87 protein-coding genes are annotated in these 111,868 nt (G+C 71.9%); 38 read left to right on the top strand and 49 right to left on the bottom strand.

Annotation, left to right across the window (positions count from 1 at the left end):
• The coding region (locus ADL15_RS35815; protein WP_269748411.1) for a glycogen debranching protein at window positions 1-1,081 on the bottom strand (1,081 nt) is incomplete at its 3' end.
• 100 nt (window positions 1,082-1,181) lie between these two features.
• On the opposite strand from ADL15_RS35815, the gene ADL15_RS35810 reads away from it, so the two are divergent.
• Window positions 1,182-2,549, top strand: coding sequence for an MFS transporter (locus ADL15_RS35810; RefSeq protein WP_067700676.1), 1,368 nt, complete (start codon window positions 1,182-1,184; stop codon window positions 2,547-2,549).
• Between the two features lie 121 nt (window positions 2,550-2,670).
• Here the strand turns inward: ADL15_RS35810 and ADL15_RS35805 are convergent, their stop codons facing one another.
• Window positions 2,671-3,774: an alpha/beta fold hydrolase gene (locus ADL15_RS35805; RefSeq protein ID WP_067700703.1), complete on the bottom strand. Its 1,104-nt coding sequence runs from the start codon at window positions 3,772-3,774 to the stop codon at window positions 2,671-2,673.
• A gap of 315 nt (window positions 3,775-4,089) precedes the next feature.
• Between ADL15_RS35805 and ADL15_RS35800 the strand changes: the two genes are divergently transcribed.
• A complete protein-coding gene (locus tag ADL15_RS35800) occupies window positions 4,090-4,527 on the top strand; it encodes a globin domain-containing protein (RefSeq protein ID WP_067700673.1) in 438 nt (145 codons plus the stop codon).
• A 52-nt stretch (window positions 4,528-4,579) separates the two neighbouring features.
• Here the strand turns inward: ADL15_RS35800 and ADL15_RS35795 are convergent, their stop codons facing one another.
• Window positions 4,580-5,305, bottom strand: coding sequence for a hypothetical protein (locus tag ADL15_RS35795; protein WP_067700671.1), 726 nt, complete (start codon window positions 5,303-5,305; stop codon window positions 4,580-4,582).
• A gap of 184 nt (window positions 5,306-5,489) precedes the next feature.
• Here ADL15_RS35795 and ADL15_RS35790 point away from each other — a divergent pair, with 184 nt between their 5' ends.
• Window positions 5,490-5,954, top strand: coding sequence for a GNAT family N-acetyltransferase (locus ADL15_RS35790; protein ID WP_067700668.1), 465 nt, complete (start codon window positions 5,490-5,492; stop codon window positions 5,952-5,954).
• Between the two features lie 178 nt (window positions 5,955-6,132).
• Here the strand turns inward: ADL15_RS35790 and ADL15_RS35785 are convergent, their stop codons facing one another.
• From ADL15_RS35785 to ADL15_RS35770, 4 genes are all read right to left on the bottom strand, one after another.
• On the bottom strand, window positions 6,133-7,110 hold the full coding sequence (locus tag ADL15_RS35785; protein WP_067700665.1) for a glutamate ABC transporter substrate-binding protein: 978 nt from the start codon (window positions 7,108-7,110) through the stop codon (window positions 6,133-6,135).
• Entirely contained in the window at window positions 7,107-8,345 is a 1,239-nt protein-coding gene (locus tag ADL15_RS35780) for a hypothetical protein (RefSeq protein WP_157441812.1), read from the bottom strand. Before ADL15_RS35780 ends, ADL15_RS35785 begins: the two co-directional genes overlap by 4 nt.
• Before the next feature lie 68 nt (window positions 8,346-8,413).
• Window positions 8,414-9,832 carry a PP2C family protein-serine/threonine phosphatase gene (locus ADL15_RS35775; RefSeq protein WP_067700658.1) on the bottom strand — a complete coding sequence of 473 codons (1,419 nt, stop codon included), beginning with the start codon at window positions 9,830-9,832 and terminating at the stop codon, window positions 8,414-8,416.
• A gap of 163 nt (window positions 9,833-9,995) precedes the next feature.
• Entirely contained in the window at window positions 9,996-10,310 is a 315-nt protein-coding gene (locus ADL15_RS35770; RefSeq protein ID WP_067700656.1) for a type II toxin-antitoxin system PemK/MazF family toxin, read from the bottom strand.
• A gap of 212 nt (window positions 10,311-10,522) precedes the next feature.
• Between ADL15_RS35770 and gndA the strand changes: the two genes are divergently transcribed.
• Window positions 10,523-11,962, top strand: a complete 1,440-nt coding sequence (gene gndA / locus ADL15_RS35765; RefSeq protein ID WP_067700653.1) for an NADP-dependent phosphogluconate dehydrogenase — start codon at window positions 10,523-10,525, stop codon at window positions 11,960-11,962.
• 467 nt (window positions 11,963-12,429) lie between these two features.
• On the top strand, window positions 12,430-13,890 hold the full coding sequence (locus ADL15_RS35755) for a hypothetical protein (protein ID WP_157441811.1): 1,461 nt from the start codon (window positions 12,430-12,432) through the stop codon (window positions 13,888-13,890).
• 259 nt (window positions 13,891-14,149) lie between these two features.
• Here ADL15_RS35755 and ADL15_RS35750 read toward each other — a convergent pair whose 3' ends face one another.
• Entirely contained in the window at window positions 14,150-16,459 is a 2,310-nt protein-coding gene (locus tag ADL15_RS35750) for a putative bifunctional diguanylate cyclase/phosphodiesterase (RefSeq protein ID WP_067700644.1), read from the bottom strand.
• 85 nt (window positions 16,460-16,544) lie between these two features.
• Window positions 16,545-18,188, bottom strand: coding sequence for a phosphoglucomutase (alpha-D-glucose-1,6-bisphosphate-dependent) (pgm, locus tag ADL15_RS35745; protein ID WP_067700641.1), 1,644 nt, complete (start codon window positions 18,186-18,188; stop codon window positions 16,545-16,547).
• An 82-nt stretch (window positions 18,189-18,270) separates the two neighbouring features.
• On the opposite strand from pgm, the gene ADL15_RS35740 reads away from it, so the two are divergent.
• Complete coding sequence (locus ADL15_RS35740) at window positions 18,271-19,908, top strand: copper resistance CopC/CopD family protein (RefSeq protein WP_067700639.1); 1,638 nt, start codon at window positions 18,271-18,273, stop codon at window positions 19,906-19,908.
• On the opposite strand, the gene ADL15_RS35735 is transcribed toward ADL15_RS35740, so the two are convergent.
• Together ADL15_RS35735 and ADL15_RS35730 are read right to left on the bottom strand one after the other, a co-directional pair.
• Window positions 19,898-20,836: an LLM class F420-dependent oxidoreductase gene (locus ADL15_RS35735; protein WP_067700636.1), complete on the bottom strand. Its 939-nt coding sequence runs from the start codon at window positions 20,834-20,836 to the stop codon at window positions 19,898-19,900. The genes ADL15_RS35740 and ADL15_RS35735 overlap by 11 nt on opposite strands.
• Window positions 20,837-20,849: 13 nt before the next feature.
• On the bottom strand, window positions 20,850-21,659 hold the full coding sequence (locus tag ADL15_RS35730) for a class I SAM-dependent methyltransferase (protein ID WP_067700633.1): 810 nt from the start codon (window positions 21,657-21,659) through the stop codon (window positions 20,850-20,852).
• A gap of 147 nt (window positions 21,660-21,806) precedes the next feature.
• On the opposite strand from ADL15_RS35730, the gene ADL15_RS35725 reads away from it, so the two are divergent.
• Window positions 21,807-22,400, top strand: a complete 594-nt coding sequence (locus tag ADL15_RS35725) for a TetR/AcrR family transcriptional regulator (RefSeq protein WP_067700630.1) — start codon at window positions 21,807-21,809, stop codon at window positions 22,398-22,400.
• On the opposite strand, the gene ADL15_RS35720 is transcribed toward ADL15_RS35725, so the two are convergent.
• Genes ADL15_RS35720 through ADL15_RS35710 form a run of 3 tightly spaced genes read right to left on the bottom strand, consistent with a single transcriptional unit; the run spans window position 22,363 to window position 23,700 of the window.
• Window positions 22,363-23,025 (bottom strand): DUF4386 domain-containing protein, encoded by a 663-nt coding sequence (locus ADL15_RS35720; protein WP_067700627.1) that lies wholly within the window; start codon window positions 23,023-23,025, stop codon window positions 22,363-22,365. The two genes, ADL15_RS35725 and ADL15_RS35720, sit on opposite strands and share 38 nt — an antisense overlap.
• Window positions 23,012-23,233, bottom strand: coding sequence for a helix-turn-helix transcriptional regulator (locus ADL15_RS35715; protein WP_067700624.1), 222 nt, complete (start codon window positions 23,231-23,233; stop codon window positions 23,012-23,014). The genes ADL15_RS35720 and ADL15_RS35715 overlap by 14 nt, the downstream gene beginning before the upstream one ends.
• Window positions 23,233-23,700, bottom strand: a complete 468-nt coding sequence (locus ADL15_RS35710; protein ID WP_067700621.1) for a hypothetical protein — start codon at window positions 23,698-23,700, stop codon at window positions 23,233-23,235. Before ADL15_RS35710 ends, ADL15_RS35715 begins: the two co-directional genes overlap by 1 nt.
• Window positions 23,701-23,867: 167 nt before the next feature.
• On the opposite strand from ADL15_RS35710, the gene yaaA reads away from it, so the two are divergent.
• On the top strand, window positions 23,868-24,677 hold the full coding sequence (gene yaaA / locus ADL15_RS35705; RefSeq protein ID WP_067700619.1) for a peroxide stress protein YaaA: 810 nt from the start codon (window positions 23,868-23,870) through the stop codon (window positions 24,675-24,677).
• Between the two features lie 59 nt (window positions 24,678-24,736).
• Here yaaA and ADL15_RS35700 read toward each other — a convergent pair whose 3' ends face one another.
• Window positions 24,737-25,330 (bottom strand): FKBP-type peptidyl-prolyl cis-trans isomerase, encoded by a 594-nt coding sequence (locus tag ADL15_RS35700; protein WP_067700616.1) that lies wholly within the window; start codon window positions 25,328-25,330, stop codon window positions 24,737-24,739.
• A 240-nt stretch (window positions 25,331-25,570) separates the two neighbouring features.
• Here ADL15_RS35700 and ADL15_RS35695 point away from each other — a divergent pair, with 240 nt between their 5' ends.
• The 3 genes from ADL15_RS35695 (at window position 25,571) to ADL15_RS35685 (ending at window position 34,313) form a co-directional block, all read left to right on the top strand.
• A complete protein-coding gene (locus ADL15_RS35695; protein ID WP_067700700.1) occupies window positions 25,571-26,344 on the top strand; it encodes a hypothetical protein in 774 nt (257 codons plus the stop codon).
• 57 nt (window positions 26,345-26,401) lie between these two features.
• Complete coding sequence (locus ADL15_RS55905; RefSeq protein ID WP_232344757.1) at window positions 26,402-32,647, top strand: MMPL family transporter; 6,246 nt, start codon at window positions 26,402-26,404, stop codon at window positions 32,645-32,647.
• A gap of 256 nt (window positions 32,648-32,903) precedes the next feature.
• Window positions 32,904-34,313, top strand: coding sequence for an SDR family NAD(P)-dependent oxidoreductase (locus ADL15_RS35685; RefSeq protein ID WP_067700614.1), 1,410 nt, complete (start codon window positions 32,904-32,906; stop codon window positions 34,311-34,313).
• A 56-nt stretch (window positions 34,314-34,369) separates the two neighbouring features.
• Here the strand turns inward: ADL15_RS35685 and ADL15_RS35680 are convergent, their stop codons facing one another.
• The 3 genes from ADL15_RS35680 to ADL15_RS35670 all read right to left on the bottom strand — a co-directional run bounded on the left by ADL15_RS35680 (window position 34,370) and on the right by ADL15_RS35670 (window position 38,866).
• Complete coding sequence (locus ADL15_RS35680; protein ID WP_067700611.1) at window positions 34,370-34,975, bottom strand: hypothetical protein; 606 nt, start codon at window positions 34,973-34,975, stop codon at window positions 34,370-34,372.
• 83 nt (window positions 34,976-35,058) lie between these two features.
• Window positions 35,059-35,841, bottom strand: coding sequence for an SWIM zinc finger family protein (locus ADL15_RS35675; protein ID WP_232344756.1), 783 nt, complete (start codon window positions 35,839-35,841; stop codon window positions 35,059-35,061).
• Window positions 35,834-38,866: a DEAD/DEAH box helicase gene (locus ADL15_RS35670; RefSeq protein ID WP_067700604.1), complete on the bottom strand. Its 3,033-nt coding sequence runs from the start codon at window positions 38,864-38,866 to the stop codon at window positions 35,834-35,836. The genes ADL15_RS35675 and ADL15_RS35670 overlap by 8 nt, the downstream gene beginning before the upstream one ends.
• Window positions 38,867-39,131: 265 nt before the next feature.
• On the opposite strand from ADL15_RS35670, the gene ADL15_RS35665 reads away from it, so the two are divergent.
• Complete coding sequence (locus tag ADL15_RS35665) at window positions 39,132-40,820, top strand: putative bifunctional diguanylate cyclase/phosphodiesterase (protein WP_067700601.1); 1,689 nt, start codon at window positions 39,132-39,134, stop codon at window positions 40,818-40,820.
• Between the two features lie 107 nt (window positions 40,821-40,927).
• On the opposite strand, the gene ADL15_RS35660 is transcribed toward ADL15_RS35665, so the two are convergent.
• On the bottom strand, window positions 40,928-41,362 hold the full coding sequence (locus ADL15_RS35660) for a DUF5990 family protein (RefSeq protein ID WP_067700599.1): 435 nt from the start codon (window positions 41,360-41,362) through the stop codon (window positions 40,928-40,930).
• 33 nt (window positions 41,363-41,395) lie between these two features.
• Here ADL15_RS35660 and ADL15_RS35655 point away from each other — a divergent pair, with 33 nt between their 5' ends.
• Together ADL15_RS35655 and ADL15_RS35650 are read left to right on the top strand one after the other, a co-directional pair.
• Entirely contained in the window at window positions 41,396-43,066 is a 1,671-nt protein-coding gene (locus ADL15_RS35655) for a PP2C family protein-serine/threonine phosphatase (RefSeq protein ID WP_157441810.1), read from the top strand.
• On the top strand, window positions 43,053-43,508 hold the full coding sequence (locus tag ADL15_RS35650; protein WP_067700593.1) for a response regulator: 456 nt from the start codon (window positions 43,053-43,055) through the stop codon (window positions 43,506-43,508). The genes ADL15_RS35655 and ADL15_RS35650 overlap by 14 nt, the downstream gene beginning before the upstream one ends.
• On the opposite strand, the gene ADL15_RS35645 is transcribed toward ADL15_RS35650, so the two are convergent.
• Window positions 43,436-45,655 carry an ATP-binding protein gene (locus ADL15_RS35645; protein WP_067700590.1) on the bottom strand — a complete coding sequence of 740 codons (2,220 nt, stop codon included), beginning with the start codon at window positions 45,653-45,655 and terminating at the stop codon, window positions 43,436-43,438. The two genes, ADL15_RS35650 and ADL15_RS35645, sit on opposite strands and share 73 nt — an antisense overlap.
• Before the next feature lie 502 nt (window positions 45,656-46,157).
• On the opposite strand from ADL15_RS35645, the gene ADL15_RS35640 reads away from it, so the two are divergent.
• Genes ADL15_RS35640 through ADL15_RS35625 form a run of 4 tightly spaced genes read left to right on the top strand, consistent with a single transcriptional unit; the run spans window position 46,158 to window position 51,764 of the window.
• On the top strand, window positions 46,158-47,582 hold the full coding sequence (locus ADL15_RS35640; protein WP_067700587.1) for a tetratricopeptide repeat protein: 1,425 nt from the start codon (window positions 46,158-46,160) through the stop codon (window positions 47,580-47,582).
• Between the two features lie 9 nt (window positions 47,583-47,591).
• The gene (locus ADL15_RS35635; RefSeq protein WP_067700584.1) at window positions 47,592-48,284 is read left to right on the top strand and encodes an alpha/beta hydrolase; all 693 of its coding nucleotides are present in this window, start codon (window positions 47,592-47,594) and stop codon (window positions 48,282-48,284) included.
• A gap of 16 nt (window positions 48,285-48,300) precedes the next feature.
• Window positions 48,301-49,539 (top strand): ATP-grasp domain-containing protein, encoded by a 1,239-nt coding sequence (locus ADL15_RS35630; RefSeq protein WP_067700582.1) that lies wholly within the window; start codon window positions 48,301-48,303, stop codon window positions 49,537-49,539.
• A 32-nt stretch (window positions 49,540-49,571) separates the two neighbouring features.
• The gene (locus ADL15_RS35625) at window positions 49,572-51,764 is read left to right on the top strand and encodes a glycoside hydrolase family 9 protein (RefSeq protein ID WP_067700579.1); all 2,193 of its coding nucleotides are present in this window, start codon (window positions 49,572-49,574) and stop codon (window positions 51,762-51,764) included.
• Between the two features lie 40 nt (window positions 51,765-51,804).
• On the opposite strand, the gene ADL15_RS35620 is transcribed toward ADL15_RS35625, so the two are convergent.
• Window positions 51,805-52,158 carry an STAS domain-containing protein gene (locus tag ADL15_RS35620; protein WP_232344755.1) on the bottom strand — a complete coding sequence of 118 codons (354 nt, stop codon included), beginning with the start codon at window positions 52,156-52,158 and terminating at the stop codon, window positions 51,805-51,807.
• A gap of 255 nt (window positions 52,159-52,413) precedes the next feature.
• On the opposite strand from ADL15_RS35620, the gene ADL15_RS35615 reads away from it, so the two are divergent.
• Together ADL15_RS35615 and ADL15_RS35610 are read left to right on the top strand one after the other, a co-directional pair.
• A complete protein-coding gene (locus tag ADL15_RS35615) occupies window positions 52,414-53,859 on the top strand; it encodes an amino acid permease (protein ID WP_067700576.1) in 1,446 nt (481 codons plus the stop codon).
• On the top strand, window positions 53,856-54,716 hold the full coding sequence (locus ADL15_RS35610) for a universal stress protein (protein WP_067700572.1): 861 nt from the start codon (window positions 53,856-53,858) through the stop codon (window positions 54,714-54,716). The genes ADL15_RS35615 and ADL15_RS35610 overlap by 4 nt, the downstream gene beginning before the upstream one ends.
• A gap of 7 nt (window positions 54,717-54,723) precedes the next feature.
• Here the strand turns inward: ADL15_RS35610 and ADL15_RS35605 are convergent, their stop codons facing one another.
• The 3 genes from ADL15_RS35605 to ADL15_RS35595 form a co-directional block, all read right to left on the bottom strand.
• Window positions 54,724-55,722 carry a serine/threonine-protein kinase gene (locus ADL15_RS35605; RefSeq protein ID WP_083972204.1) on the bottom strand — a complete coding sequence of 333 codons (999 nt, stop codon included), beginning with the start codon at window positions 55,720-55,722 and terminating at the stop codon, window positions 54,724-54,726.
• Window positions 55,723-56,047: 325 nt separating this feature from the next.
• Window positions 56,048-56,959 (bottom strand): glycoside hydrolase family protein, encoded by a 912-nt coding sequence (locus ADL15_RS35600; protein ID WP_067700569.1) that lies wholly within the window; start codon window positions 56,957-56,959, stop codon window positions 56,048-56,050.
• 51 nt (window positions 56,960-57,010) lie between these two features.
• Window positions 57,011-57,964, bottom strand: a complete 954-nt coding sequence (locus ADL15_RS35595) for a sulfotransferase family protein (protein ID WP_067700566.1) — start codon at window positions 57,962-57,964, stop codon at window positions 57,011-57,013.
• A gap of 770 nt (window positions 57,965-58,734) precedes the next feature.
• On the opposite strand from ADL15_RS35595, the gene ADL15_RS35590 reads away from it, so the two are divergent.
• Genes ADL15_RS35590 through ADL15_RS35575 form a run of 4 tightly spaced genes read left to right on the top strand, consistent with a single transcriptional unit; the run spans window position 58,735 to window position 64,262 of the window.
• The gene (locus ADL15_RS35590; protein ID WP_232344754.1) at window positions 58,735-59,616 is read left to right on the top strand and encodes a glycosyltransferase family 2 protein; all 882 of its coding nucleotides are present in this window, start codon (window positions 58,735-58,737) and stop codon (window positions 59,614-59,616) included.
• A 40-nt stretch (window positions 59,617-59,656) separates the two neighbouring features.
• On the top strand, window positions 59,657-60,613 hold the full coding sequence (locus ADL15_RS35585; protein ID WP_067700563.1) for a glycosyltransferase family 2 protein: 957 nt from the start codon (window positions 59,657-59,659) through the stop codon (window positions 60,611-60,613).
• Window positions 60,610-61,923 carry a glycosyltransferase gene (locus ADL15_RS35580; RefSeq protein WP_067700560.1) on the top strand — a complete coding sequence of 438 codons (1,314 nt, stop codon included), beginning with the start codon at window positions 60,610-60,612 and terminating at the stop codon, window positions 61,921-61,923. The genes ADL15_RS35585 and ADL15_RS35580 overlap by 4 nt, the downstream gene beginning before the upstream one ends.
• Before the next feature lie 23 nt (window positions 61,924-61,946).
• A complete protein-coding gene (locus tag ADL15_RS35575; RefSeq protein ID WP_067700557.1) occupies window positions 61,947-64,262 on the top strand; it encodes a hypothetical protein in 2,316 nt (771 codons plus the stop codon).
• A gap of 417 nt (window positions 64,263-64,679) precedes the next feature.
• Here the strand turns inward: ADL15_RS35575 and ADL15_RS35570 are convergent, their stop codons facing one another.
• The gene (locus tag ADL15_RS35570; protein WP_067700554.1) at window positions 64,680-66,020 is read right to left on the bottom strand and encodes a right-handed parallel beta-helix repeat-containing protein; all 1,341 of its coding nucleotides are present in this window, start codon (window positions 66,018-66,020) and stop codon (window positions 64,680-64,682) included.
• The gene (locus ADL15_RS35565; RefSeq protein ID WP_067700551.1) at window positions 66,017-66,808 is read right to left on the bottom strand and encodes a polysaccharide deacetylase family protein; all 792 of its coding nucleotides are present in this window, start codon (window positions 66,806-66,808) and stop codon (window positions 66,017-66,019) included. Before ADL15_RS35565 ends, ADL15_RS35570 begins: the two co-directional genes overlap by 4 nt.
• Before the next feature lie 229 nt (window positions 66,809-67,037).
• Here ADL15_RS35565 and ADL15_RS35560 point away from each other — a divergent pair, with 229 nt between their 5' ends.
• The gene (locus tag ADL15_RS35560) at window positions 67,038-67,691 is read left to right on the top strand and encodes a hypothetical protein (RefSeq protein WP_067700548.1); all 654 of its coding nucleotides are present in this window, start codon (window positions 67,038-67,040) and stop codon (window positions 67,689-67,691) included.
• Here ADL15_RS35560 and ADL15_RS35555 read toward each other — a convergent pair.
• On the bottom strand, window positions 67,688-68,845 hold the full coding sequence (locus ADL15_RS35555) for a ScyD/ScyE family protein (protein ID WP_067700540.1): 1,158 nt from the start codon (window positions 68,843-68,845) through the stop codon (window positions 67,688-67,690). The two genes, ADL15_RS35560 and ADL15_RS35555, sit on opposite strands and share 4 nt — an antisense overlap.
• Before the next feature lie 136 nt (window positions 68,846-68,981).
• On the opposite strand from ADL15_RS35555, the gene ADL15_RS35550 reads away from it, so the two are divergent.
• From ADL15_RS35550 to ADL15_RS35530, 5 genes are all read left to right on the top strand, one after another.
• Window positions 68,982-69,638, top strand: a complete 657-nt coding sequence (locus ADL15_RS35550) for a nucleoside/nucleotide kinase family protein (protein ID WP_067700537.1) — start codon at window positions 68,982-68,984, stop codon at window positions 69,636-69,638.
• A 57-nt stretch (window positions 69,639-69,695) separates the two neighbouring features.
• Window positions 69,696-70,880 (top strand): metallophosphoesterase, encoded by a 1,185-nt coding sequence (locus ADL15_RS35545; RefSeq protein ID WP_198171152.1) that lies wholly within the window; start codon window positions 69,696-69,698, stop codon window positions 70,878-70,880.
• 212 nt (window positions 70,881-71,092) lie between these two features.
• Complete coding sequence (locus ADL15_RS35540; RefSeq protein WP_067700531.1) at window positions 71,093-74,581, top strand: ATP-binding cassette domain-containing protein; 3,489 nt, start codon at window positions 71,093-71,095, stop codon at window positions 74,579-74,581.
• 68 nt (window positions 74,582-74,649) lie between these two features.
• Window positions 74,650-75,264, top strand: coding sequence for an acyl-CoA-like ligand-binding transcription factor (locus tag ADL15_RS35535; RefSeq protein ID WP_067700528.1), 615 nt, complete (start codon window positions 74,650-74,652; stop codon window positions 75,262-75,264).
• 196 nt (window positions 75,265-75,460) lie between these two features.
• Window positions 75,461-76,963 carry an FAD-dependent monooxygenase gene (locus ADL15_RS35530; RefSeq protein WP_067700526.1) on the top strand — a complete coding sequence of 501 codons (1,503 nt, stop codon included), beginning with the start codon at window positions 75,461-75,463 and terminating at the stop codon, window positions 76,961-76,963.
• On the opposite strand, the gene ADL15_RS35525 is transcribed toward ADL15_RS35530, so the two are convergent.
• On the bottom strand, window positions 76,932-77,816 hold the full coding sequence (locus tag ADL15_RS35525) for a S1C family serine protease (protein WP_067700694.1): 885 nt from the start codon (window positions 77,814-77,816) through the stop codon (window positions 76,932-76,934). The genes ADL15_RS35530 and ADL15_RS35525 overlap by 32 nt on opposite strands.
• 140 nt (window positions 77,817-77,956) lie before the next feature.
• Between ADL15_RS35525 and ADL15_RS35520 the strand changes: the two genes are divergently transcribed.
• The 4 genes from ADL15_RS35520 to ADL15_RS35505 all read left to right on the top strand — a co-directional run bounded on the left by ADL15_RS35520 (window position 77,957) and on the right by ADL15_RS35505 (window position 80,308).
• Window positions 77,957-78,367, top strand: a complete 411-nt coding sequence (locus tag ADL15_RS35520; protein ID WP_067700523.1) for a hypothetical protein — start codon at window positions 77,957-77,959, stop codon at window positions 78,365-78,367.
• A 119-nt stretch (window positions 78,368-78,486) separates the two neighbouring features.
• Window positions 78,487-78,771, top strand: coding sequence for a peptidoglycan-binding protein (locus ADL15_RS35515; RefSeq protein WP_067700520.1), 285 nt, complete (start codon window positions 78,487-78,489; stop codon window positions 78,769-78,771).
• 211 nt (window positions 78,772-78,982) lie between these two features.
• Window positions 78,983-79,678, top strand: a complete 696-nt coding sequence (locus ADL15_RS35510; RefSeq protein WP_067700517.1) for a TIGR03089 family protein — start codon at window positions 78,983-78,985, stop codon at window positions 79,676-79,678.
• 27 nt (window positions 79,679-79,705) lie between these two features.
• Window positions 79,706-80,308 (top strand): class I SAM-dependent methyltransferase, encoded by a 603-nt coding sequence (locus ADL15_RS35505; RefSeq protein WP_067700691.1) that lies wholly within the window; start codon window positions 79,706-79,708, stop codon window positions 80,306-80,308.
• Window positions 80,309-80,584: 276 nt separating this feature from the next.
• Here the strand turns inward: ADL15_RS35505 and ADL15_RS35500 are convergent, their stop codons facing one another.
• From ADL15_RS35500 to ADL15_RS35445, 12 genes are all read right to left on the bottom strand, one after another.
• Window positions 80,585-81,595, bottom strand: a complete 1,011-nt coding sequence (locus tag ADL15_RS35500; protein ID WP_067700514.1) for a Gfo/Idh/MocA family protein — start codon at window positions 81,593-81,595, stop codon at window positions 80,585-80,587.
• Window positions 81,592-82,371, bottom strand: coding sequence for an ATP-binding cassette domain-containing protein (locus ADL15_RS35495; RefSeq protein ID WP_067700511.1), 780 nt, complete (start codon window positions 82,369-82,371; stop codon window positions 81,592-81,594). The genes ADL15_RS35500 and ADL15_RS35495 overlap by 4 nt, the downstream gene beginning before the upstream one ends.
• Before the next feature lies 1 nt (window position 82,372).
• Window positions 82,373-83,371, bottom strand: coding sequence for an ABC transporter permease (locus ADL15_RS35490; protein ID WP_067700508.1), 999 nt, complete (start codon window positions 83,369-83,371; stop codon window positions 82,373-82,375).
• Window positions 83,368-84,348 carry a substrate-binding domain-containing protein gene (locus ADL15_RS35485; protein WP_067700505.1) on the bottom strand — a complete coding sequence of 327 codons (981 nt, stop codon included), beginning with the start codon at window positions 84,346-84,348 and terminating at the stop codon, window positions 83,368-83,370. The genes ADL15_RS35490 and ADL15_RS35485 overlap by 4 nt, the downstream gene beginning before the upstream one ends.
• Window positions 84,345-85,241: a TIM barrel protein gene (locus tag ADL15_RS35480; RefSeq protein ID WP_067700688.1), complete on the bottom strand. Its 897-nt coding sequence runs from the start codon at window positions 85,239-85,241 to the stop codon at window positions 84,345-84,347. The genes ADL15_RS35485 and ADL15_RS35480 overlap by 4 nt, the downstream gene beginning before the upstream one ends.
• Window positions 85,242-85,246: 5 nt before the next feature.
• The gene (locus ADL15_RS35475; protein ID WP_067700502.1) at window positions 85,247-86,743 is read right to left on the bottom strand and encodes a CoA-acylating methylmalonate-semialdehyde dehydrogenase; all 1,497 of its coding nucleotides are present in this window, start codon (window positions 86,741-86,743) and stop codon (window positions 85,247-85,249) included.
• Between the two features lie 4 nt (window positions 86,744-86,747).
• The gene (gene iolD, locus ADL15_RS35470) at window positions 86,748-88,625 is read right to left on the bottom strand and encodes a 3D-(3,5/4)-trihydroxycyclohexane-1,2-dione acylhydrolase (decyclizing) (RefSeq protein WP_067700498.1); all 1,878 of its coding nucleotides are present in this window, start codon (window positions 88,623-88,625) and stop codon (window positions 86,748-86,750) included.
• Complete coding sequence (iolB, locus tag ADL15_RS35465; protein ID WP_067700685.1) at window positions 88,622-89,515, bottom strand: 5-deoxy-glucuronate isomerase; 894 nt, start codon at window positions 89,513-89,515, stop codon at window positions 88,622-88,624. The genes iolD and iolB overlap by 4 nt, the downstream gene beginning before the upstream one ends.
• Window positions 89,508-90,449, bottom strand: coding sequence for a 5-dehydro-2-deoxygluconokinase (iolC, locus tag ADL15_RS35460; protein WP_067700495.1), 942 nt, complete (start codon window positions 90,447-90,449; stop codon window positions 89,508-89,510). Before iolC ends, iolB begins: the two co-directional genes overlap by 8 nt.
• Before the next feature lie 209 nt (window positions 90,450-90,658).
• On the bottom strand, window positions 90,659-91,261 hold the full coding sequence (locus ADL15_RS35455) for a GNAT family N-acetyltransferase (protein ID WP_067700491.1): 603 nt from the start codon (window positions 91,259-91,261) through the stop codon (window positions 90,659-90,661).
• On the bottom strand, window positions 91,258-92,781 hold the full coding sequence (locus ADL15_RS35450; protein ID WP_067700488.1) for an APC family permease: 1,524 nt from the start codon (window positions 92,779-92,781) through the stop codon (window positions 91,258-91,260). The genes ADL15_RS35455 and ADL15_RS35450 overlap by 4 nt, the downstream gene beginning before the upstream one ends.
• Window positions 92,782-92,835: 54 nt before the next feature.
• Window positions 92,836-93,486 carry a GOLPH3/VPS74 family protein gene (locus ADL15_RS35445; RefSeq protein ID WP_067700485.1) on the bottom strand — a complete coding sequence of 217 codons (651 nt, stop codon included), beginning with the start codon at window positions 93,484-93,486 and terminating at the stop codon, window positions 92,836-92,838.
• 429 nt (window positions 93,487-93,915) lie between these two features.
• On the opposite strand from ADL15_RS35445, the gene ADL15_RS35440 reads away from it, so the two are divergent.
• Both ADL15_RS35440 and ADL15_RS35435 read left to right on the top strand, forming a co-directional pair.
• Window positions 93,916-94,677 carry a dioxygenase family protein gene (locus ADL15_RS35440; RefSeq protein WP_067700482.1) on the top strand — a complete coding sequence of 254 codons (762 nt, stop codon included), beginning with the start codon at window positions 93,916-93,918 and terminating at the stop codon, window positions 94,675-94,677.
• Between the two features lie 971 nt (window positions 94,678-95,648).
• Complete coding sequence (locus ADL15_RS35435) at window positions 95,649-96,650, top strand: TerC family protein (RefSeq protein WP_067700479.1); 1,002 nt, start codon at window positions 95,649-95,651, stop codon at window positions 96,648-96,650.
• 127 nt (window positions 96,651-96,777) lie between these two features.
• Here the strand turns inward: ADL15_RS35435 and ADL15_RS35430 are convergent, their stop codons facing one another.
• The 9 genes from ADL15_RS35430 to ADL15_RS35390 all read right to left on the bottom strand — a co-directional run bounded on the left by ADL15_RS35430 (window position 96,778) and on the right by ADL15_RS35390 (window position 107,526).
• Entirely contained in the window at window positions 96,778-97,011 is a 234-nt protein-coding gene (locus tag ADL15_RS35430) for a hypothetical protein (RefSeq protein ID WP_067700476.1), read from the bottom strand.
• Between the two features lie 188 nt (window positions 97,012-97,199).
• Window positions 97,200-99,971, bottom strand: a complete 2,772-nt coding sequence (locus ADL15_RS35425; RefSeq protein ID WP_067700473.1) for a helix-turn-helix transcriptional regulator — start codon at window positions 99,969-99,971, stop codon at window positions 97,200-97,202.
• A gap of 88 nt (window positions 99,972-100,059) precedes the next feature.
• Window positions 100,060-100,635, bottom strand: a complete 576-nt coding sequence (locus tag ADL15_RS35420; protein WP_067700682.1) for a hypothetical protein — start codon at window positions 100,633-100,635, stop codon at window positions 100,060-100,062.
• 19 nt (window positions 100,636-100,654) lie between these two features.
• The gene (locus tag ADL15_RS35415) at window positions 100,655-101,860 is read right to left on the bottom strand and encodes an ABC transporter permease (protein WP_067700471.1); all 1,206 of its coding nucleotides are present in this window, start codon (window positions 101,858-101,860) and stop codon (window positions 100,655-100,657) included.
• Window positions 101,857-102,681, bottom strand: a complete 825-nt coding sequence (locus tag ADL15_RS35410) for an ABC transporter ATP-binding protein (RefSeq protein ID WP_067700469.1) — start codon at window positions 102,679-102,681, stop codon at window positions 101,857-101,859. The genes ADL15_RS35415 and ADL15_RS35410 overlap by 4 nt, the downstream gene beginning before the upstream one ends.
• Complete coding sequence (locus ADL15_RS35405) at window positions 102,678-103,877, bottom strand: efflux RND transporter periplasmic adaptor subunit (RefSeq protein ID WP_067700467.1); 1,200 nt, start codon at window positions 103,875-103,877, stop codon at window positions 102,678-102,680. Before ADL15_RS35405 ends, ADL15_RS35410 begins: the two co-directional genes overlap by 4 nt.
• Window positions 103,878-103,942: 65 nt before the next feature.
• Window positions 103,943-105,439 carry a sensor histidine kinase gene (locus ADL15_RS35400; RefSeq protein WP_083972201.1) on the bottom strand — a complete coding sequence of 499 codons (1,497 nt, stop codon included), beginning with the start codon at window positions 105,437-105,439 and terminating at the stop codon, window positions 103,943-103,945.
• A gap of 8 nt (window positions 105,440-105,447) precedes the next feature.
• On the bottom strand, window positions 105,448-106,167 hold the full coding sequence (locus ADL15_RS35395; protein ID WP_067700465.1) for a response regulator transcription factor: 720 nt from the start codon (window positions 106,165-106,167) through the stop codon (window positions 105,448-105,450).
• 75 nt (window positions 106,168-106,242) lie between these two features.
• Window positions 106,243-107,526, bottom strand: a complete 1,284-nt coding sequence (locus ADL15_RS35390) for an efflux RND transporter periplasmic adaptor subunit (protein ID WP_067700463.1) — start codon at window positions 107,524-107,526, stop codon at window positions 106,243-106,245.
• Window positions 107,527-107,695: 169 nt separating this feature from the next.
• Here ADL15_RS35390 and ADL15_RS35385 point away from each other — a divergent pair, with 169 nt between their 5' ends.
• Window positions 107,696-108,295 (top strand): hypothetical protein, encoded by a 600-nt coding sequence (locus tag ADL15_RS35385; protein ID WP_067700461.1) that lies wholly within the window; start codon window positions 107,696-107,698, stop codon window positions 108,293-108,295.
• A gap of 181 nt (window positions 108,296-108,476) precedes the next feature.
• Window positions 108,477-111,383, top strand: coding sequence for a LuxR C-terminal-related transcriptional regulator (locus ADL15_RS35380; protein WP_067700459.1), 2,907 nt, complete (start codon window positions 108,477-108,479; stop codon window positions 111,381-111,383).
• Window positions 111,384-111,868 lie beyond the last annotated feature (485 nt).

Raw genomic sequence — 111,868 nt, 5'->3', positions numbered from 1 at the left:
ACGCCGCCAGCCGGTCCACCTCGTGGAACTCCCGGGCCAGGGCCGAGGCCAGGTCGAAGCGGAACCCGTCCACGTGCATCTCGGTCACCCAGTACCGCAACGAATCCATGATCAGCCGCAGCGACTCGTGGTGCCGCACGTTCAGGCTGTTCCCGGTGCCCGTGGTGTCGTAGTAGAACTGCTTGTCGGTGTCGACCAGCCGGTAGTACGCCGGGTTGTCGACACCCCGGAACGACAGCGTGGGGCCGAGGTGGTTGCCCTCGGCGGTGTGGTTGTAGACCACATCCAGGATCACTTCGATGCCGGCCTGGTGCAGCGCCTTGACCATCGACTTGAACTCCTGCACCTGCCCGCCGCTGCCGCCGAACGAGGCGTAGCCGTTGTGCGGGGCGAAGAAGCCGATGGTGTTGTAACCCCAGTAGTTCGTGAGTCCGCGTTCGATCAGGCCGCTGTCGTGCACGAACTGGTGCACCGGCATCAGCTCGACGGCGGTGATCCCGAGGTTCTTCAGGTACTTGATCATCGCGGGGTGGGCGAGACCCGAGTACGTGCCCCGCACGTCCTCGGGGATGTCCGGGTGCCGGATGGTCATGCCCTTGACGTGCGCCTCGTAGATCACCGTCTGCCACATCGGCACCTTCAACGGGCGGTCGTTGCCCCAGTCGAAGAACGGGTTGATCACCACGGAGCGCTGGGCGAACGGCGCCGAGTCGAGGTCGTTGTACGACTCCGGCTCACCGAAGTTGTACGAGAACAGCGCCTGATCCCAGTCGTTGTTCCCGTCGATCGCCTTCGCGTACGGGTCGAGCAGCAACTTGCTCGGGTTGCACCGCAGCCCCCGCGACGGGTCGTACGGCCCGTGCACGCGGTAGCCGTACCGCTGTCCGGGGACGACCCGGGGCAGGTACCCGTGCCACACCAGTGCCTCGCGTTCGGGCAGGTCGACCCGGGTCTCGTTGCCGTCGTCGTCGAACAGACACAGCTCGACCCGCTCGGCGGCCTCACTGAAGATGGCGAAGTTCGTGCCGCCACCGTCGTAGGTCGCACCCAGCGGATACGGGTTGCCCGGCCAGATTTTCATGGAGCCCACCATGCCCACATCGTGTCTTCCGGGAAACACCGTGTCGATGTGACCAAGGTCCCGGACGTGGATTCGGCAGGTGCACGGGTACAACTGAGCCGTGCCCCGCCGCTACCTCGTCCTCGCGATCTGCTGCATGAGCCTGCTGATCATCAGCCTGGACGTCACCATCATGAACATCGCCCTGCCGGCCATCCGGGAGGACCTCGGCGCCTCGGTCTCCGGCTTGCAGTGGACCATCGACGCGTACACGTTGGTGCTGGCCAGCCTGCTGGTGCTGTCGGGTTCGACGGCCGACCGGATCGGGCGCCGCCGGGTGTTCCAGACCGGGCTGGCCGTCTTCACCGCCGGTTCCCTGCTGTGCAGCGTCGCGCCCGGCCTGGGCTGGCTGATCGCGGCCCGGATGCTGCAGGCGATCGGCGGCTCGATGCTGAACCCGGTGGCCATGTCGATCATCACGAACACGTTCACCGAGCCGCGCGAGCGGGCCCGGGCGATCGGCGTGTGGAGCGCGGTGGTCGGCTTCGGCATGGCGATCGGGCCGCTGGTCGGCGGTTTCCTGGTGCACGGGTTCGGCTGGCGGTCGATCTTCTGGATCAACGTGCCGGTCGGCGTCGGCGCGCTGATCCTCACCGCGCTGTTCGTGCCGGAGTCCCGGGCGCCGCGGCCACGGCGGCTCGACCCCGTCGGCCAGGTCCTGGTGTTCCTGCTGCTGGCCGGGATCACCTTCGGGATCATCGAGGGGCCGGGCGCGGGCTGGGTCTCCCCGCAGATCATCGGGTGCTTCGTGATCGGGATCGGCGCGCTCGTCACGTTGCTGTGGTGGGAGCCGCGCCGCGCGGAACCACTCATCGATCTCCAGCTGTTCCGCAGCCCGCCGTTCTCCGGCGCGGTGCTGATCGCGGTCTGCGCGTTCGGGGCGCTCGGCGGGTTCCTCTTCCTCAACACGCTCTACCTGCAGGAGACCCGCGGGCTGTCGGCGCTGCAGGCCGGTCTCTACACGCTGCCGATGGCCGGTGCGACCGCGCTGTTCTCGCCGCTGGCCGGCCGGCTGGTCGGCGCGCGCGGCACCCGGCTGCCGCTGCAGCTGGCCGGCGCCGGGATGGCGCTCGGCATGGTGCCGTTGACCTGGGCCGGCGCCGGCACCCCGATCTGGCAGCTGCTCGTCGGGTATCTGCTGTTCGGGATGGGGTTCGCGATGGTGAACACGCCGATCACGAACACCGCGGTGTCCGGGATGCCACGGGAACGCGCCGGGGTGGCCGCCGCGATCGCCTCGACCAGCCGGCAGGTCGGCAGCGCGCTCGGGGTCGCGGTGATCGGCGCGGTGCTGGCCAGCGGCAGCGGACAGGCCGGCTGGTGGATCCTGGTCGGGCTGGGCGTCGCGGTGCTGGTGCTGGGCCGGGCGAGCACCGGCGAGTGGGCACGCGGCCACGCGGCGCGGACACCGGAGACCGTGGCGTCGTGAGCGTCCGCTGAACGCTCACGACGTACCGGAAAAGGTCGAACCGCAGGCGGAAGCGGCCCGGCGGCGAACCGCCGGGCCGTCAAAGCAAAGATCAGGAGAATCAGTTCAGGAGAAGCGAAGATCAGGAGAAGCGGGTCGCGATCCAGTCGGCGACCAGGTCGGCGGAGAGGATCACCGAGGTGTCGTGGGTCGCCCCCGGGATAACCTCGAACTGGACCGGCTGGCTGTACGCCTGCAGCTGCGGGATCAGGTAGTCCGCGGTGATGAAATAGGGCACCGCTTCGTCGTCGGTCCCCTGCACGATCAGGATCGGGGCGCTCGGCGCGGTCTGCGCCGGATTGTCATACTGGGCGAACTTGGCCAGCACCGAGTTCGGCACCGTGCCGCCGACGACAAGCTGGGACGCGGTCAGGTTCTGGTAGGCGGCGAGGATCTCGTTGAGGCAGCCGGTGGTGAGCACACCCAGTTTGGCCTTGGCCGGCGCGGCCAGGATGGTCAGCGGCTGCACGCTCGGATCGACGGCGTTCAGTCCATACAGCGCCATCACCAGGTAACCCTGCCCCTCGGTGCCCGGGATCAGCGGCACCAGGATGTCGGTGTTGGAGACCGGCGCGATCGCCGAGGTGCCCTTGAGCACCAGGTTCCCGTCGTAGGACGGGGCGATCTGGCTGGCGAACAGCGCGCCCTGGCCGCCCTGTGAGTGGCCGTCGATGACGTACTGGGTGCTCAGCGCGGAGTCCAGGTTGCGGGCCGCCTTGACGCTGTCGATGATCGCCCGGGCCTCCGGGTTGCCGATCAGATACGGATGCGGCCCGGCGGTGCCCAGCCCCGGATAATCGGTGGCGGTCACCGTCCAGCCCCGGCTGAGCAGCTCGGCGACCGCGATCCGGGCCTCGTTCCAGAACACGCTCTGGTTGATCGAGGGCGCGCACTGGTAGGCCAGGCCGGTGGTGCCGTGCGCCCACGCGACCACCTTGTTCTTCTTCCCGGTCTTCGGCGTGAGCACCAGGCCGGTCGAGGTGGTGATGCTCCCGGTGATGGACGTGGTCACGTACTGGACGCGCTTCCCGGTGGCCAGTGCGGACAGCTCGGCCGGGAGGGTGGCGGCCGTGCTGGTCAGGACCGTGCCGGACGCCAGGGCCGCGGACGCTGGGTGAGCGGTCGTGACGGCCACCCCGCACACGCTCAGCAGCGTGGCGAGGAGTAGGCGAAGGATTTTGTTCATGGACACCCCGTTCCGAATGGGAATCTCCGAAGTAGATGATCGGCAGATGGCACAGCGTAATGCCGATCACAGCGAAGCGCTGTGCATTCACGGACAGAGATCCGTGACCCTTCAGACATCCGCGCACGTCACTAGGATGATGGCCGAAGATCATCAGAAAGATCGATTTAATCGGTCCTTCACATACGGTTATCCGGCAGCTATTAGATCATTCTCCGTCTCCGGGCCGACGTTCCTTCCGAAATACGTCTGATTTATCAGGATCGCTTTCGGTCTTTGTCACAATCTTTTTTTGTACGATGGTTAGATGGGCGGATGGCACGTCCCACCCTGTACGACGCGGCCGGCGGCGCCCCCGCGATGCTGGCCCTGGCGGCCGACTTCCACGCCCGGTGCCTCGCCGACCCGATCCTGGAGCACCCGTTCTCGCACACCGGCAACCCGGAGCACGTCCAGCGCCTCGCCGACTACTGGGGCGAGGTGCTCGGCGGCCCACCGGTCTTCTCCGCGCACGCCGGCGGCCACTCCGCGATGCTGCGGGTGCACGCCGGCCAGGGCGGGGACCACGCGCTCTCGACCCGGTTCGCGGAGGTGTTCGACGAAGCGGTCGTGGCCACGCTCCCGGCGGATCCGGCGCTGCGGGCGGCGCTGCACGACTACATGCTGGCCGCGGTCGCCGAGGTCGACACGTACATGCCGCCGTCAGCGGTCGTCCCGGAGAACGCCCGGATGCCGCACTGGTCGTGGCGGTAATCCGGTTGCCGCGTGCCGGATGATCCAGGCAGATGCCCTGACCGCCCGGGGTTTACTGCTTGGGCATCTCGATGACGTCGGTGGCGGCCGGCTCCTTGATCTCGGCGAAGGTCTGGCCGAACTCGGAGAAGGTCAGGCCCTCCGGCGCCGGGCGCTCCATCTTCAGCGGGTACGGCTCGCCCGTCGTCGCGACGTAGAGCACGGTGTCCTTGTCGTCGCCGTCGACCAGGCCGATGGCCGGCACGCCGTCGATCGTCTTGGCCTCGCCCTTGGTCAGCGTGCCGGACGGCTTGAGCAGCTCGTCGACATCGGCCGCGCCGAAGAACGCGCCGAGGCTGGTGTCCTGGCTGGACGGCTTGATCCACTTGGTGCCGACCGCCGAGCCGAGGGTCTTCGCCATCTGGCCGGACGAGTCCATCATCGTCCAGAACGCCGCGTTCGGGCGCATGTAACGGTTGCCGCCGACCGAGAGCAGCTCGAGCTTCGCGCCGCCGAAGTCGATCGAACCGCCGACGTCGGTGCCGGCGATCTTCAGGTCGAGGTTGGTCACCGACTCGTCCTGGCTGATCGCGCCCTTGACGTGGAACGACTTCGCGGCCTTGAGCGCGGTCTTGGCCTTGTCCAGGATCGCGGCGCCCTCCAGGTCGGCGATCCCGTTGCCGGCGGGTGCGGCAGACGCGGCGGCGGCCGGCGCCTTGTCGTCGTTGCTGCTGCACCCGGCGAGCAGGGCGGCGGTGACGGTGAGCGCGGCCAGGGCGGCGCGAGAGACGGCCTTCATGAGTGCGGTTTCCCCCGAGGGTATGTGGCGGCCCGGAGCTCAGGCCCCGGGTGTGCGGGCGTGAGGATATCGGGTCGCCACCGCACCACCTCGGATCGAGTGACCATGATCTCCGGACGCGGCTCGGCGGCGGGTTTCGCCGGGACACCGTGCCAAATCGGCGGGCACGGCGAATGATGGCCTGATGGACGAGATCGTGATCGGCCCGGTCGAACCGGACGACGCCGGGGAGCTCTTCACCCTGCAGCTCGCGGCCTACGTCGTCGAGGCGCAGACGTACGACGACCCGCACCTCCCGCCGCTGACCCAGTCCTTCGAGGAGCTGATCGCCGAGCTCGACGACGACCTGGCGCTGAAGGCCACCCGCGGGCACCGGATCGTCGGCGCGGTCCGTGGCCGGATGGACGGCACCGTCCTGCGCATCGGCCGGCTCACCGTCGCACCCGACCAGCAGGGCCTGGGCATCGGCAGCCGGCTGCTGGTCGCGATCGAGGAGGCCGCGGAGGGGCGCGCCGAGTGGTTCGCGCTGTTCACCGGCCACCTGAGCAAAGCGAACATCCGGCTCTACGAACGCCGCGGCTACGAGGAGACCCACCGCGAGCAGATCCGCCCCGACCTCACCCTGGTCCACCTCACCAAGGAGCACTGACCGTCCCGGCCCCCGGCTGGTGCCCAGGGGTGTCTCACGGCGGTGGAGACACCCCTGAGCAGCAGCCGAGGCCCGGAGGCGCGCCGCGGCCGGGAGCGGGCCGCGGCCTCGCGGCGGCCTCACGGGCGGGACTCGGCTCGTGGCCTGCGGACGGGCGCTCGGTATCCGTACCGGAAAATCAGTTTTGATAAACCGGGACCGGTGGCGCCGGGGCGGGGCCGAGCGGGGTCAGCCAGCGCTGGTAGATCTTGGTCCAGGAGCCGTCCGCGCGCATCGTGTCGAGGACGCCGTTGACGAAGCGGACCAGGTCCGGTGAGGTCTTGGCGATGCCGATGCCGGACGGCTCGTCGGAGCTGAACCTGCCGACCACCTCGGTCGACGGATCCTGCGCGGCGAGCCCGGCGAGCAGCACGTCGATCGTGGACACCGCGTCGACCTGGCCCTGCTGGAGCATGACCAGGCAGTCCAGCGTGCTGTCGGTGGCCACCGGGACCGGCTTGGACGGCTGGGCCGCGATGGTGACGATGCTGGTGCTGCCCCGGGTCGCGCACACCTTGCGGCCGGCCAGGTCGGTGAACTCGCGGATCCCGGAGCCGCGGCGGACCAGCAGGCGCTGGTGCGAGGTGAGGTATTCCGTGGAGAACGACACCTGCTGCCAGCGTTCGCAGGTCATCGACATGGTCCGGACCACCATGTCGACGCTGCCCTTCTGGATCACCGGGATCCGGTCGGCCGTGGTGATCGCCTGGAACTGGATCTTGTCGGGGTCGCCGAAGATCGCCTTGGCCACCGCGTGCGCGATGTCGATCTCGAAGCCGACCAGCTCGCCGGTGGCCGGGTCGCGGTAGCCGAACAGGTACGCGTTCTGGTCGATCCCGACGATCAACCGGCCCCGGGCGGCGATCTTCGCCATCGTGCTGCCGGCCGGCATCCGGCCCGCCTTCGGCAGCGTGCCGGACGGGCGCAGGCTGGCCCGCGGCACACAGTCCGGCACCGGGGCGGCACTCGGGACCACCGCCGGGTCCTGCACGTTCTCCGGCAGCGGCAGAGCGGCCCGGGCGCCCGAGGTCGGCGGCTGCGGGCGGGCCTCGGCGCTACAGCCGGCGACCACGGCGAGCACCATGACCAGGGCGAGGATCGACCTACCAGCGGTCATCGGTACTCTCCGATCCGGGGACGGAACCCCAGCACGATCGCGGTGACCAGCCCCGCGGTGAGCAGCAGCAACCCGACCTCGAGCCCGGTCAGCGCGCCCCCGCCGTGCCCGGCCTGCCGGTCCACCCGGTCGTTGGCGGTGGCCAGCGCGCTGGTCATCGCGGCGTCCAGTTCCGTGAAGGCCGCGCCGGTCGCGCTCGCCTTCGCCACCGCGGCCAGGTAGTCGCCCTTGTCGTCGAGCGCCCGCATCCCGTCGTGCAGCTCACCCCACCGGACCGCGTGGTCACGGGCCGCCAGGATCACCGCCCGGTCCGCTTCCGGTGCCCGGTCGGCGGCCGTGCCGAGCAGCCCGGCCAGGTCCTGTGCGACCACCCGGTAGTCCTTCTCGAACGCGGCGCCACTGCCCCGGGCGATCAGCGTGAGCGCCTCGTCGGCCCGGGCCTGCAGGGCGGCGCGCCGGGCACCGGCCAGCACCGAGACCAGCGCCGAACCGTCACCCCGGCCCGCGTCGACCCGGCTCGCCGCGGCGCTCAGCCCGGCGGCCGACCAGACCAGCGCGAGCAGCGCGACGAGGCTCGCCGCGACCAGCCCGAGGTTGAACACCCGGTTGGTCCGGCGGGCCAGCAGCACCTGGGCGTAGACCAGCCCGGCCACGGTGAGCAGGCCGAGCAGCAGCACCGCCCAGGGGAAGCCGACCGCGTCGCGCTGCGCGGCGGACAGCCGGCCCTGCGCCGACTCGAACAGGCCCTGCGCCTGCGGCAGCAGCGTGTGGCGCATCAGCCCGGACGCCTCCCGCAGGTACGCCCCGCCGAGCGGCACCCCGAGCCGGTTGTACGACCGGGCCGTCTCCACCAGTCCGGTGTAGACCGGCAGCTGATCGGTGAGCACCGCGAGCCGGGCCGCGTCCGCGTCGTCGGCGTTCCGGGTCGCGGCGGTCAGCGCCGCACCCGCCCGGGCCAGGTCGTCGAGGTAGCGCTGCCGCAGCTCGGCCGGCTCGGCGCCGCTGGTGAGGAACGCGGTGGCCGCGGTGGCGTCCGCATCGGACAGTGACCGGTACAGATCCTGCACGCCGACGCTGAGCGGCCCGGTCACCGCAGTGATGTCCCTGGTCAGCGCGGCCCGCTGGTGCACGGTGGCCAGCGCGGTCCCGCCGAGGCCCAGTCCGAGCACGATCAGGGCAGCGGCGATCAACCGGTACAGGTCCGGTGTGGTCAGACGGCGATCGACAATCGGCAACGCCCACCCCCGAGATGACACCGACGACTGCCGATGACGATACGGTGCGGTGGCAACACCCCGAGTGATCAGATGCGGCCGATCAGATGGCGCAGGTCACGGGTCGTCCCGGTGGACGACCGGGCCGCCAGGATGCACGTGTCGTCGTCCGGGTTGGCCCGGCGCAACCGGCCGACCAGCTCGGCGAGCGGCTGGTGCGGCGCGATCCGGACGGCGTCGTCGACGGCGGCGATCACGGCGTCCAGCCCGGCGTCCAGGCTCTGCCCGCGGTACTCGATCAACCCGTCGGTGTAGAGCAGCAGGACGTCGCTGGGGAGGAACGCGGTGACCGCAGAGCCGTACCGGGCGTCCTCGAGCACGCCGAGCATCGGACCGGCCGGGCGGGACAGCGGCACGGTCCGGCCGTTGCGGCACAGCAGCGGGGGCGGGTGCCCGGCCTGCGCCCAGGTCAGCTCCTGCCGGAACGGGTCGAACCGGGCGATCACCGCGGTCGCGGCCAGCTCCGGGGTCTCCCGTTCCAGCTCGCAGGTGAGCCGGTTCAGGTTGGTGAGCAGGGTGGCCGGGTCGCCGTCGACGACGGTCAGCGCGCGCAGCGCGTGCCGCAGCTGAGCCATGTTGCTGGCCGCCTGGGTGCCGTGCCCGGCCACGTCGCCGACCGCGAGCAGCACGGTGCCGTCGCGCAGCTCGGCCGCGTGGTACCAGTCCCCGCCGACCATGGTCTCCTGCCCGGCCGGCAGGTAACGGACCGCGGCCTTGAGCCCGGGCAGCTCGATCGGCTCGTCCGGTATCGGCAGGATGATCTCCTGCAGCTTCAGGGCCAGGTCGTGCTCGGCGCTGGCGGCCTGCCGCTGCTCCTCCAGCTGGAGCTCGACCTCGGCCAGGTGCTGCGCGCTGACGTGCTGGCCGGTGACGTCCTGGACGATGCCGAAGAGCCGGATCGGCCGGCCCTCGGCGTCCCGGACGGTGTCGGCGACGGTCCGCAGCCGCCGGATCCGGCCACCGATCCGGACCCGCTTGATCAGCTCGAACCGGTCCTTGCCGCCGGACGCGGCGAGCACGGCCTCGCGCATCGACAGGTCGTCGGTGACCCCGGTGCGCCGGCCCTCGGTCAGGCTCAGCGGGCCGAGCGCCGGATCCCGTTGGTAGATCCGATAGAGCTGCGGCGACCAGTAGATCTCACCGGTGACCAGATCCCACTCGCCCCAGCCGAGGTTCGCCAGCTCCTCCACCTCGGCGAGCCGGTCGACGACCAGGCCGGCCGAGCCGAGCGGCGGCGGACCGTCCGCGCGGTCCAGCACGGCGATCACCCGCGCGGCCACGTCGGCCGGATCGCAGCGATGCTCGGCCGCCACCCGCAACAGATGGCGGTACGCGTCGACGACCCGGCAGCGGGCCCGGCCGGCGAGCAGGCCGACCGCTCGTTCGACGGCGGCCGCCCGCTCGGCGACCGCTACCGACTGCTGCCCGCTCAGCGTCTGACCGCCCACACGTGTCCTTCCCCGTCCACTGTCCGGGTTCCAGACTTACGCGAGCGCACCGGCGATCACATCCCCCGATCATCCGGGCCCGGCCGCTGCCTGCGGCCTTCCACGCCCGGGTCACCCGGTCGGGCGTCCGGCTTTCGGGGGGCCCACGGGGATAGATCGGCGGCTAAAGCTCGAAGAGGTCCCGCACCGCGTCGGCCAACCGGGCCATGCTGGCACCGGTCACCATGCCGATCCGCTCGGCGCCGACCGAGGCCGGCAGGCGGCGCATCCGGTTCACCACCACGACCCCGGTGATCGGATCCTGCTCGGTGAGGGCGACCGCGAACGGCGGGAGCTCGGTCACGCCCCGCTGCCGGACGATCGGCGCACAGTACGGCGAGGCATTGTCCCGCTCGTTGTAACTGTCGGTGGAGAGCACCAGCACCCGGTAGCGCAGATCGGATCGGTCACCGATCGTCCAGATCTCGCCCCGGCGCACGTCAGCACCGACCGGATGACGGCACGGTCCGGTTCGGCATGGCAGGAAGCGTACCGCCGCACTGATCCGCGCCCCGGCGGTGGGGTGCACGGATCACCGTTACGCTCGGTGGCGAGCTGTTCATTACGTGGACGTGATCGAACTGTCGCCCGCCGGATCCCGTAGAACTGACCGCGGGGCCCGTCACGGGCCGGTTACGAAAGGACGCAGGAATGTCGCAGAAGGCGCAAATTGGAGTCACCGGCCTTGCGGTGATGGGCCGCAACCTGGCCCGCAACTTTGCCCGGCACGGTCACACCGTGGCGTTGCACAACCGGTCCTACGGCCGCACCAAGGAGCTGGTCGAGGAGTTCGGTCATGAGGGCACGTTCCTGCCCGCGGAGAGCGCGGAGCAGTTCGTGGCGAGCCTGGAACGCCCGCGCCGCGTGGTGATCATGGTGAAGGCCGGCCCGGCCACCGACGCCGTGATCGACGAGTTCGCCCCTCTCCTCGAGGAGGGCGACATGCTGATCGACGCGGGTAACGCGCACTTCGCGGACACCCGTCGCCGGGAGGCCGCGCTCAAGGCCAAGGGGCTGCACTTCGTCGGTGCCGGGGTGTCCGGTGGCGAGGAGGGCGCGCTGCACGGGCCGAGCATCATGCCGGGCGGGCCGAAGGAGTCCTACGAGGCGCTCGGGCCGCTGCTCGAGGACATCGCCGCGAAGGTCGACGGGGAGCCGTGCTGCGTGCACGTCGGCCCGGACGGCGCCGGTCACTTCGTGAAGATGGTGCACAACGGCATCGAGTACGCCGACATGCAGCTGATCGCCGAGGCGTACGACCTGCTGCGCCAGGTCGGCGGGCTGTCGCCGCAGGAGATCGCGGGCGTGTTCGGGGAGTGGAACGAGGGGCGGCTCGGGTCGTACCTGATCGAGATCACCGCCGAGGTGCTCAAGCAGAACGACGCGGACACCGGCAAGCCGTTCGTCGACGTGGTGCTGGACCAGGCCGAGCAGAAGGGCACCGGCCGCTGGACCGTACAGGCGGCGCTGGACCTGGGTGTGCCGGTCTCCGGCATCGCCGAGTCCGTTTTCGCCCGGGCGCTCTCCGGCGGCGCCGACGCCCGCAAGGCCGCCGCCGACGCGGGCCTGCCGGGTCCCTCGGCCGGTGCCGAGCACGTCGGCGGCGACCTCAGCGCCGACGTCGAGCAGGCGCTGTTCGCCTCCAAGATCGTGGCGTACGCCCAGGGCTTCCAGCAGATCCAGGCGGCCAGCAAGGAATACGACTGGGAGATCGACCCGGGCGCGATGGCCAAGATCTGGCGGGCCGGCTGCATCATCCGGGCCAAGTTCCTGGACTTCATCAAGCAGGCCTACGACAAGAACCCGCAGCTGAGCACGCTGCTCGTCGACGAGTACTTCCTCGACGCGGTCAGCGGCGCGCAGGACGCCTGGCGCCGCGTCGTGGTCACCGCGGCGCAGCAGGGCATCCCGGCGCCCGGCTTCGCGTCCGCGCTGGCGTACTACGACGGCCTGCGCGCCAAGCGCCTCCCGGCCGCGCTGATCCAGGGCCAGCGCGACTTCTTCGGCGCGCACACGTACCACCGGATCGACAAGCCCGGCTCGTTCCACACCCTGTGGGCGACCGACGACCGCGCCGAGGTCGACGCCTGATCCGCTGACCGTTCCGCAATGAGCCGCGCCCCGGCCGTCCGCTCGGCAAAGCCGACGACTGGGGCGTCTCACTGCCCGCCCCCGATTGCTGCGGATCCGCGCTGGTCCCGACCATTATTTGGTACGCATACGGAGCGCCCGTCCGCAGGCTACGAGCCACGTCCCGTGATGGTCTCGCGCGAGACCCGCGGCAACTCCCGGCCGCGGCGCGCCTCGCTGCCCCGGCTGGCTTCCAGGGGTGCCTCCGGCCCCCTGAGACACCCCTGACAACCAGCCACCCACCGGGAGGCGCGCCCCGCCGCGCCCCGGCTGGCGGTGACGGCTGCCTCCGGCCCCTCGAAGCAGCCGTAGGCACCAGCCGGGATCGGGGGGCGGGCCGCGGCCGAGGGGATCTCTTTCGGCGCGGACCCATCCGGTGGGCGCCCGTCTGCGTAGTGATGGCCGAGACCAGGGGCGCAGGAGGAACGATGACCGAGGTTCCGGCCGAAAATCCGCAGACCGACCCAGATCGGGCGGTCCGCTACGCCACAGGTGTCCAGCCGGTGCCGGGCGGCATCCCCGCTCCCGCGCCGGTGGCGGCCGATCAGGCCGCACTCGACCAGGCCGCTTTCGACCAGGCCGCGCTCGATCAGGTCGCGCGCGATCGGGCCGCTTTCGATCAGGCCGCGCGCGATGAGGTCGCGCGCGATCGGGCCGCTTTTGATCAGGCTGCCGCGGCGGATCAAGCTGCCGCGGCGGATCAAGCTGCCGCGGCGGATCCGGCCGCTGTGGCGGGACAGGGCGCTGTGGCGGGACCGGGCGCTGTGGCGGGACCGGCTGCTGTGGCCGAGGGCGGGCCTGCCGCTGCCACCGCGCGGCCCACACTGCCGATGCCCGATCCGGCGGCGCCGGGTGTCAGTGAGGTCGAGCGGACGTCCGCGTGGCCGGCGCCGGAACCCGTGGACTTCGCCGAGGAGGACACCGATCCGACCGGGTTCACACCGGTCAAGGGCATCGCCTACCCGCCGGCCAGTGATCCGTTCGACGATCCCGGGTTCACGTCGGCGTATCCGCTGCCCGGCTGGAGCGCTCCGCCGGACCTCGAGCCCCTCCCGATCGCGGCCCGGCGGCGCAAACCGCTGCTGATAGCCGCCGGCGCGGTCGCGCTGGCCGGACTGGTCGCGGCGTTCCTGCTGGTACCCCGCGCCGCGAAGCCGACCCCGGAGGCGGCCGCCGCCACGGCGCGGCCCACCACCGAGCCGGCCGTCGAGCCGACCGCGGACAACGGCGGTGCCGAGCCGACCGGGGACGCCGGCCCGACCGAGGGCGCCGGGCCGAACGCCACCGGGCCGCTGACCGGGGCCCGGAACGGCCTCGACGCCGCCTCCTTCGACCTGGTCGACAGCGCCACCCTGGTCCAGCTCAGCGCCGCCGACCTCGGCGACGACCTGTTCCGGGTCAGTACCGCGTCGGACAGCGGCCTGACCCCGTCGGTCGACCAGGACGGTGACGCGGTCAAGCTGCGCCTGCGCTCGGACGGCAGCGGCGGCTCGGCCGCCGTGACGATCACGCTGAACTCGGCGGTCCGCTGGACCCTGCGGGTGGACGGCGGGGTCGCGCACAGCCGGATCGACCTGACCGGCGCCGACCTCGCCGCCGTCGACCTGAACGGCGGCGCCAGCCGGATCGACCTGACCCTGCCGGAGCCGCACGGGCTGATGCCGGTCCGGATGACCGGTGGCGTCGACCAGTTCCTCGTGAACCTGGCCGGGTCGACCCCGGTCCGGGTCCGGGTGCAGTCCGGCGCCGGCCAGGTCACCCTGGACGGCTCGACGCACAAGGGCATCGCACCGGGCCGCTCGTTCACCGCGAACGGCTGGGCCGCCGGCGAGGCCGGCGTCGACCTCCTGGCCGTCGCGGGCATGTCCGCCCTCACCGTCACCAACTGACCCGGCTGGTTGTCAGGGGTGCCTCACACCCCCGGAGACACCCCTGACAACCAGCCCCACCCACCGGGCAGCGACCCGCCCGCCCAGGACACCGGCTGGTGCTCAGGGGTGCTTCGCACCGGCTGAGGCACCCCTGGGAGCCAGCCGAGGCCGGGAGGCGCGCTGCGGTCGGGAGGGGTAGCGGTCTTGCGGTGGCCTCACGGGCGGGACTCGGCTTGTAGCCTGCGGGCGGGCGCTCCCTATTCGTACCAAATAGGGGTTAAGGGGCGGCGGCCTCGAGGGGCGCGGCGGACATCAGGCGGCCGCATTCCTCGGCCGGCAGTGGCTTGGCCATGAAGAAGCCCTGGCCGTAGCGGTAGCCCATCTCGCGCAGGCGATCCAGCTGCTCCTGGCTCTCGATGCCCTCGGCGACCGCCTTGAGCTGCAGATATTCCGCGAGCTGGGCGACCGCGGCGGCGACCGCGAGGCGGCCCCGGTCGGTGCCGTCGGCGATGCCGTCGACGAACGACTTGTCCAGTTTGAGGACGTCGACCGGGAACGCGCGGAGCAGGCTGAGCGAGGACTGCCCGGTGCCGAAGTCGTCGAGGGCCAGCTTGACACCCATCTCGTGCAGCGACTGCAGGGTCTCGCGGACCTGCCAGCCGTCGACCACCGACGACTCGGTGACCTCGAGGATCAGGTTCTGCGAGGTCAGCCCGGTCTCGCTGAGCACGGCGGCGACCTCGTCGACGAAGCCGGCCTCGCGCAGCTGGCGGACCGCGACGTTCACGTTGATCGCCTCGACCGCGCCCGCGCCGTGTTCGGAGCGCCAGCGGGACAGCTGCGAGCAGGCCTCGCGCAGCACCCACGCGCCGAGCGGGACGATCAGGCCGGAGCGTTCGGCGACCGGGATGAAGTCGCCGGGCGAGACGAACCCGCGGGTCGGGTGCTGCCAGCGGACCAGCGCCTCGGCTCCGTGCAACCGGCCGGTGAACAGGTCGAACACCGGCTGGTAGACCAGGCGCAGCTCGCCCCGGACGATCGCGTCGTGCAACTCGCCGGCCAGCCGCGCGTGGTGGGCCATGTCCTGGCGCATCTGCGGCTCGAACCGGACCCAGGACGCCTTGCCGGACTCCTTGGCGGCGTACATCGCGATGTCCGCGTTGCGCTGCACCTCGTCGGCGGTCTCGCCGGCCGCGGCGACCGCGATGCCGGCGCTGGCGTGCAGCAGCAACTGCTGGTCACCGAGCCGGAACGGCTCACCGAGGCCGGCCAGCAGCCGGGCCGCGGCCGCCTCGACCTCGGCCGGGTCGTCACTGGGCAGCAGGACGGCGAACTCGTCGCCGCCGAGCCGGGTGGGCAGCTCGCCGGGCTTGCAGTGCTCGCGGAGGCGCTGCGCCACGTGGTAGAGCAGCTGGTCACCGGCGGCCGGCCCGAGCGTGTCGTTGATCATCTTGAAGTCGTCGACGTCGATCAGCAGCGCGGTGGCCGGCTGGAACAGGTCGATCCGTTCGCCGAGCGCGACCGCGAACCGGGTGCGGTTCGGCAGCCCGGTCAGGTTGTCGGTGAGCGCGAGCCGTTCCAGCTCGGCCTGCTGGGTGCGGATGCCGCGCAGCGCGTCGTTGTTCTCCCGCAGGCTGAGCAGCTGACGGGCGACCACGAAACCGGCGATCAGCACCGCCCCGATGATCACGGTGCGCTGCCGGCCGGTCATGTCCTGGGCGCTGACCGTGATCACCAGGACCGCGGTCGCGGTGACCGCGGCGAACGGCAGCAGGTTGAAGAGCGAACGGCGAACCGCCCCGCTGGCCGGCTGCGGCGGGGCGCCGAGCGCGCGGCGCTGCAGGTGGGCGGCGACCGCCAGGGACACGCCGACCAGCGGCAGGGCCATCACGGACAGCACCAGGCGGCCCTGCTCGGCGCCGGCGATCAGCAGGGTGCTGCCGGCCGCGTCGACGAGCGGCGCGACGGCCAGCACCCGCAGCGAGGTCGGGTGCACGGCGCTGACCGGTGCGGCGGCCGCCTTGCCGATCACCACGAGCAGCAGCACGCCGCTGACCCCGACCACCGCGGCCGCCACCCGGGCGACCAGCGAGGTGCCGGGCGGGGCCAGGTCGAGGACGACGTACCAGAAGATCAGGGTGCTGGCCACGGCGACGGTGGCGCCGTCGAGCAGCGCGCGGGCCCAGCCGATCGTGGTGCGCTCGCCGATCGGCAGGCGCAGGAACGCGGCCATCAGGGTCCCGATGCCGACCAGCATCGGGACGCCGACGTACGGCGACAGGCCGGTGTTGTTGTTCGCCCGCAGCAGCGAGACGACCGAGGCGACGAAGAGGCAGACCGCCGCGAACTGCAGCTGCCGCCAGAACGAGCGGACCGGCCGGGGCAGCCGCGGCACCGCGCCGAGCCGGGCACAGGCGAGGACCGCGGCGCCCATCGCGAGCGGACCGCCGGCGAACCCCAGGTACAGGTCGGCCGGGTCGCCGAACACGAGCCACACCACCACCGCGAGGGCGGCGGCGCAGGCGACCACGGCAGGCGCGAACCCGCCGGATCGTGGCCGGTCACCGGCGGTCTCGCGTGCGCTCATGGCTCTCGTACGGCTCCCTTGCCTACCTGCTGCCTTGATGGCTTTACCGTCGGCGGGACCCGGTGGAACCTGAGGCAAACCCTTTTCAGCGCTGAAGAGCGGCGGACACCACCCCGCGGGCCTCCTCCTGGATCCGGGCCAGGTGGTCGGCGCCGTGGAACGACTCCGCATAGATCTTGTAGACGTCCTCGGTGCCGGACGGGCGGGCGGCGAACCAGCCGTTGGCGGTCACCACCTTGAGGCCGCCGATCGCCGCGCCGTTGCCGGGCGCGCTGGTCAGCACCGCGGTGATCGGGTCGCCGGCCAGTTCCTTCGCGGTCACCTGATCCGGCGACAGCTTGCCGAGGACCGCCTTCTCCTCGCGGCTGGCCGGCGCGTCGATCCGGGCGTAGGCCGGGCTGCCGAAGCGCGAGGTGAGCGCCGCGTAGTGCTCGCTCGGCGTCGTGCCGGTGACCGCGATGATCTCGGAGGCCAGCAGGTCGAGCAGGATGCCGTCCTTGTCGGTGCTCCACACCTGGCCGTCGCGGCGCAGGAACGAGGCGCCGGCGCTCTCCTCGCCGCCGAAGCCGATCGACGCGTCGAGCAGGCCGGGCACGAACCACTTGAAGCCGACCGGCACCTCGTCGAGGCGGCGGCCCAGGTCGGCGGCGACCCGGTCGATCATCGAGGAGGAGACCAGGGTCTTGCCGATGCCGGCGGTGTCCGGCCAGCCGGTCCGGTTCCGGAACAGGTAGTCGATGGCGACCGCGAGGTAGTGGTTCGGGTTCATCAGGCCGCCGTCCGGCGTCACGATGCCGTGCCGGTCGGCGTCGGCGTCGTTGCCGGTGGCGATCTGGAAACGGTCCTTCTGCGCGATCAGGGACGCCATCGCGTACGGCGACGAGCAGTCCATCCGGATCTTCCCGTCCCAGTCCAGGGTCATGAAACCGAACGTCGGGTCGACAACCGGGTTCACCACGGTCAGGTCCAGCCCGTGCCGCTGGGCGATCTCCCCCCAGTACGCGACGCTGGCCCCGCCGAGCGGGTCGGCCCCGATCCGCACCCCGGCGGCGCGGATCGCCTCGAGGTCGATCACGGACGGCAGGTCGTCGACGTAGGTGGCCAGGAAGTCGTACCCGGAGACGGTGGCCGACTCGCGGGCCCGCGGCGCGCTCACCCGGCGGACGTCCTTGAGCCCGGCCGCGATCAGCGCGTTCGCCCGGTCCTGGATCCACTTGGTGGCGTCGGTGTCGGCCGGGCCGCCGTTCGGCGGGTTGTACTTGAACCCGCCGTCGTCCGGTGGGTTGTGCGACGGGGTGACCACCACGCCGTCGGCCTTGTGCTTGGTCGACGAACGGTTGTAGCGCAGGATCGCGTGCGAGACCGCCGGGGTCGGCGTGTACCCGTCCCGGCTGTCGATCAGCACGGTGACGTCGTTGGCGGCGAACACCTCCAGCGCGGTCACCTGGGCCGGCTCGCTGAGTGCGTGGGTGTCCCGGCCCAGGAAGAGCGGGCCGTGGGTGCCCTGCTCACGGCGGTATTCGACGATCGCCTGGCTGGTCGCCGCGATGTGGTCCTCGTTGAACGCGGTCCGCATGCTCGAACCGCGGTGGCCGGAGGTGCCGAACGCGACCCGCTGCCCGGCCTCGGCCGGATCCGGGTGCTCGGTGTAATAGCGGGAGACGACCTTCGGCACGTCGATCAGATCGGACGGCTCGGCGGGCCGACCGGCACGGGAATGGACGGACATGAGGCCTCCTCGGGGTGTGTTCGGATGGTATCCAGCGGACGGTCTCTTGAACCTTTCCGCACCCCCATCCGAACTATCCTGCGTGACCGGGAAACTTCCGCGCCTGTTCTTGCTGCTCCTCGTGGCGCTGGGAGCCCTTCTGGCGGCTCCGGACCCGGCTCTTGCGCACGCCGCCACGGTCGGTTCGACCCCGGCGCCGGGCAGCGTGGTGGGCGCCTCGCCGACCGAGATCACCGTGATGTTCAGCGAGTCGATCACCCCGGTCAGCGGCCGGGTGCAGGTGATCGCGCCGGACGGCGAACGGATCTCCGGCCTGGCCGTGGCCCGTGGCGCGGTGCTGCACATCCCGGTCCGCGCGGCGAAACGGCCGCTCGGGACGTACCTGATCAGCTTCCGGGTGATCTCCGCGGACAGTCACCCGGTGGGCGGCGCGATCACGTTCTCGGTCGGCGCGCCGTCGGCGCGACCCGAGGCCGCCACCACCACCGGGACCCATCCGTCGGTCCGGATCGCTGTCCCCACATTCAAATTCCTCGGGTACGCGGGGATCACCCTCGCGGTCGGCCCGGCAATGTTCCTGGCGCTGCTCTGGCCGCGCCGCCGCTCCCGCACCGGGGCGATCCGGCTGGTCCGGATCGGGCTGGGGCTGACCGCTGTCGCGACGCTGGGCGCGCTCGGCACACAGGCCCAGCAGGGCAGCGGCGCCGCGCTCTGGCAGGTCTCCGCGGTCGAGCTGGGTGAGGTGGCCAGAAGTCAGTTCGGGCTCACCCTGCTGGCCAGGTTGGGTGTGCTTCTCCTGCTCGCCGTGCTCCTGCCTGCGGTTGTGAAAGGTGCGGCCGGCCGCTCTCAAGGCGCTGCCGTCATCCTGCTCGGTTTCGCCGGCCTGGCCACCTGGCCGCTCACCGGGCACGCCATCGCCGCTCCGCTCCCCGCCGTGACGGTCACCGTCGGCGTCGTGCACCTGGCCGCCATGGCGATCTGGCTGGGCGGCCTGGTCACCCTGGCCGGGTTCCTGCTGCGCGGCACCGACCGCCGGGTGCTCGGCGTGATCCTGCCGGTCTGGTCCCGCTGGGCCGCCCTGTCGGTGATCTGGCTGGCGATGGCCGGCACCGTGCAGGCCGTGGTGCAGGTCGGCACGCCGGCCGCGCTGGTGCAGACCGGGTACGGCCGCCTGCTGCTCGCCAAGCTCGGCGTGCTGGTCCTGGTGCTGGCCGCCGCGGCCGGCGCGCGCCGGTTCGTCCGGACGTCGAACGCCGGGAACGGGTTGCGCCGCACGGTCGGCATCGAGGTGCTGGCGACCGTGGTGATCCTGGCGATGAGCGCGGTGCTGGTGCAGGTCGACCCGGGCCGCACCGCCGGGGCCAAGGACGGCGCGGTCACCGGTGTCGGCGTCTCCGAGACGCTGACCTGCCCGCTCTACACGCTGCAGTTCAACATCTACCCGGTCGAGCTGGGCGAGTACAACACCGTGCACGCGTTCCTCTACACCCCGGAGGGCAAGCCGCTGCCGCCCGCGGAGTGGGAGGTCAGCACCCAGCTGGTCGGCCAGGGCCTGGAGGCGGTGAAGGAGCCGCTGCTCGGGTTGAACCCGCCGCACCACGCGCTCGGCTCGATCGCGTTCCCGCTGCCCGGGACGTACGAGGTGGCCTTCACCATCCGGGTCGACGACCTGAACCGGGCCACCGTGAAGACCACGGTGACCGTGCCGCCTACGTCGTGAGCTGGGGCGCCACCTCGGCCGCGATCAGGTCCAGGTGGTCCAGGTCGGTCTGGTCGATGATCTGGAGATAGGCGCGGGTCATCCCGAGCTCGGCGTACCGCCCGAGCTGGTCGGCGACCTGCGCGGGCGAGCCGACCAGGGCGTGCTCGCGCAGGTGGGCGGCGTCCTTGCCGTAGGCGGTGAGCCGCCGCTCGACCTCGGCGTCGGTGCTGCCGACGATGGTGGCGTGCGCCATCGAGAGGGTGAGCGTCGCCGGGTCCCGGCCGATCGCGGTGCAGGCGGCGCGGACCCGGTCGTAGAGGGCCGCGGTCTCCTCGACCGAGGTGAACGGCGCGTTGAACTCGGCGGCGTACTCCGCGGTCAGCGCCGGGGTGCGCGCCTTGCCCTTGCCCCCGATGATCACCGGCGGGTGCGGGTGCTGCGCCGGCTTCGGCAGGCCCGGCGAGTCGGTGACCTGGTAGTGCTGCCCGGTGAAGGTGTACTTCTCCCCCACCGGCACCTCCCACAGCCCGGTGATCATCTCGAGCTGCTCCTCGAGCCGCTCGAAGCGGGTCACGGTGTCCGGGAAGTCCAGCCCGAACGCCCGGTGCTCGGCCTCGAACCAGCCCGCGCCGAGGCCCAGCTCGACCCGGCCGCCGCTCATCAGGTCGACCTGGGCGACGGTCAGCGCGAGCACCGCCGGGTCGCGGAAGGTGGCCGAGCTGACCAGGGTGCCGAGCCTGATCCGGCGGGTCTCCCGGGCCAGTCCGGCCAGGGTGATCCAGGAGTCGGTCGGGCCGGGCAGGCCGTCGCTCCAGTCGGTCTGGGCCAGGTAGTGATCCGAGCGGAAGAACGCGTCGAAGCCGCACTCCTCGGCTCGGCGCGCCAGCGCCAGCTGGTGGTCGTAGGAGTTACCCTCCTGCGGTTCCGTGAAGATTCGCAGCTGCATCCGGTAACCCTATTCAGGCCGCGGTTTCCGCGCGGACCGCGGTGACGGCAACCGATGTGTACGCCATCACGAAACTCCCGCCCAGCTCGTCGATCACCGCGCCGACCGCCCCGGTGAGCTCGGCGAGTTGCTCCGCGGGCAGCCGGGTCAGCGCCCCCGAGGTCGGCATCTGGTCCAGATACTCGTCCCGGGTGTACGTCCGCTCCCAGTCCACGTGCCACTGCTCCGGCTCGCCGAAGCCGCCCGCCGCGCGGATCCCGTCCGCCGCCCGGGTCAGGATCGGCTGGTACCCGTCCAGCGCCGAGCCGGCCGGCACCGCACCGAGCTGGAACGGCGAGTCCGGCAGCAGCCGCCGGTAGACCGCACCCACCGCGGCCGTCACCTCGTCCGGCAGCCGGAACGCGTGCCAGAACGGCGCGAGCCGCCCACCCGGCCGCAGCACCCCGGCCGCCTTCGCCGCGCCGGCCACCGGGTCGATCCAGTGCCACGCAGTCCCCGCCGTGACCAGGTCGAACCGCCGCCCGGCCGGCTCCCACTCCTCGAACGTGGCGACCTCGACGTCCAGGCCGGCGCCGCGGGCGAACGCGGCCATCCGCGGGTCCGGCTCGACGCCGAGCACGGTGCACCCGGCCGCCTGGAGCTGCCGGGACTCGATGCCGGTGCCGCAGCCGGGATTCAGCACCGCCCGGCCGGGTGTGGCCGCCAGGATCCGGTCGAGCAGCTCGGCGGGGTAGGGCGGGCGGGTCCGGTCATACCGCTCGGGATCGACGCCGAACGACTCGGCGGCCTGGCGCAGCTGATGGATCTCCGGCTGAGTGGGCATGCGCCCACTCTAATGGGCAAGCGCCCACTCGGGAACCCGGTAAATTGACCGGGCGGCCCGCACGCCAGGCCGCGGGACTCGAGACCCGGCCGCGCCGCCAGGGGCTCGGCCGCGGGCCGGAGCGGGTCAGCGCAGAAGGGAACGCCGGTGCCGACAGGGGTTGCCCTCCGTGACGTCCGCCGTCAGCTGTTCGAGGCCGCCGACCGGATCCTGCTGCGGGACGGGCCGAGCGGGCTGACCAGCCGGGCGGTGACCACCGAGGCCGGCTGCGCCAAGGGTGTGCTGCACCGGCACTTCGACGACTTCGACGCGTTCCTGGCCGACTACGTGCTGGACCGGGTGGAACGGCTCGCCCCGGAGGCGGCCGCGTTGCGCTCGGCGGCCGGCAGCGGCACCGTGGCCGGGAACCTGACCGCCGCCCTGATCGCGGTGTTCGGCTCGGTGGCGGTGGCGATCGTCGCGCTGATCACGTTCCGCGACGAGCTGCGGGCCCGGCTCCGGCACACCTGGCCGGCCGGGGTGCCGGTGCTGACCGAAGCGGCCGAGATGATCGCCGGGTACCTGGCCGCCGAGCGCGAGCGGGGCCGCGTCCCGGCCGGTGCCGACGTGGACACGCTCGCCGCCATGCTGATCGGAACCGGCCACCTGCTCTTCGCCGACCGGACCGGGGCCCGGCCGGACGAGGAGGCGGTGGGCCGCATGGTCAGCTCGGTGCTGAACTCAGGCGGCCGCCTCGGATGAGCAGGTAGCCGATCATCCAGAACTCGCCGATCGAGGCCGGGACGGCCAGCAGGCCGGTCAGGACCGTGGTGTCGGCGGCCAGGTGGGCCACGAACGCGCTGAGGACGTAACCGGCGCCGCCGGCGATCAGGAGCAGGCCGAGGGCGCGGGGCATCACCGTGGTGCGCAGGGTCAGCAGGCCCATCGGGATCAGCCACAGGCCGAAGAACAGGCCGCCGAGCGTCCAGGCGGTGCCGTTCAGCTCGTACAGCGGAAGGCCCGCCAGCGTGCCGCCGGCCCGGACCACCGTGAGCGCGGTCGCCGAGAAGATCGTGGCGATCAGCACGACGATCGCGTTGACCAGGCCGAACGCGGCGATCGAGGCGGCCGCGAGGTCACCGGCCGGGCGGAACAGCCGGAAGAAGCAGAGCGCCGCGAGGGCCTGGGTGAGCACCACGCCGACGTCGGCCGCGACGCCGAGACCGGCCAGCGTCGGATGGGCGAGCAGGTTCGCGGTGGTCGCGGCCGCGTCGCCGGCGACATGCAGCCGGCTCTGAATGATCAGGTGGCCCAGCAGTCCGAAAACGGCCAGACCGAGATAGGAGAGGCCCGCCGCTTTCGCGTACGAGATGTCAGGCTTCGTCATACTGAAATACCTCGTCCAAGGGTTGCCGGAAGATCCGGGCGATCTGGAAGGCCAGCTCCAGCGAGGGTGAGTAACGACCCTGCTCGATGGCGATCACGGTCTGCCGGGTCACGCCCAGCTCGCGGGCGAGATCGGCCTGGGTCATCCCACCGGCGCCGGCGCGCAGGGCCCGGATCCGGTTGGTGACCTTCGTGGGTTTCGGGGCCATCAGAAGCCCCGTCGGTAGAGCCGCAGCTTGACGACCGCCTCGGCGATCGTGGCGGCCAGACTGCAGAGGAACACCGCGTTGCCGATCCAGAAGCCGTCCACGTCCTTCGACGCCAGGATCAGCGCGACGCCCAGACCCACACCCATGAACGGAAGCGCGAAGCGGCCACCGCGCCGGTCGATCTCCTGGTCCCGCACGTCGACGGTGACGCCGTCCGGCTCGCAGTCGTCGCGGCCGCGGAACCCGACGATCACCTCGGCCACCACCACGGCGAGAACGGTGCCCACCACGCCGCCGAACATCGACCAGAACATCGGCGCGACCCAGGAGACGTCCGCGGCCGGGGTGTGCAGCAGCTCCGGCACGATCCGCACGTAGTAGACCGCCGAGGCCAGCGTGATCGCGATCAGGCCGGCCCAGACGTGGCGCTCCTCCCGCGTGGTGCGCAGCGGTTCGTCGTCGTCCATGACCCTCTCCCCCAGTCGACCTGTCCCGAAGTCAAAAATGTTTGACATGACGAAGGTAGGCCCTTCCTGGGCGGGAAGTCAAACATCTTTGACATCTTCGGCCGGCCGGGCGCCTGGGGCAGCGGGTCGCGCCAGGGCCGCGGCCGCTCGGCGGTTAGTCTCGCGGCGTGCTGATCCTGCTGCCGCCGTCCGAGGGGAAGACCCCCGCCACCACCGGTTCTCCGGTGGATCCGACCCAGCTGTGGCTGCCCGAGCTGGGCGCCGCCCGCACCCGGGTGCTGAACAAACTGGTGGCGATGTGCCGGCGCGGCAGCGCGCGCTCGGTGGCCGACTCGCTCGCGGTGCTCGGGCTCAGCGAGGGCCAGCGCGGGGAGATCGCCCGGAACGCGGAACTTCCCGAGGCGCCCGCCGGGCCGGCCGGCGCGGTGTACACCGGCGTGCTCTACGAGGCCCTCGACGCCGGGACGCTCGACGACGACGCGCGCACGTGGCTGCACGGGTCGGCCGTGGTGTTCTCCGGGCTGTGGGGCGTGGTGCGGCTCGGTGACCTGATCCCGGCGTACCGGTGCTCGGTGGGCGTGTCGTTGCCCGCGCCGGTCGGTGGGCTCACCGCGTACTGGAAGAAGAATTTGCGAAAGGCGCTCGATCCGGCAGCGGCCGGCGGACCCGTTCTCGACCTGCGGTCCGGCGCCTATGCGGCGATGTGGGCGCCGCCGGCGGAGTCAGCGGATCGGGTGGCGGCGCTGCGGGTGCTGCACGAGCGCGTGGTCGGGGGCGTGGCGAAGCGGTCGGTGGTGAGCCACTTCAACAAGGCGACCAAGGGACGGCTGGTGCGGGCGCTGGCGGCCGAAAGCGCGAAGCCGGAGAGCGTGGACGAGCTGGTCAGCGCGCTGCGCGACCTGAAGTTCACCGTCGAGGAGCGACCGGTCGCGGCCGGCCGGCCCCGCCAGCTCGACGTCGTCGTCGCGGAACTCTAGCGGCTGGTGCTCAGGGGTGCCTCGCTGCGCGTCAGGCACCCCTGAGAGCCGGCCGATGACTACTGCGCGGCGAGGATGTCGACGACGAAGCGGAGATCACCTTTCCCGTACGCGAGCGCGGACGGCACGTCCATCTGGATCCGGCTGCCCACCTTCTGCCCCGGGATGCCCTGGTCCCAGCCCTTGATCAGCTGACCCGCGCCGATCACCGAGGTGAACGGCTCGTTGCGGCTCCAGGAGGAGTCGATCACGGCGCCGCCGGTGAACGGGATCAGCTTGTAGTTGAAGGTGACCGTCTGACCGGAGGAGACCACCGGGCCGGTCCCCTTCACCAGCTCGGTGATGACCAGCTTGGTGAGCGGGCCACCGGTGCCCGCCTTGACGTCCGGCTCCTTCTGCAGCTCCGGCGACAGCCCGTCCGTGCCGGTCGCGGCGGCCGGAGCGGACGTGGCCGGCTCGGTGACGACCGGCGCCGACGGCGGCAACGCCTCCTGGGTCGCGGCCGCGTTCGTCGCGGTGGGCTGCTTGTCGTCGTCACCGGAACGGACCACGAAGAACACGATCGCCAGGACGACGAAGACGAGCGCCCCGGCCACCCCGCCCATGATCGCCTGACTGCGACGTTTGCTCGCCGCGGCGGACTGGTCACTCATGCGTCATGCTCCTCGATGATCAGATCGGAAACTCCGGACACCGTACTCGGAGCCGGGAGGAATGCCGCGAAGAACCTCCGCCGAATCGCCGATGGGGATGATCAACCGTATGGGCCGTACCCGCACCCGCCCTTCACCCCTCGCGAAGAAGATGAGATCGTTTCACCCGCCCTCGTCCGATAACCCGGCTCGCCCCCTGGAGAATCGTTGCGCCGTCGTCGACGCCCCGAGGTGCCGGACGTGCTGTTGAAGCCCGGCATGCCACGCTGGCGGGAACACCTCGGCCCCGCCGTGGTGATCCTGATCGGCGTTCTCGTCGTGGTCGCCGTCGGCCTGATCATCAAGGCCAACCGCCCGGACGGGAAGCCCGACACCGCCCAGGTGATCGGCGCGGTCACCGAACCACCTGTCGACCAGGTGCCGATCCCGCTGCCCAGCCCGTCCGTCTCGACGAGTCCCGCGCCGGTGAACTCGATCGTCATCGAGTCCGGCCCGGTGCCGGACCGGGTCGACCTGGACGACGAGGGCACGATCGACTGGGTGCACTGGGGCGAGCTGGGGCCGTACTCGCTGGAACGCTCGGCCAAGGGTGGCTTCGCGATCCTCGAGGGCACCCCGAGTGCGCCCCGGCAGCGGCACACGCTCAGCCCACAACGGTTCACCTGGACCGGCGGCACCCCGGCGGCCGGCAACAGCGGCGCCACCAGCGGGATCCGCACCTGCGGGGCGGACAACGGCTTCACCCTCTCGGCGCCGGCCACCACCGATCTGCACACCCTGCGGCTCTATCTGGGCGCGTCCGGCGCGCAGGGTCTGCTGACCCTGAAGCTCACCACCGGCGGCACGACCGTCACCACCCGGCTCACCCAGCGCGGTACCTCGCTGGCGACCAAGCAATACACGGTCGACTACCGGGCCACCGGTCCTGGCAAGATCTCCATTGAGTGGATCACCGAGAAGTCGTTCGACACGGACTGCGGTGGAGTAGCGCTGCAGGCCGCGACTCTCGAATAGGCACGTTCATTGACGTACCGGTGCGTGGCACGACCGCCACCGGGAAAGGGGAACAGGGTGTTCGCGGGCTGGGGATCGCGGGTCGCCCGCCTCCGCTGGCCGGTGCTGATCGTCACGTTGGTGACGGTGCTCAGCGCCGGTGTCTGGGGGATGGGCGTTTTCGGACAGCTCACCGAGGGGGGCTACAACGATCCCGCGAGCGAGTCGGCGCGGGCCGCCGACGTGGTCGCCGAGGCGATCGGTGGCCAGGGCGGTGACGTCATCGCCATCTACACCCCGGTCGCGGGCACCACGATCAACGACGCGGCGCTGGGCAAGCGGATCCGGGATCGACTGGCGTCGCTGCCGAAGAGCTCGGTCACGGCGGTCGTGTCGTACTGGGACGCCAAGAACGCGGCTTACGCCGCGAAGGACAAATCCAGCGCGGTTGCGGTGATCACGCTGGCCGGCGAGGACGACGCGGACAAGACTGACGCGTACGACGCGGTACAGGCCCGATTCGCGCTCGACGGCGCCACCGTGCAACTGGCCGGCGGCATCCCGCTCACGCACACCTCGAACAAGCGCTCCACCGACGACCTCGGATCGGCCGAGCTGATCTCGCTGCCGATCGTGCTGATCCTGCTGCTGTTCATCTTCGGCTCGCTGGTGGCCGCGTCCCTGCCGGTGCTGGTCGGTGGCGCCGCGGTGCTCGGCTCGCTCGGCGTGCTGCACGCGGTCGCGCTGACCCACGAGGTCAACTCGTTCGCGGTGAACGTGGCGAGCCTGCTCGGGCTCGGCATGGCGATCGACTACGGGCTGTTCATGGTGGGCCGGTTCCGCGAGGAGCAGGCCGCCGGGCACGACCCGGACGAGGCGGTACGGCGTACCGTGGCGACCGCCGGGCGTACCGTGCTCTTCTCGGCGACCCTGCTGATGACCGCCCTGGCCGGCCTGCTCCTCTTCCCGCAGGGTTTCCTCAAGTCCCTGGCGTACGGCGGCCTCGCCGCCGTCTTCTTCGCCATGCTGCTCTCGCTCACCCTGCTCCCGGCGGTCCTGGCGATCCTCGGCCCGCGGGTCGACAAGCTCCCGATCCGGCTCCCCGGCCGGCGCGGCGGCTCCGAGGACGGTGGTGGCTGGCAGCGGCTCGCCGGGTTCGTGCTGCGCCGCCCGATCGTCGTGGTGGTCCCGATCCTGGCCGGCCTGATCGTGCTGGCGCTGCCGATCGCGAACGTCCGGTTCGGCGAGAACGACGAGCGGGTGCTGCCCGCCAGCGACCCGTCCCGGATCGCGGTGGAGACGCTCAAGGCGTCGTACCCGCAGTTCAGCAGCGACGGCGTGCAGGTCGTGGTGCGGGGTGAGGCTCCTGGCTTCGCCGCGCAGCTCGCCAAGATTCCCGGGGTGGCCTCGGTCAGCCCGGGCGGCGCCGCCGAGGACGTCACCGTCTTCAACGCGGCGCTGACCAGCACCGACGCGTTCAGCTCGACGGCCCGCCAGGTGGTCGACGACATCCGCGCGCTGCAGCCACCGGACGGCGGCCAGATCCTGGTCGGCGGTGTCACGGCCCGCAACGTGGACAGCCTCGAGGCGATCGGCGACAAACTGCCGCTGATGATCGGCCTGCTGGCCGGCGCCACCCTGCTGCTGATGTTCTTCGCCTTCGGCTCGATCCTGCTGCCGATCAAGGCGGTGGTGATGAGCGCTCTCAGCCTCAGCGCCACGTTCGGCCTGCTGGTCTGGTTGTTCCAGGAGGGCCACCTGTCCGGCCTGCTGAACGTCACCCCGGCGCCGCTGGAAGCCGGGATCGTGGTGCTGATGGCGGCCGTGGTGTTCGGCCTGTCCACCGACTACGAGGTGTTCCTGCTGTCCCGGATGGTCGAGGCCCGGGCCAAGGGCGCGACCACCGAGGAGGCGGTCACCACCGGCCTGACCCGGACCGGCCGGGTGATCAGCGCGGCGGCGCTGCTGCTGATCGTGGTGACCGGCGCGTTCGCGCTGTCGACGGTGACGACGATGCGCTTCGTGGGCGTCGGCATGATCATCGCGTTGGTCCTGGACGCGACGGTGGTCCGGATGCTGCTGGTGCCGGCGGTGCTGGCTCTGCTGGGGAACGCGGCGTGGTGGGCTCCGGGGCCGCTGCGACGACTGCAGGAGCGGGTGGGGCTGGCGGAGCACGCGGGGGAGGAATCGCTGGCTGTCGCTTCCGCGGCCCCGGCTCTGCCCTCGGCCGCGGTCTCGCCCGCCGTCTCGTCTGCGATCTCGCCCGCCGTCTCGTCCGCGATCTCGTCCGCCGTCTTGTCCGCTGTCTCGTCCCCCGGCGCGGTCTCGTCCTCCGGGGTCGGGGCGGAGACCGAGATCCTGGATTACTCGGCCGTGGCGGCGCATACGGCCGGAGGGAGCTCGTTCGCCGGGGCAGATGAGGCCACGACGCTGCTGCCGATCATCGAGCCCAGCGAAGATTCCCTGGTCACGGCTCCGGACGAGACCTCGATCATCGTCTGGGGCGATGAGACCGCACCGTCCGACGGGATCGCTGCCGACTCCGGCTCCAGGACCGCTGCCGACTCTGACTCCAGCCTCGCTGCCGCTGCCGGCTCCGGCCTCGCTTCCGCTGCCGGCTCCGGGGAGTCCGGGGGCATCGGCTCGTCGACCGACGGCAGCTCGACCGAGGCGGACGGCGACGCCGCAGCCGTCGAGGGTGGGGCCGACCGCACTCAGATCCTTCCCATCATCTCGGACGCATCCATCGGAGCGGGCGCGGAGGTTCCGGCTGTCCCGGCAGATGCCGAGGGTGGTCCGGCGCCGCTCGATTCCCTCAGCGAGAACGATGCTCCGGCTCCGGCCGACGATGCCACGCAGGTCATGCCGATCATCTCCAGCCGGGAGAAGCCTGCCCCCACCGCCGACCCGGATGATGCGGCGCCTTCCGACATCACGTTCCGGGCCTCGGCCGGTGACGAACCGTCCGGCACCAGTCCGCTGGTCACCACCGACGATGAGGTGACACCGGTCAGCGCCAGTCCCCTGGCCACCACCGAGGACGAAGCGGGCCTGTTCGGCGCTGATCCGTTGACCACCGCCGGGGACGAGGCGCCGCGCATCAGTGCCGATTCCGCGGAACCCGCCGACGATGCCGCCAACCTGTCCGGGCCTCTGCCCATCGCCTCCGGCGACGGGCAGGCGGGCAGCTCCGTGCCTGCCGGGCTCGGGGCCGAGGACCGCACTCAGGCTCTTCCGATCTACTCGGAGGGTTCCGCGCCGAGCGTGCCCGGGATCGAACCCGCGCCCGGCGAGGAGGTGCCTCCGCTGTTCAGCGAAGCCGCCTCGGCGCACGCCTTCAACCGGCTCACCGAGGGGATGCCCACTCCGCTCTTCAGCGAGACGGCGGCCGCACACGGTTCCCCGCTCGAGGAGACCGGGCCGCTCGCAGCCCGGACCGGCTCGGCCACCGATGTCTCGTTCGAGGATGGTTCCCCGGTCTCGGCCGCTCAGGACACGCCGACCGCCCCGGCCGAGGACTTCTCGGTGGCGCACGCTCCCGGCAGCGAGGACGCGAACACCGAGGCACCAGCGGACGATTCCGCAGAGGTGAATGCCGAGCCGACTCCGGAACCCCGTTCGGACGCGACTTCAGAACCGCCTTCGGAGCCGCTCGACAGCGACGCACTCTGGGCCCGGGTCGAGGCCACCCTGGCCGCCGGCGCCGAGGCGGTCGCCGCCGACCCGCCCGGGACCCGGCAGGCCGCCGACGTTTCCTCGCCGGAGACGCCGTCGCTCACCGAAGCGTCATCACCTGCGGAGGAGTCATCGTCCGCAGGGGGCCAGGCGCTCTCCCCCGAGCCCGATCCGCTTGCCCCGGCGGACGAAGACCGCCAGGCCGACCCGGTCGCCTCGGCGGACGAGGACCTTCAAGCCGACCCGCTTGCCCCGGCGGACGAAGACCGCCAGGCCGACCCGCTTGCCCCGGCGGACGAAGGCCTCCAGGCCGACCCGGTTGCCGTGGCGGACGCGTCCGACCCCGCAGATGAGGCTGCTCGCACCGCTGAGACGGACGCTGCGGCCCGGCGGGGCCCTGTCGACCAGCCGGACCCCGAGGACGCTGCGGGACAGGCTGTACCGGCGGATCAGGCCGTTGCCGCGGACCAGGCGGCCGCGGCGGATCATGTGGTTGCGGCAGATCAGGTGGTTGCGGCGGATCAGGTGGTTGCGGCGGCCCACGCCGCCGAGGACGAGGCGGCTGACGCAGACCACGTGGTCGCTGCGGACCAGGATGCTTCGGCCGGACTGACGGATCGGGACGAAACGGCAGCTGAGGACGTCCGGGCTGCGGACGAGCCGGTGGCTGTGGTCCCGATGGCTGCGGTCCCGGTGGCTGACGTTGTTCCGGTCAGTGCGATTCCGGCCGAGGTCGCGGACGCGTTCACCTGGATGTCCGATCCCCGGATCGCCGGTATCGTCGGCAGCGCCGAGGCTCCCGCCGCCACTTCGGGTTCGGACTTCCCCTGGCTCGCCGACGCGGAGACCGAGCCGGCGGCTGCGGCCGACACCACCGCCGGGCAAACCTCCGGCACGGAGCCGTCAGCCGACGACCAGGCACCGGGCACCGACACTGCCGCCGCACTCACCACAGCAGCCACTGACCTCGCCGAACCGGCCGCTGACCTCGACGAACCGGACTCTGACCTCGCAGGGCCAGTCGCTGACCTCGACGAGCCAGTCGCTGACCTCGACGAACCTGTCGCTGACCTCGGCGGACCTGTCGCTGGTCTCGACGAACCTGTCGCCGGTCTCACCGAATCGGTTGTCGGCGAGCAGGCCCGCATCGAGGTCATCCCTGAGCCTGCCACCAGCGAGCAGGCCGGCACGCCGGTTGCTCCGGAACCCGCCGCCGACCGCCTGCCAGCGACCACGGTCGCTGCGGAACCGGCCACTGACCCCCTGACGGCGACCACGGACACTACGGAACCGGCCGCTGACGACCTGCGGATCGACCCGGTCGCCGAGGAGCCGACCGGTGACGCGCTTTCGGCCGGCCTGGTTGTTCAGGATCCGGCCGGCGAAGCCGGCCTGGTGGCAGGTGCCCTTTCGACCGGACCGGCTTCGCCGGAACCGGCCGTCGCCGAGCAACCCGCGGCCCGGCGGCCGCGGACGCTCGATGACTGGCTCGGCGCCAGGTCCACCGAGCCTGCCGGGTCGGACAGTTCGTCGACGCCGGACGTTCCGGCCGAGCGAGCGAGCCGTCCGGCGACCCTTGGCGACTTCCCCGTGCCGGCCCGCCGGCGCGCCGAACCGGCGCCGCTCGAGGAGCCGGCCGCCACGGCGGAATCCACCGGCATCACCGGCGAGCAGCCCGTCACCGCCCCAGTGCCCACCGAGGCCACGGATGAGGTAGCGGCTGAGGACGGCGTGGCGGACGCCGAGGAACAGCCGGTATCGGCCGAGAGCTCTCACTCGCCGGGTCTCGAGACCGACGCCTCCGCATCCGACGAGCGGGCCACTGCTCCGGCGCTGCCCGCCACCGAAGCGCCGACCGCCACGCCCGGCACCACGCCGAGCGAGGAGGAACCCGAACGGGTGGCTTCGCAGGCCGCGGAGAGCGTGCCTGCGGAGGTCGAACCGGAGACGTCACCGGCCGAGCCGGACGACACCGTGGAACGGGCTGAATCGGACGCCGCCCCGATGATTCCCGAGTGGGCCGCTGAGAATGGTGACCACGCCGCGGACGAACCGGATCCGGCCGGTGCCGGGACCCCGGCGGTCGCGCCGGTCAGTGCGCCTGCCTACGGCCGGCGACCACAGACGCTGGGCGACCTCCCGCCGGTCAGTCCGGTGCCGGTCAGCTCCATTCCGGTCAGCTCCGTTCCGGTGAGCTCCGTGCCGGTCAGCTCCGTGCCGGGACGACGGCCGCAGACGCTTGACGAGTGGCTGCACGGAAGCCGCCCGGAGAGCCTCGACGACAACCGCCCGGTCAGCTCCGGCGCACTCCGGCCGCGGAACCTCGACGACCTGCAAGGCGGCGACAACCGCCCGGTCAGCTCGGGCGCACTCCGGCCGCGGAACCTCGACGACCTGCAAGGCGGCGACAACCGCCCGGTCAGCTCGGGCGCACTCCGCCCGCAGACCCTGGACGACTGGATGACCGGGGGAACCCCGCCGGCTCCGGTCCGGCGGCCGGCCACCCTGGCCGACCACGACCGGTCACGCCCGGCGAACGGCGGCCCCACCCGCAGCGGCACACCGAACGAGGGACCGGTCAACGGCGCTCCCGCGTCCGCCGACCGCTCGCAGGACCGGAACGAGGGCCGGGACCCGGTCGCGGAGTGAACCACGAACACCGATGCGCGCCCAGCACCCCTGGGCGCGCATCGCCTTTCCCGGCCGGTGCAGCGAACCTCGTGACGTTCTCGCGGGTAGGTGCGTTCTCATGGTGGCCGGGGCCACCATGGGCGTACCGGAAAAGGACCGGGAGAGAAGAGCGGACGGTGACCGGGATCCTTTGCGGGACGCGCGCGGCGGCCGATGGGGGCGCAGCGTAATACAGTGCCTGGCGGCAACTGCGCCGACGAGGGAGAAGTAACGGATGACCGGCAGTGACCCGACCGTGGGCGTGGAACCGGACCGCATGGCGGTCTGTCTCGCCGTGCTGGCCGAGGCGGAGGCTCTGCCGCCGGAGCACCCGGACGCGGTGCGGTTACGGCGCGCGACCGCGGGCCTGTTCAAGAGCACCAAGATCCAGCGGCGCAAGGAGCGGCGGCAGGCGGTGCTCGCCAACGACAAGGCGGTGACCGAGGCGACCGCGACCGGCGCGCCGGGACGGATCGACGACGAGACCGCCGGGATCCCGCTGACCAGCGCGACCGTCGGGGCGACCGCCGGGGTGCTGAAGCAGGCGCGTGGCTGTTACGTGTGCAAGCAGCGCTACACCGTGGTGGACGCGTTCTATCACCAGCTCTGCCCGGACTGCGCGAAGCTGAACCACGAGCGCCGGGACGCGCGCACCGACCTGACCGGGCGGCGGGCGCTGCTCACCGGCGGACGGGCGAAGATCGGCATGTACATCGCGCTGCGGCTGCTGCGCGACGGCGCGGATCTGACCATCACGACGCGGTTCCCGCACGACGCGGTGCGGCGGTTCACCGCGATGCCGGACAGCGCGGACTGGCTGCACCGGCTGCGGGTGGTCGGGATCGACCTGCGCGACCCGGCGCAGGTGGTCGGGCTGGCCGATTCGGTCGCGGCGCACGGCCCGCTGGACATCCTGGTCAACAATGCGGCACAGACGGTACGACGGACGGCCGGCTCCTACGCCGCGATCGCCGCCGCCGAGTCCCAGCCGCTGCCGTCCGGGCCGCTGCCCGAGCTGGAGTTCTTCGGCACCGTCGGCACGTCGCCGGCGGCCGCTCTGACCAGCGGCGTCAGCCAGCTCACCCCGCAGCAGATCACCGAGATGGCACTGACCGCGCGGTCGGTCGAGATCGACGCCGGCGGCCTGGTGCCGGACGTCACGCCGACGAACAGCTGGAGCGACCGGGTCCACGAGGTCGACCCGCTCGAGTTGCTCGAGGTGCAGCTGTGCAACGTGACGGCGCCGTTCATCCTGGTCAGCCGCCTGCGGCCGGCCATGACCGCGTCGCCGTTCCCCCGGCGGTACATCGTGAACGTCTCCGCCATGGAGGGCATCTTCAAGCGCGGCTACAAGGGCGCCGGCCACCCGCACACCAACATGGCGAAGGCCGCGCTGAACATGCTGACCCGCACCAGCGCGGTCGACATGTTCGCCGACGGCATCCTGATGACCAGCGTCGACACCGGCTGGATCACCGACGAGCGCCCGCATCCGACGAAGATGCGGCTGCACGAGGAGGGCTTCCACGCCCCGCTGGACCTGGTCGACGGCGCGGCCCGGGTGTACGACCCGATCGTGCGCGGCGAGCAGGGCGAGGACGTCTACGGCTGCTTCCTCAAGGACTACGTGCCGGTCGACTGGTGACAAAAAAGGCCGCGGGCCACCTGTTGTGGCCCGCGGTCCCATCGACAGAAGCCCGATTACGGCTTCGGCCAGCCCTTCATGTCACCGTCGTGCTTGTCCGGACCGTCCTTGGGTCCGTCCTTCCAGTCCTTCGGACCCTTGGGGCCGCCCTTCGGACCGTCCCAGTCCTTCGGACCGTCCCAGTCCTTCGGACCCTTGGGGCCGCCCTTCGGGCCGTCCCAGTCCTTCGGGCCGTGCCCGTGCTGGCCATGCCCCTTCACGTGGCCGTGCATCCCACGCACGTGGAACGACGTGCCCGCGTAGTCCGGCCGGTACGGCCAGTCCCCCGGCCACGGGCCGTCCCAGTCGTTCCACTGCCAGGAGTCCTCGTCCACGACCAGCTGGAACACCCAGCCGCGCCCGCTGTAACGGGTCGGGTCGCAGTCGTAGCCGTCCCAGGCGCCGTTGCGCTGACCGGTCCAGCCGGCCCGCTCGCACGACCATTCGGTGCGGTAGTAGCCGACCACGTAGTTGTCATCCCAGTCCGACGCCTGGATGGTTCTTCCACCGCCGGACGCCGACGTGGTCGTGGACGGGGCAGCTTGTGCCGGGCCCATGCCGATCATCGCGCCGGCAGCGACACCCATGCCGGCGAGCGCGAAGAAACGCTGTGCCTTGTTCATCTCACACACCTTATTTCGGACATAACGGCTTTGCGTCCTTAGCGCATCACGGCTGTCCGAGGGCTTTCAGCGTTTCCGGCTAACTAATCCGTTCGGCCGACCCCCTCGGGGTCCGAAAGGGCGCGGAATGCCGGGCGAAGAACCTCGTTTACGGGACGCCCGTGGTGGGTGAGGTCCGGCGGGTCGAGCTGATCGAGCAGCGCGTCGGAGCGCCCGCTGAAGGTCTCCTCGGGTGTCTCGCCGAGATCGAGCTCGCGGCCCCAGAATCCGTCCAGGTCGGCCGGATCGACAAGAGGGATCTCCTCCTTCACCGGAGGTTTTTCGACGAGCCCCTCGACCGCGGCCGACTCGCGGAGCCGCCGCAGCCGCATCAGCAGCTCGTCGCGGTGCCGCCCGCGCCAGGCGAACACCTCGAACGGGTCCTCCTGGAACAGCCGGGCCAGCGCGTAACACGTCGCGGCCAGGTGCGCGCACGGCATCGGCCAGCGCTCGCACGAGCAGTCCATCGCCACCTCGTCCAGCGAGAGCGGCAGCAGGGTCAGCTCGGCCGCGGTGAAGACCGCCTCGATCCCGGCCGGCATCCGTCCGTCGAGCAGCCCGGCGACGAACCGGGCCTCCTTGACCAGGGCGGCCTCCACCCGGGCCCAGCCGGCCGCGCCGAACGCCCGGACCGCGATCCGGGAGCGGAACGCGGCCGGGTCCTCCGGGCCGCGGACCATGGCGACGGCCAGGCTGCTGGAGACGGTCAGGCTGCGGACGTGCCCGGCCCGCTCGTCGCGGCGGCCGCGCGCGAACGTCGGCCCCATCCGCAGGGACTCGAACATGCCCAGGAAAGCGGGCGCGAAGTCGGTGCGTGGCTCAGTCAACGATCGCCTCCGGTGCCAGTGCGAACAGGTCACGCAACTCGCTGGTGGACAGCGCGGTCAGCCAGCCCTCGCCGGAGCCGACCACCCGCTCGGCCAGCACGCCCTTGTCGGACAGCAGCTGGTCGATGCGCTCCTCCAGGGTGCCGAGACAGACCAGGGTGTGCACATGCACGTCGCGGCGCTGCCCGATCCGGAACGCGCGGTCGCTGGCCTGGGTCTCGGTGGCCGGGTTCCACCAGCGGTCGACGTGCACCACGTGGTTGGCGGCGGTCAGGTTGAGCCCGGTGCCGCCGGCCTTCAGCGACAGCACGAACACCCCCGGCCGCTGCGCCTGCTGGAACGTCTCCACCATCGCGTCCCGGGCGCCGCGCGCGGTGCCGCCGTGCAGGAACGGCACGTCCACCCCGAAGCGCGCGGCCAGGTGCGGCGCGAGCATCCCGCCGAACTTGGCGAACTGGGTGAAGACCAGCGCGCTCTCCCCACCGCCCAGAGCCCGATCAACGATCTCCTCGAGCCGGTCGACCTTGCCGGATCGGCCCGGCAGCGGCGAACCGTCCTTGAGCAGCAGCGCCGGGTGCACGCAGACCTGTTTAAGCTTGGTCATCGCGGCCAGCACCAGGCCCTTGCGGCGGGTCTCCCCCGGCTCGCCGAGCCGGTCCAGCAGCTCGTCGAGCACGGCGCGATAGAGGCTGACCTGCTCGGTGGTCATCCCGCACAGGTGCCGGACGTGCCGTTTCGACGGCAGGTCACCGGCGATGCCGGGGTCGGCCTTGGTGCGCCGCAGCAGGAACGGCCGGGTCGCCTGCCGCAGCCGGGCGGCCGCCTCCTCGTCCTCGTACCGTTCGATCGGCACGGCGAACCGGGCCCGGAACGTGTGCGCCGAGGCGAGCCCGCCCGGATTGACGAAGTCCAGGATCGACCAGAGCTCGGCCAGCCGGTTCTCCACCGGGGTGCCGGTCAGCGCGATCCGGTTGCGGGCCGGGAAGCGCCGCACCGCCCGGGCCGCCGCCCCCGCACTGTTCTTGATGTGCTGCGCCTCGTCGAGCACCACCCGGTCCCAGTCGATCCCGGCCAGCGCGTCGGCGTCGAGCACCGCCGTGGCATACGTCGTCAGCACGAGGTCGGTGCCGGTGACGTCAAGGGTCCGGTCGGCGCCGTGCAGCACCCGCACCCGCAGCTCCGGCGCGAACCGCTCGGCCTCCCGCTGCCAGTTGCCCAGCACCGACAGCGGGCAGATCAGCAGCGCCGGACCGTCCCGCCGGTGCAGCAGCAGGGTGAGCAGCTGAATCGTCTTGCCCAGCCCCATGTCGTCGGCCAGGCACGCGCCCAGCCCGAGCGAATCCATGAAGGCCAGCCAGGAGAAACCCCTTATTTGGTACGGCCTGAGCACCGCCGTCAACCCCGCGGGCGGCGCGAGCAGCTCCAGCCGCTCGTCCAGCTCCCCGCGCAGCAGGTCGGCCAGCCAGCCCTCGCCGCGCGCATCGGTGACCGGCAGCGGCAGTTCCTCGGGCGGCAGCAACCGGGTCACCCGCAGCGCGTCGCCGGCCGTCATGGTGCCGCCGCCGCGGGCCAGGAACGCCAGCCCGGCGGCGAGGCGCTCCGGGTCGAGAAAGACCCAGCGGCCGCGCAGCTTGACCAGCGGCACCTTGGCCCGGGACAGGTCGGCCAGGTCGTCCTCGGTGAGCGTCCGGCCGCCGAGCGCCAGCCCCCACCGGTAGTCGACGATGTCGCGCAGCCCGGTGGTGCGGTCCTTCAGCACGGGCGCGATCGGCTCCGGTGAGCGCACGTGCAGCGACAGCCCCAGCCCGGACCGGCGCCGCCACCAGGCCGGGAGCAGGACGCCGTACCCCGACTCCTCGAGCAGCGCGGCGTGACTGAGGAAGCCGTGCGCGCCCTCGGTGTCCAGCAGCATCTCGGCCGGGTGTGCCTCGCGCAGCGCGTCACCGAGCGCCGGGTAGAGCCGCGCGGCCCGGCCCAGCCCGGCGAGCAGCCGCTCCTGCGGGAACGACGTCCACCGGCGCAGCGGGGCGAACCGGTCGCGCCACACGTCGGCGGCCGGGACCAGCACGCTCGGCTCGTCCGCGGCCTGCAGCAGGAACTCCAGCCGCCAGGCACCCTCGGGCAGCTGCACGTCGCCGGGCAGCACCGGCTCGTGCTCCCGCGGGTCGCTGAGCCGGAAGCAGAGCCGGACCTCGGAACCCCGGGCGGCCTGCGCGAACCAGGCGTCCAGCGCCCCGATCAGCTCGTCGAGCCGCCCGGCCGGCGCGTCGAACTCGGGCTCACCGGTCAGCGCGCCGAGCCAGCCGTCGGCGGCCGGGGTCACCCCGGCCTCGACCAGCCGGGTGCGCACCAGGCCGTCGACGAGCCGGCCCAGCGCCACGGCCAGCAGGTCCTCCGGTGGCAACGCGCCGGTGGCCGCCGGGACGGGCGCGGTGGACAGGCTGGTGCCCGGGCCGGGGGTCTCGGCGCGGCAGGCCGGCGGCATCCGCTCGAGCAGGGTGGCGTGCCGGGCCGCGTCCGCGCCGATCAGCACCGGCCGCCAATACGCCACCGGGCGCGGACCGTCCAGCCGCACGCCGGGCAGCACCCGCCCGCGCCGGACCAGGCTCGCGGCGAACCCGCACAGCTCGATCAGCCAGCGCACCCCGGGCGAGACCCGGCCGTCGAACTCGGCGGCCAGGTCGGCGTCGAGGAACGGCACGCCCACGGCCGGCACCCGCCAGGCCCGGGCCCGCCGCACCCCGCGCCGCGGTGGCAGCCCGACCTGCGGCGACGGCAGCGGGCCGGCCCCGGTCGACGGCAGGGTCAGCACGGCGGGCTCGCGCCGGTCGCCGAGCGGCAGGCCGGCGGCGGGCACCGCGAACGGATGCCACGGCGCCGCCCGGCCCGCGCCGGCCGGGACCGCGATCGGCGTGCCGCTCTCGGCCCACAGGTTCAGCCCGCCGTCGGCGGAGACGAACCCGTGCAGGACACGGACGCCCGGCTCGACGGCTGGTTGGTCGACCACAGGCAGGGAGCTCGGCACCCGGAAGACTCTAGGCCGACCGTCCGACAGATTCCCGGACCGCGGTCCCGCGCCGCGGAACGAGGGCCGCTGTCCGGAAAGCGAACCAAGATCACCAATGGCCGGGTATCGATGCGGGACCACGCGATCCGGACACCAAACCGTTCCGAAAACGATTCACGCGGGGACTGCCCCCGATCCGGGCAGGCGGGCATAATCGTGATCCGCCGGTCCGGGGCCGTATCGGCGTTACGGGCTGGGCCGGAGCGTCGGGGGAGGCGGTCACATGCGTACCCCGATCCTCGCCGACCTGGCCGTGCCGGTCCCGCTCACCGCGCCGGACACCTCGATGGGCGAGGTCGAGTCGGTCCTGCGCGGCCACCCCGAGCTGCTCGGCGTGGTCACCGCCGCGAACGATCAGCTCTACCTGGTCGACCGCGGCTTCCTCGACATGGTGCTGGCCGGCCGGCTCGGGTACGGCCGCGCGCTGCTGCACCGCCGCCCGCTGCGCAGCCTGCTCCGCCAGCCGGCCCTGGTGCTCCCGGCCGGCACCGGCTGGGGTGACGCGGCCCGCGCCGCGATGGAGCGGCCGGACCCGTTGAAGGCGATCCCGCTGGTGGTCATGTTCGACGACGGCACCGTGGGTGTCGCCCCGGTCGGCCCGCTGGTCGAGCACCTGAGCCTGCGCTACCAGGCGATGGCGCTCACCGACGACCTGACCGGCCTGGGCAACCGCCGCAGCCTGCTGGAACGCCCGGCCCCGTGCCACCGGGCCGCCGCCCTGGTGATCGACCTCAACCGGTTCAAGGAGATCAACGACTCGCTCGGCCACGCCGGTGGCGACGAGCTGCTGCGGTCCGTCTCGGTGGCGCTGGCCGCCGCGTGCGCGCCGGCCCAGGCGTTCCGGCTGGGTGGCGACGAGTTCGTGGTGTTCACCCCGGACCTGACGACCTGGCCCGGCGTCGAGCCGTCGGCGCCGGCCGCCGCGCCGCTCGCCGAGGCCGGGCACCGGCTGCTGCGGGCCATCGAGGGACCGTACGAGGTGGCCGGCGTCCCGATCACCGTCGAGGCGTCGATGGGCATCGCGGTCACCGACGGCCGGCCGCGCCCCGACGTGGACGACCTGGTGGCCCGGGCGGACGCCGCCATGTACGCCGCCAAGCGCGACCGCACCCAGGTCGAGCACTGGCACGCCGCGCTCTCCGCCGGGCACGCCGACCTCGGGATGGACACCCACCTGCGGACCGCGATCGGCAACCGGGAGCTGATCCTGCACTACCAGCCGCTGGTCGACGCGCACACCCGGGAGACCGTCTCGGTGGAGGCGCTGGTGCGCTGGTCCCATCCGCAGCGCGGGCTGCTCCCGCCGGGCGCCTTCCTGCCCCAGGCGGAGCGCTCCGACGTGATCCATCTGCTGACCGAGGCGGTGCTGGGTGACGCCGTGCGCCAGGCGGCGACCTGGCATCGGGCCGGCTGTGCCGTACCGGTGGCGGTGAACCTCGCGGCGCCGGTGCTGGCCTCGGACCGGATCGTCGCGACCATCGTGGCCCTGCTCGCCGAGACCGGACTGCCGGCCGGGTCGCTGATCGTCGAGGTGACCGAGAGCGCGGTGATGACCCGCCCGGCCGAGAGCGCCGACCGGTTGCGGTCACTGCGGGAGATCGGCGTACGGGTGGCGATCGACGACTTCGGCACCGGCAACACGTCGCTGGGCCTGCTCACCCAGCTCCCGGTGGACGAGCTGAAACTGGACCGCTCGTTCGTCGCCCGGATCCACCACCCGCAGGACCGGGTGATCGTCGAGTCGGTGGCCCGGATGGCGAACGGCCTGGGCCTGACCCTGGTCGCCGAGGGCGTCGAGGACGAGCACACCGCGGACACCCTGACCGCGCTCGGCTTCGACCTGCTGCAGGGCTACCACTTCGGCCGCCCGGAACCGGCCCTGGCCGCCACCGCCCCCGGCTGGAATCGCTGAGCGACGGGCGATGTCGCCGCCAGGGTGACGGCGATGCGAGCGATCGTGCTGACCGGCCCGGGGCCGATCACGACGTACCCCTGGGAACTCATCCCCGACGCCGACCGTCAGCGATCAGCCTCCAGCGTCCAGACGATCTCGGGTGGGCGGACCCGCGCGCAGCGCGGACCGCCCTCGTCGTCGGTCAGGCTGAGCCGGCCGACCAGCACCCCGCCGCCGGAGAAGGCGGCCCGCAGCAGCGCCGACGGGATGTCGCCGAACAGCAGTTTCGCCCGCCGGAACATGGCGAACTCACCGTCGTGCACCGCGCCCCAGCTCAGATACAGGAAACGCGCCCCGGGCCGGCCGTGCACCCAGGGGCCGCCGACGTCGAGCAGGTCGTCGACCTCTCGGCCGTCCGCCTCCAGCTCCCAGACCGCGTGCGCCTCGGTCACCGGGACCCGCCCGACCACCTCGGCGCGCCGCTGAACGCCGACGTGCACGTTGTTCAGGCGCAGCTCGGAGGATTGGGGTAGGTCACGTCCCTCGATCCGGATCCGCATGCCGCCACCATAGAACCTGTAGTGTCGCGTGCCGTGACGACGGAGGAACTGGGCTGGGCGGTGACGATCCACCGGTTGTGGGCGTCCGTCGCGGCCATCACCTCCCGCGAGGAGCTGAGCGACCTGGTGCTGCCCCCGCTGCTGCGGGTGCCCGGGGCGGTCGGTGCGTGGGGTCTGCGGCACACCACCGGCACCGAGATCACCGTGTACCGGTGGGCCGGGCTCCCGCTCGAGGATGACGCCCGGCCGGTCGCGCTGGAGCTGGCCGTCGCGGGCGGCATCCCGGACTCACCGGCGCGGGACTGGCTGGCCGAGCGCGGCGTGCACGGCGTGGCCGTGTCCCGGTTCGACGGCGACGGCGAGCTCGGCGGGACGATGCTGATCCTGCTCGGCCCGGACGGTGACCCGGATCGCGCGGCGCTCTGCCTGGACCAGGTCGCCGACGTCACCCGGGAGGCGATCCGACGACTCGCCGCGCACCGCGCCGAGCAGGCCCAGCAGGTCCGCGACGCGCTGCTGGCCGAGGCCTCGCTGCAGATGGACGCGGTGCTGGACCGGACGCAGACGCTGCGCCGGGTGGCCCGGATGGCGGTGCCGGCGATCGCCGAGGGCTGCCTGGTCTACCTCTACGAGGGCGGCCGGCCGGAGCTGCGCAGCGCCGTGCACATCGACATGCGGCGGCTGAACGCGCTGCTCGCCGACCCGGCGGTGGCCCGGCAGCTGACCGAGCTGGCCACCGGGGCGATCGCCGGGCGGGTGGTCCGCGCCGAGAGTGTCGTCCCCGGCAGCCGGATCGTCGACGCCCAGGTGCTGCGGGCCCGCGACCGCACCGCCGGCGTCCTGATCTTCATGTTCGAGCGTGACCCCCAGGACGTGCCGCCGCCGCGGTTCCTGCGCGACCTGTCGTACCGGGCCGCGCTCGCCCTGGACAACGGCGAGCTGTACGAGCAGCGCCGCCGCGAGGTGGTCACCATGCAGCAGCACCTGCTGCCCAGCCGGCTGCCGTCCGCGGCCGGGCTCGAGTTCGCCGCCTCCTACACGGTCGGCGACCGGGTGCTGGAGGTCGGCGGCGACTTCTACGACGTGGTGGTCCGCGCGGACGGCACGGTCGGCGCCCTGGTCGGCGACGTCTGCGGCCGGGGCGTGGACGCGGCCGCCCTGACCGGGATGGCCCGGCACACCCTCGGCGCCCTGCTGCAGGAGGGCCTGCCGCCGGTCCGGGCGCTGGCCCGGCTGAACACCTCGCTGCGCCGGGAGAAGTCGTGGCGGTTCCTGACCGCCGGGGTGGCCCTGCTCCGGGCCGAGGCCGGTGGCTTCGGCGTGCAGTGGCTGTCGTGCGGGCACCCGGCGCCGCTGATCCTGCGCCGCGGGCGGCCCGCCGAGTCCGGGCGTGGCGGTGGCGTGCCGGTCGGCGTGCTGCCCGAGGCCCGGGTCGGCCGGTCCCGGCTGCGGCTCGCCGCCGGGGACACCCTGGTGATGTTCACCGACGGGCTCACCGAGAGCCGGGACGCGGCCGGCCGGATGTTCGGCGACGTCGGGTTGTTCGAGACCGTCGACAAGCTGCGGGACGTCCCGCTCGACACCCTGGTGCACGAGCTGAGCGCGGCCGCCGCCAGGTTCGGGGTCACCGGCGCCGACGACATCGCGGTCCTCGCGATCCGGGTGGAAGATCCAGCGAAAGGCCCCGCCGATGACCGGCTTTGATCTCATCCTGATCGTCGAGGACTCGGCCGAGGACGTCGAGGCCATCGAACGGGCGATCAGCCGGTCCCACCCGGACCTGCGCCTGGAGTTCCTGCGCTCCGGCGGCGAGGTGCTCCCCCGGCTGACCGCGCCCGGCGCGGAGCTGCCCGGCCTGATCCTGCTCGACCTGAACATGCCCGGCGAGGGCGGGCTCGCGGTGATCCAGCGGGTGCGCGCCGACCCGGCCCTGGACCGGCTCCGGATCGTGGTGTTCACCTCGTCGGAGGACCAGGCCGAGGCGGACGCCTGCTACGCCGCCGGCGCGGACAGCTACATCTTCAAGCCGATCAATTTCGGACTGTTCCAGACGGTGTTGCGCCAGACCCTGGACTACTGGCGGTCCCGGCCGAACGTCGCCCACATCGTCGTGCCGCCGCCCGGGGACTCGCCGGCCCAGATCTGACCGCCGTGCCGCTCGACGATCCGGCGCACGATGGCCAGCCCGGCGCCGGACCCGTCCTGCCCGCCCGGGTGCAGCCGCCGGAACAGCTCGAACGCCTCCTCGCGCAGGTGCTCGGGCATGCCGATGCCGTTGTCCCGGACGAACAGTGCCGGCTCCGGGTCGGCGGCACCGGGCGGGACGGTCGCGGCGACCCCGATGGTGACCAGGCGCGGCGGGTCGGCCCGGGCGTACTTGGCCGCGTTCACCAGCAGGTTGACCAGGATCTCGTCGAGGAACACCGGGTCGGCGACGACCGGCGGCGGATCACCGGGCAACTCGACCTGGACGCCGGCGGTCTCCAGCCGCGGCCCGGCCGACTCCAGCGCGCGGGCCACCGCGGCGCGCAGGTCGACCGCCTCCCGCCGCAGGTCGGTGCGGCCCAGCCGGGAGTAGTAGAGCAACGCGTTGAGCAGCTCGTCCATCCGGGTGGCCAGCCGCTGGATGGACTCGAGGCGACGCTGGGTCAGCTCGTCCAGCCGCCCCTCGGTGTCCTCGGCGATGAACGTGGCGTAGTTCGCGATGCCGCGCAACGGCTCCTTCAGGTCGTGCGCGGCAGCGTGCGCGAACGAGTTCAGGTCGACGTTGCTGCGGGTCAGCTCGACGTTCAGCGCGGCCAGCTTGCGGGCCTGGGCCAGGGCGATCTCGGTCAGCGACCGGCCCAGCTCGGCGGCCATCGCCAGGTCGGTGGCCGACCACGGCATGCTCCGGCCGCGGACGGTGGCCAGGAACACCGCTGTCGACCCGCGCGGGGTGAGGCGCCGGCCGTTCGGGCCGAGGACCACCGGCGTGGCCGGGTCGGCGGCCCAGCGCCGGGCGACGGTCCGTTCGCCGCGCAGCCAGACCACGCAGTCGCCGGACGTGCCGACCGGCAGCACCAGCGCGCCGGAGAGCTGCTCCGACCCGAGCCGGTCGCTGTGCCACAACTCCCCGGCCGGCACCCCGGCCAGCAGCTCCGCCACCGTCGCGGCCGTCACCGGACCGGCCACCGTGATCACCCCGCCGAACCGGACGGCCACCGCGGCGCACTCGACGACCTGGTCCAGACCGGCCGGTGACCAGCCCGCCGTCAGGTCGACCGAGATCCGTTCCAGCAGCCGGGCGATGGCGATCCGGGACCGTTCCCGGGCCGCCGACTCGTCCCGGTCCCGCAGCGCGGCCAGGTGCAGCGACAACGCCACCCCGAAGAACTCGCAGGCCGCCCGGACCGGCGGGCTGAGCGCCGTGACCGTCCGGCCGTGACAGGCGATCAGCCCCCACAGCCGGCCGTCGTCGAGCAGCGACACCGACATCGACGAGGTCACCGCGATGTTGCGGAGATATTCGAGGTGGAACGGCGACACCGTGCGCAGCACCGACAGCGACAGGTCGAGCGGCTCGCCGGTGTCCGGCAGCACGTCCGGGACCAGCCGGGCGGTGGCGTCGGCGACGTCCGCGATCACCCGGATCCAGTTGCGTTCGTAGAGCTTGCGGGCCTGCGGCGGGATGTCGGTGGCCGGGAACCAGAGCCCGAGCCACGGCTCCCAGTCCTCCACCACGTCCTCGGCGATCACCTCGCCGGGCCCGTCGGCGGACTCGAAACGGTAGGCGACCACCCGGTCGTACCCGGTCATCGCCCGGATCTCGCGCACCGCGGCCCGCGTCGCCTCGGTGACCGTTCCGGCCCGCTGCAGCCGCATCAGCGCCTGCCGCACCGGCACGGAGAACGCTCCGAACTCGTCGACCGCGCCGGCCGCGTTCTCGAACTCCAGCACGAGCCGCTCCTCGGCCCGGTGCACGGTCACGTCGAACCGCCGCCCGTCCGGGGCCAGCCGCACCGGCATCATCGCGGTCTGCCCGGTGTCGGCGTCGGCAAGGGCATGCAGCCGCGCGAGCTGGTCGCGGTCCAGCAGCCGCTCCACCGGCGCGCCGAGCAGCCAGTCCACGCCGAGAAGTGACTCGGCGTTCGCACTTGTCACCTCGATCGTCCCGGCCCGCACGGCGATCAGCGCACCGTGCGACTGGACACCGCCGAGACGGTGGATCGGCTCACGGACGCAGGCGGTGAGATCGAAGGTGGTCCCGGTCTCCCGCTCGGCGGCCGCAGCCCGCTCGGACAGCCACTCACTCATCCACCGACCCTACCGACAGTGTGGTGCCGCTTCGGCGACCATCAGAGACGTCCGCTTCCGACCACCTGGATTTCGGCCCACCAAGATCAGAAAAATCAAGATCAAGAGCCTTTTGTCCCATGTGGGTGCGCCGCTCCCGCGGGGGCCGGGCACGGCGATCTGGCCGCTGGCGCGTCCACACCGATCGCCGCACCCTTCATTGCCCGTGGGTGGTCCCGCTCACCCCAACCCCAAACCTGCGTGGGGATTTTGGGCGCGCCCCGCACCCAAAGTCCCCACACACGGGCTGACCAACCACAGCGTGGGGAGTTGCGGTCCGCACCGCACCCAAAGTCCCCACACACGGGCTGACCAACCACAGCGTGGGGAGTTGCGGTCCGCACCGCACCCAAAGTTTCCACGCACGGGGCTGCGTGGTTGCGGGTGCTGGTGAGGGTGTCTGGGCGATATGGATTATTTGGGTCTTTTATACTTATTGTTGGGCCAGAGGTGGGGAGGTCGGGTGGCGGAGGTCTATCGGAGCGCGCACGCGGGCGCTTCCATCGCGGTGTCCGAGAACGATCGCGGGGAGATGCTGCGCCGGGCCGGGCGGCCGGGTGCCGCGGAGGAGCACTTCGCCCGCGCGCTGGAAGCACTCGGCACGGTCACCGACCCCGATCCCGGAACCCACTCGGCGATCCTCAACAATCTCGCGCTGACCGCCCACGAGCAGGGTGATCTCGCCAGGGCGAAGCGCTGCCTGGTGCGGTCCCTGGAGGTCGGCCCACTGGTCGGCGACCCGATCGGCCGGGCGATCACCTTCGACAACCTGGGCGTCATCGAGGTCGAACTGGCCCGCCTCGCCGAGCGTCCCGCGACCACGGCCCGCCCGCCATCCGGCGTCTGGCTCCAACCCGGCGCCCGCCCCACCACTCAGCCGCTGCCCGGCACCCGGCCCGGGGACGTCGGGCGGGCAGCACCCGGCGGACAACCGGAACCCGCTTCGCCTGAGCTCGACACCCAGCCGCTCAGCGACGCCCGGCCGGAGCCCGACCGCTCCACGGGGACCGGCACGCCGCCGGACGCGAGCGCTCAGCCGCAGCGCAGCACCCTGCCGGATGCCGATGGCGAACCGGATTCGGATGGCCGGCGGGAGAGCGACGGCGAGCCGCCGGCGGATGACGGGCCGGAAGGCACACCCGCGGCGGACGGCCAGCTGGAGTCCGACCCGGCGGGGTTCGGGGGGCGGCACGGCAGCGGGGACGGGGCGGGGATCGATGTCGGGCTGGGAGCGGCGGTCGGGCGGCCGAGCCGGAGTCCGGTTCCGGAGACGCCGGTGCGGGTGGCGCCGGCCGCTCGGGCGCGGCCGGGCAGCCTCGCGGCAGTGCACCTGAATGAGGCCGAGACGCACTTCGCGGTGGCCGAGCGGCTGTTCCGGACAGTGCTGCCGGACGGGGTGGACGACTACCTGCGCTCGGTACTGAACCGGGCCGACGCCACCGAGCTGCGCGGGGACGTCGAGCGGGCCGACCGGCTGACCCGGCACGCCGCGGAGCTGGCCGCGCACCCGGGCATCACGCCGGACAACGCCCTGGAAGCGGTCACCATGCGCGGCGGCTTCCTGCACCGGCACCGGGACGACCCGCTCGCCGCCGTCGACCTGATGACCGCGCGGCTGCCCGCCCTGCTGCCGGACTGCCCGCCCGAGCGCAGTGCGACAGCCCTGACCGTGCTGCTCCGCGCCGCCGCGGCCACCGGCGACCCGGCCCTCGTCGACGACGTGACCACCCGGATCACCGAACTCGCCGCCGCGAGCCGCCGGCGCGAAGGCGAACACGGCCGCCGGACCGGAAGCCGCGACGACCGGGACGGTGACGGCCGTGGTGCTGCGGGAAAGCGGGCCGGTGCAAAGTCCACTCGTCCGGCGGGAACGGCAGCGCGGCGTTAATGTGCGTTCATGGGAGCGGGCCGTTGGCGGAGGGTCCGTCTTCCGCTGCCCGCCCTGCACACCGCGGTCACCGCACGCGTCTGGTCACCCGACCAGGACACCGATCGGCTGCTGCTGGCCCACGACGGGCCGGAGTATCAGCGTCGCGGCGGGCTGGCCGAGCACGCCACGGGGGCCGGCTGCCACCTGGTGCTGCTGCCGCCGGGCGAGCGCGACGAGTGGTATTCGGCCTGCGACCCGTACGCGGAAAGTCTTGCCCTTGATGTTCTGCCCCGCCTGCGGTCCCGCCTCGGCGTGCATCGGGTCGTCGGCGCGGGTGTCAGCCTCGGCGCGCTCGCGATGCTGCACGCGCAACGGTGTCATCCGGCCGGGTTCGCCGGGCTCTTCCTGCAGTCCGGCAGTTTCTTCCAGCCGCGGCACGACCGGCAGGAGTCCGGGTTCCGGCGCTGGTCGCGGATCGTCCGGTACGTCCGCCGGGTGCTGACCACCGGCCGCGGCCCGGCCGTGCCCACCACGATGACCTGCGGCGCCGCCGAGGAGAACCTGGCGAACAACCGGGACATGGCGGTGGCGCTGCGCCGCCAGGGTTATCCGGTGAGGCTCGCGGTCGGCCCGGGCGGGCACGACTGGCCGGCCTGGCGCGCGGCACTGGACCCGCACCTGACCACCCTGCTGGGCGACGCCTGGCCGGAGCTCCGATGAGAGAAGAGGCGCTGCCGTGGCCGACGTCGAGCACACCATCGGACTGCTGCTGGGCACCGAGGACGACTGGCCACGCGCCTTCGAGTCACTGCTGCGCCGGCTCGGTACGGTCACCGCGGCGGACGGGCGCACGCACCGGACCCGCCCGGTCCGGGTCACCATCGAGCCGTTCAACCTGCGCGACAAGCCACAGCACGAGCTGGTCATCGACCGGCTGGCGTACTGGTACTACCACCCCCGGGAGTGGCTCAAGAAGATCGCCCTGATGGACGGGGTGTACCTGCTGAACAGCCCGTTCACGTTCCAGTCGATGGAGAAGCACGCGGCGTACTGCGCGATGATGCGGCTCGGGCTGAAGGTGCCGGAGACGGTGCTGGTGCCGTTCAAGAACCCGCTGGACAACTCCCGGTGGGCGTACACGGCGGCGCGCTACAACGAGCCGTTCGACCTGGAGGCGACGGCCGCGTCGATCGGCTATCCGCTCTACATGAAGCCGTACGACGGCGGCGCCTGGGTCGGCGTCTCGAAGATCCGCAACGTGGACGAGCTGCACGCCGCGTACGACGCGTCCGGTGAGCGGCTGATGCACCTGCAGGCGTCGGTCGAGGACTACGACGTGTTCGCCCGCTCACTCACCATCGGCCCGGAGACCATGGTCATGCGGTTCCGCCCGGACCAGCCGATGCACACCCGGTACGAGGTCGACCACCACTTCCTCTCCGCCGACGCCGGTGACGAGGTGGTGACCATCTCGCGGCTGGTGAACGCGTTCTTCCGCTGGGAGTTCAACTCGTGCGAGTCGCTGGTGCGCGGCGACGACGTGCACCCGATCGACTACGCGAACGCCTGCCCGGACGTGGCGCTGACCTCGCTGCACTACTACTTCCCGTGGGCCATGACGGCGCTGCTGCGCTGGACGGTGTTCTGCGTGGTGACCGGACGGCGGATGCGCCTGGACACCGACCTGGCGGGCTACTTCGCGGTGGCCGATGATCCGGATCGGTCGTACCAGGAGAAGCTGGCCGGCTATCGGGAGCTGGCCGACCGGTACTTCGAGGTGGACCGGTACCGCGAGTTCTGCGACGAGCACCTGAGCGACGTGGACGAGATCGTCTACGACTGGGTGACCTCGGAGGAGTTCCGTTCACTGCTGCGCGAGACGGTCCGGGCGACCTACCCGGTGCACGAGCACGAGAAGTTCCTGGCGCACTTCGGTGGCCTGATCGACGCCTGGATCCGGGACCAGGGGCGTTGACGCGGTAACCGGCATGTCATCAGTATGTTTCCATGTATCTTTGGGAGCGCTCCCGCGCCACCGCCGCTTTCGCGGCAATCCTCCTGATCGGCGCCGCCGCGCCGGCACGAGCAGATGAAGTCGAGCAGGTCGTCAACGGCGGATTCGACGGCACTGCCGACCCGTTCTGGTCCACCGCCGGCATGCCGATCGCGCTGACCGACGGCCGGGCCTGCGTGGACGTGCCCGGCGGCACCACCAACCGCTGGGACGCCGCGATCGGGCAGAACGACATCAGCCTGGTCGCCGGCGAGACGTACCGGTTCAGCTTCGACGCGTCCGGGGACGCCGGGCACGTCGCCCGGGCGATCACCGGGCTCGCCGTGAGCCCCTACGACACGTATTTCGAGCAGTCGCCGGTGCTCGGCGACGTGCAGCACTACTCGTACACGTTCACCGCCTCGGCCAGCACCGAGCAGGGGCAGGTCGCGTTCCAGATCGGCGGCAGCGCCGAGCCGTGGCACTTCTGCGTGGACAACGTGTCGCTGGTCGGTGGCGTGCCGCCGGAGGTCTACGTGCCGGACACCGGGCCACGGGTGCGGGTCAACCAGGTCGCCTACCTGCCGTCCGGGCCGAAGGGCGCCACGCTGGTCACCGACGCGACGACCGCGCTGCCGTGGCAACTCAACGACAAAAACGAAAAAATCGCATTTAAGGGTACGACAACCCCGCGCGGCATCGACGTGAGTTCCGGCCAGAACGTGCACACCATCGACTTCGGCAAATTCGCCCGCAAGGGGGCCGGTTACACCCTGACGGCCGACGGCGAGACGTCCCGCCCGTTCGACATCGACGGCAAAGCCTACGAAAAACTCCGCGCCGACGCGTTGAAGTTCTACTACACCCAGCGCTCCGGCATCGCGATCCGTGACGACCTGCGCCCCGGGTACGGCCGCGCGGCCGGTCACGTCGACGTCGCCCCGAACCGCGGTGACGGCACTGTGCCGTGCCAGGCCGGCGTCTGCGACTACACCCTGGACGTGCGCGGCGGCTGGTACGACGCCGGCGACCACGGCAAGTACGTCGTCAACGGCGGGATCTCGGTCTGGGAGCTGCTCAGCGAGTACGAGAACTCCCACGCCGTACGAAAAATCGATCTTCAGATCCCGGAGAGCGGGAACCGGACGCCGGACATCCTCGACGAGGTGCGCTGGGAGCTGGACTTCCTGCTGAAGATGCAGGCGCCGGACGGCCAGGTGCACCACAAGATCCACGACCAGGCGTGGACCGGGCTGCCGCTGCTGCCCGACCAGGATCCGCAGCCGCGTGAGCTGCACCCGGTCTCCACCGCGGCGACGCTGAACCTGGCCGCCACCGCCGCACAGGCCGCACGGATCTACGCGAAGTTCGACGCGGCGTTCGCGGCCCGGGCGCTGGCTGCCGCGCGGCGCGCTTATGTCGCCGCCAGGACCAACCCGATCTCGTACGCACCGGAGAGCGACGGCGTGGGCGGTGGCGCCTACAACGACAGCAAGGTCACCGACGAATTCTACTGGGCGGCCGCCGAGCTCTACCTGACCACCGGCGAGAAGCAATACGCCACCGACTTGCTCGCCTCGCCGGAGCACACCGCCGACTCGTTCGGCTCGGGTGCCTTCGACTGGGCCTCCACCGGCGCGGCCGCCAAGCTCGACCTGGCCCTGCTGCCCAACCGGCTGCCCGGCCTGAACACGGTCAAGGCCCAGGTCACGGCGGGTGCGGACAAGTACCTGGCGATCCAGAAGGCCCACCCGTACGGCGTCGCCTACGCCCCGGCGAACAACATGTGGGACTGGGGCTCGGCCAGCATCGTGGCCAACAACCTCGTGGTGCTCGCCGCCGCACACCAGCTGACCGGCCGCGACCGGTACCGCGACGGCGTGCTCACCGGCCTCGACTGGCTGCTCGGCCGCAACGCCCTGAACATCTCGTTCGTCACCGGGTACGGCGAGGTCAACGCGCAGAACGAGCACAGCCGCTGGTACGCCCACCAGCTCGACCCGGCGCTGCCGCACCCGCCGGTCGGCAGCCTGGCCGGCGGCCCGAACTCGTCGATCCAGGACCCGCTCGCCCAGGAGAAGCTGGCCGGCTGCGTCGGGCAGTTCTGCTACATCGACGACATCCAGTCCTGGTCCACCAACGAGCTGACCGTCAACTGGAACGCCGCGCTGGCGAGGCTCAGCGGCTACGTCGCCGAACTGCACTAGACCGGCACCGATGAACCGCCGGCCGGGTCAGGCCGGCGGTTCAGAAACCGAAGTTCCGGGTCCCGGTCAGGCCGAGCACCTCGGTCAGGCCGGTGATCCGCAGCTGCCCGTGCACGAAGTCGCTCGGGTTGCGCAGCTCGAACCGGGTGCCGATGTCCCGGGCCGCGCGCTGCCCGGCGACCAGGACACCGATCCCGACCGAGTCCATGAAGGTGACGAAGGTCAGATCGACAACGATCAGCGCCGGACGGTCCCGCTGGAGCGTCTCCAGCAGCACGTCGCGCAGCGACTCGACGGTGGACGTGTCCAGGCTGCCCCGCACGTCGACGACCATGGTGCCGTCGGCCTGCCGCCGTGTTGTCATCACGGCCTCGCCCATCACGACCTCGCCCACCGCGCCACTTGAGAGCCGGGCGATTTGCCCGATCTATCCACCGTACCCGTCACGCCGTACCCCTCGCAGGCTGCCGCGCGGTTTGCCGCAGGCGGCGCACAACCCGTACGCCATGGCGTTTTTCACCCACCGCGCGGGACGCGCGGCAACCCGGGCGACCGAAGTTCACACATCGCGCTGATCCGATCACTGTCCGCCTTGCGGCGAGCCGGACCCGGGACCACGGTGATCTGAAGCCGTGGAAGGGGGCGCAGCATGGCCAAGTCGGGGTTGTTCGCGATCCGGGACGTCGGATCGCTGATCCACGAGACAGCGGAAGAGGGCACCGAGCTCAAGAAGGCGGTCGGTGTCGTCCAGCTGACCGCGATGGGCGTCGGCGCGATCATCGGTACCGGCATCTTCGTGGTGATCGGCAAGGGCTCCGGGATCGCCGGTCCGGCCGTCGTGCTGTCGTTCGCGCTGGCCGCGGTGGCCTGCGTGTTCTCCGCGCTCTCCTACGCCGAGCTGGCGTCCTCGATCCCGGTCTCCGGCAGCGCGTACACGTACACCTACGCGACCATGGGCGAGATCGTCGCCTGGATCATCGGCTGGGACCTGATCCTGGAGTACGGCGTCTCGGTGGCCGGCATCGCGATCGGCTGGGGCGGCAACCTGAACGCGTTCCTGGACGCCGCGTTCGGTGTCGCGCTGCCGGACGCCATCAGCAAGTCACCGGAGGACGGCGGGGTGTTCAACCTGCCCGCGGTGTTCATCGTGCTGGCCATCACGCTGCTGCTGATCCGCGGCGTGACCGAGAGCGCCCGGGCCAACCTGGTGATGGTCGTGGTCAAGCTGGTCGTGCTGATCTTCTTCCTGGCGGTGGCGTTCGCGAACTTCAGCACCGGCAACTTCCACCCGTTCGCCCCGGCCGGCGTGGACGGGGTGACCGCGGCCGCGGCGATCATCTTCTTCGCGTACATCGGGTTCGACGCGGTCTCCACCGGCAGCGAGGAGGCCCGCAACCCGGCCCGCGACCTGCCCTGGGCGATCATCGGCTCGCTCGGCATCTGCACGGTGTTCTACATCCTCACCGCGGTCGGCGCGCTCGGCATCGCCAGCCCGGACCAGATGAAGGACAGCGACGCGCCGCTCGCCGCGGCCCTCGACCAGGGCGCCGGGATGAGCTGGGCGGCCGGGATCCTGGCGCTCGGCGCGGTCGTCGCGATCACCAGCGTGGTCCTGGTGATCTTCTACGGCCAGACCCGGATCTTCTTCGCGATGTGCCGGGACGGCCTGCTGCCGCGCCGGATGGCCAAGGTCAACCCGCGGTACGGGACCCCGGCCCGGCTCACCGTGGTGCTCGGGGTGCTGATCGCGGTGCTGGCCGCGCTGATCCCGCTCGGCACCATCGTGGAGCTGGTCAACATCGGCACGCTGTTCGCGTTCGTGCTGGTCAACATCGGGGTGATCGTGCTGCGGCGGACCAAGCCGGACATGCCCCGGCCGTACCGGGTGCCGTGGTCGCCGGTGCTGCCGCTGATCGGGATCGGGTTCGCCGTCTACCTGATGTCCGACCTGCCGCTGGACACCTGGATCCGGTTCGGGGTGTGGCTCGTCGCCGGCCTGGTCATCTACGCCCTCTACGGCTACCGGCACTCCCGGCTCCGCCAGGAAGCGGCCGCGGCCCCGTCGGCCGCCCGCCCCGAGGACGATCCGTCATGACCGCCCCGGTGATCGTCGGTGTGGACCACCGCCCGGGCTCGCGCGACGCGCTCGCCCTGGGCCGCTGGCTCGCCGACGTCCGGCAGGTCCCGTTGATCGTCGCGGTGGTCCACCCGGCGCCGTCCGCGATCGGCTCCGGCCGGGTGGACGCCGAGTGGATCGCCGACCGGCACCGGGCCGCCGAACGGGTGCTGGACGAGGCCCGTGCCACGTTGAAGGATCCGCCCGGCGTCGAGTACCGCAGTGTGGCGTCCAGCTCGGCCGCGCACGGCCTGCACGACCTGGCCGAGCAGACCCGTGCGGTGGCGATGGTGATCGGCTCGGGCCCGGCCGCACCCGGGCGGCTCTTCGCCGGCAGCACCGCGGAACGGCTGCTGGCCGGCAGCGGCTGCCCGGTGGCGGTCACCCCGGCCGGCGGCGGCACGGCGCCCGGCGCGCTCGGCCGGATCGGGGTCGCCTACGTGGACACCCTGGACGGCCGGGCCGCCCTGGACGCGGCCGCCGAGCTGGCCCGGCGCACCGGCAGCACGCTGCTGCTGGTCACCGTGGTGGCCGCCGGGGACGCGGCGCTGCCGTTCCTGATCGGTGACGACGCCGAGCGGGCGTTCCTGGACACCGCGCGGGAGACGTACGAGGAGGCGCTGCGCCGGGCGGCCGCGAGCGTGCCGGACGTGCCGGCGGAGTGGTCGGTGCGCTCCGGTGACGTGGTCGAGGAGTTGGCCGGGCTGACCGAGGTGGACCTGCTGTTCTGCGGGTCCCGCGGATACGGTCCGGCCCGGCGGGTGCTGGTCGGCGGGGTGTCCGGGCGGCTGCTACGACGGGCCGGGCGGCCGTTGGTGGTCGTCCCCCGGGCGTGAACGGACGTCAGATGTCGGCGCGGTGCCGGCCGGCGTGTTCGGGCTGCTCGACCGGCACGACGGTCTCGACCGGCACGATCCCCTCGGCCGGCAGACCGGTGTAGGTCGGCTCGACCGCCGCCTGCTCGTCCCAGGCCGGCACCGGCTGCTCCAGCCCGGACAGGTCGGAGAGCGGCACGTAGACCCGCGCGTCCACCGCCTCGGCCAGCAGCAGCGCCGCGACCAGCGCGGTGGGCCGCTCGGCCGGGTCCCGGCGCAGGCAGCGGAAGCACAGGTCGAGCACCTCGGGCGGCAGCCCGTCCAGGTACGGCAGCGGCTCCGGGTCCCAGTAGCGCTGGGCGTGGATCAGCTCGGTGTGCGACTTCGTGGTCCACGGGAGCCGGCCGGCCAGGCAGTGGTAGAGCAGCGACCCGAGGCCGAACATGTCCGAGGCCGGGCTGGCCGGGAGGCCGTCGAAGCGTTCCGGGGCGACGTACGCCGGGGTGCCCATCACCGGGCCGTCCGGATCCGCCTCGGGCTGGCCGATCGCCGCGGCGATGCCGAAGTCGAGGACCTTCGCGCCGCTCGGGGTGAGCATGATGTTCGCCGGTTTGATGTCGCGGTGCACCACCTGCTCGGCGTGCGCGGCGGCCAGCGCGGCCGCCACCTCGGCGCAGATCCGTACCCCGATCCGCCAGTCGAGCGGGCCGTCGCGCAGGTGCTGGCTCAGCGTCTGCCCCTCGACCAGCTCCATCACGATGTACGGCACGTCGAGCCGGCCGGGCATCGGCGAGGTGCCGAAGTCGTGCACGCCGGCCACGTTGGGGTGCGCCAGCCGGGCCGCCGACCGCGCCTCGGAGCGGATCAGCTCGATCCCGGCCTCGCCGAGGGTGCCCTGCACCGCCGGGGCCATGATCTTGACGGCGACCGGCCGGTCGAGGACCTGGTCGTGCCCGAGCCACACCTCGGACATGCCACCGAGGCCGATCCGGTTCACCAGCTGATACCGCCCGCCCAACACCCGCACGGCGTCCCCTCTCACGTGACCACGATCTCGGGTCGCGCGGCTGGCCAGGTCCATACCCAGATCACCCGGCCACAAACGTGATCCTCGGCGCCGCGTCCACCGGAGGAGTGAGCCCGGCAAGGGCAAAAAACATGGCGGGACCGGGCCTTGTGAGACCGGTCCCGCCATCGACCGTGCCGCTTGTGGGCGAGCACCTGACGTCAGCGACGACGCTAGGCCACCCGTCGTCGACGCCCGCGACCGACCCCACCGAGAGTGACGGCCCTTACAGCCCTCAACGGTCCTGAGCAGGCTTTCAGGTCGCGTGCGGCATCACCCTCCGCGATCAGACCTTTTCGGTACGGAGATCGTGCGCCCCGTCCGCCCGGGTCGCCTCGTAGTACAGCCGTCGATCCCCGTCCGGCAGCTCGACCAGGCTCAGATAGCGCAGCCCGTACGGCGGGTGCGGGCTGCCGACCGGCTCGTGGTCCTCCGCGGTCAGCTCGCCGAACGTGCCGTCCGCCAGCCGGGCGCCGCGGGCCACCCCGGTCCGTTCCTCCCAGTTCTCGCCGGCCGTGGCCCGCCCGTCGTAGGCCACGGTGATCTCGTCGCCGGTCACCTGCACCGAGGACACCCGCACCCCGCGGGCGTCCCACTGCCCCGGCCGGCCGGCCAGCGCGGTCCGCCGGTGGGTCCAGTGCACGCCGTCCGGGCTGGTGGCGTACTCGGTGGTCATCCGGTCGGCGTCGTCCCAGGAGTCCAGCGGGTGCACCGAGGCCCACAGGTGCCAGCCGTGCTCGTCGTGGTGCAGCACCGGGTCCTTCCAGGCGACGGTGTCGTCACCGGCGAGCACGGTCCGGGACGGCGCGGTGGCCAGGCCCTCCGGGGTGTCCGCCTCGAGCAGTTCGACCCGCCAGTGCTTGGTGCCCGGGGTGGCGGCGCTGACGTACAGCCGCCAGCGGCCCTCCGGGGTGCGGGTCAGCGCCGGGCGCTCCAGGGACTCGGCGCCGAAGCGGTCCTTGCCCACCTCGGCCACCACGGTGAAGGCCAGCCCGTCGGCGGAGCGGGCGATCACGTTGGCGACACCCCGGCCGGCGCCGATCGGCAGCCGCAGGCGGTACGCCAGATAGACGTAGCCGTCGGCGGTGATCGTGCTCGGTGCGCCGGACCAGGCGCCCGGCTCGGTGCCCGGCGGCTCCACCACCACCGTGGAGTCTTCCCAGCTGGGCAGGGGCAGCGCGGTGATTCCGATGGACAACGTCGTCTCCCGGGGGTGCGGCCGAGTGGTACCGGAGGATTCTGGCATGACCTATTGAACTGGTGGGTTTTCCGAGGCGCGGGCGTGTCGGTCGACGCTGAGCCAGTCGTCGTAGCGCTCGCCGGTGACGTCCTGCAGCAGCGCGATGTCCGCGGCGAAGTGTGGCAGCAGCTCGGCCCGCTCCTGCGGGGTGGTCACCGGCCGGGTGCCCTTCTTGCGGTGCAGCAGGGTGAGCAGCGGGCCGCGGGCGGCCAGGCGCAGCGGCACCGGGAAGTGGTGCCCGAAGGTCCCGCCGGTGCGGAGCAGGCCGCGCAGCACCCGGTTGACCGCGTCGTCCTCGACGACGTGCCGGTTCACGTTCTCCTTCGGGATCGCGGTGAGCAGCCCGGTGCGCACGCCGAGGAACGAGCAGACCCGGTCGAGCGTGGCGGCCGGCGCGTCCTTGAGCTCCCGGTAGCGCAGCAGCAGCACCTGCTCGCGCGGGAAGCGCTCGTAGAGGTGCTGCAGCTGACGGCCGTAGAGGCCCAGGCCCAGGTAGTGCCAGAACTGGGCCCAGCCGGCCGCGATCCGGGCCGGCTCGGCCCGGCAGGCGGCCAGGAAGTCGGCCTCCGGCTCGAGGCCGGCGTTCCACAGGTGGGTCCAGTTGGAGTGCGCCCGGTCCACCGGGTCGCGCAGCAGCAGGATGATCCGCGCGTCCGGCGCCAGCTTCTTGATCCGGTCGTGGGCGTCCAGGTCGTGCAGGTAGAACGGCGTCGCCTCGCCGAGCAGCGCTCCGGACGGCGCCGGGGCGAACAGCGCCTCGTAGTCCGCCCGGCGCCACACGTGCTCCTGGTAGGTCTGCACGTCGCCCGGGCCGCCGTGCCCCGGTGGCGGACCGTCGGAGAGGAAGAACTTGGGCTCCTTGACCGCGGACAGGTACAGATCGGGATGCCCGGTCAGGGCGGCGTGCAGGGCGGTGGTCCCGGCCTTGGGCACACCGGCGATCAGGAAGTCGGGAAGTGACATGGATTCCCCCACGGATGCGGCAGTCGCGCAGCAAAGTCGGTTAAGCCTACAGAGTTTATAGGCTTTGGCGATCCCCGGGCGGTGACGTCACCTCGCCCGGGGCGGCACCCAGCGTCGCCACCAGGCGGGACGCCGGAATCGGGCGCACTGCCCGGACGCACAGGTCACGCACTCGGTGCCGGCGCGGTAGTGCTCGTGCGCCGGGAACGGATGCCCACAGACGCAGAGCGGACCCTCGGCCGCCGTCGGATTGCTGCCCACGCCTCCAGCATGCCAGTTCACCTGCGACGACGCACTTTTTGACGGTGCGTCACCGGGCTTCGCGCCGTGAATACGAAGAGTGATGTCAGACCACACGACATATCCGGACTTATCGTTATTCGTGGCATCGATGGGCATTCGCCGGGCTAGGCGGGTTTGGTCCACCCAATTAAAGGGTCACCATCACTCACGGTGATTGTGAACTGAATCACTAGACATCCTCTGAACAGGCGCTCTTTACCTACTCTCGCGCTCAAGCTCTGACCCACTGTGACATGGGACAGCCCCGGGAACTGTTGACGCTACGTAATCCTTGGGTAGGTTGATCACCAGCAAGTGGCCGTGTCGAACCTGACCGGGAATTCGCGCCACCACCTGCGTTGCCGCCCCCGGAAGGGACCGACATGGAGCTCTCGCACGTGAACACCAACACTGGCAGTAACCGCCCCCTGACACCCACCGTAAGCGTCGTCATCCCGACGCTGAATGAGGAGCGCAACCTGCCGCACGTGTTCGCGAAGCTTCCGGACCTGATCAGCGAGGTGATCCTGGTCGACGGCGGCTCCAAGGACCGGACCGTGGCGGTGGCCCGCGAGCTGCGCCCCGACGTGGTCGTCGTGCAGCAGACCCGCACCGGCAAGGGCAACGCGCTGGCCTGTGGCTTCGCGGCCTGCACCGGCGACATCATCGTGATGATCGACGCGGACGGCTCCACCGACCCGGGCGAGATCCCGTCGTTCGTGGCCAAGCTGACCGGCGGCGACCAGTTCGTCAAGGGCACCCGGTTCAACTTCGGCGGATTCAGCCACGACATCACCCCGCTGCGCAAGCTCGGCAACGACGGGCTGAACCTGGTGGTCAACGTCCTGTTCAAGACGAAGTTCACCGACCTCTGCTACGGCTACAACGCGTTCTGGCGCGACGTGGTGCCGGCCCTCGACCTGCCGGACGTCGACCTGCCCCGGCCGGCCGACGGCAGCAAGCTGTGGGGCGACGGCTTCGAGATCGAAACCATGATCAACATCCGCGCGGTGGCCGAGCAGCTCAGGGTCGGCGAGGTCGGCAGCACCGAGCACGAGCGCATCCACGGTCAGAGCAACCTGAACACGTTCCGCGACGGCTTCCGCGTGCTGCGCACCATCGTCAACGAGTTCGGCCGGGCCCGGGCCCGCCGCCGGGCCGGCATCGCGCCGTTCGCCACCACGCTGGCCGAGGCCACCACCCGCCGGACCACCGACCTGCACCCGGTCGACCCGCGGGCGCCGCAGCACACCGGCGGGCGCCACGCCGCCGACCGGCACGCCGACACCGCGACCAAGCCGGTCGGCGTCCGGTCCCTCGACGATCTGCGGGCGCTGCAGGCCCGAGCCCTGGACGACCGCAAGGCCTGACGGTCCGCCCCGCTCTCCCGCCCTCAGGAGCACTCCCCCCGTGAACCCCTCCCCGCTCGCGATCACGATCGTCGTGCCCACCTACACCGAGAAGCGCTGGGACTACCTGCTCCGGACGCTCGCGTCGGCCCGCGCGCAGACCCACCAGCCCGCCGAGATCATCGTCGTCGTCGATCACAACCCGGCGATGTTCGAGCGGGCCAGGGCCGAACTGACCGGCGTCACCGTGCTGGCCAACGCGCACCCGCAGGGCGTCTCCGGCAACCGGAACACCGGCGCGGAGCACGCGGTCACGTCGCTGATCGCGTTCCTGGACGACGACATCGTCGCCGACCAGCATTGGCTGGCCCGGCAGATCGAGCCGTTCGCCGACCCGCGGGTGGTCGGCACCGGTGGCGCCATCGTCCCGGCCTGGGCGGGTCCGGCACCGCGCTGGATGCCGGCCGAGTTCCTGTGGGCGGTCGGCGGCTCGTACGCCGGCATGCCCACCGAGACCGCGCCGATCCGCAACGTCTGGTCGGCCAACATGATCGTCCGCCGGGACGTGTTCCGCGCGGTGGACGGCTTCCGGGTCGGCTTCGGCAAGCTCGGTGACCGCAACCGGCCCGAGGACACCGACCTCTGCCTGCGGATGAGCGCGATCGGCGGCGGCCGCTGGATGTACGTGCCGAGCGCCGTCATCCAGCACGAGGTGCCCGCCGAGCGCGCCTCCTTCCGGTTCTTCGTGCGGCGCTGCTACGCGGAGGGCCGCGGCAAGGTGCAGATGGCCGGCCTGCACCAGAACGACCCGCTCGGCGCCGAGCGCAGCTACCTGTGGTCGCTGCCCAAGGCGTTCCTGCGCCACCTCGGCGGCGCCGTCCGCGGCCAGGGCCTGGACCAGCTGCTGCGAGCCGGCGGCGTGGTCGCCGGAGTCGCCGCGGCCGGAGTCGGCGGCGTCGTGGAAACCGTCAGCGCGCGCCGGTCCGCCCGGCGCCCCGTAGTGAGGCCCGCCCAGTGACCACCGCCCCCGTGTTCGACACCGACACCGACTCGCGCCCCGCCGTGGTGCTCGACGTCGAGCTCTCCGAGCCGCTGCCGCGGGTCGCCGCGATCGGCCCGGACGGCCGCCGGGTCCACCAGGCCTGGGCGCTGATCCGGCTGCACACCGAGCCGCTCGGCACCCTGCTCGCCGACGTCCCGGAGTACGGCCTGAGCCCGGCCGACCTGGCCGCCGCGATCGACGACCAGCTCGGCGACGTGATCCGCCCGCGCCTCGGCGGCGCCGCGATCCCGACCGGCGGGTTCACCCCGGCCACCGAGCCGCCGTTCCTCGCGAGCCGGCGCGCCGTGCTGGCCGCCGCGCCGGACATCACCGTGGTGGTCTGCACCCGGGAACGCCCCGGCGCGCTGGCCCGCTGCCTGGACAGCCTGCTCGCCCAGCAGTACCCGGGCTTCCGGATCCTGGTGGTGGACAACGCCCCGGCCACCGAGGCCACCGCCGAGGTGGTCCGCTCGGCAGCCCGCCGTGGCCCGGTGGAATACCTCAAGGAGCCGAAGGCCGGGCTCTCCTTCGCCCGCAACGCCGCCGTCGCCGCGTGCCCCGGACAGATCATGGCCTGGATCGACGACGACGAGCTGGCCGACCCGCACTGGCTGGCCGAGGTGGCCCGGGCCCTGGCCGAGCACCCGGAGGCCGACGTGGTCTCCGGCGTGATCGTGCCGGCCGAGCTGGAGAGCCGGGCGCAGATCTGGTTCGAGCAGTTCGGCGGGCACAGCAAGGGGCGCGGTTTCCGGCCGGACGTGTTCGGGCCGGCCAGCGCCGGCCGGCAGAACCCGCTCTACCCGCTGCCGCCGTTCGGCACCGGCGCGAACATGACGTTCCGGGCCGGCGTGATCGAGCGGATCGGTGGCTGGGACACCGCGCTCGGCGCCGGCACCCCGGCGATGGGCTCCGAGGACACCCTGGCGTTCACCCAGGTGCTGCTGGCCGGCGGGACGATCGTGTACCAGCCGACCGCGGTCACCCACCACTACCACCGGCGGGACTTCGCCGGGCTGCAGAAGCAGATGGTCGGGTACGGGACCGGGCTGACCGCGGCGTACACCAGCCTGCTGCTCGGGCGGCCGGGGCTGCTCTGGCGCCTGCTGCGGCTCGCGCCGACCGCGTACCGGGACCTGACCGGCAAGGACAGCCTGCGGGTCTCCACGTTGCAGGACGATTTTCCTCGCGAACTGCTCGGTGCCAACCGAAGGGGAATGATTGCCGGTCCCCGCGCCTATCTGCGGGGACGGCGGGCCGCCCGGGCCAAGCTCCGCCAGCACCCGTAAACCCCACAGGGAGGCCCTTCGACATGGCGCAGCAGCGCTCGCCCGAGACCGAGGCCACCGCGATCGTCGCGCCGGTGACTGCTTCCGTGGCCCAGCGGGCCCTGAAGAAGAAGAAGTCCGACGTACGGAAGAGCACCAAGCAGTGGCCGACGAACACGGCCGCCCGCAAGCCGGCGCTCCCCCTCGTACCGAAAAAGATCGATCCGGACCCCAAGCCGACCGTGACCGAAACTGACGCCCGGCTGGAATTCGCCGCGGCAGCGGTCGTCGCCGGGGCCGCCGGCCTGGTCGCCCAGCTGATCCCGCACGGCGGCACCCGCCTGATGCTGCTGATGGTCCTGATCGTCGTCGGACCCGGCGCCGCCGTGATGGCCTTCGCGCCGGTCCGCAACCGGCTGACCGCCTGGTCGATGGCGGCCGCGCTCAGCCTGTCGGCCTCGGTCGCGCCGGCCGTGCTCACCCTCTGGCTGCACGTCTGGAACCCGGCCGCCTCGCTCGGCGGGCTGGCCGCCGCCTCGCTGCTCACCGGTGCTGTGCAGGCGGTCCGGCTGACCCGTTCCGGAGTGCGCTGGACCCGGCCCCACCTGACCGATCCAGATCAGCCGCCGGCCGGCCGCCTCACCCGGTGGCTGCCGCTCGTCACGCTGCCCGCCGCGCTTGCGTTGTGGATCATCGCGATGGTCCGGACCAGTGCCTCCGACATCGGCGCCTACGGCCTGTCCAGCACGCTCGGCGTGCCGTTCCTGGTCGCCCTCGCGCTGCTCGGCGTCGGCTTCACCACCGAGTTGTTCGGCCGGGCCCGCCCGCTGGTGCTGACCGCCGGCCTGCTCGCCGTGCCGGCCATCATGCAGGCCACCGTGCCGATCGTCAGCGGCACCGTCGAGTACGCCTGGACCTACAAGCACCTCGGCGTCGTCGAGCTGATCCGCGACAACCACCACCTGATCGACTCCAGCGACATCTACCAGCAGTGGCCCGGTTTCTTCGCGCTGCTGGCGATGCTCTCGCACGTCTCCGGGCTCGACCCGATCTCGTTCGCCGCCTGGTCCTCGCTGGCCTGCATGCTGCTCAACGCGCTGATGACCGCGGCCCTGGTCCGGCAGTTCACCGCGAACCGCCGGGTGATCGCGCTCACCGCCCTGCTGGCACAGATGTGCATGTGGGTGGACATCGGCTACTTCAGCCCGCAGGGCTACGTCTACCCGCTGATGCTGGCGTTCTGGGTGATCGTGATCCGCTGGATGACCGGCCCGCCGGCCCGCGTCGGACGGCTGAACCGCTGGCTGACCCGGGACATGCCGGAACGCGCCGAGCCGAGCCGCGCCACCACGCTCCGGGCCGGCGCCGCGGCCACCGTGATCTTCGCGGCGATCGTGGTGTCGCACCAGCTCACCCCGGTGATGATGATGGTCCCGCTGGTGGCCATGGCGGTGCTCGGCGTGCTGCGCCCGCGCCTGCTGGTGGTGGTGCTCGGTGTGGTGCTGGTCGCGTTCCTGGCCCCGCGGATGGGTTCGGTCAGCAGCCAGTACACGATCTTCGACTTCAACATCTTCGCGAACGCCTCCGGCAACGCGAAGAGCTGGAGCACCCCGGAGCAGGAGTTCTCCGCCCTGGTCGCCCGGGCACTGGCGATCGGCCTGTGGGCGACCGCGCTGGTCGCCGTCTGGCGGGCCCGCCGCCGCCTCGGCACCGTGCTGGTCGCGGCGCTGCTCGCCTACCTGCCGATCACCACGCTGGCCGGTGGCAGCTACGGCGGCGAGGCGATCTACCGGGTCTACGCGTTCTCCCTGCCGTTCACCGCGCTGCTGGTCGCGACGCTGTGGGCCGGTGGCAAGCCGCACCGCACCTGGTACTGGAAGATCGGTTCGGGCCTGATGGCGGCCGCGCTGATGTTCGCCGGGCTGCAGGGCCTGCAGGGGCAGAGCCGGGTCAACGTCGTCTCCCGCGGCGACATCACCGCGGCGGAATACCTCTACGCCCACGCCGCGCCGGACGCCGGGATCATCCTGGTCGCCCCGAACTTCCCGACGAAGCTGGCAGCGAACTACGGCTCCTACAACAAGGGCCACGTCTCGGTCGACATCTCGCTGGTCGGCGACCCGTACTTCACCGGGAACATCAACAGCTCCCGGCTCGCCGACCTGAAGACCTACGTCGAGGCCATGCGCTACACCACCAACTACCTGGTGGTCAGCGACTCGATGGACCGCCAGACGACCTACTTCGGCACCCTGCCGGCCGGCTCGCTGACGTCTCTCACCGACGGCCTGAACACCTCCACCGACTGGCAGGTCTTCTACAAGGCCCCCGGCGTCGTCATCTACCGCCTCGTCCCGTGACCACCCCGCGGTATGCCGCCGGACCGCCCGGCCTTCCGACCGCTTCCCTACGGTACGAATACCGTGCGCCCGTCCGTAGGCTACGAGCCACGTCCCGCCCGTGAGGCCCGCGACACCGCGCTCCTCCAGACCGCAGCGCGCCTCCCGCCCCCGGCTGGCTCCCAGGGGTGCCTCCGGCACTGTGAGACACCCCTGAGGACCAGCCGGTCACCCGAACTCCCCACGCAGGCGCCGTCACCGGCTTGCGTGGGGACTTTCGGCACGGAGCGCACCCGAACTTCACACACAACGGCCGTCACCGGCTTGCGTGGGGACTTTCGGCGCGCTCCGCACCACAACTTCACACACAACGGCTGTTCCAGGCTTGCGTGGGGACTTTTGGCGCGGAGCGCACCACAACTTCACACATGACGGGGTTCAGCTGGTGGAGGTGGTGTCGAAGCCGGTGCGGGACTGCCAGGCCGGCAGGTCGACGGTGTGGCCGGTGTCGGCGGTGCCGGCCGGGGCGATGACCGCGAACGTCGAACCCGTCAGGTGGTAGCGGTTCGCGTCGATGGTGATCTTCGGGACCTTGCTGACCGCGGCGAACTGGAGGCGGTGGACGGCGTCGCCGGACTGGGTGATGTCGTTGCCGGTGATGGTCAGGCCGGTGATCGGGCCGGCGAACTCGCCGTCCTGGGTGATCAGGAACGTGAACTGGCTGAGGTTCTGAAACGTGTTGCCGGTGACCTGCATGCCGGTGGCGCAGCGCAGGACCAGGCCGGTGAAGGACTCGCGTTCGGTCTCATGGCCCCGGCTGGCCACGGTGTTGCCGGTGAACGTGTTGCCGGTGCAGGCCCGGTCGTCGCCGGTGCCGGTCTCCAGCGCGCCGTCGTTGTCGACGAACGTGTTGCCGGTGACCGCGACGTGTGAGGCCGCGTAGATCTCCATGCCGCCGCCGTCGACGCCGTAGTCGGTGGACGGCCCGAGGTTGTGGGTGACCTGGTTGTCGCGGAACGTCGGCCCGGGGCTGTCGGTGATGAACGTGGTGCCGAGGCCGTACCCGCCGAAGTCGTCGTCGGCGTCCGGGGTGTTCTGCACGATCCGGTTCTGGTCGTGCACGTCGTTGCCCTCGACCAGCACGCCCCGGCCACCGCCGGAGATCGCGATGCCGGCGCCGTTGCGGTCCACCTCGTTGCCGGTGACCGTGAGGTCGCGGGCGCCGGTGGCCAGGACGCCGTAACAGCCGACCGGCAGGCCCAGCGCGTTCGTGCCGTAACTGTCGTGCACGTGCACGTCGTGCACGGTCACCCCGGTGGTCCCGTCGATCCGGATACCGCTGCCGTGGTCGCCGGTCGTGCTGTTGTCCGGCGTCGGGTTCGGCACGCAGCCACTGACCTCGAGCGTCTCCAGGGTCACGTCCTTCGCCGTCACCAGCACCACGTCGCGGGTACCTGACCTGCCGACGATCGTGGCCCGGTCACCGGACGCGCTGGTGACGGTCAGGCCCGGCCGGTCGACGGTGAACGGCGAGTACTCACCGGCCCGCAGCCGGATGGTGGCGCCGTCGGGGACGCTGGCGATGGCCTTGACCACCGACCGCCACGGGTTCGCGGCACTGCCGTCGCTGTCGTCGTCCCCGTACGGCGAGACCCAGTACCCGCCGGTCTCCGCGACCGTCGCCGGAGTGTCCGAGGTGCCCAGCAGCTCGGCCCGGAACCACACGGCGGCCGTCACCACCGGGAGCAGCACGGCGAGGGCCAGGAGTGCCCGCTTCACGTCAGCGTCCGGCCGGCCTTGCGGGCAGCCCGCCGGACCAGCCGCCACCCGGGCTGGGCGAGCCGTTTGAGCTGCGGCGCCAGGCGCGGGCCACCGCCCTCGACCAGGGCGAGCAGGTCGGCGCCGGTGTGGTCCGGCGTCGGCTGGAACCGGGGTACGGCGAACCGCCGCCGCCCCGCGGTGTGCAGCCGCCGGCCGACCTCGGTGGCGTTGTCGTGCCCGGCCGCCTCGACGACCTCGCGGACCCGGCGCCCGTGGTACCCGTGCGGGTACGCGAACGACCGCACCGGCACCGCCAGCCGCTGCTCCAGCTCCTCGCGGCTGCGGTGGATCTCGTCGCGCAGCACGGCCGGGGCGAGCACGTCGAGCGGGTGGTGGATCAGGCTGTGGTTGCCGATCTCCACTCCGGCCGCGGCGACCTCGGCGAGCTCGTCCCAGGTCAGCATCGGGCCGAAGTCCGCCGACCACCGCCCGAGCCAGCCGGCGTGACCGCCGAGGTGACCGACCGAGGCGTAGAGGGTGGCGCCGGCCCCGGCGGCCCGCAGTGCCGGGACGCCGGCGGTGAGGAAGTCCCGGTACCCGTCGTCGAAGGTGACCGCGACCAGCTTCTCGGTGCTGCCCACCGTGCGCAGCTCCAGCGCTTCGGTCAGCCCGATCAGCCGGTATCCCGCCGTGGTCAGCGCCGCCAGCTGCTCGGCGAGCCGGTCCGGCGGGACCGCGAGGTCGCGCAGCGGGCCGCCGACCGAGGAGACCGAGTGGTACATGAGCGCCGGAAGAGTAGTCCCCATACGTCTCCCATCGTCAGCGTGCCGGACCAGCAAAGCGCGATCTTGGAACGCTCCTCCCACACCCTAGCCAATTTCAGCTACTCCGAGTAACCTTCGCTTTCTTCCAACGCGCCTGCCAGCGCAAACGTGGTCACGAGTCAGCTACTCAGAGTGATTAGTGAACCATTGTCGCGCGGCTGACGTACCGGAGGACGACACCGAATTCGCTTCACCCCGGGAGCGTGCACGAATGTTCCGGCTCATCCAACTGCACACCGAAGCCGGTGTGCCACGCATCGGCGTCGACCCCGACGGCTACGTCAGTGCCCGCGCCGCCCTGGCCCGCTACCGCACCACCCCGGCCACCTACTTCGCGGTCGGCCGGTTCGACCACGAGGGCACCCTCACCGAGGTGATCCTCGATCCGTCCTGCGGCCTGGACGGCGCCTGCCAGCGACCCGCCACGGTGATCCACGCCAAGACGTACCAGCGGCTCTGCGAGGGCTGCGCGGCCGGGCTGGACGTGCTCACCGTGCCGCAGCTGGCCCGGCGGCTCGGCATCGCGTGCCGGCTCGCCCCGCCGATCAGCCGGCTCCGGCAGAACACCCTGGGCGGGCTGCGTTCGCCGTCCGGCAACCGGATCGCCCGCGAGTTCGCCGACCACGTGCACGACTCCGCCTGGCGCCGCGAGCTCTGCGGCGAGGTCGGCCAGACCCCGGCCGCGCTCAACGGCCTGCTGATCGGCACCGGGGCGCTCAGCCACCGGCAGGTCCTCGACCTCTATCCGGCACTGTGCGCGCTGGGCGAGGAGCTGCCGGACGGGATCCGGGCCGACCTGTCCCGGGCGACCGCCCGGCCGCTGTCCCCCGCCGGGGTGGCCGGGCTGCGCCTCGGGCTGGGCTAGAGCCTGACCCGCACCACCGAGCCGGTGTTCTCGCAGGTGCTGCAGTCGGTGAGGTAGGCGTACCGGCCCCGGATGACCAGGCCGCCCGGCGCGGTGAGGCCGTCACCGACCACCACCCGGTGCCGGCCGCCCGGATCGACCCGGACCAGCGCGCCGGTCCGGTCGCCGGAGAGCAGGCCCCGCCGCGAGATCTGCAGGGCGTAGAGCGTGCGGTCCGGGCCCCAGGCCAGGTCGACGACGGCGGTCAGCCCGGTGGCGAACACCCGCGGCCGCTCGCCGGGAACGATCCGCCAGATCCGGGCCTGGCCGGGCGGGAACGGGAAGCCGGTCAGCTCACCGACGTAGAACGCGCCGTCCGGGCCGCGCACCACCGAGGTCGGCACCGCGTCCATCGGGATCGGGGCGCCCGCCCGGACACCGCCCCGCAACCCGGCCGGCGCCGGCACGATCCGCCGCGGGAACGTCGCCACCGTGCTGATCCGGCCGCGCGGGCCGACCCGCAGCAGCGCGTCGCCACCGCCGTCCACCACGAGCTTGCCCCGGTCGACGGCCAGCACCGAGACCGGATTCGCCCCCTTCAGATAGGCGTCGATGTCCGCGACCACGGATCGGCCGCGGTACACCATCGCCGCTCCGGACAACCCCGCTGTGGTACGAAGGTCCGCGCCGCCACCCCGCCCCACCGTGTAGGAGAGCGCGCCGCCCGGGTCCACGGTCACGTCCGACGGACCGGCCGCCCGGGCACCGGCCACCCATGCCGCGGTCGTCTCCGCACCCGTCACCTCCGCACCGGCCGCCTCCGCGTCGGCCGGTGTCGTCGGGGACGGAAGGCCGGTGACGATCCGCCGGACATGGCCGTGCCGGATCGCGGCGATCGCGCCGGACGCCCCGGCGCACACCGGCCCGATGCCGGTCCGGTCCAGCCCGGCGACCACCTGGCCGCCCGCCGGGATCCGGCGGCACGGGACGCCACCGTGCCCGGCCTCGGCGACGTAGAGCGTCCCGTCCGGGCCGAACGCCAGCCCGCGCGGATGGTCCAGCCCGGACGCCACCGTCCACGGTGGCGGGGCGGGCGCGGCCGTCGCCGGCGACGGACCGGCGAGGAGGCCGGCGACCGCGACAACAACCCCGATCGCCGAACGTTTAGTGATCATCTGATTCCTCCCGGTAGTCATGTCGGACTTCGCCAGGTTTCCGCACCGGCGCCCACGAGCCACATGGCCCGAACGGTCCTCCGGCCCCGGGAGTCCTTGATCCGACCACCGGCCAGGTGACGCTACGGTCAGCCCTATGACGTGCACGTTCCCCGAACTGGTGAATCGGGCCCGGGCGCTGGTCGCCGGCGGCCGCCGTGCGGTGCTGGGCATCGCCGGGCCGCCCGGCGCCGGCAAGACCACCCTGGCCGAGTCGCTGCTGGCCGCCCTCGCGCCGGCGCCACCGGACGGCCTGGCCGCCGGGAGCTGGGTGGCGCACGTGCCGATGGACGGCTACCACCTGGCCGATGTCGAGCTGGACCGGCTCGGGCTGCGCGACCGCAAGGGCGCGCCGGAGACGTTCGACGCCTGGGGGTACGCGTCGCTGCTGCGCCGCCTGCTCGCCGACCAGGACGAGATGATCTACGCGCCGGGCTTCGAGCGGGTCCTCGAGCAGCCGATCGCCGGCGCCATCGGGGTGGCCCGGACGGCCCGCCTGGTGATCACCGAGGGGAACTACCTGCTGCTGCCGGACGGGCGGTGGGCCGGGCTGGGCGGGGTGTTCAGCGAGGTCTGGTACACCGACCTCGACCCGGCCGAGCGGCTGCGCCGGCTGGTCGCCCGGCACGAGCGGTTCGGCAAGTCACCGGCCGACGCGCTGGCCTGGGCGACCGGCACCGACGAGCGGAACGCCGCACTGATCGCCACCACCCGGGAAAGGGCGGACCTGCTGGTGCCGTCGGCGCTGCTGTGACTGAGTTTCGAGTCACCGCCGTACCGGAATGGTTTTCACAGTGGCATGCTTGCGGACATGTCGGTGGATGAGGCGGAGGTCGCGGCGCAGCCGCGACGACGGCGTGGCCCGGGTGGCCGGTTCCTGGGGATCCTGGTCGCGGTGATCGTGCTGCTGTTCGGCGTGCCGTGGGCGACGCTGGTCTGGTCGGGCAACGCCTGGCCGGCACCGGTGTTCGTCGCGGGCACGGTCCTGTTCGTGCTGGCCGCGGCGGCCTTCCCCGTGCTGATGTTCCGCGGTCACGGCCGCCACGACGACGTGTCCGCGCGGATCGCCGACACCACTCTCGGCGTGGTCTGGGTGCTGTTCACCTGGTCGGTGCTCGGCCAGCTGGCCGGCCTGGTGCTGCTCGCGGCCGGGGTCGACGGCCCGGCCCGGTCCCGGATCGTCGCCGCGGCCGTCCTGGTGATCTCCGTGGTCCTGCTGATCTGGGGCTACACCGAGGCGATGCGGGTGTCCCGGGTCCGCCGGGTCGACGTGGTCATCCCCCGGCTCGGCGCCGCGCTCGACGGCCTCAAGGTCGTGCTGATCACCGACACCCACTACGGCCCGATCGACCGGGCCCGCTGGTCCCAGGGCGTCACCGAGGTGATCAACTCGCTGGACGCGGACATCGTGGCGCACACCGGCGACATCGCCGACGGCGAGGTGCACCAGCGCCGCGCGATGGCCGCACCGCTCGGCGACATCCGCGCGAAGCTGGCCCGGGTCTACGTGACCGGCAACCACGAGTACATGAGCGGCGCGCAGGGCTGGGTCGAGCACATGTCCTCGCTCGGCTGGGACGCCCTGCACAACCGCCACCTGGTCGTCACCCGCGGCGACGACTCGCTGGTCGTGGCCGGTGTCGACGACCGCACCGCGGCCGGCTCCGGCGTGCCCGGCCACCACATGGACCACGAGGCCGCCCTGGCCGGTGCCGACCCGGCGCTGCCGGTGCTGCTGCTGGCCCACCAGCCGCAGCAGGTCACCGGCGCGGTCGCGCACGGCATCGACCTGCAGCTCTCCGGGCACACCCACGGCGGCCAGATGTGGCCGTTCCACTACCTGGTCCGCACCGACCAGCCGGTGCTGCAAGGCCTGTCCCGGCACTCCGAGCGGACACAGATGTACACCAGCCGGGGCACCGGCTTCTGGGGCCCGCCGTTCCGCATCTTCGCCCCCAGCGAGATCACCCTGCTGACCCTGCGCACCGCGGCCTGACCGGCCGGGTCACCGGCTGGCCCTCAGGGGTGTCTCACGAGCAGTGAGACACCCCTGAGGGCCAGCCGCCTACCCGGCAGAGATCATGATCACCTCGGGGTGGGACGCGCCCCGGGGTGGGCGGGATGCCGGGAATAAACCGGTTGAGCGCGGCTTGCCGGGCCGCGCAGGATGGGGGCACCGCCTCCTTTCCAACGTCCTGAGGACAACGCATGCGTCTGTTACGCGACCTGTGGGCCACCTCCCGAAGTCGCACGGCGCTGGCCGCGCTGCTCATCGTGCTCGGCGCGGCCGGGTCGGCCGCCGCCCTGGCGCTCGCCGGGCCGGTGCTCGTCGACCGGTCCGGGACGCTGTTCGCGGTGCTGGCCGGCGCACTCGGCGCGGCGGTGCTCAGCGACGTCTTCGTGGGCCTGGTCGCCGCCCGGCTGACCGCCGACTGGGCGGCCCGGGTCCGCCGCGGCCTGAACCGGGTCGCGTTCGGACAGGACATCCCCACCCTGGAGAACACCCCGGTCGGCGAGCTGCTCGACCGGATCGACTCGGACGTCTACCAGGTCGGCTCGGAGCTGCGCGGCAGCGGCGTGCGGCTGCTCCAATCGCTCGCGGTCGCCACGCTCTCGATCGGCACCGCGTTCCTGGTCTGGTGGCCGGCCGGTGTCGCGATGGTCGTGGTCGCGGTGCTGATCTTCCTGACCATGAACAAGCCGATCCAGCGGATCTCCCCGGTGCGCATCGCCGAGGAGGAGGCCTGGTCCGACCTGGCCGCCGTGATGGAGGAGGCGATCCACGGGCAGGACGACGTCCGCACCAGCCTGGCCGCGCCGTACGTGCAGAGCCTCTACGCCGACCGGGCCCGCGAGGTGCTGGCCCGGGGCCGCCGGGTCTGGCGCGCGTCGTCCAAGGTGACCATGTGGGCCGGGGCCATCACCCGGACGCTGATCGCCTCGCTCGTCGTGGTCGGCGCGTGGGCCTTGGCCTCGGGGCACATCGACGGTGCCCGGCTGACCGGCGTCTGGCTGCTCGCGCTCGGGTTCGGCGGCACCCTGGAGCAGGTCACCCGGATGGTCCCCGAGCTGCAGAACGCGCTCGGCGCCTGGAGCCGGGTGCAGATGCTCAGCGCGGTCGCACAGGAACCCTCCGAGGGTGAGCCACCGGTCGACGGCGACCTGGAGGTCAGAGACCTGACCTTCCGGTACGGCGAGGCCGACAGCGGCCGGCCGGCGGCCCTGCGCGGGGTGAGCCTCACCTTCGCCCGGGGCCGTTCGTACGCGCTGATCGGGCGTACCGGCTCCGGCAAGTCCACCCTGGCCAAGGTGCTGACCCGGGCCGTGGACGTGCCGGCCGGCACGGTCTTCCTGGGCGGGCACGACATCAACGGCGTCGCGGTCGACAGGCTGCGCCGATGGACCGCGATCGTGCCGCAGCGCACCGAAATCCTGGCCGGCACGCTGGCCGAGAACATCGCGCTGTTCGACCGGGAGCTGCTGCCCCGGGCCGGTGCCGCACTCGAGGAGCTGGGCCTCACCACCTGGGTGAGCGGCCTGCCGGACGGTGTCGACACCCTGCTCGGCGAGGGCGGCTACAAGCTCTCCGCCGGGCAGGAGCAACTGGTGGCGTTCGCCCGGATCCTGGTCCGGGACCCGCAGGTGGTGATCCTGGACGAGGCGACCGCCCGGATGGACCCGGTCACCGAGTCCTGGGTGCAGCGGGCCACCGACCGGCTGCTGCAGGGCCGGATCGGCGTGATCGTGGCGCACCGGCTCTCCTCGGTGCAGCGCTGCGACGAGGTCGTGGTCCTCGCCGACGGCGAGGTGCTGGAGGCCGGCCCGCTGCGCGAGTCCCGCCGGTTCGCCGAGCTGATGGCGAGCAGCGAGCTCGCCGTACCCGCACCGGTCCTGCCGGCCGGCGGCGCGACGCTGGTCGACGAGCCGCACGACTGGGACACCGCGGCCCGCGTCGAGCTCGGCCCGGATTCGCTGGGCAACCCGCTGCCCACTGTGGAACCGCCGCCGCTGCCGGCCGAGCCGCCGACCCGGACGATGCGCGAGATCGCCCGGCTGGCCACCAACGACGCCCGGTACGGCCTCGGCGCGGTCGCCCTGTTCGTGCTGATGGTCCTGCTCGGACTGGACGGCGCGGTGCTCCCGGCCCTGTGGGCGAACGTGGTCGACGGCGTCGGCGACCCGGTGCTCCCGGCCATCGGGATCGCCGTCGCCCTGATCGCGATGATCCCGTCGCTGTACTTCACCGGCGCCTGGTTCCCGGAGTGGTGGGTCCGGCAGATGCTGCGGATCAGCCTGCGCCTGGTGCACGGCCAGATCGGCCCGCGCCGGGTCAGCAAACACACCCCGGCCGAGGTGGTCGCCCAGGGCGGCGACACCGAACGGGTGGTCCAGCTCGCCGACAACCTGATCGACAACGGCGTCGCGCTGATCGCCATGGTGGCGATGACGCTGACCTCGCAGTCGCTGGTGCCGGCGATGTTCTTCCTCGGCACCATGCTGGTCTCCGGGCTGGCCGCGACCCTGTTCGGGCCGCGGCTGGAGCGGGCCGCCCGGCGGACCGTGCTGGCCCGCGCGGCGTTCGCGACCGCGCTGGTGTCGTCGCTGTCGGCGGCGCGCACGGTGAAGCTGGCCGGCGCGACCGAACCGGTGCTGAGCCACCTGGCCGGGCTCGACGCGAAACGCAGCGACCTGCAGTGGCGGGAGATCGCGATCCAGGTGTGGGCGCGGTCCACCCCGTCGATCGCCAGCGGGCTGCTGCCGATCGCGGTCTGGTCGCTCTACCTGTCCGATCGGCTCAGCGCGGCGGCGACCCTGGTCGCGGTCGCGACGCTCGGGTCAGCGCGGTGGTTCGCGTGGACCACGGCGTCGCTGGTGTCGCACTTCCCGTCGGCTCGGGTGTGGACGAACCGGACGGTGGCCATGGCCGGCGTGTCGGCGTACTCGTCCGACGTGCCCGGGGTGGACATCTCGGCCGGTACCGCGGCGGCACCGCCGGTGGCGCCGCGCAATCCGCTGCGCACGCTGCAGCTGCGCGGGTTCAGCGCGGTGCACGAGAACGGCGCCCAGGGTGTCCGCGACGTCGACCTGACCGTCGAGCGCGGCCAGCTCGTGCTGGTGGTCGGGCCGGTCGGCTCGGGCAAGTCGTCGCTGCTGCGCGCCCTGGCCGGGATCGTGCACCACACCGGCGACCTGTGCTGGAACGGCGAGCCGGTCCGCGACCCGGAGCTGTTCCTGCGGCCCAACCAGGTCGGGTACGTCGCCCAGCTGCCCCGGGTGCTGTCCGGGACGGTGGCCGACAACATCCGGCTCGGGCACGAGGTGGACGCGGCCGACGCGGTGTCGGTCGCCCAGCTGGAGCACGACCTGTCCGCGGCCGGCGGTGGCCTGCAGCTGCTGATCGGGCACAAGGGCACCCGGCTCTCCGGCGGTCAGCTGCAACGGCTGGCGCTGGCCCGGGCGCTGGCACCGCGTACCGAGCTGCTGATCGCCGACGACGTGTCGTCCGCGCTGGACGTGACGACCGAGCTGGAGCTGTGGCGGGCGCTGCGCAGCCACGGGGTGACGGTGGTCGGGTCCACGTCGAAGCGGGCGGCGCTGGCTCAGGCCGACCGGGTGGTGATCCTGATCGGCGGCAAGGCCGAGGACCAGGGCACCTGGCCGGAGCTGGAGTCGCGCTGGGGTCATCTGGCCGGTTGAGAGCAAGCTGAGAAAACTGCGTGTCACGCACCTTTGCGTGGCGCGCAGTTTTTGCTAGCCTGGTCCACATGGGACTCCGGGAGACCAAGAAGCAGGCCACCCGGACGGCGCTGAGCTGGGCGGCGATCCGGCTCGTCGTCGAGCGCGGTTATGACCGCGTGCTGGTGGAGGACATCGCGGCGGCCGCCGGGGTGTCCCCGCGCACCTACAACAACTATTTCTCCAGCAAGGCCGAGGCGGTCGCGGCCCGGCACCGGGACCGCTGCTTCGCGGTCGCCGACTCGCTGCGCGCCCGCCCGGCCGGCGAGCCGCTGTGGGACGCGATCACCCAGGCGGTGCTGGAACAGTTCGCGCCGGGGCCCGAGGTCCTGGCCCACCCGGAGCCGGATCACGACAGCTGGGCGGCCGGGCTGCGGCGGATGATGGCGGTGCCGGCGCTGCAGGCCGAGATCCTGCGCGGCGGGGCGGACGCGACACACGCGATCGGGGCCGCGGTCGCCGACCGGACCGGCCTCGACGTGGACCGGGATCTCTATCCGAAGCTGGTCGCGGCGGCGCTGCTGGCGGCCAACGACGCGGTGGTCGCGCACTGGCTGAGCGGGACCGGTCTCGGCCGCGACTCGGTTCCGGAGCTGCTGGTCGAGGCGCTGGGCCAGCTCCGGGCCGGCCTACCCCAGCCCTGACCGCCGAATCCACACCCACCGGCCGCCGGATCCACCCACACCGGCCGCTGCCGCCGAACCGCACGGCCACCGAATTCCCGAACACCGGCCGCCGCCGACCGGCACGGCCGCCCTCGGCACGCCCCGGCCCTTGAGCTGCGGATGTCACGAGCACGACAATCGGCGCTTTTCGTCGTACAAAATTGGGGGTTTTGTCATGGTTTTTGAGGTTGTCATCGTCGGAGCGGGACCCAACGGACTCATGCTCGCCTGCGAACTAGCCCTGGCCGGAGTCACCCCGGTCGTGCTGGAACTCCGCACCGGGCCGTCCACCGAGCAGCGCGCGAACGGCCTGGTCGGGCAGGTCGTCCCGATGCTGCACCGGCGCGGCCTGCACGAACGGCTGACCGGCCGCCCGGGTGCGCCGGAGCCGGCACACGGCCACATCTTCGGCGCGTTCCCGCTGCCGCTCGCCGAGATCCGCGACAACCCGCTGCATCTGCTCCTGGTCCCGCAGCAGAAGATCGAGGCGATGCTCGCCGAGCGCGCCGCCGAACTCGGGGTCGAGATCCGCAGTGGACACCAGCTGACCGCTCTCGATCAGAAGGACGATCGGGTGGTCGCCGAGGTGACCGGCCCGGACGGCGACTACCGGATCGAGGCGCGTCACCTGGTCGCCGCGGACGGAGGTCGCAGCCGGACCCGCAAGCTGTCCGGCTTCGCGTTCCCCGGCATCACCGAGGACCAGTCGGTTTCCCGCACCGCCACGGTCGACGTCCCCGCCGAGTTCCGCGATCCGCGGACCGGTGGCCTGGTCGTCCCCGGCTACGGCACGATCCCGCCGTTCCAGCACCACCGCACCGAACGCGGTCTGGTCGCCTTCGCGCCGTTCCCGGACGGGCGGAATCTGATCACCGCGAGCACCACCGCGCGGCCGGCCGGCGACGATCCGGTGACGCTGCCCGAGGTGCTCGAAACGGTGGCTTACGTGCTCGGCGCCGACGTGCCGCTGCTGCCGCCGACCGGCCCGGGTCCGCAGGTGCTGCGCCGATTGTCCGGCGGCAACACCCGGATCGCCGACCGCTATCGCCGGGGCCGGGTCGTGCTGCTCGGCGACGCCGCCCACGTGCACTCCGCGATGGGCGGGCCTGGCCTCAACCTGGGCCTGCAGGACGCGATCAACCTGGGCTGGAAGCTCGCCGCCGAGGTGCGCGGCTGGGCGGCGGACGGGCTGCTGGACACCTACGAGTCGGAGCGCCGGCCGGTGGCCGAACGGGTCGTCATGCACACCCAGGCGCAGGCGTTGCTGGCCGGCCCGGGTCCGGCGGTGACCGCGCTGCGCGCGCTCTTCAGCGAGATCCTGGAGGAACCGGAGGTGGTCCGGCGTCTGGCCGCGCTCATCGCCGGCACTGATTTCCGGTACGACGGTGTCGGAGACTTCGCACCCGACCTGGGTTCGCTGACCCACAGTGGACGGCCGTTGCTCGTCGACACCACCGGCACGCTCGCTCCGGTTGTCGCGCCGTGGCGGGACCGGGTCGATCTGGTGACCACCACACCGCTGCCGGCAGGAACCGCCATGCTGGTCCGGCCGGACAACTACGTGGCCTGGTCGAGCGAAGCGACCACACCGGACACCTCGTCATTGCGCGCCGCACTCCGGCGCTGGTTCGGCAACCCTGACCCGGTCAGCTCGCGATCTGCGCTTCCAGCTGGGTGACCACACCGGTCACCGTGCCGGCCGGGATCGCGAAGCCGAGGCCCACACTCCCGGTGCTGTCCCCGGAGGTGGCGATGGCCACGTTGATCCCGACCACCCGGCCGGACATATCCACCAGCGCGCCGCCGGAATTCCCCTGGTTGATCGCGGCGTCGGTCTGCAGCAGCCCGCTGAGCTTCTCGTCCCCGGTGTCCAGGCTGCGATCGAGAGCGGACACGATGCCCGAGGTGACGGTGCCCTCCAGCCCGAGCGGCGCGCCGAACGCCAGCACCGTGTCACCCACCGCGACCGAGTCGTCGGTGGCGAACGTGACCGGGGTCAGCCCGCTCAGCCCGGTCGCCTGGACCAGTGCCAGGTCGTGGGTGGCGTCCGCGGCGACCACCTTGGCCGGCACCGTGCTGCCGGTGGAGAGCCGCACGCTGACCGTGCCGTTCGACGAGATCACATGGTTGTTGGTGAGGATCAGGCCGTCCTCGCTGAGCACCACCCCGGAGCCGAGCGACGACTCCCGGGCACCGTCGACGAGCACGGTCACGACGCTGGCCTGCACCTTCGCGACGATCGGGGCAAGGTCGGTGTCCTCGGTGACCGTGGTCGAGGCGATCGTGGTGCCGGCCGCGCTGCTGGTGGCCGACGCCGCGCCACCGTTGCGGTACTGCTCGGTCAGGAACGCGCCGGCGCTGCCACCCCCGCCGACCAGCACCAGGACCGCGGCGCCACCGGCGATCCGGCGCTTCCACCGCGGGTCGCGCGGCGTCTCGACCATCATCGGCGGGATGTGGTGGGCCGGCGGGAACACCGGGTAGGCGGCGTAGTGGTCGTCAGCGGGGCGGCGGTTCAGCAGCTCGGTCATGTCCATAACCTCGCTCGGAAAATTGTCCCGAACCGGTGAGCCGTCTGTGACTTGGCTGTACGCCGCCACCGCCCGGGGTCCCCCGTCCGGGTCGGTGCGCCGGACCACTCGGACGATGCGCCACGCTCTACGTTCTCCCCGTGATTCCTGGACGTTTCGCCCGAACCGCGAGCCTCGCCGCGCTGCTGCTCACCCCGCTGGCCGGCTGCTCGGCCCCGGACCCGGTCTGGGTCCAGGGCCGCTCGCTCTCCTCGCCCGCGGCCGATCCCCTCCCGGTGTCCGCTTCCCCGGCACCGACCGCGGCCGATCCTCTCCCGGTGTCCGCTCTTCCGGCATCGACCGCGGCCGGTCCGGGCCGCTTCGTCGCTTCGGTACGACAGCAGCTCCCGGAACTCGCCGTCGACCGCCGTGACGAGGAGATCGCCGACCTGGGCGTCGCTGCCTGCGCCTCCCTCCGCGACGGCCGCCAGACCGTCCTCACCGCCTACGGTGTCTCGCCCGCACAGGCCCACCAGCTGATCACCGTCGCGCACACCGATCTCTGCCCCTGACCTCCCGCCCGGATCGGCCGAAAGGTGTAGGGATACACAGCTGATCGGGACCCTCGGCAGATGCCGGACACAGCAGAACTTCCGATGCTGGAGTCCGACACCGCATCGGGGAGGCACCAATGACCGGACGAGGAATGCTGAACATGGTCGGCACCGCCGTCGGCGGCCTGATCGGCTGGGCCGAGCCGGCACCGAGCGCCGACCCCGAGAGCCTGCGCGCCCTCTTCGCCGACTTCGGCGTCCAGGTCGGCCCCACGAGCGCCGACCTGGACGAGGCGGTGGCCGCCTTCCAGTCCCGGGTCGGCCTGACCCCCGACGGCGAAGCCGGGCCGCGGACCGTCCACCTGCTGGCCCGATATGCCGCCGAGGCCCGCGAACTGTCCCGCTTCCACAACGCCGCCTGACCCGCCGTCGGGCCGCGCGAGGCCCGCGCCAGTCCCGACCGCACCGCGCCACCCGACCTCGGCTGGTGCTCAGGGGTGTCTCCCGGCCCCCGAGACAACCCTCAGGACCAGCCGGCCGACCTCGGCTGGCGCTGGGGGGTGCCTCCCGGCCGCCGGGACGGCGCTCAGCGGCGGCCGGGGGAAGCGTGGGGGCTCGGTAGGTTGGGCGGTGATGGAACTCTTCACGTACTACGACGACGCCACCGGGGAGCGGGTCGGGCTGACCGCCGGTGAGCTGGGTGACTGGAGTGCCGCGGCGGCGTCGCTGCTCACCGGGGAGTGCGGGCTGCGGCCCGGCCACCGGGCCGGCGTGCTGCTGCCGCCGCACTGGCAGACCGCGGCAGTGCTGCTCGGCGCGTGGTCGGCCGGGCTCGCGGTGTCGTTCCGCGGGTGGAGCACGGCCGGGCTGATCAGTGGCGGGCCGGCGCTGGACGTCACGTTCGTGGAGCGGCGACGGGTGGACAACTGGCTCGACGACGTACCCCTGGCTCAGCACCAGTTTGTCCTCGGTCTGGCGCCGAACGGCGGACCGAGCCCGGACGTACCGGAAAAATACCGGGATTTCCCGGAGGCCGTGCGGGCCCATCTCGGCGCGACCCCGCCGCAAGGTCGCGCCCGGGCCTTCGACATCGCGACGCCGGACGGCACGACGTTCGGTGAGTACGGCGCGATCGCCGCGAGTGTCGCCCGGTCCCGCGGGATCGGGCGCGGCGACCGGGTGCTGATCGACGCGTCCGAGACCGAGGAACCGCTGATCTGGCTGCTGGCCCCGCTCACCGCGGGCGCGTCGATCGTGCTCTGCGCCAACCTGGACCGGTCCCGCCTGGATGAACGGATCGCCGCCGAGGGTGCGACCCGGCTGCTTTGACGGTGATCTTCTTCTACTGTGGACGTCATGGAGGTTTTCGATCAACTCGCTGAGAAATACCAGGGCGAGTACAGCCATAATCCGTTCCAGTCGGCCCTGATCGAGCGCATCAGCTCGTTGTTACCGGCCGGCGCCGCAGTGCTCGATCTGGGCTGCGGCACCGGTGTTCCCACCGCCAAGGTCCTGACCGAGTCCGATCACCGCGTGGTGGGTGTCGACATCGCCGAGGGGATGTTGCGCCTGGCTCGCGAGCAGGTGCCCGCGGCCGAGTTCGTGCACGCCAACTTCGCCGAACTGCCCGACAACTTCGGGACGTTCGACGCGGTCACCGCGTTCTTCTCGCTGCTCATGCTCAGCAAGGCCGATATCGAACGCACCTTCGACAAGGTCGCCGGCTGGTTGAAGCCGGGTGGCCACTTCGCGATCGGCATGGTCAATTTTGATGCCGACAGCATCCCGATCGAGTTCATGGGCGTCCCGGTGACCGTCTCCGGTTATCTGGAGCCGGACCTCAAGGCGGTCCTCGAAGCGCACGGCTTCACCGTCATCAGCATCGAGACGGTCTTCTTCACCCCCACCGACGGTCCGCAGGAGAGCCAGATCTTCGCGCTGGCCCAGCTGCCCGAGTGATCTCCGGGGCTGAGGCGGCGCCTCGGCCCCGGGTTTTCACCACAGGCAGAGCGACGACCGGAACCGCCGGGTTCGGACGGACTTCGGACAATCCCCACATCACGTGATCAAGCCGATGAACAAGATCAATGGGGTAGCCTTGCCTCAGCGGGGTGGAAAACAGTCGGGGTGGATAACAGCCGGGCTGGAACAGCCGGACTGGGAAACGCTGGCGTGTCCGCCCGAAGACCGGGTGTCATCGCCGCCAATGTAGTCGGCGATGACACTCCCGCCCGCTCAGGAATAGATCGCGGGCCGCTCGTCGACGGTGACCGCCACCCGATCCCCGGTTCGCAGCGCCCGCACCGCGGCGTCCGAGACCACCGCGGCGGCATAACCGTCCCAGGACCCCGGCCCGGCCGGCGGCCCTCCCCCGATGACCGAGTCCGCCCACTCGCGCAGCTCCACGTCGTAGGCGGTGGCGAACCGGTCCCGCCAGTCGCCCGGCACCGGGCCGGCCAGCCGCCCGGCGTGCCGGACCGCGATCAGGCCCGGGTTCTCCAGCGAGACCGTGCCGTCCTCGCCGAGGATCTCGCCGCGGATGTCGTATCCGTATCGGACGTTCACCGAGATCTCCACGTCGACGAGCACCTCGTTCGCCAACTCCAGGACCAGCAGCAGCGGGTCCGGCAGGCTGCCGGCGTTCCGGCTCACCCGCGGGCGCAGCACCCGGACCGCGACGATCTCCGCGCCGAACATCCACCGCACCATGTCGATCTCGTGGACCGCGGTGTCGGTGATGGTGTTCTCCGGCTCGTAGAAGGCCGGCACGCCGGCGTTGCGGTGCGCGCAGTGCATCATCAGCGGCGCGCCGATCACCCCGCTGTCCAGCACCTGTTTCAGCGCCCGGTAGGCCGCGTCGTAGCGCCGCATGTAGCCGACCTGGACGAGCCGGCGCCCGTGCGCGACCTCGGCCGCCACGATCCGCAGGCACGCCTCCCGCGTGGTGGCCAGGGGTTTCTCGCAGAACACCGGTTTGCCGGCGGCGATCGCGGCGAGCACGTACTCCTCGTGGGTGCCGCCCCAGGAGCAGACCAGCACCGCGTCCACCTCGTCGGCGGCGATCAGGGCCAGCCCGTTCGGGTGCACGGTGGCGCCGAGCGGCGCGGCCACCTGCGCGGCCACGAACGCGTCCACGTCGGCGACCGCCACCACGTCGATCCCGGCTAGGACCGTGGTCAGCCGCCGGATGTGATCGCGCCCGATCAGGCCGGCGCCGATCACGCCGACCCGCAGCACCGCCCTCATGCCGGGCGGCCCAGTTCCCGGGAGAGTTCGGCCAGCTCGTCGCCGCCGGCCATCTGGGTGGTCAGCTCGTCCAGGGTGACCCGGCCACGCGCGGCGTCGAGCACCGCCGCGCCCCGTTTGAGGATCACGAAGTGGTCGCCGACCAGGTAGGCGTGCTGCGGGTTGTGGGTGATGAAGACGACGCCGAGGCCCGCGTCCCGGGCCGCCGCGATGTACCTGAGCACCACGCCGGACTGCTTCACGCCGAGCGCCGCGGTGGGCTCGTCCAGGATCAGCACCCGGGCGCCGAAGTAGACCGCCCGGGCGATCGCCACGCACTGCCGCTGGCCGCCGGAGAGCGTCCCGATCGGCTGATCGATGTCGGCCACGACGATGCCCATCTTGCGCAGCTCCTGGTCCGCGATCCGTCTCATCTCCCGGATCCGCATGCGGGCCAGCGGGAAGCGCCCGGCGACGAGCTCCGAGCCGAGGAAGAAGTTGCGCCACACCTCCATCAGCGGGACCACGGCGAGGTCCTGGTAGACGGTCGCGATGCCGAGGTCGAGCGCCTCCCGCGGCGATGAGAACCGCCGCTCGGCGCCGTCGACCCGGAGCGAGCCCGAGGTGTGCGGATGCAGGCCGGAGATGACCTTGATGAGGGTGGACTTGCCGGCGCCGTTGTCGCCGAGCACGCAGGTCACCTCGCCGGCGCCGACGCGCAGGTCGACGTCGTACAGGGCGCGGATCGGACCGTAGCTCTTGCCCACGCCGGTGAGCTGGACCAGCGGATCGGACACGTCAGGCCGCCTTTCCCGCGGAGAGGCGTCTGACGTACGTGTTGACCAGCACGGCCAGCAGCAGCATCACGCCGAGGAACGCCTTGAACCAGTTCGGATCCCAGCCGGCGTAGACGATCCCCAGACTGGTCATCCCGAAGATGAACGCGCCGATCGCGACACCCGACGCGTTGCCGAACCCGCCGGTCAGCAGCGTCCCGCCGACCACGGCCGCGATGATGTAGAGGAACTCGTTACCCACCCCGTTGCCGGCCTGCAGGGTGTTGAACCGGTACAGCAGATGCATCCCGACGAACCAGCCGAGAAAAGACACGACCATGAAAAGACCGATTTTGGTACGGACGACAGGCACCCCGACGGCTCGCGCGCTGCCCGCCGACCCGCCGACCGCGTAGATCCAGTTGCCGATCCGGGTGAGCTGCAGCGTCCACCCGGCCACCCCGGCGAACAGCACCCACCAGAGCACGGTGATCCAGATCGTCGCGGCGCCGGCCGTGGTGCTGGACGCGAAGACCGTCCGCAGCGAGTCGAACCCGTCGATCGCGCTGACGTCCCGGCTGGACACCGACCCGGTGACCAGCTTGGTCACGCCGAGGTTCGCACCCTGCAGGACGAAGAACGTCCCGAGCGTGACCAGGAAGCTCGGTATCCCGGTGCGCATCACCAGCCAGCCGTTCAGGAAACCGACCGCGAGACAGAACAGCAGGGACAGCGCCGCGCCGACCCACATGTTCACCCCGAAATACCAGCAGAACATCGAGTTGACCAGCCCGGCGCTGATCGTGATCACGCCGGCCGACAGGTCGAACTCGCCGCCGATCATCAGCAGGCCGACCCCGACCGCGACGATCCCGATTGTCGACGACTGGTAGAGCACGGTGCAGAACGCCGCCAGCGAGCGGAACGACGGCGCCACCGCCAGGAAGAACACGAAGATCACCACGGCCGCCGCCAGCGCGCCCGCCTCGGGGCGCGCCAGCAGCCGCAGCGTTCGCCTCACCGGGTGTTCTTCTCGGTGAACGGCAGGATCTTGTCGATGTTGGTCTGGTCCACGAAGGACGGCCCGGTCAGCACCGGCCGGCCGCCGCCGATGTCGTTGCCGTTCTTCAGGTAGAGGTAGAGCGAGGTGACCGCCATGTACCCCTGCACGTACGGCTGCTGGTCGATGGCGAACACCACCTCGCCCGCCTTGATCCGCTTGGCGATCTCCTGGTTCAGGTCGAACGTCACGATCTTCGCGGGCGACGACGCCTGCTGCTTGGCGTTGATCGCATCCAGCGCGATCGGCGCGCCGAGCGTCACCACGTAGTCGATCGACTTGTCCTGGGCCAGCTTGGCCTGCAGGGTGGTCGTGACCGCGCTGTCGTCGGCACCGTTGACCTGGAGGTTCTCCGTGCCGGGCACGGCGCTCTTGACGCCGTCGCAGCGCGCCTCGAGTGCCACCGAGCCGGTCTGGTGGATCACGCAGAGCGGGTGTTTGGCACCCTGCCCGGCGATCCGCTTGCCGATGCTCTCCCCGGCCAGGGTCTCGTCCGAGCCGAAGTACATCAGCGCGCCGAGCTTCTGGTACTGGTCGATGCCGCCGTTCAGGCCGACCACCGGGACTCCGGCGGCGGTCGCCGACGTGACCGCGCCGGCCAGGGCGTCCGGGGTGACCAGGGTGGTCGCGATCCCGTTGACCTTGGCGTCGACCGCGCTCTGGATCAGGCCGGCCTGCTTGGCGGCGTCCGGGTCGTTGGAGTACTTCAGCGTGACACCCTCGTCCTTGGCGGCCTGCTCGGCGCCGGCCCGGACCTTGTCCCAGAACGTGTCGCCGGGCGTCTCGTGGGTGATGAAGGCGACCGTGTACCCGGAACTGCCGGGCGCGTTGCCACCACCACCGGAGTCGTCCGCGGCGGACTTGTCCCGGCCTCCGCCGCTGCACGCGGCGAGCGTCAGGACCGTCACGACGCCGGTGGTGAGCAGACCTCTCCTCATCCGAAATCTCCTGTCTCCTCGAGATACCTGCGGGTACGGGTGGCGATCGGCAGCGGAACGTCGAAGTCCACCGGGTACATATCCTGCTCGACCACGACGAACAGCTCCGCGTCGAGGTCCTCCAGGGCCTTCAGGACGGCCGGAACCTCCGGGGCGCCGGACGGCGGGGCGACGCTCACCCCGAGCCGGACGGCCTGGCCGAACGCCCAGTCCTCGGCGGCGGCCCGGGCCGCGAGGGCCGGGTCCATCTGCTTGAGGTGGACGTAGCCGACCCGATCCGGGTACTGCCGGATCAGGCCCAGCACGTCCGCCCGCCGGTACGCCAGGTGGCCGGTGTCCAGGCACAGCGACACGAACCGCGGATCGGTGCCGTCGAGCAGCCGCTCCACCTGCGACTGGTATTCCACCTGGTAGTCGGCGTGCGGGTGGAACCGCAGGCTCATGCCGTACTCCTCGGCGAGCATGCGGCCCAGCGTGGTCGTGTTGGCCAGCAGGTCGCGCCACTGATCGGTGCTCAGCTCGGCGGCCTCCCGGTACCCGCCGGTGGCGTCGTCGCGGTACCCGGGCACCGGGACGAACACCACGTCGCGCCCGCCGGCCGCCCGGGTCAGCCCGGCCACCCGGCGGGTCTCGGCGAGCACCGCCGGGAAGTCCTTGTGCGGCCCGCCGACGCCGCCGACCGTACCGGCCGCGCAGCGCAGGCCCCGGGCGGCCAGCTCGTCGGCCAGGCGGGCCGGGTCGGTGGGCAGGTAGCCGTACGGGCCGAGCTCCAGCCAGTGGTACCCGGCGGTGACCAGCTCGTCGAGGAAACGGGGCCACGGGGTCTGCCGGGGGTCGTCGGCGTACCAGACCCCCCACGAGTCGGGACAGCTGCCGAGGCGCAGACGGCGCATGCCGGTCACCGTGCCGTCGGGAAGTGCAGCGACGCCTCGGACGCGGAGTCCTCCAGGGGCCAGCGCTGGGTGACCACCTTGCCGCGGGTGTAGAACGCTACGCCGTCCGGGCCGTAGATGTGGCTCTGCCCGAACAGCGAGTCCTTCCACCCGCCGAACGAGTGGTACGCCATCGGCACCGGGATCGGCACGTTGATCCCGATCATGCCGACCTGCACCCCGCGCTGGAACCGGCGGGCCGCCGCGCCGCTGTCGGTGAACAGGGCCGTGCCGTTGCCGTACGGATTGTTGTTGATCAGTTGGATCGCCTCGTCCACCGACGACGCGCGCAGCACCGACAGGACCGGCCCGAACACCTCCTCGCGGTACACGTCCATCCGGTCCTCGACCCGGTCCAGCACGGTCGGCCCGACGAAGAAGCCGTCCTCGTACCCTGGGATCTTGAGGCCTCGGCCATCGGCCGTGACCGACGCGCCCTGCTGTTCCCCCGCGGCGATCAGGTTCTCGATCCGCTCCTTCGCGACCGCGGTGATCACCGGGCCCATCTCGCTGGCCGGGTCGGTGCCCGGACCGACCACCACCTCGCCGGCCCGCTCGCTGACCAGGCGCACCAGCTCGTCGGCGGCCGAGCCGACGGCGACCGCGGCCGAGACCGCCATGCAGCGCTGCCCGGCCGAGCCGAACGCGGACGCCGCCAGATGATCCGCGGCGAACTCCAGGTCGGCGTCCGGCAGCACCACCGCGTGGTTCTTCGCCCCGCCGAGCGCCTGCACCCGCTTGCCGGACACCGACGCCTCCCGGTGGATGTGCCGGGCGATCAGCGTCGACCCGACGAACGACACCGCCGCGATGCCCGGGTGCCGCAGGATCGCCTCGACCGTGACCCGGTCGCCGTGCACCACGTTGAGGACCCCGTCCGGCAGCCCGGCCTCCCGCCACAGCCCGGCGACCAGGTTCGACGCGGACGGGTCGCGCTCGCTGGGTTTGAGGATGAACGTGTTGCCGCAGGCGATCGCGATCGGGTGCATCCACATCGGCACCATGGCCGGGAAGTTGAACGGCGTGATGCCGGCGCAGACCCCGAGCGGCTCCCGGAAGCTGAACACGTCGACCCCGGCCGACGCCTGATCCGAGAACGAGCCGGCCAGCAGGGTGGGGATCCCGCAGGCGTACTCGATCACCTCGAGGCCGCGCCGCACCTCACCGGCCGCGTCGGAGAGCACCTTGCCGTGCTCGTCCGAGACGATCGCGGCGAGGTCGGCGGCGTGCGCGTTGACCAGCTCGCGGAACGCGAACAGGATCCGGGTGCGCCGGCTCAGCGACTCCTCGCGCCAGGACGCGAACGCGTGGGTGGCGACGGTGACCGCGGCGTCCACATCGTCCGGTTCACCGAGCAGCACCTCGTGCTGCTTGCGGCCGGTGGCCGGCTGGTAGACCGGGGCGCGCCGGGTGGACGCGCCACCGGTGAACCGGCCGCCGATCCAGTGCTCGATCGTGCTCATCTCATCAACCTCCGGGTCGCAGGTGATGCCGCTGGTCGCGTTTCCTCTCCAGGTAGCCGGTGAGTGCGTGCCGGGTGCTGTGCAGGGTGGCGATCTGCGCCACCGGCACGTCCCACCAGGATTCCGAGCCCGGCCCGGCGGCGAGCGGGTCGGTCTCGATGTGCAGCACGGTCAGCCGGTCCGCCTCGCGGGCCCGTTTCAGGCCCTCGGCCAGGTCGGCGGCGGTCCGGCAGCGGATCACCGAGGCGCCCAGGCTCTCCGCGTTCAGTGCCAGGTCGACCGGGAGCAGCGCGCCGTCGTAGTCGCCGGTCTGCGCGCTCTTGTAGCGGTAGCTGGTGCCGAACCGCTGCGAGCCGACCTGCTCGGAGAGCGAGCCGATCGAGGCGAACCCGTGGTTCTGCACCAGCACCACGATCAGCTTCACGCCCTCGGCCAGCGCGGTGACCATCTCCTGCGCCATCATCAGGTAGGAGCCGTCGCCGACCAGGGCGTACACCTCGCGGGACGGGTCGGCCAGCTTGATCCCGAGGGCGCCGGCAATCTCGAAACCCATGCAGGAGTAGCCGTACTCGACGTGGTACTGCTTCGGGTCGCGGGCCCGCCACAGCCGCTGCAGGTCGCCGGGCAGGCTGCCGGCCGCCTGGACCACCACGTCGCGTGCTCCGCACGCTTCGTTCACCACACCGATCACTTCGGCCTGGGTGGGCAGGTGGTCACCCTTTCTTTCCCGGTACGCCCGGTCGACGCGCGCGTTCCACGCTGCCACGTCATCGTGGAAATCACCGGTGAACCGCCGTCCGTGCAACGCCGGGCGCAGCGCCGTCAGACCGGCCCGGGCGTCCGCCACCAGGGACAGCGCACCGAGTTTCGCGGCGTCGAACGAGACCACGTTGAGGTTGACGAACCGGACCTGCGGATGCCGGAACGCGGTGCGCGACGCGGTGGTGAAGTCGGAGTAGCGGGTGCCGATGCCGAGCACCACGTCGGCGTGCGCCGCCAGCCGGTTCGCCACCGGGCTGCCGGTCGCGCCGAGCCCGCCCACCGCGTTCGGGTGGTCCCAGCTGAGCGCGCCCTTGCCGGCCTGGGTGTCGGCGACCGGGATGCCGGTCTCCCGGGCGAACCGGTCCAGTTGCACGGACGCCTCGGAGTAGATCACTCCGCCGCCGGCCACGATCAGCGGGCGGCGGGCGCCGCGGATCACGGCGGCGGCACGTTCCACGGCGAGCGGGTCGGGCGCCGGGCGGGTCACGTGCCAGGTGCGCTCGGCGAACAGCTCGTCGGGATATTCGTACGCCTCGGCCTGCACGTCCTGGGGCAGGCAGACGGTGACCGCGCCGGTCTCCGCCGGGTCGGTGAGCACCCGCATCGCGCCGAGCAGGGCCTGCGGCAGTTGCTCGGGCCGCCAGACCCGGTCGAAGAACCGTGACAGCGGCCGGAAGGCGTCGTTCACCGACACGTCGCCGGAACGCGGATCCTCCAGCTCCTGCAGCACCGGGACGGCCACCCGGGTGGCGAACACGTCGGACGGGAACAGCAGCACCGGGATCCGGTTCACGGTGGCCAGGGCCGCGCCGGTGAGCATGTTGGTGGCGCCCGGGCCGATCGAGGTGGTGCAGGCCATCGTGGACAGCCGGTTGCGCATCCGGGCGTACCCGGCCGCGGTGTGCACCATGGCCTGCTCGTTGCGGGCCAGCCGATAGGGCATCTCCGGTGTGCCGCTGCGCTGCGCCTGCAACAGCGCCTGCCCGATGCCGGCCACGTTGCCGTGCCCGAAGATGCCGAGGAACCCGGCGACGGCCCGCTGCCGGACACCGTCCCGCTCGGTGAACTGGTTGGCCAGGAACCGCACGGTCGCCTGCGCGACGGTGAGCCGGTGCTTCACAGTCTTCTCCGCTCCCGGTCCGAGGTGAGGGGCAGCCGTGGGTCGACCTTCTGGGCCGCCCACGTGTCGCGGACCCAGCCGTGCGCCGGGTCGTCGCGGATCAGCCAGCGCCGTTCACCGGGGCCGGCCATCACGTTCAGGTAGTAGAGGTCGTAGCCGGGGGCGGCCATCGACGGGCCGTGCCAGCCGTACGGGATCAGCACCACGTCGCCGCTGTGGACCTCGGCGCAGACGTCGATCGGGCGGTCCGGGTGGCCGTAGACCCGCTGGTATCCGCAGCCGGGCCGGCCGGACGGGGACGGCGCCACCTCGAAGTAGTAGATCTCCTCGAGGCGGCTCTCGTCCGGGCCCGGCTCGTCGTGCTTGTGCGGCGGGTAGGACGACCAGTTGCCACCGGGGGTGAGCACCTCGACCGCGATCAGGGCGTCGGCGTCGAAGGACTCCGGCGTACAGAAATTGTTGACCTGGCGGCTCGCGGACCCGGCGCCGCGCAGCTCGACCGGGACCTCCTCGGCCGGGCCGTAGCGGAACGGCAGCCGGCGCCGGGCCCGGGCCGCGGGCAGCGCGAACCGCCCGCCGTTGGGCGCCCGCAGGGTGACCACGGCGTCGCGCGGCAGGTACGCGAAGTCGGTGACCCGGGAGAAGACCGAGCGGCGGCCGGTCAGGGTGAGGCGTTCGTCGTCGCACGCCACGTCACAGCCACCGGCGAGCGGCAGGACCAGCACCTCGTCGGCGCCGGTGCCGAACTTGACCCGGCCGCCGACCGGCAGCTGCACCACCCGCAGTCCGCTGTGTGTCCAGCCGGCGTTCTCCGGTCCGACCACCACGTCGAACGGGCGGGCCGCGGTGCTGCCCCGGGGGATCACCGGGTTGACCCGGGCCTCAGCCATGGCCGGCGCCGGCCAGCAGGTCACGGACCTCGGCCTCGGACGGCATGGCGTCGGCGCAGGCCAGCCGGGTGGCGACCAGGGCGCCGGCGGCGTTGGCGAAGCGGATCGTGGCGGGCAGGTCCCAGCCGGCGAGGAGGCCGTGGCAGAGGGCGCCGCCGAACGCGTCGCCGGCGCCGAGGCCGTTGAGGGTTTTTATTTTTTCTGGTGGGGCTTCCACCTTCTGGTCCTTGCATGCGGCCAGCACTCCGGCCGGGCCCCGCTTGATCACCGCGAGGTCGACTCCGTGTTGGAGAAGCGCCCGTTCCGGGTTCGCCCGACCCACCGCGACCTCGACCTCGGCCAGGTTGCCGACGGCGACCGTGGTGTGGCGCAGCGCCTCGGTGTACCAGTGCCGGGCCTCGGCCGGGGAGTCCCAGAACATCGGACGCCAGTCGAGGTCGAAGACGGTGATGCCGGATCTGTTGCGCTCTTTCAGGGCGGTCAGCGTCGCCGTGCGGGAGGGTTCGGCGCTCAGCCCGGTGCCGGTGATCCAGAAGATCTCGGCCCGGCGGATCGCGTCCAGGTCCAACTCGGACGGATGGATCTCCAGGTCCGGGGCCTTGGGGTAGCGGTAGAAGTAGAGCGGGAAGTGGTCCGGCGGGAAGATCTCGCAGAACGTCACCGGGGTGGGCAGGTGCGGCACCGTGCCGACGAACCGGTCGTCCACCCCGAAGCCGCGCAGCGCGGTGCGCAGGTACTCCCCGAACGGGTCGGCGCCGACCCGGGTGATCACCGCGGCGCGACGGCCGTACCGGGCCGCGGCCACCGCCACGTTGGACGCGCTGCCGCCGAGGGACTTGGCGAACGTCCGCACCTCGCCCAGCGGCACGCCGATCTGCTCGGGATACAGGTCGACGCCGATGCGGCCCATCGTCAGGACCTCGTGTGCGGACATGTCCGTCCCTCCGGCCAATCCACCCGGGAGGGTCAGGTCCCGTGCGGTCACGGACGCAATCAACCAAGCCGTCAGCAGCCGGTCATCGTCCAGCGAGGCTGAGTGGACCTGAATCGATGTAATTACGCGACCGCGCCCGCGTCAAGGGCTGGCGGAAAACGACAGGAGGGGCGCAGGCTGATCGCCCGCGCCCCTCCTGGTCACCGCGGTCAGGAAGCGGGACGCCACATCCGGAAGAACGGGGTGCCGTCCGGCAGCAGGATCGCGAACGGGTCCATGTCGGTGTAGCCGTACCGGCGGTACAGCCGCACGTTGTTCTCGTTCGTGGCCTCGAGATAGGCCGGGATGCCCTGCTCGTCCAGGATGTCGTGGACGTTCTTCATCAGCTTGCCGCCCAGGCCGTGACCCTGGTGGTCCGGGCGTACCGCCAGGAACTGCAGGTGCCAGTGCTGGTCGGAGGGGTGGTTCTTCTCGAACAGCTCGCCGAGCGCGCCGAACCGGTCCAGGTGGTCACCGGCCAGCGCGGTGAGCCGGTCCATGTACCCGGGGAACTCGGGCAGCGGGTCGACCCGGTTGTACCAGACCGCCGCGGCCGCGTACCCGCCGTCGGCGTGGTCGATGACCTCGACCTTGCCGTGGCTGAAGGCGTACTCGGTCTCCAGGGTGAAGAAATCGGCCATGATCCGCTCGCGGTCCTCGGGGACCGGGACCAGGTACGCGTCCGCGTCGAGCTCGTCGAACGACTTCGAGACCAGGGCGCCGATCGCGGCGAGCTCGTCGGCCCGGGCGGACCGGATGATGAACTCGCTCATCGGTGGTATCCCTGGTCGGGGGTCTCGTTCAGCGCCGCGGAGAAACCGCCGCCGCCGGTGGTCGCGCTGTTGGCGCCCATGCCGATGCCCGAGTAGACCTGCGGGCGGGAGCTGCGCAGGAACAGGCCCCAGATGATGCCGGCGACCAGCACGACCAGGAACGAGCCCGGCACCGCGACGGCCGTGGTGCTGTCCGGGTCCACGCCGAGCAGGGTGGCGATGTTGCTCAGCGCCAGGTAGGACACGATCACCAGGAGCACCGCGCCGATGACCGGGGCGATGATCCGGTGCAGCACGTCCTCGTCGGTGCGGTTGCGGGCGAAGTACGCGATGACCGCGAACCCGGTGAGCGTGATCAGCAGCAGCACGCCGAGGCCACCACCGGTGCCGCCCCAGAAGAACAGCTGGACCAGCGGGTCCCAGCCGGCGACCGCGTAAGCCACGATCACGATGAGGCCGACCGCCGACTGGGCGAGCGAGCCGTTCTTCGGCGCGCCGGTGCCCGGCACGGTGCGGCCGAACAGACGCGGCACCACGCCTTCGCGGCCGAGCGAGAACATGTACCGCGAGATGATGTTGTGGAACGAGATCATCGCGGCGATCAGCGAGGTCAGGAACAGGATGTGGCCCAGGTGCAGCGCGATGCTGCCGAGCGGACCGGCGGCCAGGTTGAAGAAGAGCTCGGGGCCCTCCTCGACGGAGCGCGCGACGACCTGGTCGGCACCGGCCGCGGAGATCATCGCCCAGGAGGCGAACGCGTAGATCACGGCGATCAGGGCGATCGCGATGTACGTGGAGCGCGGCACGGTGCGCTTCGGGTCGCGGGACTCCTCGCTGAACACCACGGACTGCTCGAAGCCGACGAAGCCGGTGATCGCCATGACCAGCAGCGCGCCGGAGCCGGCACCGGTCAGCGACGACACGTCGACCGGGGCGGACGACGGGTGGAAACCGTCGGAGAGGATCTCGGCGATGCTGAACACCACGGTCAGCGCGATCTCAGCGACCAGCAGGGTGGCGAGCACCTTGCCGTTGACGGCGACGTCACGCACACCCAGGACCGCGACCAGGGCCCAGGCGACCAGGCCGAACGCCCACCACGGGAGGTCGATGCCGAACCAGTCGACGAACAGCGGCTGGGCGATCGCGCCGAAACCACCGTACGAGGCGCACTGGAACATGTTGTAGGCCAGCAGCGCCACCCAGGACGCGCCGACACCGGTCGGGCGGCCGAGGCCACGGGCCACGTACGCGTAGAACGCGCCGGCGTTGGAGATGTGCCGGGCCATCGCCACGTAGCCGACCGAGAAGATCGCCAGGATCACGGCGACCGCGATGAACGCGATCGAGATGCCGGTCAGGCCGGTCACCGCGAGGCCGGTCGGCACCACGCCGGCGACCACGGTCAGCGGGGCGGCCGCGGACATCACGAAGAACACCACGGCGGCCACGCCGAGCCGGTCCCGGGCAAGGGCGTTGGAGAGCTGACTCTCCGCGGGTTGGGTTGCGGTCGAGGACACGCGTATCTCCAGATATTTATGAGGGGTGAGGGAGAGAGAAGACTCTGTGGTGGGTCAGGCGCGCCGGGCCATCACGGCATCGCCGACGGCTGCCTCGGCGTGCGCGACGAGCTGCTGGAGCATGGCCGGGAACAGGCGCCGGAACTGGTCGAACAGCCGGGCCCGGTCACGGGCGTTGAGGGTGGCGAGCACCTGCTGGTCCAGGCCGGTGGCCAGGATCAGACCGGCGAGCAGCAGATCGGCGACGTCGAGTTGCTCGTCGCGGGAGACCTTCGTACGGATCCGGGTGGCGGGCCATCCGGCGGTCATCGAGTCGGACGGCACGAAGGAGACCTTGGTGCCGAGCAGTCCGCGTTTCTCCTGACGCTGGATCAGGCCGCCGCGGGCGAGGCGGCGTTCGACCAGGTCGGTGGCGATGCCGGTGGACAGATAGGAGATCCAGTTACGCACTCCGTGCTGACCGGCCTCGCGCCGGATCTGCTCGAGCAGTGCGGTGGTGGCGGCGTCGCCGGTCGGCCGTTCGTCGATGACGATCAGCTCGCTCTCGACGAGGTCGATGCGGCGCCAGAGCATCAGCTCACCCAGCAGTGCTGCCCCCAGGCCCAGACCGAGTGTTGCCGGGGACAGCAAAGATTTGCCCCGGATCGAGTCATGAGCGGTGAGGTACAGATCATCCGCGGGCGGTAGCTGCGGCGGTAACGCCACGGCTTGTTCTCCTCTCGACGCCTTGGGAATGCCCGCGCTGTTCACCGTACGTAATCAAGGTGAGTTTCACGAAGCAATGACGTTGCGCTCCCCGTAGCGCGACCGCGTGTAGCCTGCCAAACCCGGTCGTTTCTCGCAACGTCCAGATGCGACAAATGTCGACTCCACAGTAGGCGAAGTTGATCACATGCGCTTCCAGCGAGTTTGAGCATCGATCAATAAAGCGCCGCGACCTCGAAGATCAACAAATGTTTACATAAATTTACAAGATCATCTATCACTTTTAACGTGCACGGTCGATTGCTGAGTGTGACAAAACAAGATCAAAAACTACTGTAAGTAAGCTTCTTTGCGGATAGTTGATGAGACAAGCATTCCGGCGTACCGTGGTGGCAGTTAGTTGAAGTTTCAACGGAGGTCGCCGTGCGGATGCCCACCCTGTTCCTGAGTCACGGAGCGCCACCACTGGTGGACGACCCCACCTGGGTCGCCCAGTTGCAGGAGCTGGCGGCCGGCCTCCCCCGGCCGAAGGCGATCCTGATGGCCTCGGCCCACTGGGAGTCCGCGCCGTTGATGCTCGGTGCCACCGAGACCGTGCCGCTGGTCTACGACTTCGGCGGCTTCGCCCAGCGCTTCTACCAGGTGCAGTACCGCGCGCCCGGCGCACCGGTCCTCGCCGACCAGGTCGCCGCGCTGATGCCGGACGGCGAGACGGTCGCCCGCACCACCCGCGGGCTCGACCACGGCGCGTACGTCCCGCTGACGGTGATGTACCCGGACGCCGACATCCCGGTGCTGCAGATGTCGCTGCCCACCCTGGAACCGGACCGGCTGCTCGAGCTCGGCGCCCGGCTCGCCCCGCTGCGCGACGAGGGTGTGCTGATCGTCGGGTCCGGCTTCACCACGCACGGCCTGCCGTTCCTGCGCGACTGGCGGCCCGAGGCGGCCGCGCCGGGCTGGTCCCGCGAGTTCGACGCGTGGACCGCCGAGACGCTGGCCCGCGGGGCGGTAGACGAGCTGGCCGACTTCCGGTCGGTGGCGCCCGGGATGCCGTATGCGCACCCGACCATCGAGCACTTCGCCCCGATGTTCCTGACGCTGGGCGCGTCCGGCACCCCCGAGCAGTCCCCCGACCAGCCGATCGACGGCTTCTGGATGGGCCTCTCCAAGCGCTCCTTCCTCACCACCTGACCCCGGCCGGCCCCGAGGGGTGCCTCAACCCGCCGGACACACCCCTCAACACCAGCCACCACCACTCGGCTGGCACTCAGGGGTGCCTCAACCCACCCGACACACCCCTCAACACCAGCCACCACCACTCGGCTGGCACTCAGGGGTGCCTCAACCCACCCGACACACCCCTGAGCACCAGCCGGCGGAGTTCCCCATTTCGATCATGGCTGCGTTCCGTTGCTGCAGGCGCCCCTGCCCCGCTGACGCCCGTTCACCGACAGGCGCATAACGGTCGCCACGACCAGCTCGTCGTGCCCGGCTGGTGCTGGTGGTGGTATCAGCGGCGGGGATACCACCACCAGCACCAGCTGGGCCGCGTTGCGTGCCGCTACCGCCCCAGGAACGCGGGACATCGCGTGGCCGGGGACGCACACCACTCCCGGCGACCCGGAGTGGACCGACGGCATCCCGGCGCGGTCGCGCCCAGCTGCGGGCGATGAGTGGCGTCGCGGATCGTGACCAGCCGGCGGCCCCGCCTGGCTACCAACCCCGGCCACCTGACAACCGCGAGCGTCGCAGCCACTCCAGCAATCCATGAGCCGCGGGCCGCACAGACCCAGCAAGATCAACTCGAGCTGAGTGGCATTCAACTGGCGCCTGCGGCTGTCTCGGGACGCTTGAGCCAGCCGCAGGCGCCAGCCGGCCGGGGACGATCGGCCAGGGACGACCAGCCGGGGACGACCGGGGTTCACCGGCTCCCATGGGGTGAGGTGGGCGGACCCCGCCGGTCAGCGGCCGAGCGCCGCGGCGGCCGTGGGGCGCGGCCGCGGCCGGGAGTCGGGGATCCTCGCGGGCGCATGACGGCTGAGGGGGCTGTCACTTCGTACCGGAAAATGTCGGACCGAATGGGGAGCGGACCTCGGCGATTTACAGGGATCTTGTAGGGAGTTCTTGGTGTTCTTTGCCCTGGCTCTGGGGATTCTTTGAGGATGCTTGAGGTCACCGCGCTCGGATGGACCCTGACGATCGGCGTCATCGTCGCACTGCTCGCCCTCGATCTGACTCTGGGGGTGTTACGGCCGCACGTCGTCGGATTCCGGGAGGCCGCCGGTTGGTCGATCTTCTATATCGGCGTGGCGATCGCTTTCGGTCTGGTCTTCGCGAGCGTCGCCGGGTGGGGTTTCGGCGCCGAGTATTTCGCCGGGTACATCGTCGAGAAGAGTCTGTCGGTCGACAATCTCTTCGTCTTCGTCATCATCATGAGCAGTTTCGCGGTGCCGGAGCGGTACCAGCAGGAAGTGCTCACATTCGGGATCATCATCGCGCTGGTGCTGCGGGTGATCTTCATTGTGCTCGGCGCGACGCTGCTGAACCTGTTCTCGTTCATGTTCCTGATCTTCGGGTTGATCCTGATCTTCACGGCGGTGCAGCTCTACCGGCATCGCGACGAGGACCCCAGCATCGATGACAATGCCCTGGTCAAGGCGGGCCGGCGGTTCCTGCCGGTGACCGAGGACTACGTCGACGGCAAGATGATCACCCGGGTGGACGGGCGGCGGATGGTCACGCCGTTGTTCCTGGTGCTGCTGGCGATCGGCAGCACCGACATCCTGTTCGCGCTCGACTCGATCCCCGCGGTGTTCGGGGTGACCGAAGAGGCCTACATCGTCTTCGTCGCGAACGCGTTCGCGCTGCTCGGCCTGCGCGCGCTGTTCTTCCTGGTGAAGGGGCTGCTGGACCGGCTCGTCTACCTGTCCACCGGCCTCGCCGTGATCCTCGCGTTCATCGGGGTGAAGCTGATACTGCACTGGGCGCACAAGGCGCTGAGCACGTCGGTGCCGGAGGTCGGCACGCCGGTCTCGCTCGCGGTGATCGTCGGCATCCTGGTGATCACCACGGTGGCCAGCCTGATCAAATCCAGCCGCGATCCGTCCAAGAAAGCGCACGCCGGGAGCCTGCGGGCCCAGCGCGAGGATGACCAGAAGCGGTAGAACGTGAACCGCCCCCGGCGCGGGGAGCACCGGGGGCGAGGGTGGGTCAGCAGTCACGGCCTGGGGACGGTCCGGGCCGGACGCGGTAACCCGCCGGGCCGGCCCTACGACCCGGGGTTCTCGGTGTTCACATGTGGTGCGTGCCGGCGGCGGCGTGGTACCGGCGCCCGGCGTCCTGGTGGTTCAGGATGGCGTGGATCTCGCGGGTCTCCTCGGCGGTGTGCCGGCCCAGCATCAGGTCCAGCTCGGTGCGTTCGGCAGCGGTGCGGAACGCGGCGAGCTCCTGGCTCAACTGGCGGTGCGCGCGGCGCGCGGCGAGACGACCAGTGATCGACGTACGGATTTCACGGATGAACGGCATCGGGCACTCCTTGACGGATAGTGACGGAGAAAGCCTCGTCGCTTCCGGGTACAACAGTGCCGCGCCTGTTCGACATCCCCAAATCCACCAGGTAAAACCTGGAAGATGAAAGTGATCGCCGCCACCGGATAGCGGTAATCCACGTCACTCTGCGTTGCCGACGTGCTGGTCAGGACCGCGGGGTGATCTCAAGCACCGGTCGATGTGTCGGAGGCCGGCGGGACGCCCTCGACGGCCAGCAGCCGGGACGAGAGCTGGGTGCGGGAGCGGACGCCGAGCTTGCGGTAGACCCGGGTCAGGGTGGCCTCGACGGTCTTCACGCTCAGGTAGAGCCGGGTGGCGATCTCGCGGTTGCTGGAACCGTCCCGGACCATCGCGGCGATCCGCAGCTCGGTCGAGGTGAGGCCCTGCTCCGGGGCGAGGCTGCCCTCGGTGCGGGCCAGGGCGCGCTCGGTCTCCTCGGCCCAGGGCCGGGCGTCGGCGGACAGGAAGATCGCCAGCGCGGCGCCGATCAGCAGGCGGGCCGCGGCGTACCGGCGGCGGCGGCGTTCCGCTCCCCCGGCCACCAGCAGCGCGTGCCCCTGTTCGACCGGTTGCCGCAGCTGCTCGAACAGGTGCGCGGCGGCGGTGGACAGCTCGACCGCGGAGTCCGCCTGGCCGCTCTCCGAGTGCACTATCGCGGTCGCCCGGTCCAGGTAGCCGGCCAGCGCCGGGGTGCTGCCCAGCTGCTCGGCGGCCTTGCGGGCGCGGGCCAGGGTCTCGGCGGCCTCGACGTGCTCGCCGAGCGCGGCCAGCCCGGCGGCCAGGTCGGCGTGCCAGCGGACGATCATCGGGTCCGAGCCGCCGGCCTCGGCCTCCAGGTCACGCAGCCGGCGCAGCGCGGCCACCCCGGCCCGGGAGTCGCCGGAGCGCAGACCGGCCTGGCCCAGGGCGTGCAGGTTGCGGCGCAGGTAGAGGTTGTCACCCTCCTGTTCGGAGGCCCGGATGCCGCGCTGGGCGAAACCGGCTGCCGCGGTCAGGCTGCCACCGGCCAGCTCGGCGACGGCCGCCGTGTACCACGTCGGGCCGGGACTGAGCCCGGCCTCCTGAGCGGCCTGGACGGCGCGGTGGGCGTACCGGAGAGCCTCCCGGCAGCGACCCGCCCGCGTCGCCACCTCGGAGAGGCTGCGGAGCACCTCGACCCGGGCCTCGCCGATCCGGTCGTGTTCGGCGACCGCGAGCAGCCGCAGCAGCTCGGCGCGCGCCTCGTCGAGGCGGTCGTCGATCAGCGCGAAGCGGGCCGCCATGTAGTGCGGGCCGTAGTGCAGCCAGTCCGGTGCCGGCGAGGCGGGCAGGGCCAGCGCCCGGGTGAGCGAGTCGCGCCACTGCGGTTCGCCGCGCATCCGCTGGATCTGGGCGAGGCTGCTGAGCGCCATCGCCTCGCTGGTCGCGTCGCCGGCCCGATGCGCGATGTCGGCGGTGCTGCGCGCCTCGGCGAAGGCCCGGTCCGGATCCCCGGTGATCATGGCTTGCCAGGTGAGCCGCAGCCGGACCGGGGCGAGCAGCGCGGGATCGTCGCCGGCCTCGGCCAGCGCGGCCGCGAACATCTCGCCCATCTCGCCGAGCGCCTGCCCGGCCAGGTCGATCAGCACGACCCGGGCCCGGACCCGGTGCCCGGCGGGCGCGTCGGCCGCGATCACCGCCTCGGCGGCCCGGCCGGCCAGTGCCGGTGAGCCGCCGGTGAGCGCGGTACGGGCCGCCGCGACCAGCCAGTCGAGGCGTTCGGCGGCCAGGTGATGCGGGCAGCGGTCCGCCGCGAGCAGGTAGAACTCGGCCGCGGTGCGTTCCGCACCCCGGGCGGCGCACTGATCGGCGACCGCGGCCAGGCGCCGGGCCACCGCCGCCTCCGGACGGGCGCTGCGCAGCGCGCGGTGCCGCAGCGCCTCGACGTCGTCCAGCGCGGCCGCGGCGAGCGCGGCGTGCGCCCGGCTGCGGTCGCCGGCCGGCGTCTCCTCGACGAGCACCTGCGCGATCATCGGCGGGGTGAACCGGATCGCCTCACCGGCCACCTCGACCACCCCGGCGGAGACGGCCTGGTGCAACTCCCGGTCGGCGTCGTCCCGGCCGGCCCGCAGCAGCAGCGTGACCGTCGGCTCGGTGGCCAGCGCGGCGGTCAGCAGGGTCGCGTTCACCTCGTCGGAGAGGCAGGTCAGGCGTTCCCGGGCCAGGTCCCGGACGATCTCCGGCAGCGGCGCCGGACGCCAGGCCGGGCCGTCGGCGCCGGTGCTGCCCAGGGCCAGGGCCAGGAACGGGTTGCCGGCACTGGCCCGATGCAACCGGCTGGCCATCCGGCACGGCAGGCCCCGGGCCTCGAGCATGGCGGTCAGGTCGTCCGGCGCGAGCGGCGGCACGGCGATCTCGGTGGCCGGTGGCGGGCAGAGCCGGGCGGCGCGGCGGTGACCGGCGTGGTCAGGGCGGCGCTCACCGGCGACCGTCCGGACCCGGGGGCCGGGGCGGCGGCGCATCGCGAACGCGATCAGGGCGGCCGACTCCGGGTCCAGCCACTGCACGTCGTCCAGGACCAGCAGCACCGGCACGCTCCGGGCGCAGTGCGCGAGCAGGGCCGGCAGCACCAGGCGGCGGGCCAGGGCGGGCACGCCGGTGCGGGGCGGGTGGCCCTGCCGCAGGCCGGCGAGCACGTTGCGGAAGGCGGGCGCGAGGGCCGCCACCGCTTCCGGCGGGACCTGCCGGACCAGGTCGGCGACCCCGGCGTACGCCAGGGTCCGCTCCCCCAGCGCCGGGCGCAGGCGCAGCACCAGCTCACCGCGGGTCGTGGCCTGCTCGGCTACGGCGTCGAGCAGCGCGGTCTTCCCGATGCCGGGTGGCCCGTAGAGAGCCACTCCGCCACCGGCTGCGAGCCTGCCGTCGATCTCCGCGAGTAACGCGGCCCGGCCGTGCAGTATGGGCGCGTCGCGTGGCACCGCGGCCCACCCCCTAGGTCTGAGCTGGAGTCAGCCTAGGGAGCGGAGGCCGTGGTCATCAATGGGTAGCTTCGTCACACCTGAACGGTCATTTGCCCTTGGCGGTGACCGAGGTGGCGGTGACCGTGCCATCCGTGCCGGTCGCGCCCTCGACGGTGACCGCGTCGCCGGCCTTGACGTCGCTGAGCTTGCCCTTCTTCGCGGTCGAGACCGAGGTGCTGCCGTCGGTCTTCACGGTGACCACCGAGCCGTCCGCGGTCTGTACGTAGATGGTCTTGCCGTTGACCAGCTTGACCGTGCCGGTGGTGCCGGCCGCCGCGGCTGCGGCGGTCCCGGTTCCGCCCTGCGCCGCGGCCCCGCCCGGGGCAGCGCTGGCGTTCGCACCGGGGAAGCCGGCGCCGCCGGCGAAGTTGCCACGGCCACCGGTGCCGCCACCGGGGAAGCCGGACGTCGTGGTGCTCGACGCGCCCCACTGCTTCTGCGAGTACACCCCGCCGAGGAAGCCGCCCATCAGCAGCAGGCCGACACCCAGCACGACCGTGCCCTTGTTCCACCACTTCTTCGGCGCGACCTTGGCGAGTTCCTCGGCCAGACCGTCGTGGTCGGCGTCGTCGGGCTCGGGCTGGGGTGACACGGCCGGCAACAGGGCGGTCTCGTCGTTCATCCGGTTCACAGTTGAGTCCTCACTCGTAGCGCAGCGCGTCGATCGGACGCAGGCGGGCGGCGCGGGCGGCGGGCAGGCCGCCGAAGAACAGCCCGATCGCGACGGACACCCCGAAGGCGAGCCCGACCGAGCTGGGCACGATCACCGGTTTCACGCCGACGATCTCGAATTGACTGCCGATCAGGGCGGCGGCGACACCGAGGCCGCCGCCGAGCACGCTCAACAGCGTCGCCTCGATCAGGAACTGGTTGAGGATCACCCGGCGGGGCGCGCCGAGTGCCTTGCGGATGCCGATCTCCCGGGTCCGCTCGGTCACCGTGACCAGCATGATGTTGGTGATGCCGATCCCGCCGACCAGCAGACTGATCGCCGCCACCGCCCCGAGCAGGGTGGTGAACGTGTCCGCCGTCTCGGTCTGCGTCTCCAGCAGCGACGACGCGTTCTGGATCCGGTACGGCGTGGTCGACGAGGACGACGGGTCCACCTTCAGCTGCTGATTGAGGATCGTCGACACCTCGCTCTGCACGGCGTCCACCTTGTCGGGGTCGTTGGCCTCGACGATGATCGAGGTCAGCGAGCCGTACCCGGCGAGGACCTGCTGCACCGCGGTGAGCGGGGCGATCGCGGTGTCGTTCGGGTCCTGGAATCCGGTGGAGCTCTTCTCCTTCAGCACCCCGACCACGGTGAACAGCGCGCCGCTCACGGTGACCTGCTTGTCGATCGGGTCGACGCCGGGGAACAGCTCCTCGGCCACGGTCTGGCCGATCACCACCACCCGGCGGCCCTGGGTCACGTCGTCAGCGGTGAACGACGCGCCCTTCTCCACCGGGGTGCTGGACGCGCCGAACCAGTCCGGCGTGGTGCCGACGAACGTGCTGACCGCGTGGTCGGTGCCCTCGTACGTCATGGTCGCCGACGACGCGCTGACCACCGGCGACACCGACTTGATGTCCGGCGCCAGCTCGGGGTCGATCAGCGCGTCGGCCATCTTCTTGGTCAGGGCGGTACTGCTCGACCCGCCCCGGCCGGTGCTCATCACGGTGATGGTGTTGGTGCCCAGCGCCTCGATCCGGTCGCTGATCGCCTTGGCCGAGCCGTTGCCGACCGCGACCAGCAGGATCACCGCGGCGACACCGATCAGGATGCCGAGCATGGTGAGCGCCGAGCGCAGTTTGTTCGCGGAGAGCCCGCGCAGCGAGAACCGCACCACTTCGAAGAAGCTCATGCGGTGTGCCGCCCGCCCGCGGCGTAGACGGAACCACGGGCGACGGTGCCGTGCCCGGCCGCGAGGTGCCCGGCGGCCACCGACTGCACCTTGGCGTGCGCGGCGGCCGCACCGACCGGCGCCAGCTCGATCGGGGACTGCCGCACGTCGGTGACGATCGAGCCGTCGACCAGGCGGATCAGCCGCTTGGCGCGGGCGCCCACCTCGTCCTCGTGCGTGATGATCACGATGTTCTTGCCGGCCGCGCTGAGGTCGTCGAAGACCTGCAGCACGTCGTCGGTGGACTTGCTGTCCAGGTTGCCGGTGGGCTCGTCGGCGAGCAGCAGGGCCGGCTCGGTGACCAGCGCCCGCGCCACCGCGACGCGCTGCTGCTGGCCGCCGGAGAGCTGGTTCGGCTCGTGTCCGGCCCGGTCGGCCAGGCCGACGACGTCCAGGGCCGCCAGCGCCCGGCGACGCCGTTCCTTCGGTTTCACCCCGGCGTACGCCAGCGGCAGCTCCACATTGGCCACCGCCGTGGTCCGCGGGATCAGGTTGAACGACTGGAAGATGAACCCGATCAGGCGGTTCCGGGCCAGGGCCAGCTGGGCGTCGGAGAGGCCGCCGACGTCCACCCCGTCCAGCAGGTACGTGCCGGTGGTCGGGATGTCCAGCGCGCCCAGGATGTTCATCAGGGTCGACTTGCCGGAGCCGGACGAGCCCATGATCGCCACGTAGTCGCCGCGGTGCACCGTCATCGAGACACCGCGCAGGGCGTGCACGGTGGCCTCACCCTCGCCGTAGCTCTTCTTGAGGTCGCGGACCTCGAGGACCGGCCGGGTCATCGTCCGCCCCCGCCCGGCGCGCCGCCGCCGCCGAGGTTGCCCCCGCCGCCGAAGTTGCCGCCGCCCGCGCCGAAGCCCGCGCCGCCCTGCTGACCGGTGGTGCCGGAGCTGGTCGAGGTGGTCTTGACCACGACCTGCTCGCCGGCGGTGAGCCCGGAGGTGATCTCGGTGGTCGAGTCGCCGGCCAGGCCGATCTCCACCGACCGGGTCTCCTGGGTGCCGTTGGCGACCACGGTCACGGTGTGCCGCTTGCCGACCGTGGTGATCGCCGCGGAGTTGACCGCGATGACGTTCTCCTTGCTGCCGGTGGTGACCACGACCGAGACGGTCTGGCCGACCTTGGCGCCGGTCGGCACCTTGTCCAGGGTCAGCGTCACGCCGTAGGTGACCACGCTGTTCGAGGTGGCGCCGGACGGGTCGATCGCGGTGACCTTGGCGCTCTGCTCGGTTCCGCTGAGCGCGTTCCAGGTCACCGTGGCGACCTGCTTCTCCTTGAGCTGGGTGGCGTCCGCCTCGGCGAAGTCCGCGGCGACCTGCATCTTGGTCAGGTCGGCGATCTCCACGAAGCCGGTGGACGTCGAGGACGTCGAGGTGGAGCTGCTGCCACCGCCCTGCGAGCCGCCGCCGGAGGAGGAGCTGGACGAGCCGGTGCCGGAGGCCGAGCTGCCGATCGTGCCGCTGACCGCGGTGACGGTGCCGGCCATCGGTGCCTTGAGCACCGTGCCGTCCACCCCCGCGTCCGCGTCGTCGACCGCGAGCTGGGCCGTCTCGACCTGGTTCTCCGCGTCGGTGGTGTCCGTGCCGGCGTCCTGCACCCGGTCCAGGGCGTCGTTGGCGGCGTCCAGGTCGGCCTCCGCGGCGGCCAGGGTCCGCTTCGCGGCGGCCGGGTCGACCTTCGCCAGGACCTGGCCCTTCTTGACCTTGTCACCGACCTTGACGCTGATCGCGGTGACCGTGCCGCTGGTCTCGAAGCTGGCACTGGCGGTGCTGGCGCTCTCCACCGTGCCGTCCGCGGTCACGGACTTGGTGACCGTGCCCGTTTGGGCCGACACCGTTCGTTGGGAGGCCACGGCAGCCGTTCCCCCGTCATCGGAACCGGCAAATGTCTCGTACACCGTGATGGCACCGGCGACGAGCACGACGCCGATCACGGCGTTGACCACCAGGGACGGGTGGCGGCTCAGGCGTACCTTCATGCCGCACACTCTCGGGGCGCGGCCTTGGAGGAGATTCGGCGGAACCTCGGAGCCAGCTTAGAATCTCACGGCGCGTCACCGACGGCCGGCAGCAGCACGCGGAACGTGGCGCCGCCGCCGGGTGTCTCGTGCAGCTCGATCCAGCCGCCGTGCACGTGCACGATGGCCGCCACGATCGCCAGGCCCAGCCCGGATCCGCCGCCCTTGGCCCGGGTACGGCTGGCATCCGCCCGGTACAGCCGCTCGAAGATCCGCGGAGCGTGCTCCGGCGGCACCCCCGGCCCGTCGTCCTCGACCTCGAGCACCGCCACCGGCAGCCCGTCACGTACGGTGATGGACCCGGAGCGGATCGCAGCGTCGTCCGGTGACGTGGCCACCGTCTGCCCCACCCGGACCGTGACCCGGGTGCCGGCCGGGGTGTGGTTCAGCGCGTTGGCGACCAGGTTGGTGGCCACCTGACGCAGCCCGTGGTCGTCGCCGAGCACGGTGCCGGGCGCGAAGGTGTCCTCGTCGTCGCTGAGCCCGGAGAGCAGCACGGCCCGGCCGGGCACGCGGGCGTGCGCGTCCCGGATGGTGTCCGCGGCGATCTCCAGCAGGTCCACCCGGCGCAGGTCCAGGGTGCGCTGCTGATCCATCCGGGCCAGCCGGAGCAGGTCCTCGACCAGCACGCCCATCCGGGCGGCCTCGGCCTCGATCCGGCTCATCGTCTCGTCCAGCAGCGGACCGGCCGGCGCGCCGCCGCGCCGGTACAGCTCGGCGAAGCCGCGGATCGAGGTGAGCGGGGTGCGCAGCTCGTGCGAGGCGTCCGCGACGAACTGACGCAGCTTCTGCTCGGAGGCGGTCCGCGCGTCCACCTCGGTCTCGATCCGGGTGAGCATCGAGTTGAGCGCCAGGCCGAGCCGGCCGGGTTCGGTGTGCGCGTCGCCGGGCACCCGCTGGGAGAGGTCGCCGCCGGAGATCTGCGCGGCCGCCGTCTCCATCTCGGTGAGCGGGCGCAGGCCGAGCCGGACCACGTAGGCCGCGCCGAGCCCGAGCAGGGCCAGGATCAGCAGCATCACGCCGGCGTCGATGAGCAGCAGCTGGTCGGTGGTCTGCTGCATCTCGTCGAGGGACGAGCCGAACAGGGCGTACCCGCCGGTGTTCCCGATCGGGAGGGCGACCACGCGCCAGTCGGTGCCGTCGGCGCTGGAGACGGTGTAGGGCGTCGCGGCGGCCGCTTTTTCGGCGAGCTCGCGGAAAGACGGAATCGCCGGACGGCCCTCGTCCGCCGGATAGCTGCGGTCGGCGTCCAGCGTGCCGTCCGCCCGGTACAGGTAGGTGACCTGGTCCGGGCCAACCCGGAAGAAACGACCACGGGGTACGAAGTTCGGGTCCGGTTGCGCGTTCGTCATCGGCCGCGCCATGCCGGTGAGCTGCTTGTCGATCCGGTCCTGCAGGTAGAAGCGGATCAGCAGGACACCCGTCACGTTCGCCGCGACCAGCGCGATCGCGGCGAGGATGCCGACCACCAGGACGAGACGGGACCGTAGCGTCCAGTGCCGCCAGGGCAGCCAGCGCGGCATCAGCCCCTTCACTCGTCGCGGGGCACTCGCAGGGCGTATCCCACGCCCCGCACCGTGTGGATCAACGGCGGATCGGTCTTGTCGATCTTGCGACGGAGGTAGTAGACGTACGACTCGACGATGCGGCCATCGCCACCGAAGTCGTACTTCCACACCCGGTCCAGGATCTGCGCCTTGCTGACCACTCGACCGGCGTTGATCATCAGGTATCGGAGCAGGTTGAACTCGGTCGGCGACAGCTCGATCAGACGGCCCGCCCGGCGCACCTCGTGAGCGTCCTCGTCCAATTCCAGGTCGGCGTACCGGAGCACCCCGGTGTCCGGTGTCGGTTCCTCCGGCTGACTGCGCCGCAGGATGGCGCGGATCCGTAGCACGACCTCCTCGAGACTGAACGGCTTGGTGACGTAGTCGTCGGCACCGGCCGAGAGCCCCAGGATCCGGTCCTCGACCGCGTCACGCGCGGTGAGGAACAGCACCGGGGTCCGGGTCCCGCCGGCGCGCAGCCGCCGGGCCACCTCGAACCCGTCCAGGTCCGGCAGCATCACGTCGAGCACGATCAGGTCCGGCTCGAAGTCGCTCACCGCCACCAGGGCCGAGTGCCCGGTCTCGGCGACCCGCACGTCGAAGGCGACGAGCCGCAGGGTGGCGCTGAGCAGCGCGGAGATGTTCGGCTCGTCGTCAACGACGAGGACGCGGGTGGCCCGCGCCGACGTCTCGCCGACGGTCACTGGGTAACGGGTTTCGGAAAGCACCGCAAAGAAGTATCAACGTTTTCTTTGAATCAGCTATGAGACCGCTGTTATTTACCAGGAGCGGGAGACCACGTCACCCTCGGTGAGGCCTGAGGCGATCTCAGTGTACTGGTCGCCGCGGAGGCCGATCACCACCTTCGTCGCGCCGCCGTCCTTCTGCACGGTGCCGCTGGTGCCGGAGACGTCGTGCACCGCGGTGGTGGGCACCCGCAGCACGCCGGTCTTGCTGCCGGTGGTCACCTTGACCTGGGCGCTCTGCCCGACCAGCAGGTCCTCCGGCGCGTCGACGAAGGAGAGCACCACGCCGAACGTGGTCAGCGTGCCGTCGCTGGTGCCGACCGGGTCGACCACCACCAGGGTGGCCTGGAAGTCCTCGCCCGGCTTGTCGGCCAGGGTGATCACCGCCTTCTGCTTGACCGCCAGGTGGTCCGCGTCGGCCTCCGGGAAGGCGGCGCTGATCTGCATGTCGTAGACGTCGGCCAGGGTGACGAACGTCGAGCCGGAGCTGACCTGACTGCCCACCTTGCCGCTGACCGAGAGGATCCGGCCGGCGATCGGCGCGGTGATGGTGGCGCCCTCGAGGGCCTCCTCGGCCTCCTCCAGGGTCACCTCGGCCTGGTTGACCCGCTGCTGCGCGCTGAGGATGGCGTCGCCGCTGCTGCTCTGCCCGCCTTGCTGGCCGCCACCGGAGCTTCCGGAGCCGGCGCTGGAACAGGTCCCGCCCGTGCCTCCGCCGCCAGGAGTGGTGCCCCGGGTTTTCGTCGCGGTCGGCTTCGCCGTCGCGGTCTTGGTCGCGGTGGGCTTGGCCGTCGCGGTCTTCGTCGCGGACGGCGAGGGCGAGGCGGTGGCCGAGGCCGAGGGCGATGGCGAGACCGTTGTGCTTGCGGAGGTCTGCAATCGGTACGCCGCGGCCACGTCGCAGGAACTACTGCTCGTGCTGGTAGTGGTGCTTGCCGCCTTCGCGTCGGCGAGTGTGTCCTCCGCTGAGTCCAGCGCGTCCTGCGCCGCGTCGACCGCATCCTGCGCGTCGTCGTCGTTCACCGTCGCGAGCGCCTCGCCCGCGGTGACCGTCGTCCCGGCTCGGACCTTGACGCTCTCCACCGTGCCGTCCACCGCGAACGACAGGCTGCGCGTCTGCGCCGGCGCCAGGGTTCCGGTGGTGGCCACCTCGGTGGTCACCGCACCCTTGTCCACGGTGGCGGTCTCGGCTGCCTTCGTCGTCTCGGCGCCGTCCGCGGTCAGCGCTCGTATCACGCCGTAAGCGAGCAGCGCGAGCACGACGACCGCCACGCCGAACCAAATCAATCGCCGGCGACCGGCCAGTGCAACACCCATGGTCGAGGAGTCTGACCAGTGGTCCTCGCCGCGGGCTCGGTCCTGCCTCGGAGTTCCCTCGGAGCCGCCGGAGCCGCTCAAAGGTAATTCCTAGCCTGGTCCGATCTTCCGCATAGGAAGCCCTAGTTCGCTATGCCCTCGTACCCGCCCGACTAATGAGGAGACGCTTGTGCCGGTAGTCAAGTCGAAGATGGCCCGCCGGGTCGCGGCGTGCGCGGCGGTGGCTTTCGTGTCGGTGGCCTTCACCGCGGCGTGCGGCGACAAGGACGACACGAGCAGCGCCACGAGCGGCTCGGACGGACAGAACGGCGGCGGCAACACCGCGTTCGCCGCGTACACGGAATGTCTGGCGAAGAACGGCGTGACCGTGACGATGCCGTCCGGCGGTCCCGGCGGCGGTGGCAACGGCGGCACCCGCCCGTCCGGCGCGCCGAACGGCGGCGAGGCCCGGCCCTCCGGCCAGCCCCGGCCCTCGGGCAGCTTCGGCGGCCAGCGCGGTGGCGGCGGCTTCGGTGGCGGCTTCCAGAAGCCGGAGGGCGTCGACGACGCGACCTGGACCAAGGCCCAGGAGGCCTGCGCCTCGGTGCGGCCGAGCATGGGCGCCGGTCGCGGCAACGGCGGTGGCAACGGCGCGAACGCGGCGTTCACGAACTGCCTGAAGGACAACGGCGTCACCGACACCACCAAGATCGACGCCACCGACGCCGTCACCAAGAAGGCGATCGAGACCTGCAAGGTGCTGCAGCCGAGCGCGGCCGCCAGCTCCTGACCCGCCCCTCCCCACAGGCCACCGTGCCGGCATCGTTCGTCCCCCCGTCGTGGCGATGCCGGCACGGTCGTGTCATCTCCCCGCAACACCCCGGAAATGTCACCACGTGCACGACATCGACGTTCCTCTTTCGGTTCGGTGCGCGGGGCGCAACACTCTCGACATGTTTCATGCACCTTTAGTGCAAGAAGTTGCCCGGCTGCTGGAGGCGGCCGCCGCCGGCCGGGGCGGAGCGCTCCTGCTCTGCGGCGGGCCGGGTTCCGGCCGCAGCACCCTGCTCGCCGCCGCGTCCCCCGCATCCCCCGCGGACCGCACCACCCTCGCCGTTCCCGGACACGCCGCCGAACGCACGTTCCGGTTCGCCGCCCTCCGCCGCCTGTCCGATCAGGCCCACCCGTCCGGCGACGTGGTCACCGCAGGCGATTCGCTCCTGCTCTTCTTGCGTACGATCGCCGCCCACCGCCCGCTACTCTGCGTGTTCGACGACGCTCACCTGCTGGACGCACCGTCCCTCGCAGTGATCACCTACGCGGCGCGCCGCCTGGCCGGCACCCGGATCGCGTTCCTGGCCGCCGGTCCACCGAGCCTCACCGGGTGTGGCCTGCCCACTCTCCGCATCCCGCCCCTGCCGCCGGACGCCGCCCGCGCCCTGATCACCGCGCACGCCCCGGACGTCACCGCCGACGTGGCCACCGCCGTCACCGCGCTGGCGGGCGGGAATCCGGCCGCCCTGACCGATCTGGCCAGGTCGCTCACTGCGCAACAGCGCCGGGGTTATGCCCCGCTCCCGGTGACGCTGCCGCCGGAGAGTCCGCTGCTCAGCCGCCTGCGCACGGAGCTGGAGGCGCTGCCCGCCGCCACCCGCCACCTGCTCCTGCTGGCCGCCGCCGATCCCCCGGCGCCCCTCCCCGACCTGCTCACCGCCGCCGCGGCGCGGGCTCCCGAGGCGTCCCGCACGTCGTCTCCCGCCACTCCCCCTGCCCCGGACCCCGGAGCTCTCCCCGCGCCGAATCCCGGAGCTCTCCCCGCGCCAGACCCTGGAGCTCTCCCCGCGGCGGATCCCGGGGCTCTCCCTGCGCCGGCCTCCGACGGGGCCGGGCTGGGTGGGCTGCTGCCCGCCGAGCGGGCCGGGCTGATCACCGTTGACGGTGTCACTGTCCGCTTCGGATCAGCGTTGGCGCGCGCTGCCGCGTACCGGGAAATGTCCGCGGACGCACGCCGGACCGCCCACCTCGCGCTCGCCCGGGTCTCGGCCGCCCGCGGCCGCGAACTCGACGCCCTCCTGCACCGCGCGGCGGCCGCGACCACAGCGGACCCCGCGCTCGCCGCCGCACTCACCCGAGCTGCCGCGCCATCCGCGCCGTCCGACGCGGCAGAGGCTTTCCGGTACGCGGCGGAGCTCTCCCCCGCCCCCGCCGACCGCAACGCCGCCCTGCTCGACGCGGCCCGCTGCGCCTGGCTGGCCGGCCGCCCGCACGAGGCCGGCCAGCTGCTCCGCCGAGCCGAACAACACGCCGCCGAAGCCGGCCCGCAGACACCGGCGCAGAATGCCCGGACCACCGATCAGCAGGCCCGGAAGCTCGACCGGACCGACACCGACCGGGCCACCGACCGGACCGACGCCGAGCGGACCGCGGACCGGCCGGCGCGGACAGCGGCCCGGGCCGGTGAGGCGGGGGCGCGGACCCGGTTGCGGGCGCGCGGGCTCGCCGCGGAGATGCGGCCGGACGAGCCCGCGTCGCGGGAGATCCTGATGGACGTCGCCGCGGAGCTCGGGGACGCCGACCCGCCGGCCGCCCTCGACGCGCTGTCGCTCGCCGGGGAGGCTGCCAGCCTGGCCGGGGAGCGGGACCGGTATGCGGCGCTGGCCCGACGGGTCACGGCCGGGCAGCACGGCGACGAGGCGCCCGCGGTGACGATGGCCTATCACCACGTCGCCGGGCTGGCCGAGATCGCCGCCGGGGACGAGGGTGCCGCGTTCACCCGGTTCCGGCAGGAGCTCGACCTGGCCGGGCGGGTCGCCGAGCCGATGCCGCTGATCCGGGCCGCGACCGCCGGGATCCTGGTCGGCGACGCCCAGCGGGCCACCGCGTCGGCCGGCCGGGCCGCGCTGCTGGCAAGATCAGAAGGGGCACACAGCCTGGTACCGCGCGCCCTGGAACTGGCCGCGCTCGCCGGCATGGCCGCCGGCGACTACGACGCGGCGACGACCGCGGCGCTGGACGGGGCCGCGGTGGCCCGGGGCACCGGGCAACACGCCCTCGCCGGCACCCATCTGGGACTGCTCGCCGTGCTCGCCGCGATGGTCGGCGACCGGGAGAACGGGCAGGCCCGGATCCACACGGCCAGCACCGTCGACCAGGCGCGGCCGCTGTGCGAATGGGCCCTCGCCCTGCTGGACCTGGTCGACGGGCGACGCCGCGAGGCAGCGGAACGGCTGGGCACGATCGTCGCCGGCCCGCCCGGGCGGGGTTCCGTGCTGCTGCGGGTCGCGGTCGTGCCGCACCTGCTGGAGGCGGCCGGCCTGGAAACAGCCGGGCGGGAGTCGCTGATGCTGACCGCGTCCACGTTCGACGAGTGGGCCGGGCGCACCGGGCAGGCCGGTTGGCTGGCGTTGCGCGACCGGTGCCGGGCGCTGCGAACCCGGGACGGCGAGGCGGCCGAGGCCCACTTCCACGCGGCGTTGCACCGGGTCGGCGAGGGCGGCTTCCCGCGGGCACACACCGAGTTGCTCTACGGCCGGTTGCTGCGCCGCCGGCGCCGGCACGTGGCGGCGCGGGAGCATCTGCGGCGGGCGGCGGAGACGTTCCGGCTGCTCGGCGCGGATCCGTGGGCGGCACAGAGCGTACGAGAACTGCGTGCCGCCGGCGAGCGGCCCGGACCGGAGACGACCATCCGCGGCACCGGCGCTCTGACCGCGCAGCAACAGCGGATCGCGACCCTGGTCGCCGAAGGCGCCACCAACCGGGAGGTGGCCCAGGAGCTGCACCTCAGCCCCCGCACGGTCGACCATCACCTCCGCAACGTCTTCGCCCGCCTGGGCGTCCGCTCGCGCACCGAGATGGCCCACCTCCTGACCACCCGCTGACGCATGAGTTCCCGCCCCGTGCGAGCCCGGCTGGTCCTGGCGGCCGTCAAGAGGGACTCCCAACGGCCTTCACCACCAGCCGCACTCCCCGGAATGCCGCTCAGCCGGCCGGTGCTGGGTACAGCCGTCGCCACCCCACCGCAGGTGTGAACGACGCCGGTCGCGGCCTGCTCATCGGCCTCGGTGCGCATTCCGGTTCCCGGCTGGTGCTCAGGGGTGCCTCAAGGACCGAGAGGCACCCCTGAGCACCAGCCGACAACGCCGAACACGCGGGCGGCTCGGGGCGGTGCGGGCGGCAGTTCGGGCGGTGGTGGTGCGGGTGGCGCGCGGGTGGTGCGGGTGGCGCGCGGGTGGTGCGGGTGGCGCGCGGGTGGTGCGGGTGGTGCGGGTGGTGCGGGTGGCGGCGAGTGCACGGTCCTGCGCTCCGGGCGGAGGGTGCAACCGAGCCCGGCGGGGTGCACACGGTGTCTGCCTGATGTGAGTGC

The sequence above is a fragment of the Actinoplanes awajinensis subsp. mycoplanecinus genome, from assembly GCF_001509495.1.
GTDB lineage: Bacteria > Actinomycetota > Actinomycetes > Mycobacteriales > Micromonosporaceae > Actinoplanes > Actinoplanes palleronii.
Note: the sequence above shows the minus strand (reverse complement) of the source record. Positions and strands in the feature narration are given on the sequence as shown.

Bases quoted from the DNA above. Each gene is read 5' to 3' on its own strand.
- ADL15_RS35805 (WP_067700703.1), bottom strand. From the start codon at position 3,774: ATGAACAAAATCCTTCGCCTACTCCTCGCCACGCTGCTGAGCGTGTGC.
- ADL15_RS35800 (WP_067700673.1), top strand. From the start codon at position 4,090: ATGGCACGTCCCACCCTGTACGACGCGGCCGGCGGCGCCCCCGCGATG.
- ADL15_RS35795 (WP_067700671.1), bottom strand. From the start codon at position 5,305: ATGAAGGCCGTCTCTCGCGCCGCCCTGGCCGCGCTCACCGTCACCGCC.
- ADL15_RS35790 (WP_067700668.1), top strand. From the start codon at position 5,490: ATGGACGAGATCGTGATCGGCCCGGTCGAACCGGACGACGCCGGGGAG.
- ADL15_RS35785 (WP_067700665.1), bottom strand. From the start codon at position 7,110: ATGACCGCTGGTAGGTCGATCCTCGCCCTGGTCATGGTGCTCGCCGTG.
- gndA (WP_067700653.1), top strand. From the start codon at position 10,523: ATGTCGCAGAAGGCGCAAATTGGAGTCACCGGCCTTGCGGTGATGGGC.
- ADL15_RS35755 (WP_157441811.1), top strand. From the start codon at position 12,430: ATGACCGAGGTTCCGGCCGAAAATCCGCAGACCGACCCAGATCGGGCG.
- ADL15_RS35750 (WP_067700644.1), bottom strand. From the start codon at position 16,459: ATGAGCGCACGCGAGACCGCCGGTGACCGGCCACGATCCGGCGGGTTC.
- pgm (WP_067700641.1), bottom strand. From the start codon at position 18,188: ATGTCCGTCCATTCCCGTGCCGGTCGGCCCGCCGAGCCGTCCGATCTG.
- ADL15_RS35735 (WP_067700636.1), bottom strand. From the start codon at position 20,836: ATGCAGCTGCGAATCTTCACGGAACCGCAGGAGGGTAACTCCTACGAC.
- ADL15_RS35730 (WP_067700633.1), bottom strand. From the start codon at position 21,659: ATGCCCACTCAGCCGGAGATCCATCAGCTGCGCCAGGCCGCCGAGTCG.
- ADL15_RS35720 (WP_067700627.1), bottom strand. From the start codon at position 23,025: ATGACGAAGCCTGACATCTCGTACGCGAAAGCGGCGGGCCTCTCCTAT.
- ADL15_RS35715 (WP_067700624.1), bottom strand. From the start codon at position 23,233: ATGGCCCCGAAACCCACGAAGGTCACCAACCGGATCCGGGCCCTGCGC.
- ADL15_RS35710 (WP_067700621.1), bottom strand. From the start codon at position 23,700: ATGGACGACGACGAACCGCTGCGCACCACGCGGGAGGAGCGCCACGTC.
- ADL15_RS35700 (WP_067700616.1), bottom strand. From the start codon at position 25,330: ATGAGTGACCAGTCCGCCGCGGCGAGCAAACGTCGCAGTCAGGCGATC.
- ADL15_RS35685 (WP_067700614.1), top strand. From the start codon at position 32,904: ATGACCGGCAGTGACCCGACCGTGGGCGTGGAACCGGACCGCATGGCG.
- ADL15_RS35680 (WP_067700611.1), bottom strand. From the start codon at position 34,975: ATGAACAAGGCACAGCGTTTCTTCGCGCTCGCCGGCATGGGTGTCGCT.
- ADL15_RS35665 (WP_067700601.1), top strand. From the start codon at position 39,132: ATGCGTACCCCGATCCTCGCCGACCTGGCCGTGCCGGTCCCGCTCACC.
- ADL15_RS35660 (WP_067700599.1), bottom strand. From the start codon at position 41,362: ATGCGGATCCGGATCGAGGGACGTGACCTACCCCAATCCTCCGAGCTG.
- ADL15_RS35650 (WP_067700593.1), top strand. From the start codon at position 43,053: ATGACCGGCTTTGATCTCATCCTGATCGTCGAGGACTCGGCCGAGGAC.
- ADL15_RS35645 (WP_067700590.1), bottom strand. From the start codon at position 45,655: ATGAGTGAGTGGCTGTCCGAGCGGGCTGCGGCCGCCGAGCGGGAGACC.
- ADL15_RS35635 (WP_067700584.1), top strand. From the start codon at position 47,592: ATGGGAGCGGGCCGTTGGCGGAGGGTCCGTCTTCCGCTGCCCGCCCTG.
- ADL15_RS35625 (WP_067700579.1), top strand. From the start codon at position 49,572: ATGTATCTTTGGGAGCGCTCCCGCGCCACCGCCGCTTTCGCGGCAATC.
- ADL15_RS35615 (WP_067700576.1), top strand. From the start codon at position 52,414: ATGGCCAAGTCGGGGTTGTTCGCGATCCGGGACGTCGGATCGCTGATC.
- ADL15_RS35610 (WP_067700572.1), top strand. From the start codon at position 53,856: ATGACCGCCCCGGTGATCGTCGGTGTGGACCACCGCCCGGGCTCGCGC.
- ADL15_RS35595 (WP_067700566.1), bottom strand. From the start codon at position 57,964: ATGTCACTTCCCGACTTCCTGATCGCCGGTGTGCCCAAGGCCGGGACC.
- ADL15_RS35575 (WP_067700557.1), top strand. From the start codon at position 61,947: ATGGCGCAGCAGCGCTCGCCCGAGACCGAGGCCACCGCGATCGTCGCG.
- ADL15_RS35565 (WP_067700551.1), bottom strand. From the start codon at position 66,808: ATGGGGACTACTCTTCCGGCGCTCATGTACCACTCGGTCTCCTCGGTC.
- ADL15_RS35560 (WP_067700548.1), top strand. From the start codon at position 67,038: ATGTTCCGGCTCATCCAACTGCACACCGAAGCCGGTGTGCCACGCATC.
- ADL15_RS35555 (WP_067700540.1), bottom strand. From the start codon at position 68,845: ATGATCACTAAACGTTCGGCGATCGGGGTTGTTGTCGCGGTCGCCGGC.
- ADL15_RS35550 (WP_067700537.1), top strand. From the start codon at position 68,982: ATGACGTGCACGTTCCCCGAACTGGTGAATCGGGCCCGGGCGCTGGTC.
- ADL15_RS35545 (WP_198171152.1), top strand. From the start codon at position 69,696: ATGTCGGTGGATGAGGCGGAGGTCGCGGCGCAGCCGCGACGACGGCGT.
- ADL15_RS35540 (WP_067700531.1), top strand. From the start codon at position 71,093: ATGCGTCTGTTACGCGACCTGTGGGCCACCTCCCGAAGTCGCACGGCG.
- ADL15_RS35535 (WP_067700528.1), top strand. From the start codon at position 74,650: ATGGGACTCCGGGAGACCAAGAAGCAGGCCACCCGGACGGCGCTGAGC.
- ADL15_RS35530 (WP_067700526.1), top strand. From the start codon at position 75,461: ATGGTTTTTGAGGTTGTCATCGTCGGAGCGGGACCCAACGGACTCATG.
- ADL15_RS35525 (WP_067700694.1), bottom strand. From the start codon at position 77,816: ATGACCGAGCTGCTGAACCGCCGCCCCGCTGACGACCACTACGCCGCC.
- ADL15_RS35515 (WP_067700520.1), top strand. From the start codon at position 78,487: ATGACCGGACGAGGAATGCTGAACATGGTCGGCACCGCCGTCGGCGGC.
- ADL15_RS35510 (WP_067700517.1), top strand. From the start codon at position 78,983: ATGGAACTCTTCACGTACTACGACGACGCCACCGGGGAGCGGGTCGGG.
- ADL15_RS35505 (WP_067700691.1), top strand. From the start codon at position 79,706: ATGGAGGTTTTCGATCAACTCGCTGAGAAATACCAGGGCGAGTACAGC.
- ADL15_RS35500 (WP_067700514.1), bottom strand. From the start codon at position 81,595: ATGAGGGCGGTGCTGCGGGTCGGCGTGATCGGCGCCGGCCTGATCGGG.
- ADL15_RS35485 (WP_067700505.1), bottom strand. From the start codon at position 84,348: ATGAGGAGAGGTCTGCTCACCACCGGCGTCGTGACGGTCCTGACGCTC.
- ADL15_RS35480 (WP_067700688.1), bottom strand. From the start codon at position 85,241: ATGCGCCGTCTGCGCCTCGGCAGCTGTCCCGACTCGTGGGGGGTCTGG.
- ADL15_RS35475 (WP_067700502.1), bottom strand. From the start codon at position 86,743: ATGAGCACGATCGAGCACTGGATCGGCGGCCGGTTCACCGGTGGCGCG.
- iolB (WP_067700685.1), bottom strand. From the start codon at position 89,515: ATGGCTGAGGCCCGGGTCAACCCGGTGATCCCCCGGGGCAGCACCGCG.
- iolC (WP_067700495.1), bottom strand. From the start codon at position 90,449: ATGTCCGCACACGAGGTCCTGACGATGGGCCGCATCGGCGTCGACCTG.
- ADL15_RS35455 (WP_067700491.1), bottom strand. From the start codon at position 91,261: ATGAGCGAGTTCATCATCCGGTCCGCCCGGGCCGACGAGCTCGCCGCG.
- ADL15_RS35440 (WP_067700482.1), top strand. From the start codon at position 93,916: ATGCCCACCCTGTTCCTGAGTCACGGAGCGCCACCACTGGTGGACGAC.
- ADL15_RS35435 (WP_067700479.1), top strand. From the start codon at position 95,649: ATGCTTGAGGTCACCGCGCTCGGATGGACCCTGACGATCGGCGTCATC.
- ADL15_RS35430 (WP_067700476.1), bottom strand. From the start codon at position 97,011: ATGCCGTTCATCCGTGAAATCCGTACGTCGATCACTGGTCGTCTCGCC.
- ADL15_RS35420 (WP_067700682.1), bottom strand. From the start codon at position 100,635: ATGAACGACGAGACCGCCCTGTTGCCGGCCGTGTCACCCCAGCCCGAG.
- ADL15_RS35415 (WP_067700471.1), bottom strand. From the start codon at position 101,860: ATGAGCTTCTTCGAAGTGGTGCGGTTCTCGCTGCGCGGGCTCTCCGCG.
- ADL15_RS35410 (WP_067700469.1), bottom strand. From the start codon at position 102,681: ATGACCCGGCCGGTCCTCGAGGTCCGCGACCTCAAGAAGAGCTACGGC.
- ADL15_RS35405 (WP_067700467.1), bottom strand. From the start codon at position 103,877: ATGAAGGTACGCCTGAGCCGCCACCCGTCCCTGGTGGTCAACGCCGTG.
- ADL15_RS35400 (WP_083972201.1), bottom strand. From the start codon at position 105,439: ATGCCGCGCTGGCTGCCCTGGCGGCACTGGACGCTACGGTCCCGTCTC.
- ADL15_RS35390 (WP_067700463.1), bottom strand. From the start codon at position 107,526: ATGGGTGTTGCACTGGCCGGTCGCCGGCGATTGATTTGGTTCGGCGTG.